At 68.3% G+C, this 115343-nt stretch carries 95 protein-coding genes, 4 tRNA genes and 7 pseudogenes (1 of these 106 only partly in view); 59 read left to right on the plus strand and 47 right to left on the minus strand.

Annotated features, from left to right (window positions below; all coding sequences use genetic code 11):
* From BN971_RS25850 to BN971_RS15325, 3 genes are all read left to right on the plus strand, one after another.
* Positions 1 to 569 (plus strand): thiamine pyrophosphate-binding protein (locus tag BN971_RS25850; RefSeq protein ID WP_249262736.1); only part of this gene is annotated, 569 nt, incomplete at its 5' end.
* Positions 566 to 1075, plus strand: a complete 510-nt coding sequence (locus BN971_RS15320) for a DUF3592 domain-containing protein (protein WP_085179295.1) — start codon at positions 566 to 568, stop codon at positions 1073 to 1075. The genes BN971_RS25850 and BN971_RS15320, both read left to right, overlap by 4 nt.
* A 79-nt stretch (positions 1076 to 1154) precedes the next feature.
* Positions 1155 to 2309, plus strand: a complete 1155-nt coding sequence (locus BN971_RS15325) for a glycosyltransferase family 4 protein (RefSeq protein WP_085179294.1) — start codon at positions 1155 to 1157, stop codon at positions 2307 to 2309.
* Positions 2310 to 2357: 48 nt separating this feature from the next.
* On the opposite strand, the gene BN971_RS15330 is transcribed toward BN971_RS15325, so the two are convergent.
* Complete coding sequence (locus BN971_RS15330) at positions 2358 to 2828, minus strand: MarR family winged helix-turn-helix transcriptional regulator (RefSeq protein WP_245836501.1); 471 nt, start codon at positions 2826 to 2828, stop codon at positions 2358 to 2360.
* Between the two features lie 78 nt (positions 2829 to 2906).
* Here BN971_RS15330 and BN971_RS15335 point away from each other — a divergent pair, with 78 nt between their 5' ends.
* The 4 genes from BN971_RS15335 to BN971_RS15350 all read left to right on the plus strand — a co-directional run bounded on the left by BN971_RS15335 (position 2907) and on the right by BN971_RS15350 (position 9368).
* The gene (locus BN971_RS15335; protein WP_085179292.1) at positions 2907 to 4055 is read left to right on the plus strand and encodes a sulfotransferase family protein; all 1149 of its coding nucleotides are present in this window, start codon (positions 2907 to 2909) and stop codon (positions 4053 to 4055) included.
* Positions 4045 to 5349, plus strand: a complete 1305-nt coding sequence (locus tag BN971_RS15340; RefSeq protein WP_085179291.1) for a DUF1214 domain-containing protein — start codon at positions 4045 to 4047, stop codon at positions 5347 to 5349. Before BN971_RS15335 ends, BN971_RS15340 begins: the two co-directional genes overlap by 11 nt.
* Positions 5350 to 5439: 90 nt before the next feature.
* Positions 5440 to 8613, plus strand: a complete 3174-nt coding sequence (locus BN971_RS15345) for an ATP-binding protein (protein WP_085179492.1) — start codon at positions 5440 to 5442, stop codon at positions 8611 to 8613.
* Between the two features lie 65 nt (positions 8614 to 8678).
* Positions 8679 to 9368, plus strand: a complete 690-nt coding sequence (locus BN971_RS15350; RefSeq protein WP_085179491.1) for a demethylmenaquinone methyltransferase — start codon at positions 8679 to 8681, stop codon at positions 9366 to 9368.
* A gap of 3 nt (positions 9369 to 9371) precedes the next feature.
* Here BN971_RS15350 and BN971_RS15355 read toward each other — a convergent pair whose 3' ends face one another.
* From BN971_RS15355 to menJ, 3 genes are all read right to left on the minus strand, one after another.
* Positions 9372 to 9707, minus strand: coding sequence for a DUF732 domain-containing protein (locus BN971_RS15355; protein WP_085179290.1), 336 nt, complete (start codon positions 9705 to 9707; stop codon positions 9372 to 9374).
* A gap of 42 nt (positions 9708 to 9749) precedes the next feature.
* Entirely contained in the window at positions 9750 to 10418 is a 669-nt protein-coding gene (locus tag BN971_RS15360; RefSeq protein ID WP_085179289.1) for a class I SAM-dependent methyltransferase, read from the minus strand.
* An 86-nt stretch (positions 10419 to 10504) separates the two neighbouring features.
* Positions 10505 to 11734 carry a menaquinone reductase MenJ gene (gene menJ / locus BN971_RS15365; protein WP_085179288.1) on the minus strand — a complete coding sequence of 410 codons (1230 nt, stop codon included), beginning with the start codon at positions 11732 to 11734 and terminating at the stop codon, positions 10505 to 10507.
* A 22-nt stretch (positions 11735 to 11756) separates the two neighbouring features.
* On the opposite strand from menJ, the gene grcC1 reads away from it, so the two are divergent.
* Both grcC1 and htpX read left to right on the plus strand, forming a co-directional pair.
* Positions 11757 to 12764: a nonaprenyl/(2E,6E)-farnesyl/geranylgeranyl diphosphat synthase gene (gene grcC1, locus BN971_RS15370; protein WP_085179490.1), complete on the plus strand. Its 1008-nt coding sequence runs from the start codon at positions 11757 to 11759 to the stop codon at positions 12762 to 12764.
* A gap of 82 nt (positions 12765 to 12846) precedes the next feature.
* A complete protein-coding gene (gene htpX / locus BN971_RS15375) occupies positions 12847 to 13713 on the plus strand; it encodes a zinc metalloprotease HtpX (RefSeq protein WP_085179287.1) in 867 nt (288 codons plus the stop codon).
* Positions 13714 to 13747: 34 nt separating this feature from the next.
* On the opposite strand, the gene BN971_RS15380 is transcribed toward htpX, so the two are convergent.
* The gene (locus tag BN971_RS15380) at positions 13748 to 15289 is read right to left on the minus strand and encodes a SulP family inorganic anion transporter (protein ID WP_085179286.1); all 1542 of its coding nucleotides are present in this window, start codon (positions 15287 to 15289) and stop codon (positions 13748 to 13750) included.
* Between the two features lie 221 nt (positions 15290 to 15510).
* The gene (locus tag BN971_RS15385) at positions 15511 to 16536 is read right to left on the minus strand and encodes an NAD(P)H-dependent glycerol-3-phosphate dehydrogenase (RefSeq protein ID WP_085179285.1); all 1026 of its coding nucleotides are present in this window, start codon (positions 16534 to 16536) and stop codon (positions 15511 to 15513) included.
* 147 nt (positions 16537 to 16683) lie between these two features.
* Between BN971_RS15385 and BN971_RS15390 the strand changes: the two genes are divergently transcribed.
* On the plus strand, positions 16684 to 18153 hold the full coding sequence (locus BN971_RS15390) for a trypsin-like peptidase domain-containing protein (protein ID WP_085179284.1): 1470 nt from the start codon (positions 16684 to 16686) through the stop codon (positions 18151 to 18153).
* Positions 18154 to 18198: 45 nt separating this feature from the next.
* Here BN971_RS15390 and BN971_RS15395 read toward each other — a convergent pair whose 3' ends face one another.
* Complete coding sequence (locus BN971_RS15395) at positions 18199 to 19686, minus strand: flavin-containing monooxygenase (RefSeq protein WP_085179283.1); 1488 nt, start codon at positions 19684 to 19686, stop codon at positions 18199 to 18201.
* 55 nt (positions 19687 to 19741) lie between these two features.
* Positions 19742 to 20233 carry a YajQ family cyclic di-GMP-binding protein gene (locus BN971_RS15400; protein WP_085179282.1) on the minus strand — a complete coding sequence of 164 codons (492 nt, stop codon included), beginning with the start codon at positions 20231 to 20233 and terminating at the stop codon, positions 19742 to 19744.
* 69 nt (positions 20234 to 20302) lie between these two features.
* Here BN971_RS15400 and BN971_RS15405 point away from each other — a divergent pair.
* Positions 20303 to 20386: transfer RNA gene (locus tag BN971_RS15405), tRNA-Tyr, on the plus strand.
* Positions 20387 to 20707: 321 nt separating this feature from the next.
* Here BN971_RS15405 and BN971_RS15410 read toward each other — a convergent pair.
* From BN971_RS15410 to BN971_RS15420, 3 genes are all read right to left on the minus strand, one after another.
* Positions 20708 to 21337, minus strand: a complete 630-nt coding sequence (locus BN971_RS15410; protein WP_139027113.1) for a hypothetical protein — start codon at positions 21335 to 21337, stop codon at positions 20708 to 20710.
* 333 nt (positions 21338 to 21670) lie between these two features.
* Complete coding sequence (locus BN971_RS24700) at positions 21671 to 21964, minus strand: hypothetical protein (protein ID WP_139027114.1); 294 nt, start codon at positions 21962 to 21964, stop codon at positions 21671 to 21673.
* Between the two features lie 1883 nt (positions 21965 to 23847).
* Positions 23848 to 24480, minus strand: coding sequence for a TetR/AcrR family transcriptional regulator (locus tag BN971_RS15420; protein WP_085179279.1), 633 nt, complete (start codon positions 24478 to 24480; stop codon positions 23848 to 23850).
* Between the two features lie 218 nt (positions 24481 to 24698).
* Here BN971_RS15420 and BN971_RS15425 point away from each other — a divergent pair, with 218 nt between their 5' ends.
* The 5 genes from BN971_RS15425 to BN971_RS15445 all read left to right on the plus strand — a co-directional run bounded on the left by BN971_RS15425 (position 24699) and on the right by BN971_RS15445 (position 31639).
* Complete coding sequence (locus BN971_RS15425) at positions 24699 to 25460, plus strand: spirocyclase AveC family protein (RefSeq protein WP_085179489.1); 762 nt, start codon at positions 24699 to 24701, stop codon at positions 25458 to 25460.
* Between the two features lie 4 nt (positions 25461 to 25464).
* Positions 25465 to 26661, plus strand: coding sequence for a cytochrome P450 (locus BN971_RS15430; RefSeq protein ID WP_085179278.1), 1197 nt, complete (start codon positions 25465 to 25467; stop codon positions 26659 to 26661).
* 32 nt (positions 26662 to 26693) lie between these two features.
* Positions 26694 to 27803 (plus strand): NAD(P)H-dependent amine dehydrogenase family protein, encoded by a 1110-nt coding sequence (locus BN971_RS15435; protein ID WP_085179277.1) that lies wholly within the window; start codon positions 26694 to 26696, stop codon positions 27801 to 27803.
* A 254-nt stretch (positions 27804 to 28057) separates the two neighbouring features.
* On the plus strand, positions 28058 to 30199 hold the full coding sequence (locus tag BN971_RS15440) for a PPE family protein (RefSeq protein ID WP_085179276.1): 2142 nt from the start codon (positions 28058 to 28060) through the stop codon (positions 30197 to 30199).
* A 147-nt stretch (positions 30200 to 30346) separates the two neighbouring features.
* Positions 30347 to 31639 (plus strand): NRAMP family divalent metal transporter, encoded by a 1293-nt coding sequence (locus BN971_RS15445; RefSeq protein WP_085179275.1) that lies wholly within the window; start codon positions 30347 to 30349, stop codon positions 31637 to 31639.
* Positions 31640 to 31651: 12 nt separating this feature from the next.
* Here the strand turns inward: BN971_RS15445 and BN971_RS15450 are convergent, their stop codons facing one another.
* Together BN971_RS15450 and BN971_RS15455 are read right to left on the minus strand one after the other, a co-directional pair.
* Positions 31652 to 32659 (minus strand): cation diffusion facilitator family transporter, encoded by a 1008-nt coding sequence (locus BN971_RS15450; RefSeq protein WP_085179274.1) that lies wholly within the window; start codon positions 32657 to 32659, stop codon positions 31652 to 31654.
* 91 nt (positions 32660 to 32750) lie between these two features.
* Positions 32751 to 34061, minus strand: coding sequence for a hypothetical protein (locus tag BN971_RS15455; RefSeq protein ID WP_090350274.1), 1311 nt, complete (start codon positions 34059 to 34061; stop codon positions 32751 to 32753).
* Between the two features lie 127 nt (positions 34062 to 34188).
* Here BN971_RS15455 and BN971_RS15460 point away from each other — a divergent pair, with 127 nt between their 5' ends.
* Positions 34189 to 35631: an amidase gene (locus tag BN971_RS15460; RefSeq protein ID WP_085179273.1), complete on the plus strand. Its 1443-nt coding sequence runs from the start codon at positions 34189 to 34191 to the stop codon at positions 35629 to 35631.
* Between the two features lie 26 nt (positions 35632 to 35657).
* Here the strand turns inward: BN971_RS15460 and BN971_RS15465 are convergent, their stop codons facing one another.
* Both BN971_RS15465 and BN971_RS15470 read right to left on the minus strand, forming a co-directional pair.
* Entirely contained in the window at positions 35658 to 36890 is a 1233-nt protein-coding gene (locus BN971_RS15465; protein WP_085179487.1) for a cytochrome P450, read from the minus strand.
* A 144-nt stretch (positions 36891 to 37034) separates the two neighbouring features.
* Positions 37035 to 37925, minus strand: a complete 891-nt coding sequence (locus tag BN971_RS15470) for an NYN domain-containing protein (RefSeq protein ID WP_085179272.1) — start codon at positions 37923 to 37925, stop codon at positions 37035 to 37037.
* 90 nt (positions 37926 to 38015) lie between these two features.
* Between BN971_RS15470 and BN971_RS15475 the strand changes: the two genes are divergently transcribed.
* Positions 38016 to 38888, plus strand: coding sequence for an alpha/beta fold hydrolase (locus BN971_RS15475; RefSeq protein WP_085179271.1), 873 nt, complete (start codon positions 38016 to 38018; stop codon positions 38886 to 38888).
* Between the two features lie 55 nt (positions 38889 to 38943).
* Here the strand turns inward: BN971_RS15475 and BN971_RS15480 are convergent, their stop codons facing one another.
* The 3 genes from BN971_RS15480 to BN971_RS15490 all read right to left on the minus strand — a co-directional run bounded on the left by BN971_RS15480 (position 38944) and on the right by BN971_RS15490 (position 43234).
* Positions 38944 to 39456, minus strand: a complete 513-nt coding sequence (locus BN971_RS15480; RefSeq protein WP_139027115.1) for a DUF5994 family protein — start codon at positions 39454 to 39456, stop codon at positions 38944 to 38946.
* A 237-nt stretch (positions 39457 to 39693) separates the two neighbouring features.
* Complete coding sequence (locus tag BN971_RS15485; RefSeq protein ID WP_085179270.1) at positions 39694 to 40953, minus strand: cytochrome P450; 1260 nt, start codon at positions 40951 to 40953, stop codon at positions 39694 to 39696.
* 85 nt (positions 40954 to 41038) lie between these two features.
* Complete coding sequence (locus tag BN971_RS15490; protein ID WP_085179486.1) at positions 41039 to 43234, minus strand: FUSC family protein; 2196 nt, start codon at positions 43232 to 43234, stop codon at positions 41039 to 41041.
* A gap of 64 nt (positions 43235 to 43298) precedes the next feature.
* Here BN971_RS15490 and galT point away from each other — a divergent pair.
* The 3 genes and pseudogenes from galT (at position 43299) to BN971_RS15505 (ending at position 46265) form a co-directional block, all read left to right on the plus strand.
* Positions 43299 to 44416, plus strand: a pseudogene (galT, locus tag BN971_RS15495) (galactose-1-phosphate uridylyltransferase).
* A pseudogene (locus BN971_RS15500) lies at positions 44413 to 45518 on the plus strand (galactokinase). Before galT ends, BN971_RS15500 begins: the two co-directional pseudogenes overlap by 4 nt.
* Positions 45519 to 45614: 96 nt before the next feature.
* Positions 45615 to 46265 carry a PAS and ANTAR domain-containing protein gene (locus tag BN971_RS15505; protein WP_085179267.1) on the plus strand — a complete coding sequence of 217 codons (651 nt, stop codon included), beginning with the start codon at positions 45615 to 45617 and terminating at the stop codon, positions 46263 to 46265.
* Here BN971_RS15505 and BN971_RS15510 read toward each other — a convergent pair.
* Positions 46262 to 46744, minus strand: coding sequence for a hypothetical protein (locus BN971_RS15510; protein ID WP_085179266.1), 483 nt, complete (start codon positions 46742 to 46744; stop codon positions 46262 to 46264). The genes BN971_RS15505 and BN971_RS15510 overlap by 4 nt on opposite strands.
* A 178-nt stretch (positions 46745 to 46922) precedes the next feature.
* Here BN971_RS15510 and BN971_RS15515 point away from each other — a divergent pair, with 178 nt between their 5' ends.
* Positions 46923 to 49559 carry a GH92 family glycosyl hydrolase gene (locus BN971_RS15515; RefSeq protein ID WP_085179265.1) on the plus strand — a complete coding sequence of 879 codons (2637 nt, stop codon included), beginning with the start codon at positions 46923 to 46925 and terminating at the stop codon, positions 49557 to 49559.
* A 6-nt stretch (positions 49560 to 49565) separates the two neighbouring features.
* Here the strand turns inward: BN971_RS15515 and BN971_RS15520 are convergent, their stop codons facing one another.
* Positions 49566 to 51938, minus strand: coding sequence for a lysylphosphatidylglycerol synthase transmembrane domain-containing protein (locus BN971_RS15520; RefSeq protein WP_085179264.1), 2373 nt, complete (start codon positions 51936 to 51938; stop codon positions 49566 to 49568).
* A gap of 177 nt (positions 51939 to 52115) precedes the next feature.
* Here BN971_RS15520 and BN971_RS15525 point away from each other — a divergent pair, with 177 nt between their 5' ends.
* The gene (locus BN971_RS15525; RefSeq protein WP_085179485.1) at positions 52116 to 53057 is read left to right on the plus strand and encodes a class I SAM-dependent methyltransferase; all 942 of its coding nucleotides are present in this window, start codon (positions 52116 to 52118) and stop codon (positions 53055 to 53057) included.
* A 165-nt stretch (positions 53058 to 53222) separates the two neighbouring features.
* On the opposite strand, the pseudogene BN971_RS15530 reads toward BN971_RS15525, so the two are convergent.
* From BN971_RS15530 to recC, 6 genes and pseudogenes are all read right to left on the minus strand, one after another.
* Positions 53223 to 53817, minus strand: a pseudogene (locus tag BN971_RS15530) (TVP38/TMEM64 family protein).
* An 80-nt stretch (positions 53818 to 53897) separates the two neighbouring features.
* The gene (locus tag BN971_RS15535) at positions 53898 to 54470 is read right to left on the minus strand and encodes a hypothetical protein (RefSeq protein WP_090350277.1); all 573 of its coding nucleotides are present in this window, start codon (positions 54468 to 54470) and stop codon (positions 53898 to 53900) included.
* Between the two features lie 20 nt (positions 54471 to 54490).
* On the minus strand, positions 54491 to 54730 hold the full coding sequence (locus BN971_RS15540; protein WP_085179262.1) for a PE family protein: 240 nt from the start codon (positions 54728 to 54730) through the stop codon (positions 54491 to 54493).
* A 153-nt stretch (positions 54731 to 54883) separates the two neighbouring features.
* Positions 54884 to 56629, minus strand: a complete 1746-nt coding sequence (recD, locus tag BN971_RS15545) for an exodeoxyribonuclease V subunit alpha (RefSeq protein ID WP_085179261.1) — start codon at positions 56627 to 56629, stop codon at positions 54884 to 54886.
* The gene (locus BN971_RS15550) at positions 56626 to 59907 is read right to left on the minus strand and encodes a UvrD-helicase domain-containing protein (RefSeq protein ID WP_090350278.1); all 3282 of its coding nucleotides are present in this window, start codon (positions 59905 to 59907) and stop codon (positions 56626 to 56628) included. The genes recD and BN971_RS15550 overlap by 4 nt, the downstream gene beginning before the upstream one ends.
* Positions 59907 to 63191, minus strand: coding sequence for an exodeoxyribonuclease V subunit gamma (gene recC / locus BN971_RS15555; protein ID WP_085179259.1), 3285 nt, complete (start codon positions 63189 to 63191; stop codon positions 59907 to 59909). Before recC ends, BN971_RS15550 begins: the two co-directional genes overlap by 1 nt.
* 41 nt (positions 63192 to 63232) lie before the next feature.
* On the opposite strand from recC, the gene BN971_RS15560 reads away from it, so the two are divergent.
* The 4 genes from BN971_RS15560 (at position 63233) to BN971_RS15575 (ending at position 66155) form a co-directional block, all read left to right on the plus strand.
* Positions 63233 to 63838, plus strand: coding sequence for an HD domain-containing protein (locus tag BN971_RS15560; RefSeq protein WP_085179258.1), 606 nt, complete (start codon positions 63233 to 63235; stop codon positions 63836 to 63838).
* Position 63839: 1 nt separating this feature from the next.
* Complete coding sequence (locus tag BN971_RS15565; protein ID WP_085179257.1) at positions 63840 to 64355, plus strand: nitroreductase family protein; 516 nt, start codon at positions 63840 to 63842, stop codon at positions 64353 to 64355.
* A gap of 334 nt (positions 64356 to 64689) precedes the next feature.
* The gene (gene cynS / locus BN971_RS15570; protein WP_085179256.1) at positions 64690 to 65145 is read left to right on the plus strand and encodes a cyanase; all 456 of its coding nucleotides are present in this window, start codon (positions 64690 to 64692) and stop codon (positions 65143 to 65145) included.
* The gene (locus BN971_RS15575) at positions 65145 to 66155 is read left to right on the plus strand and encodes a patatin-like phospholipase family protein (protein WP_085179255.1); all 1011 of its coding nucleotides are present in this window, start codon (positions 65145 to 65147) and stop codon (positions 66153 to 66155) included. Before cynS ends, BN971_RS15575 begins: the two co-directional genes overlap by 1 nt.
* A gap of 26 nt (positions 66156 to 66181) precedes the next feature.
* Here BN971_RS15575 and BN971_RS15580 read toward each other — a convergent pair whose 3' ends face one another.
* From BN971_RS15580 to BN971_RS15590, 3 genes are all read right to left on the minus strand, one after another.
* Positions 66182 to 66877, minus strand: coding sequence for a crotonase/enoyl-CoA hydratase family protein (locus BN971_RS15580; RefSeq protein ID WP_085179254.1), 696 nt, complete (start codon positions 66875 to 66877; stop codon positions 66182 to 66184).
* Positions 66878 to 66908: 31 nt separating this feature from the next.
* Complete coding sequence (locus BN971_RS15585) at positions 66909 to 67745, minus strand: hypothetical protein (RefSeq protein ID WP_085179483.1); 837 nt, start codon at positions 67743 to 67745, stop codon at positions 66909 to 66911.
* Positions 67746 to 67836: 91 nt separating this feature from the next.
* On the minus strand, positions 67837 to 68550 hold the full coding sequence (locus BN971_RS15590; protein WP_085179253.1) for an MBL fold metallo-hydrolase: 714 nt from the start codon (positions 68548 to 68550) through the stop codon (positions 67837 to 67839).
* A 107-nt stretch (positions 68551 to 68657) separates the two neighbouring features.
* On the opposite strand from BN971_RS15590, the gene BN971_RS15595 reads away from it, so the two are divergent.
* From BN971_RS15595 to rplA, 12 genes are all read left to right on the plus strand, one after another.
* Positions 68658 to 68867: a type II toxin-antitoxin system VapB family antitoxin gene (locus tag BN971_RS15595; protein WP_085179252.1), complete on the plus strand. Its 210-nt coding sequence runs from the start codon at positions 68658 to 68660 to the stop codon at positions 68865 to 68867.
* A 110-nt stretch (positions 68868 to 68977) separates the two neighbouring features.
* Positions 68978 to 69050 (plus strand) — tRNA-Thr (locus BN971_RS15600).
* 51 nt (positions 69051 to 69101) lie between these two features.
* Positions 69102 to 69175, plus strand: a tRNA-Met gene (locus BN971_RS15605).
* 35 nt (positions 69176 to 69210) lie between these two features.
* Positions 69211 to 69378 carry a 50S ribosomal protein L33 gene (gene rpmG, locus BN971_RS15610; RefSeq protein WP_085179251.1) on the plus strand — a complete coding sequence of 56 codons (168 nt, stop codon included), beginning with the start codon at positions 69211 to 69213 and terminating at the stop codon, positions 69376 to 69378.
* A 49-nt stretch (positions 69379 to 69427) separates the two neighbouring features.
* A complete protein-coding gene (gene hadA / locus BN971_RS15615; RefSeq protein ID WP_085179250.1) occupies positions 69428 to 69904 on the plus strand; it encodes a (3R)-hydroxyacyl-ACP dehydratase subunit HadA in 477 nt (158 codons plus the stop codon).
* On the plus strand, positions 69891 to 70319 hold the full coding sequence (gene hadB, locus BN971_RS15620; RefSeq protein ID WP_085179249.1) for a (3R)-hydroxyacyl-ACP dehydratase subunit HadB: 429 nt from the start codon (positions 69891 to 69893) through the stop codon (positions 70317 to 70319). The genes hadA and hadB overlap by 14 nt, the downstream gene beginning before the upstream one ends.
* Positions 70320 to 70333: 14 nt before the next feature.
* Positions 70334 to 70834, plus strand: coding sequence for a (3R)-hydroxyacyl-ACP dehydratase subunit HadC (gene hadC, locus BN971_RS15625; RefSeq protein WP_085179248.1), 501 nt, complete (start codon positions 70334 to 70336; stop codon positions 70832 to 70834).
* 155 nt (positions 70835 to 70989) lie between these two features.
* Positions 70990 to 71062, plus strand: a tRNA-Trp gene (locus BN971_RS15630).
* A gap of 106 nt (positions 71063 to 71168) precedes the next feature.
* Positions 71169 to 71660: a preprotein translocase subunit SecE gene (secE, locus tag BN971_RS15635; protein ID WP_085179247.1), complete on the plus strand. Its 492-nt coding sequence runs from the start codon at positions 71169 to 71171 to the stop codon at positions 71658 to 71660.
* 172 nt (positions 71661 to 71832) lie between these two features.
* A complete protein-coding gene (nusG, locus tag BN971_RS15640) occupies positions 71833 to 72507 on the plus strand; it encodes a transcription termination/antitermination protein NusG (protein WP_139027127.1) in 675 nt (224 codons plus the stop codon).
* Between the two features lie 79 nt (positions 72508 to 72586).
* Positions 72587 to 73015 carry a 50S ribosomal protein L11 gene (gene rplK, locus BN971_RS15645; protein WP_067211717.1) on the plus strand — a complete coding sequence of 143 codons (429 nt, stop codon included), beginning with the start codon at positions 72587 to 72589 and terminating at the stop codon, positions 73013 to 73015.
* 75 nt (positions 73016 to 73090) lie between these two features.
* Positions 73091 to 73798, plus strand: coding sequence for a 50S ribosomal protein L1 (gene rplA / locus BN971_RS15650; RefSeq protein ID WP_085179245.1), 708 nt, complete (start codon positions 73091 to 73093; stop codon positions 73796 to 73798).
* 198 nt (positions 73799 to 73996) lie between these two features.
* On the opposite strand, the pseudogene BN971_RS15655 reads toward rplA, so the two are convergent.
* Positions 73997 to 75259, minus strand: a pseudogene (locus BN971_RS15655) (MFS transporter).
* Between the two features lie 283 nt (positions 75260 to 75542).
* Here BN971_RS15655 and BN971_RS15660 point away from each other — a divergent pair.
* Positions 75543 to 76325, plus strand: a complete 783-nt coding sequence (locus tag BN971_RS15660; protein WP_085179482.1) for a COG4705 family protein — start codon at positions 75543 to 75545, stop codon at positions 76323 to 76325.
* Positions 76326 to 76347: 22 nt separating this feature from the next.
* Here BN971_RS15660 and BN971_RS15665 read toward each other — a convergent pair.
* The 9 genes and pseudogenes from BN971_RS15665 to BN971_RS15705 all read right to left on the minus strand — a co-directional run bounded on the left by BN971_RS15665 (position 76348) and on the right by BN971_RS15705 (position 85093).
* Positions 76348 to 77494 (minus strand): annotated as a pseudogene (locus BN971_RS15665) (RNA polymerase sigma factor).
* Positions 77495 to 77504: 10 nt separating this feature from the next.
* Positions 77505 to 78203 (minus strand): YciI family protein, encoded by a 699-nt coding sequence (locus BN971_RS15670; RefSeq protein WP_085179481.1) that lies wholly within the window; start codon positions 78201 to 78203, stop codon positions 77505 to 77507.
* Positions 78204 to 78289: 86 nt separating this feature from the next.
* Positions 78290 to 79186, minus strand: a complete 897-nt coding sequence (gene mmaA4, locus BN971_RS15675) for a hydroxymycolate synthase MmaA4 (protein WP_085179480.1) — start codon at positions 79184 to 79186, stop codon at positions 78290 to 78292.
* Positions 79187 to 79273: 87 nt separating this feature from the next.
* Positions 79274 to 80155, minus strand: coding sequence for a cyclopropane mycolic acid synthase family methyltransferase (locus BN971_RS15680; RefSeq protein ID WP_085179242.1), 882 nt, complete (start codon positions 80153 to 80155; stop codon positions 79274 to 79276).
* A gap of 145 nt (positions 80156 to 80300) precedes the next feature.
* Complete coding sequence (gene mmaA2, locus BN971_RS15685) at positions 80301 to 81164, minus strand: cyclopropane mycolic acid synthase MmaA2 (protein ID WP_085179241.1); 864 nt, start codon at positions 81162 to 81164, stop codon at positions 80301 to 80303.
* A 66-nt stretch (positions 81165 to 81230) separates the two neighbouring features.
* Complete coding sequence (locus BN971_RS15690; protein WP_085179240.1) at positions 81231 to 82091, minus strand: cyclopropane mycolic acid synthase family methyltransferase; 861 nt, start codon at positions 82089 to 82091, stop codon at positions 81231 to 81233.
* 91 nt (positions 82092 to 82182) lie between these two features.
* Positions 82183 to 83100, minus strand: a complete 918-nt coding sequence (locus BN971_RS15695) for an alpha/beta fold hydrolase (protein ID WP_085179239.1) — start codon at positions 83098 to 83100, stop codon at positions 82183 to 82185.
* Complete coding sequence (locus BN971_RS15700; protein WP_170322172.1) at positions 83100 to 84446, minus strand: ABC1 kinase family protein; 1347 nt, start codon at positions 84444 to 84446, stop codon at positions 83100 to 83102. The genes BN971_RS15695 and BN971_RS15700 overlap by 1 nt, the downstream gene beginning before the upstream one ends.
* Positions 84447 to 84520: 74 nt before the next feature.
* Positions 84521 to 85093, minus strand: coding sequence for a DinB family protein (locus BN971_RS15705; protein ID WP_085179478.1), 573 nt, complete (start codon positions 85091 to 85093; stop codon positions 84521 to 84523).
* Between the two features lie 59 nt (positions 85094 to 85152).
* On the opposite strand from BN971_RS15705, the pseudogene BN971_RS15710 reads away from it, so the two are divergent.
* From BN971_RS15710 to rplL, 3 genes and pseudogenes are all read left to right on the plus strand, one after another.
* Positions 85153 to 89130, plus strand: a pseudogene (locus BN971_RS15710) (glycoside hydrolase family 38 N-terminal domain-containing protein); the annotation flags it as partial.
* Between the two features lie 255 nt (positions 89131 to 89385).
* Positions 89386 to 90006 carry a 50S ribosomal protein L10 gene (gene rplJ, locus BN971_RS15715; RefSeq protein WP_085179235.1) on the plus strand — a complete coding sequence of 207 codons (621 nt, stop codon included), beginning with the start codon at positions 89386 to 89388 and terminating at the stop codon, positions 90004 to 90006.
* Positions 90007 to 90036: 30 nt separating this feature from the next.
* A complete protein-coding gene (gene rplL, locus BN971_RS15720; protein WP_085179234.1) occupies positions 90037 to 90432 on the plus strand; it encodes a 50S ribosomal protein L7/L12 in 396 nt (131 codons plus the stop codon).
* 51 nt (positions 90433 to 90483) lie between these two features.
* On the opposite strand, the gene BN971_RS15725 is transcribed toward rplL, so the two are convergent.
* Entirely contained in the window at positions 90484 to 91194 is a 711-nt protein-coding gene (locus BN971_RS15725; RefSeq protein ID WP_090350281.1) for a TetR/AcrR family transcriptional regulator, read from the minus strand.
* Positions 91195 to 91256: 62 nt separating this feature from the next.
* Here BN971_RS15725 and BN971_RS15730 point away from each other — a divergent pair, with 62 nt between their 5' ends.
* The 6 genes from BN971_RS15730 (at position 91257) to BN971_RS15750 (ending at position 102669) form a co-directional block, all read left to right on the plus strand.
* Positions 91257 to 92771: a carotenoid oxygenase family protein gene (locus BN971_RS15730; protein ID WP_085179232.1), complete on the plus strand. Its 1515-nt coding sequence runs from the start codon at positions 91257 to 91259 to the stop codon at positions 92769 to 92771.
* A 136-nt stretch (positions 92772 to 92907) separates the two neighbouring features.
* Entirely contained in the window at positions 92908 to 93918 is a 1011-nt protein-coding gene (locus BN971_RS15735) for an ABC transporter ATP-binding protein (protein WP_085179231.1), read from the plus strand.
* A 475-nt stretch (positions 93919 to 94393) separates the two neighbouring features.
* On the plus strand, positions 94394 to 97954 hold the full coding sequence (gene rpoB / locus BN971_RS15740) for a DNA-directed RNA polymerase subunit beta (RefSeq protein ID WP_372511811.1): 3561 nt from the start codon (positions 94394 to 94396) through the stop codon (positions 97952 to 97954).
* A gap of 41 nt (positions 97955 to 97995) precedes the next feature.
* Positions 97996 to 101946, plus strand: a complete 3951-nt coding sequence (locus tag BN971_RS15745; RefSeq protein ID WP_085179229.1) for a DNA-directed RNA polymerase subunit beta' — start codon at positions 97996 to 97998, stop codon at positions 101944 to 101946.
* Positions 101947 to 102129: 183 nt separating this feature from the next.
* On the plus strand, positions 102130 to 102276 hold the full coding sequence (locus BN971_RS25105) for a hypothetical protein (protein WP_169718543.1): 147 nt from the start codon (positions 102130 to 102132) through the stop codon (positions 102274 to 102276).
* Between the two features lie 3 nt (positions 102277 to 102279).
* Positions 102280 to 102669 carry a hypothetical protein gene (locus tag BN971_RS15750; RefSeq protein ID WP_085179228.1) on the plus strand — a complete coding sequence of 130 codons (390 nt, stop codon included), beginning with the start codon at positions 102280 to 102282 and terminating at the stop codon, positions 102667 to 102669.
* Here BN971_RS15750 and BN971_RS15755 read toward each other — a convergent pair.
* Positions 102666 to 103259, minus strand: coding sequence for a hypothetical protein (locus tag BN971_RS15755; protein ID WP_090350282.1), 594 nt, complete (start codon positions 103257 to 103259; stop codon positions 102666 to 102668). The two genes, BN971_RS15750 and BN971_RS15755, sit on opposite strands and share 4 nt — an antisense overlap.
* Before the next feature lie 237 nt (positions 103260 to 103496).
* Positions 103497 to 103865 (minus strand): hypothetical protein, encoded by a 369-nt coding sequence (locus BN971_RS15760; RefSeq protein WP_245836497.1) that lies wholly within the window; start codon positions 103863 to 103865, stop codon positions 103497 to 103499.
* A 492-nt stretch (positions 103866 to 104357) separates the two neighbouring features.
* Between BN971_RS15760 and BN971_RS24705 the strand changes: the two are divergent.
* Both BN971_RS24705 and BN971_RS15775 read left to right on the plus strand, forming a co-directional pair.
* Positions 104358 to 104456, plus strand: a pseudogene (locus tag BN971_RS24705) (deoxyribonuclease IV); the annotation flags it as partial.
* 176 nt (positions 104457 to 104632) lie between these two features.
* On the plus strand, positions 104633 to 105172 hold the full coding sequence (locus BN971_RS15775; RefSeq protein ID WP_085179225.1) for a hypothetical protein: 540 nt from the start codon (positions 104633 to 104635) through the stop codon (positions 105170 to 105172).
* A 7-nt stretch (positions 105173 to 105179) separates the two neighbouring features.
* Here BN971_RS15775 and BN971_RS15780 read toward each other — a convergent pair whose 3' ends face one another.
* The 3 genes from BN971_RS15780 to BN971_RS15790 are packed head-to-tail and all read right to left on the minus strand — an operon-like array spanning position 105180 to position 107385.
* Positions 105180 to 105755, minus strand: coding sequence for a hypothetical protein (locus BN971_RS15780; RefSeq protein ID WP_139027116.1), 576 nt, complete (start codon positions 105753 to 105755; stop codon positions 105180 to 105182).
* Between the two features lie 20 nt (positions 105756 to 105775).
* Positions 105776 to 107086, minus strand: a complete 1311-nt coding sequence (locus BN971_RS25855; RefSeq protein WP_245836545.1) for a hypothetical protein — start codon at positions 107084 to 107086, stop codon at positions 105776 to 105778.
* Positions 107087 to 107088: 2 nt separating this feature from the next.
* Positions 107089 to 107385 (minus strand): hypothetical protein, encoded by a 297-nt coding sequence (locus BN971_RS15790; protein WP_085179223.1) that lies wholly within the window; start codon positions 107383 to 107385, stop codon positions 107089 to 107091.
* A 69-nt stretch (positions 107386 to 107454) separates the two neighbouring features.
* On the opposite strand from BN971_RS15790, the gene BN971_RS15795 reads away from it, so the two are divergent.
* Genes BN971_RS15795 through BN971_RS15820 form a run of 6 tightly spaced genes read left to right on the plus strand, consistent with a single transcriptional unit; the run spans position 107455 to position 113194 of the window.
* Positions 107455 to 108210 carry a deoxyribonuclease IV gene (locus BN971_RS15795; protein ID WP_085179222.1) on the plus strand — a complete coding sequence of 252 codons (756 nt, stop codon included), beginning with the start codon at positions 107455 to 107457 and terminating at the stop codon, positions 108208 to 108210.
* A 5-nt stretch (positions 108211 to 108215) separates the two neighbouring features.
* Positions 108216 to 109058: an extracellular catalytic domain type 1 short-chain-length polyhydroxyalkanoate depolymerase gene (locus tag BN971_RS15800; protein ID WP_085179221.1), complete on the plus strand. Its 843-nt coding sequence runs from the start codon at positions 108216 to 108218 to the stop codon at positions 109056 to 109058.
* 46 nt (positions 109059 to 109104) lie between these two features.
* On the plus strand, positions 109105 to 110733 hold the full coding sequence (locus BN971_RS15805; protein WP_085179220.1) for an acyl-CoA dehydrogenase family protein: 1629 nt from the start codon (positions 109105 to 109107) through the stop codon (positions 110731 to 110733).
* Positions 110734 to 110738: 5 nt separating this feature from the next.
* A complete protein-coding gene (locus tag BN971_RS15810) occupies positions 110739 to 111677 on the plus strand; it encodes a crotonase/enoyl-CoA hydratase family protein (protein WP_085179219.1) in 939 nt (312 codons plus the stop codon).
* A 12-nt stretch (positions 111678 to 111689) separates the two neighbouring features.
* On the plus strand, positions 111690 to 112430 hold the full coding sequence (locus BN971_RS15815) for a PaaX family transcriptional regulator C-terminal domain-containing protein (protein WP_085179218.1): 741 nt from the start codon (positions 111690 to 111692) through the stop codon (positions 112428 to 112430).
* The gene (locus tag BN971_RS15820) at positions 112427 to 113194 is read left to right on the plus strand and encodes a crotonase/enoyl-CoA hydratase family protein (protein WP_085179217.1); all 768 of its coding nucleotides are present in this window, start codon (positions 112427 to 112429) and stop codon (positions 113192 to 113194) included. Before BN971_RS15815 ends, BN971_RS15820 begins: the two co-directional genes overlap by 4 nt.
* Before the next feature lie 40 nt (positions 113195 to 113234).
* Here the strand turns inward: BN971_RS15820 and BN971_RS15825 are convergent, their stop codons facing one another.
* Positions 113235 to 113723, minus strand: coding sequence for a DUF3060 domain-containing protein (locus tag BN971_RS15825; RefSeq protein ID WP_085179216.1), 489 nt, complete (start codon positions 113721 to 113723; stop codon positions 113235 to 113237).
* A gap of 32 nt (positions 113724 to 113755) precedes the next feature.
* Positions 113756 to 114142, minus strand: a complete 387-nt coding sequence (locus BN971_RS15830) for a DUF3060 domain-containing protein (protein WP_085179215.1) — start codon at positions 114140 to 114142, stop codon at positions 113756 to 113758.
* Positions 114143 to 114281: 139 nt separating this feature from the next.
* Between BN971_RS15830 and BN971_RS15835 the strand changes: the two genes are divergently transcribed.
* Positions 114282 to 114953, plus strand: coding sequence for a TetR/AcrR family transcriptional regulator (locus tag BN971_RS15835; protein WP_085179214.1), 672 nt, complete (start codon positions 114282 to 114284; stop codon positions 114951 to 114953).
* Positions 114954 to 115179: 226 nt separating this feature from the next.
* Positions 115180 to 115343, plus strand: the 5' end (the start) of a protein-coding gene (rpsL, locus tag BN971_RS15840) for a 30S ribosomal protein S12 (protein WP_007767794.1). 211 nt of this gene lie beyond the right edge of the window; the window shows 164 of its 375 coding nt (coding positions 1-164); it begins with the start codon at positions 115180 to 115182; the stop codon falls past the right edge of the window.

Genomic DNA, 115343 nt, shown 5'->3' on the forward strand with positions numbered 1-115343 from the left:
TCGCGGCGGCGGTCGCGGACGCGCTGCGGCCCGGTGACCAGCTGGTGCTCGGGGCGTCCAACCCGGTCCGCGACGTCGCGCTGGTCGGCCTCAACTCGCGGGACATCCGGGTGCGGTCCAACAGGGGCGTCGCCGGGATCGACGGCACGGTGTCCACCGCGATCGGGGCCGCTTTGGCGTTCGAGGGGCCGCACGCGGGACGGACCGTCGCGCTGATCGGCGACCTCACGTTCGTCCACGACAGCTCCGGACTGCTGATCGGCCCGACCGAGCCGACGCCGCAGGCCTTGACGATCGTGGTGTCCAACGACAACGGCGGCGGCATCTTCGAGCTGCTCGAGCAGGGCGACCCCCGGTTCTCCGACGTGTCGTCGCGCATCTTCGGCACCCCACACGACGTCGACGTCGGGGCGCTGTGCCGCGCCTACCACGTCGAGAGCCGGCAGATCGAGGTCGACGAGCTGGCCGCCGCCCTCGACGAACCGGCGGCCGGGATGCGGGTGCTGGAGGTGAAGGCGGACCGGTCGTCGCTGCGCCAGCTGCACGCCGCCATCAAGGCCGCGTTGTGATCTCGCCGAAAGCGGTGCTGAACATACTGCTGCACGGGCGCAGCGAGGAACCCCCGCAGACCAGGGCCCGGGTCGTGTTGCGGTGGGCGCGCAGCGCGGTGCTGATCGTGACCGGCCTGGTGACGCTGCAGTCGGTGCTGCTGGTGGCCGGCGCCTGGCGCGACGATCTGGCGATCCAGCACAACATGGGCGTGGCGCAGGCCGAGGTGCTCAGCGCCGGCCCCCGGCGTTCCACGATCGAGTTCGTGACGCCCGAGCGGGTCACCTATCGGCCCGAGCTGGGGGTGCTGTACCCGTCGGAACTCTCCACGGGCATGCGCATCTACGTCGAGTACAACAAGAACGACCCCAACCTGGTTCGCGTGCAACACCGCAACGCCGGGCTGGCAATCATCCCCGCCGGGTCGATCGCGGTGGTGGCGTGGCTGGCCGGAACCGCGGCGCTGGCGGGCCTGGCGCTGGCCGATCGGTGGCTCGACCGCCGCGCGGCCGCCGCCGTGCCTTAGAGGCGTCCGACCAGCAGATTTCGCGCGTCGTATGCCGGCAGGCAACCTCGTCGACAGGCGACGGTGGCACCATGACCGTGTGCGCGTTGCGATCGTCGCCGAATCGTTCCTCCCCAATGTCAACGGTGTGAGCAACTCGGTGCTGCGGGTCCTCGAGCACCTGCGCCGCACCGGGCACGAAGCCATCGTGATCGCGCCGGACAACCCGCCCGGCGAGCAACCCGCCCCGCGGATTCACGACGGCATCCGGGTCCATCGGGTGCCCTCGCGGATGTTCCCCAAGGTGACCACGCTGCCGCTCGGCCTGCCCATGCCCCGCATGGTGAACGTGCTGCGTGGATTCGACCCGCACGTGGTGCACCTGGCGTCGCCGGCACTGCTGGGCTACGGCGGGCTGCGCGCGGCGCGCTGGCTCGGCATCCCCACGGTCGCGGTGTACCAGACCGACGTGCCGGGTTTCGCCGCGAGTTACGGCATCCCGATGACGACGCGGGCCGCGTGGGCGTGGTTCCGGCACCTGCACGCCCGGGCCGACCGCACGCTGGCGCCCTCCACCGTGACATTGGAATCTCTTGCCGCGCACGGATTTCCGCGCGTGCACCGTTGGGCGCGCGGGGTTGACGTGTTGCGGTACGCGCCGTCGGCGCGCGACGAGGGGCTCAGGCGGCGCTGGTCGCCGCAGGGCAAGCCGATCGTCGGATTCGTGGGCAGGCTCGCGCCCGAGAAACACGTCGAGCGGTTGATCGGCCTGGCGGCCGCGGGCGACGTGCAGGTGGTCATCGTCGGCGACGGTGTGGACCAGAAAAAGCTGCAATCGGCAATGCCTTCAGCCGTTTTCACCGGTGCTCTGTACGGCGACGAGCTCGCCGCGGCCTACGCGAGCATGGACGTCTTCGTGCACACCGGCGAGCACGAGACGTTCTGCCAGGTTGTCCAAGAAGCGCTGGCGTCGGGGTTGCCGGTGATCGCCCCCGACGCCGGCGGCCCACGCGATCTGATCGCGCCGTGCCGCACCGGGTTGTTGTTGCCCGTCAACGAGTTCGAGGCGCGGCTGCCCGCCGCCGTCGCCCACCTGGTCGAGGAACGCCACCGCTACGCCACGGCCGCCCGGCGCAGCGTGCTCGGCCGCAGCTGGCCGGTCATCTGCGACGAGTTGCTCGGCCACTACGAGGCCGTGCTCTCGCCGGCCGCGCGGGCGCGCGTTTCCCGGCGGCGGTACGCGCAGGGGGAGTGAGGGTTTCGCCGGCTGGGCCGCCCGCCGACCGTGGGTGATGACGCCCCGTCACACTTGGTCGATTGGTGTCGTTGTCGTGTCGCCGAGGAACTTCGCCAAGAGCCGATCGAACTGCCGCAGCTCGGCGGCCGACCAGCCGGACAGCGCGCGCGCCAGGTGGTCCCGTCGGACCTCGTGCAGCGCTCCCGCGGCGCGTCGGCCCTTCCCCGTGGCGGTGATGACGGAAACCCTTCCGTCGCTGGGGTCGGTGCGACGCGTGACGAGTCCCGCCGCGAGCAGCGCCTGCACCCGCCGGGTGGCCATGCCGACGTCCATGTGTGCCATGCGGGCGAGGCGGCCCATCGGCAGCGGGCCCTCGTCGGCCAGCACGCGCAGCAGGGTGTACGAGGGTTGCGACAGCTCGGTATCGGCGGCCGACGCCTGCCGCGCGAACGCAGAGCGGCTCACGCTAAGGCGAACGATCCGCGCGAGATTCGCGCTGATGGACTCCACCGAATCCAGCTTGCGTGCGGCCGCCACGTGAGTACCGTAAACGGATTCGCTTGACATAGTCAAATAAATGCGGATAGCGTGACCACCTCGGGCTGAGGAGAATTGATGCAGGTGGCGCGCTTCTACTTCGACTGGCCGAATTACCGCACGATGCTCCGCCTGTTGCGCCGCGAGCCGCCCGCATCCAGGCCGTGGGTGCGCTATCTGGCGTTCCTGGTCGGCATGCCGGCCATCGCCGCGTTTCACGCGGTCTGCTTCGCGCTGGACCCGATCCTGTTCCCGTCGCTGCGCCGCACGCAGGTGGTCGCGCCGACGTTCTGCATCGGGCACGCGCGCAGTGGGACGACGTACCTGCATCGGCTGATGGCGGCCGACCCGCAGTTCAGTTACCCGTTGATGTACGAGCTGTTCTTCCCGTCGCTGCTGCAAAAGCGGCTCCTGCGGCTGCTGTTGGGTCTTGACGCCCTGACCGGCAAGCGCCTGCGGCGGCGCCTCGACGAGATCGAAGAGCGCCGGTTCGCACCAACCGACGACATGCACAAGACCGGCTTCTTCGTCCCGGAGGAAGACGACGGCTTCCTGACCTGGTCGCTGTGCTCCGGCTTCTGGATCATCATGTTCCCGTTCATGGGCGAGCTGGATTTCTACCACGTCGACCAGTGGCCCGGGCGCAAGCGTCGGCGGGCGATGGGCTTCTACAAGGAGTGCGTCCGCCGGCAGATCGCCCTCAACGGCGGGGGAACGCACCTAAGCAAGAACCCCACCTTCTGCGGTCGCGTCGAAGCGTTGATCGAGACGTTCCCGGACGCCAGATTCATTGTGCCGGTGCGCAACCCGGAGGAGACGATCCCGAGTCTGCTCAAGTTGCTGAAGAACGAGTGGGATCTGCGTGGCCGCAACGAACAGCTGATCGCGAAATCGCTGCGGGTCCTGGCCGATCAGTCGTTCGACTCCTACCGGCGCCCGCTCGAGGTCTTGGCCCGCCACCCGGAGGTTCGGTCGGCGGTCGTCGACTATCGGGACCTGGTGGGCCGGCCCGAGGCGACGATGCGTCGGATCTACGGTGAGCTGGGTCTCGAGCTGGGGCCGTTGGCGGCCAGGGCATTTCAGTCGGCAGGCGGCGGCCACGAATCGGCGCACCGCTACAGCCTGGCGGAGTTCGGGCTCGATTCGCGGGAGATCCACACTCGCCTGGCGGACCTGTTCGTGCAATACCGGTGGGACACCGAAGGAGAGGGCGCGCATGTCCACTGAATCGAGTCAAGCGGCTCTGCGGGCCGCCTGGACCGACATGATCGACGCGCTGACCCGGGCCCGCGACGCCATCGAGTCACCGGAACTGCACGCACCGCCGGTGACCGAACAAAGCCTCGTCGACGGATACCGCTACCTGCTGGGCTTCCTGTTCAGCGGCATCGAGCGCGGCTGGGGCGAGGATCCCGATTTCCCGTATTTCCGCCGGGCCATCCAACCGCTGGACAAGGCGACCATCGACAACGCCGACGCGCTGTACCTCTCGGCGTCGATCGACGGGGAAAAGAGCTATCGGGTGCGGGGCCGGCTCGTCCCGAAAGCGCCGCAATACATCATCTTTGAAGCCCACAGCATCTATGCCGGGGACACCGGAAGCCTGGCCGAACTCATCCCCGGCGGACGCGCAATCACCGGAACGCTCGACATCTCGGAGCTGGACGTCGATGCCGACGGTGGATTCGAGATCCTGCTGGCCCCGCGGCGGCCACCGGGTCACGACGGGAACTTCATCGCCACAACGACCGCAGACGGGACCGCCTCCTCGCGTTTCCTCATCGCCCGCATGCTCTTTCACGACTGGGAGCACGAAGTATCACCGGACCTGCACATCGTCCAGGACGGCAAGGAGGGCGCACACCCCCCGCGGCTCGGTCCCGGCGACGCGGCCGACAACATCCGTCGGATCGGCACCATCGTCGAGAACCAGATGACGTTCTGGAACCAGTTCTACGACCTGGTGCTGGAGGCGCACGGCGACAAGAACGGTGACGGCGTCACGCTGATGCCGCGCAACGACCTGAACGAGCCGGCGCTGGCGAACCTCGCCATGGGTGGGGGCCAGAGCACCAACGTCTACTCCGGCGGTGTCTACGACCTCTCCGACGACGAGGCGCTCCTGATCGAAGTCGCCGTCCCGGTGCGGCCGGCCTACATGGGTTTTCACCTGTCCAACCTCTGGGGCGAATCCCTCGACTACGCCAACCACGTCAGCAGCCTCAACGGATTTCAGTCCGAGCCGGATGCCGACGGCACCATCCGCTACGTCGTCGCCGGCAGCGATCCCGGGGTGCCGAACTGGCTCGATACGGTCGGCCATCCCGGCGGGTTCCTCGCCCTGCGTTGGACCTACTCCGCGCCGCCGGCCGAATTGCCGAAGGCCACCGTCACCCAAGTGCCGCTGGCGCGAGTGCGCGAACACCTCCCCGCGGGCACTCGCGTGGTCTCGGCCGACGAACGCCGCGAGCAGATCAGGATCCGCCAGGAACACGTCCAGCGCCGCTATCGCCAGTACTGACACCTGGGGACCCCGCTGATCGGCGGTGACAGGACAGGTCGGCGGTGACACGATACTGACGTGGACAACGACGTCGACGATCGAGGCGCGCTGACCTCAGCAGCCCGCTGTGGCCCGTGCGGTGCCGGGCTGGGCCCGACGGCCAGGTTCTGCAGCGAGTGCGGCGCACCGGTCCAGCGCGCGGCGGCGTCCGCTGAGTACAAGCAGGTGACCGTCCTGTTCGCCGATGTGGTCCGTTCGATGGACATCGCCGCATCCGTCGGGGCGGAACGGCTCCGCGAAATCATGGCCGACTTGGTCGACCGCAGTGCGGCGGTGGTCAAGCGGTACGGCGGCACGGTCGACAAGTTCACCGGCGACGGGATCATGGCGGTGTTCGGCGCCCCGGCGGCGTTGGAGGATCACGCAATTCGCGCCAGTCTGGCGGCCCTGGGGGTCCAAGAGGAGGCCAAGCGCCTCGGCGCCGACATCCGCCAGCGCGACGGCGTGGACTTCCATTTGCGGGTCGGGCTGAACTCCGGTCAGGTGATCGCCGGCGAAATCGGCTTTGGGTCGTTCGGTTATACCGCCATCGGTGAGCAGGTCGGCATGGCGCAGCGGATGGAGGCCATCGCCCCGCCGGGCGGGGTGATGCTGAGCGCGTCGACGGCACGGCTTCTGGACAGCGCTGCCAGGCTGGGCGGGTCCGAACTGGTCCGGATCAAGGGCGCCGACGAGCCCGTCGCGGCCTACCGGTTGCTGGGCATCGGCGAGGGACACCGCGCGGTCGGGCGCGCCGACTCGAGCCTGATCGGTCGGCGATGGGAGATGTCCGCCGTCGAGAGCCTGTTGGACCGCGCCGTCGACGGCCACGGCGCGGTGGTCGGCGTGGTCGGATCACCCGGCATCGGCAAGAGCCGCCTGGTGTACGAGGCCGCGGCGATCGCCCGTCGCCGCAACATCGACGTGTTCGCCACCTTCTGCGAGTCGCATGCCACCGACGTGTCATTCCGCGTTGTGGCCCGGCTCTTGCGCGCGGCCACCGGGGTATCGGGTCTTGAGGCCGAGGCCGCCCGGGCCCAGGTGAGCGCCCAGGTCCGCGACGCCGACCCCGAGGACCTGGCCCTGTTCCATGACCTCCTGGGCATCGCCGATCCCGACTTCGACATGCCGAAGATCGATCCCGATGCGCGGCGGCGGCGGATGACCGCGTTGGTCAACGCGGCATCGCTGGCCCGAAAGTCGGCCGCGCTCTACATCATCGAGGACGCCCACTGGATCGACGCCGTCAGCGAGTCGATGCTGGCCGCGTTCCTGGCGGTCATCCCGCAGACGCACTCGCTGGTGCTGATCAGTTATCGCCCCGAGTATCGGGGCGCGTTGACCCAAGTGCCCGGTGCGCAAACCATCGCCCTTGCGCCGCTGAGTGATTCGGAAACCGCTGCTCTGGTGACCGACCTGCTGGGCCCGGACCCGTCGGTGGCCGAGATCGGCCGGCTCATCATCGCGCGTGCGGCCGGCAACCCGTTCTTCGCCGAGGAGATCACCCGGGAGCTGGCCGAACGTGGCGTCCTCGTCGGCGTGCGCGCGAACTACACCTGCAGTACCGACGTCGCCGAGGTGCGCGTACCGGCCACGCTGCAGGCCACCCTCGCCGCCCGCATCGATCGGCTGACACCCGCGGCCAAGCGCACCCTTGCCGCCGCCGCGGTCATCGGGTCTCGCTTCACCAATGATCTACTGGTGAGCCTGGGTATCGACGCCTGCACCGAGGAGTTGGTGGCGGCCGAGCTGATCGACCAGGTGCGGTTTACGCCGGGCGCCGAGTACGCGTTTCACCACCCGCTGATCCGGACGGTGGCCTACGAAGCGCAGCTGAGGTCCGACCGCGCCGAGTCGCACCGGCGGCTGGCCGCAGCGATCGAGGCCAGAGCGCCGCAGTCGGCCGACCAGAACGCCGCGCTGATCGCCGAACACCTGCAGGCCGGCGGTGACCTGCATGCCGCCTACGCCTGGCAGATGCGAGCCGCGAAATGGGCGACCAACCGCGACATCTCCGCCGCGCGGCTGAGTTGGGAACGCGCCCAGGCGATCGCCGACGCGCTGCCGGCCAACGATCCCGACCGGGCGACCATGCGCATCGCCCCGCGAACCATGTTGTGCGCAACCGCCTGGCGAGTTCACGAACACGTCGCCGGTGCCCGTTACGAGGAGATGCGGGAGTTGTGCGGCGCCGCGGGGGACAAGGCGTCACTGGCCATCGCCACGGCCGGGCTGGGCCACGATTACCTGTATCAGGGCCGGACGCCCGAGGCCTCGCAGCTGGCCTCCGAAGCGTGGGAACTCGTTGAGTCGCTGGATATTCCGGCATTGACGGTGGGGCTCTCGCCGCTGCCGATCCGGGCCAAGGCCGCGAACTCGGAGTGGTCGGACGTGCTGCGCTGGTCGCAAAAGGTCGTCGACCTTGCCGGCGGCGACCCGTCGGCGGGCAACTTCATCATCGGCTGTCCGCTGGCGGTTGCCTACGCGACAAGGGGTCTGGCCCGCTGTTCGCTGGGCCTTCCGGGCTGGCGCGAAGACCAGCGGCACGGTCTTGCCATGGCGCGCAGCGCCGACCCCATGTCCTACACCGGGGCAATCGCCTATGTCTACTTCCCTGGGATACTCAGCGGGATGCTGAAGCCCTACGACTCCGCGATGAGCGAGATCGAGGACGCCGTGCGGATAGCCGAAAGATCCGGGGACGACGTGGCATTGGCGTTCGCGTGGTTGACGCACGGTGTCGCGCTGGTACGGCGGCCCACGGCTGCCGAGCACGACCGCGGACAGCAACTGCTGACCAAGGTCGGCGAGGTCTATAGAAGCGGGGGTCAAAACGTCGGCCTGCTGCCCGTCATCAACATGTGCCTGGCGCGCGAGCGGGATCGGCGTGGAGACCGCGACGGGGCGATATCCGACATGCGCGCCGCCGCCGACGATCTGTTCCGCGACGGACGGCTGCAGCCGTACGGCGCGGTGGCGACCGGTCTCCTGATGGAGGCACTGCTCGATCGCGGGGCCGACGGTGACCTCGCCGAGGCCGAGGCGGCCTTCGACCGGTTGGTCGCCGCGCCCGCCGAAGATGGCCTGATGACCCGCGAGATCTGGCTGCCGCGGCTCCGCGCCGCCCTGCGCCGGGCCCACGGTGACGAGGCCGGCTACCGCGACTATCGGGAGCGCTACCGCGAGTTGGCGGAGACCCTTGGCTTCGAAGGCCATATCGACTGGGCCGCGGAGGTGTCGTGACGGCCGCGCAGGTCACGCGGCGCCTTTGCAGCGCACACGCTGAGGCCCAAGGTAGCGTCGAGGACGTGAGTCGCGCGGCATTGGACAAGGACCCCCGGGACGTCGCGTCGATGTTCGACGGCGTCGCCCGCCGGTATGACCTGACCAACACCGTGCTGTCGCTGGGCCAGGACCGGTACTGGCGCCGCGCCACCCGTTCCGCGCTGAAGGTCGGCGCCGGCCAGAAGGTGCTGGACCTGGCCGCGGGCACGGCGGTGTCGACCGTCGAGTTGGGCAAATCCGGGGCGTGGTGCGTCGCGGCCGATTTTTCCGTCGGGATGCTGGCGGCCGGCGCCGCGCGCTCCGTCCCCAAGGTCGCCGGTGACGCCACCAAGTTGCCGTTCGCCGACGGCGTCTTCGACGCGGTCACCATCAGCTTCGGGTTGCGCAACGTCGTCGACACCAGCGCGGCGCTGCGCGAGATGCTGCGCGTCACGCGTCCGGGCGGGCGGTTGGTGGTGTGCGAGTTCTCCACCCCCACCAACGCGCTGTTCGCCACCGCCTACAAGGAGTATCTGATGCGCGCGCTGCCGCGGGTGGCGCGGGCGGTGTCCAGCAACCCGGAGGCCTACGTGTACCTCGCGGAGTCGATTCGCGCCTGGCCCGATCAGCCGGATCTCGCGCGACGAATCGCGCAGGCGGGATGGGAGGCGGTGCGGTGGCGCAACCTCACGGGCGGCATCGTCGCCCTACACGCGGGAGTCCGCCCGGTTTAGCGACTAGTGGCCGGCGCGCTGCAGGAAGCCGACCTGGTCGGGGCAGTAGTGGTCGATCGAGGCGCCCAGGAACTGGAACGCCTGCCCCTCGGTGGTGCCCCGCGGCAGGTTGTGCTGGATGAAATTCGCCGACTTGTACGCGTCGCCGTCCACGCCCCGGCCGATCCGGTCACAGCTGATCTTGGCCAGCCACGCCAGTTGATCCTGCGGGCCGAAAACACCGAAGGTGTTGACCGTGTTCTTGAACACGTAGTCGTAGTCGTCGGCCTGCGCCGGCCCGGCCAGCGAAATCGCCGCAGCCGCCATCCCGGCGATAGTAGCCAGCTTCGTTCCCTTCATTAGCCGGACTATACACCTCGTGGCACCGTGTGCAGGGCCCTATCAGCCAAGATGGGCCGACAGCAGCCAGGCGCCGACGGACTTCAGGCCGTTGGGTTCGTCGCGCGCGATCATCGGCATGCCCTCGGCGCCGTCCGGCAGCCGGGCGTAGATCCGCGCCGGCCTGATCTCGTCGATCACCCAGTACTTGGACACGACATCGCGCAGTTCGTCCGCGGTGACCGCGTTGATCGGGGCCTCCGCGACGGCCGCCTTGTCGAAGACGAGCACGAAGTACGACGCCCCCGGCGCCGCCGCGCGCACGATCGACCGCTGGTAGCCCTCGCGCAGCTCGACCGGCATCGAGTGGAACAGCGTGCTGTCCGCGATCGTGCCGAACCGGCCGTCGTATCCGGTGAACGAGCTGATGTCGGCGACCTCGAAGGTGGCGTTGCTCAACCCTCGCCGCTGCGCCTCGCGCCGCGCCAGCTCGATGGCGGTGGGCGAGGCGTCCAGGCCCACCGTGGTGTGGCCGCGCTCGGCCAGCGCCAGGGAGATCGCGGCCTCGCCGCATCCGGCGTCCAGGACGTCGCCGTGAAACCTGCCCTGCTCGATCAGCGCGGCCAGCTCGGGCTGTGGGGCGCCGATGCTCCAGGGCGGCCGCACCCCATCGCCCAACGGGGATTCGCCGCGGTATGCCGATTCGAATTGGAAGTCCATCGATTGAGTCATGCTCCCATGTATATCAACCAGGCTTATATATGTCAACGTGGCTGACATGGATCGGGCACCGCCTTGCATCCCGGTGCAAAGCTGGCTCAGCTGAAGGGCGTTCGGCGATCGATGAGCTGCGACAGCCGCCCGCCGCCACGCCAGGCCCGGGCGACCCAGTCGGCGTCGTCGTCGCTGACCAGGTTGGCCATCACCCGCACGGCGATGGTCATCAGCCTGGTGGAGCGCATCGCGATCGGCCCCGTCGCCGGCAGGAACCGCTGGAACGTCAGCAGCAGCGCGAGCCGTCGGGCGACCGAGAAGCCGCGGGCATAGTGCTGCTGGAGAACCGTCGGCCACACGTGTGACAGGTCCCGGCAATCCAGCAGCTCGGTGGCCAGCCGTCCGGTTTCCAGGCCGTAGTCGATACCCTCGCCGTTGAGCGGATTGACGCAGGCCGCGGCGTCCCCGATCAGCATCCAGTTGGGCCCGGCGACACCCGACACCGCGCCGCCCATCGGTAACAGCGCCGAGGTGACCGCCCGCGGCTGCCCGGCAAAGCCCCACTCGTCGCGGCGCAGGTCGGTGTAGTACGAGATCAGCGGCCGCAGCGCCAGGTCCGCCGGCCGCTTGGAGGTCGACAGCGCGCCCACGCCGATGTTCACCTCGCCATTGCCCAGCGGGAAGATCCAGCCGTAGCCGGGCAACACCGCGCCGTCGGGGGAGCGCAGCTCCAGGTGCGACGTCAGCCAGGGGTCGTCGGCGCGCGACGTGGCCAGGTACCCGCGGGCGGCGACGCCGTACACCGTCTCCTGATGCCAGCGCCGGCCGAGCTTGCGGCCCAGCGACGAGCGGGCGCCGTCGGCCACGATGAGCCGGCCGCAGCCCACCTCGGTACCGTCGGAGAGCGTCAGCGACACCACCCGTCGCGACGAATCATGATGCACCGCAATGGCCTTGGCGCCCAGCAGCATCCGCACCCCGGCGTCCTCGGCGCACTGGCGGATCCGGTCGTCCAGCTCGAGGCGGGCCACCGCGCTGCCGGTCGACGGAAACGACGGGCCGGGCCAGTCGACCTCCAGCTCGCCGCCGAATCCGGTCATCCGCAAACCCCGATGCCGGATACGGGTGTCCAGCCAGGCCCCGAGCCCGAGTCGCTCCAGTTCGGCGACCGCGCGCGGCGTGAGCCCGTCCCCGCACGCCTTGTCGCGGGGAAAGCTGGCGGAGTCGATGAGGAGCACGTCGCGGCCCGCGCGGGCGGCCCAGGCGGCGGCCGCGGAACCCGCGGGTCCGGCGCCGACGACCACCACGTCGGCTCTCGTCGCTATCGTCCCCATGGACACCAGTATGTTTGGTCGGGTGAGCACTCCGGCGACAGTGGTGGCGGGCGTGGACTTCGGAGACGTCGCGTTCGCCGAGGACGTCCGCGCCGGTGTCGCGCGGATCGAGCAGCTGATGGACACCGAGCTGCGCAGCTCGGACGAGGTGATGACCGAGTCGCTGATGCATCTGTTCATGGCCGGCGGCAAGCGGTTCCGGCCGCTGTTCACGGTGTTGTCGGCGCAGATCGGGCCCAGCCCGGACGCCACCGAGGTCACCATTGCGGGTGCGGTCATCGAACTGGTGCATCTGGCGACGCTCTACCACGACGACGTGATGGACGAGGCGGAGGTCCGCCGAGGCACACCGACCGCCAATGTCCGCTGGAGCAACAACGTCGCGATCCTGGCCGGCGACTACCTGTTCGCGACGGCGTCGCGGCTGGTTTCCCGGCTGGGCCCGGACGCGGTGCGGCTGATCGCCGAGACGTTTGCGCAGCTGGTGACCGGTCAGATGCGCGAGACGCGTGGAATGGCCGAGGGGGCGGACCCCGTCGAGCACTACCTCAAGGTGATCTACGAGAAGACCGCCTGCCTGATCGGGGCGGCCGGCCGGTTCGGCGCGATGTTCTCCGGCTGCGACACCGACCAGGTCGAGCGGCTGGCCCGGCTCGGCGGCATCGTCGGCACCGCGTTCCAGATCGCCGACGACATCATCGACATCGACAGCGACTCACGCGAGTCCGGCAAGCTTCCCGGCACCGACGTGCGCGAGGGGGTGCTGACGCTCCCGATGGTTTACGCCCTGCGCGAACCCGGGCCCGAGGCGGCGCGGCTGCGCGAGCTGCTGGGGGGGCCGATCCACGACGAGGACGCCGTCACCGAGGCCTTGACGCTGCTGCGGGCGTCGCCGGGCATGACCAAGGCCAAGCAGTTCCTGGCCGAGTATGCCGGCCAGGCGCGTCAGGAGCTGGCCGTCCTGCCCGACGCCCCCGGCCGACGGGCGCTGCAGACGCTGGTCGACTACACGGTGAGCCGCCACGGCTAGCGGCGTGTGGAACCACGGCCGCGGTTTCAGACGTTCAATGAGCGTTCGATGAGCGCTAGCAAGCTCCCGTAGGAGGACACCGATGACCTGGCATCCCCATGCCAACAGGCTGAAGACCTTCGCCCTGTTGGTCGGCATGTCCGCGTTGATCGTGTTCGTCGGCTCGCTGTTCGGCAGGACGGCCATGTTCATCGCGGTGCTGTTCGCCCTCGGCATGAACGTCTACACGTACTACAACAGCGACAAGCTCGCGCTGCGCGCGATGCACGCGCAGCCGGTCTCCGAGCTGCAGGCCCCGGTGATGTACCGGATCGTTCGCGAGCTGGCCACCGCCGCGCACCAGCCGATGCCGCGGCTGTACATCAGCGACACCAACGCGCCGAACGCGTTTGCCACCGGCCGCAATCCGCGCAACGCCGCGGTCTGCTGCACCACGGGCATCCTGCAGATCCTCGACGAGCGCGAGCTGCGGGCCGTGCTGGGGCACGAGCTTTCCCACGTCTACAACCGCGACATCCTGATCTCCTGCGTCGCCGGGGCGATGGCGTCGGTGATCACCGCCCTGGCCAACATGGCGATGTGGGCGGGGATGTTCGGCAACAGCCGCGACGAAGAGAATCCCATTGCGCTGCTGCTGGTTGCGCTGCTGGGTCCGGTTGCGGCCACGGTGGTGCGGCTGGCGGTGTCGCGCTCGCGCGAGTACCAGGCCGACGAGTCCGGCGCCGAGCTGACCGGCGACCCGCTGGCCTTGGCGTCGGCGCTGCGCAAGATCTCCGGCGGGGTGCAGCTGGCGCCGCTGCCGCCGGAGCCGCAGCTGGCCAGCCAGGCGCACTTGATGATCGCCAACCCGTTTCGCGCGGGCGAGCGGATGGGTGCGCTGTTTTCGACGCACCCACCGATCGAGGACCGCATCCGCCGGCTGGAGCAGATGGCGCGGGGCGGGCTCTGATCGCGCCCGTGCTGTCGGATCTGCTGTGCAGCTCTCAGGACGCCAGCCGAGCGGCTCCTTCGGGCTTTCCGGCTTCGGCTGAACGGCGTGGCCCGATCACGGCGCGGTGACCCGGCGATGCCTCGCCCTCGATCGCGACCGTGCCGCCCGTCGCGCAATGCCGACGCCGCCAATCGGTGATCGCCTGGTGTGCGGCGTGGTCGAGGTAGTTGACCGAAATCGTCACGGTGGCAGCCGTTCCCGCCGGCACCGACGCCAGCACGCGGGTCAGCCGCGGCAGCGCCAGGAAGGTGCATGCCGGGCCGTCGATGGCCACGTGCCATCCGCCGGCCGTGGGCCCGGCCTCGACCCGGGCCCGGATCACCCGCCAGCCCGTCAGGGCGATCGCCAACGCGAGCCCGATGAGCACGCCGTGCAGCAGGTTGAGGAAGACGACGCTGACGGCCGTCACGATGTACACGGCGAGATCCCCGTGTTTGGAAGCCGTTTCGATGTGGGCGGGCTTGAGAAGCTGGAGGCCGACGACGATCAGCAGACCGGCCAGCGCCGCGGTCGGGATCTCTTCGGCCAACTCCGCGAACGGAACCGTGAACAACAGGATCCACAGACCGTGCATGATCGACGAGGCGCGCGAGCGCGCGCCGGCGTTCACATTGGTTGAGCTGCGCACGATTACGCCGGTGACCGGCAGCCCGCCGATGGTCCCCGAGACGATGTTGGCGGCGCCCTGTCCGAGCAGCTCACGGTTGAAGTCGGTGCGCGGGCCGTTGTGCATCCGGTCCACCGACACCGCCGAAAGCAGGCTCTCCACACTGGCGATCAGCGCCACGGTCAGCACGCCCGTTGCGATCCCGCCCCAGTTGCCGTCGGGAATGTCGGGCAGCCTTAGCGCCTCCAACGGCGAACCGTCGAGGTCGACCCGCCGCACATGAAACGGCAGAACCACCGAGACGACGGTGACCCCCACGATCGCGGCCAATGGACCCGGGACGAACCGCAACCCGGCCGGAACCCAGCGCCACGCGACGAGGATGACGATCACCAGCGCGCCGAGCAGCACCCCGGGCCGATGTGCGCCGACGATCTGACCGGGCAGCTCGATAACGTTATGCCAGGCCGTGCTTTTCGACTTGCCGCCCAGCAGCACGTGCGCCTGCTGCAGCGCGATCGTGACGCCGATGCCCGCCAGCATGGCGTGCACGACGACCGGCGAGATCGCGAGGGCGGCCCGCGCCACCCGGCTGAGCCCCAACAGAACCTGCACAACACCCGCGGCGGTGGTGATCAAACACGTTACGCCCCAACCGAAGTCGGCGACCAGACCGGCGACGACGACGGTCAGGCCGGCCGCCGGGCCGCTGACCTGCAGGGGTGATCCGCCGACCGCTCCCACGACGATGCCACCGACGATCGCGGCGATCAGGCCCGCGAGCACCGGGGCATTGGATGCCAGCGCGATGCCCAGCGACAACGGGAGCGCGACCAGGAACACGACGAGCGACGAAGGAAGGTCGCGCCGGACGAGTGATCGCACCCACTCGGCCCGCAAAGCCCTGCGATCGGCGGTGTTCTGCATCGGCTGCTTCCCTCGTCGGCTGCGGGATGTTCCGATATCCGGCCCGGTATCGCGTTCGGTGACCTCGGCGTAACTGGTTGGCGCACAGCAGATTACGACTGCAGAAGCCAAGTTTTCCAAGCCCGGCTACCGTTTTGACGGTATTGTGCCGTCGGGGCACGGTCAAGCCGGCGAACAAGGCCCATATCGAATGCAAATATTCGCCGAAGGCCGACAGCCGGTCAGAAACCCGAGCCGTACACCTCGTGGCCCGGGACCTCGACCATCAGGCCGCGGTAGGCCTGTTCGACGGTCGAGCCGTGGTTGATCACGGCATCGACCTCGCGTGCGATCGGCATGTTCAGCCCGAACTCGTTGGCGAACTCCATGATGACGCTGGCGGCCTTGACACCCTCGGCGACCTGGCTCATCGACCCGATGATCTCGTCGATCGGCTTGCCGGCGCCCAGCTGCTCCCCGACGTGGCGGTTGCGGCTGCGCTGGCTGGTGCACGTCACGATCAGGTCGCCCAGGCCGGCCAGTCCGGGGAAGGTTTCGGGGTTCCCACCCATCGCCACGCCGAGCTTCGTCATCTCCCGCAGCGCGCGCGCGATCACCAGCGCGCGGGTGTTCTCTCCGATGCCCAGCGAATAACCCATCCCGACGGAGATCGCGTAGACGTTCTTCAGCGCGCCGGCCATCTCGACGCCCACGACGTCGTCGGTGGTGTACACGCGAAAGCGGCGGGTTCGGAACAACTCCGAGAGCCGGGTCGCCAGGTGTTGGTCGGGCATGGCCAGCACTGCCGCGGCGGCGTAGCCCTCGCCCACCTCGCGCGCGATGTTGGGTCCGGCCAGGATGCCCGCGGGGTGGCCCGGCAGTATCTCCTCGATGATCTGCGACATCCGCATGTTGGTGCCCTGCTCGAGGCCCTTGACCAGCGACACCACCGGAACCCACGGACGCAGTTCCCGGGCCAGCTCGGTCAGCACCCCGCGGAAGCCGTGCGAGGGCACGCCCATGACGACCACGTCGGCGCAATGCGCGGCCTCGGCGAAGTCGGTGGTGGCGCGCAGCGTGTCGCTCAGAATGACGTCGTTGCCCAGGTAGCGGCTGTTGCGGTGATGCTCGTTGATGTCCTTGGCGGTCTCCTCGGAGCGCACCCACTGCAGGGTGGGTCCCCGGCGGGCGCAGATCGAGGCCACGGTGGTTCCCCAGGAACCGCCACCGAGCACGACGACGTGGGGTTCGCGCTTCTCAGCTGCCATGGCGATCAGCGTATTGCCGCCGCTTGAGATTGAGAAGCTCCCCGGGTCCCGAGTCCAAACCAATGACCTCGCGCCAGGGGACTTCGGTCCCTACCCGCGCCGCGCGCCGTCGCGGATCGTCGAGGGTGGATCCAACAAGGAGGACTCATGCGCATACGCGCTGGTTGCGGCCGGGCGTTGGCGCTGGTGTGCGCGGCGTTGATTGCCGCACCCGTGGCGATGCTGGGCGGGTCACCGGGCGTCGCGTCGGCCAACAACGGTCGTCCGCAGGCCAACCCGGAGGAAAGGGCGGCGGCCATGATCCGGCCGGCCGTGATGTATCTGTCGGGCCAGGGCTATGGCGGGGTCCTTCTGCCCAATGGCCAGGTCCTCTCCCAGTTCGGGCAGGGCACGAACATGCCCTTCATCGCGACCTGGAGCTGCACGGCGTTCGTCGTCAATCCCGACGGGTGGGTGGCCACGGCGGGGCACTGCGTCGACCCCGAAAGCGTCAAGGTGCTGATCCTCAAGCGCGCCGCCACCGAGTACATCAGTCAGTTCCCGGACGCCCCCGAATCCCAAAGCCCCGCGGCCGCGCTGGACTGGCTCGTCAAGAACGCGCGGGTGGTGGGCGACAACGTCGATCAGGGCCCGGAGGTCGGCCTCTCGCTGCTGTACGGCAGCGGCACGACCGTGGCCGGCAAGCTGGCCGCCAGCGTCGTGGACTTCCGTCCCCTGGGCAAGGGCGACGTCGCACTGCTCAAGCTGGACAAGCACAACCTGCCGTCGTCCGAGCTGGCCACCGACGCCGACGTCAGCATCGGCACCTCGGTGCTGGCGGTGGGATACGCGCAGAGCACCAAGAACATCACCGGTCCCTCGCTGGACCCGACGAACAAGAGCGGCAAGGTCAGCAAGAAGTCGGACCTGGGCGCGGCCCCCGAGTACGAGATCGACGCCGCGGTCACCGACGGCATGAGCGGTGGACCCACCGTCGACCTCAGCGGCAAGGTGGTCGGCGTCAACAGCTTCGGGCCCGTGGGCGAGCCACAGCCGTTCAACTTCATCGCGCCCGCGGACAGCCTGGCGGCGATCATGGCGGGCAAGGGCGTCAAGCCCCGTCTCGGACCCGCCGACGTGCTCTATCGAAAAGGGCTGGGCCACTACTTCTCCGGCCACTACACCGAGGCGATCGACGAATTCGACCAGGCCTTGGCGATGTCGCCCGACTATCCCGGGCTGCTGGATCTGAAGACGAACGCGGTGAACCTGCGCCAGCAGTACGGCGACGTCACGCTGCTTCGGGGCGCCCGGCTGTTGTGGTACGTCGTCGGGGGCGTCGCGCTGGTGCTCGGCCTCGGCGCCGGGCTGACGGCCGCGATCACGCGCAGCCGCGGGTATCGGCACGGCCCGGCGACAGACGCCGGCCTGCGGCTGGTTGCGGGGCCGCCCACCGATACCGCGAAGCCGGCCCGCGCGGGCCTGAAAACCGGTGCCGCCCGGCTCATCGGCCTGGCCCCCGCGCCCGAGCCGTCGGCCGGACCGCACTTCTGCTCGGGCTGTGGGGCCCAACACCATCCGGACGAGAAGTTCTGCCCCAGCTGCGGGAAGCGGATCGTTCCCGGTGAATCGGCCTGATTGCTAACGGGTTTCGCCTCAGACTAACCCGGGACTAACCCGGGATTAACCCGCCAGCGCCGCCCGGTCGGCGGCCCTGCCGAACACCATCGACTCCTCGATGCGGTCGAACCGGTAGTCGATAGCATCGGCCAGGTAGTTCTGGCGGACGTTCCACGGCCGCTTGGTGCCGGACTTGGGCAGCGCATGCAGCGACCGCAACACGTAGCCGGCGTTGATGTCCCACGACGGCTTCTCGGTCAGCGGCTCGTCCCCGCGGTGCGGGTAGGCGTGGGTATAGCTGTGAGCGGCCATGTGCGCCAGCAGCTTAGCGGTGGCCCGCGCGGTGATGTCGGCGCGCAGGGTCCACGACGCGTTGGTGTACCCGACGCACCAGAACAGGTTGGGCACTTCTTCGAGCATGTGCGCCTTGTACACGAACCGCTCGGTGGGATCGATCTTCTCGCCGTCCAGGGCGATGGCGGCGCCACCGAGCGCCTGCAGTTGCAGGCCCGTGGCGGTGACGATGATGTCGGCGTCGAGGTGTCCGCCGGACTCGAGCGCGATGCCGGTGGCATCGACGTGGTCGATGTGGTCGGTGACCACGTCGGCGCGGCCATCGCTGATCGCCTGGTACAGGTCGGCGTCGGGGATCAGGCACATCCGCTGATCCCAGGGGTTGTAGCGCGGCTTGAAGTGGACGTCGACGGCGTATCCGGGCGGCAGGCTGCTGATCGCGATGCGCCGCAGCAGCCAGCGCACCGCGCGGGGGGCCTTGCGGGAGAAGAAGAAGAACACCGCCTCGGTCAGCGCGCTGTACATCCGGACCACCAGGTGGGCGGGCTTGCGGGGCAACAACTTACGCGCGACGGCGGCGACCTTGCCGTACTTGGACGCCGAGATCAGATAGGTCGGCGAGCGCTGCAGCATGGTCACCTTCGCGGCCCGCTCCGACAGCGACGGGAGCAGGGTGACCGCGGTCGCGCCGCTGCCGATGACGACGATCTTCTTGCCGGCGTAGTCCAGGTCCTCGGGCCAGTGTTGGGGGTGCACGACGGTGCCCGCGAACTCCTGGATGCCGGGGAAGTCGGGGGTGTAGCCCTCGTCGTAGTTGTAGTAGCCGCTGGCGAAGAACAGGAACCGGCCCCGGCAGGTGGTCGTGGCGCCGTGCCGGTCGAACGTGACCGTCCAGGTGTCGGTGGAGGAGTCCCAGTCCGCCGAGCGGACGTGGCTGTCGAATTGGATGTGGCGGTCGATGCCATACTTGGCGGCCGTGGCGCTCAGGTACTCGCGGATGTGTTCGCCGTCGGCGACACCCTCCCTTCGCGTCCACGGCTCGAACGGGAGACTAAGCGTGAAGATGCTGCTGTCCGAGCGAACCCCGGGGTAGCGGAACAGGTCCCACGTTCCGCCGATGCGCTCGCGCCGCTCGAGGATGGTGTAGCTCACTCCCGGGTTGCGCTCGGTGATCCGGTAGGCCGCGTCGATGCCGGAGATGCCGGCGCCGACGATGATGACGTCGAAGCTCTGGGTCTCCTGGGGCGTCACCGTCATTGTGAACCTCGCTTACCTGTGTGCTCTGGTCGCTGCGCGCCTCGTCGGCGGCCGCCTACCGATAGTTGACGAACTGCAGCGCCACGTCCAGATCGGCTTGCTTCAGCATCGCGATGACGGCCTGCAGATCGTCGCGCTTCTTGCTGCTGACCCGGATCTCGTCGCCCTGGATCTGCGTCTTGACGCCCTTGGGGCCCTCGTCGCGGATGAGCTTGGTGATCTTCTTGGCGTTCTCGCTGCTGATGCCCTGCTTGAGGGTGCCGCTGACCTTGTAGGTCTTGCCGGAGGCCTGCGGCTCGCCCGCGTCGAACGCCTTCATCGAGATGTCGCGGCGGATCAGCTTCTCCTTGAAGACGTCGACCGCGGCCTTGACCCGCTCCTCGGTGGAAGAGATCAGCTCGATAGCCTCCTCGCCCTTCCACGCGATCGTGGTGTCGGTGCCCCGGAAGTCGAAGCGGGTGGCCAGCTCCTTGGCGGCCTGGTTGAGCGCGTTGTCGACCTCCTGGCGGTCGACTTTGCTGACGATGTCGAACGATGAGTCCGCCACTGCATCCGTCCCTTCATCCGGTCCTAGTCGTTTGTGCTTTGTCTACCCCGTCGTTGTAACCTGTCTGGCGGCAGGTTGCCCGAGCGGCCAATGGGAGCGGACTGTAAATCCGTCGCGAAAGCTTCACAGGTTCGAATCCTGTACCTGCCACCACCAGGTCAGGGGATATTTGTCCCGACCGAACGCGCCTTACGCGGGCCTACCGTCCGCAGTGCGTCCGCAGCAGTGTCAAACGCGTCCGCGACGGCTAACAATTGGGCTGACTGGGACGGGTTGTACCGCCTCGTCTGGCGAGACTCACGCCGGATCGAGGGTACGAACATCGTCCTGTCAGCGTGCACCCCACAATAGCCCGATGGATCCACCGATAGCAGCGGTGCCCATGCCGATGAAGCGGCTTCCATCATGATCGACAAGCTCAGCGACGGCACGGTCCGCTGTTGCCCGGAAGTGGGCGGGCAGGGCGCCCGAAATCTAGCTAAGGCGCTCATTGCCGTTGGCGACGAGGTTGACGGGTGGGCGGCGCGATGACCAGTACAGAGCCGAAAACGACTGGCTGGGGACGAGCAGCGACCGGAATCCCGCCGATTGAGTGCCCCAGCTGGTGCACCGACCAGTATGCGGAGCCGTAAAGGCGACCAGCGCAACGCATATCGCCAGGGCAATCACGGCGAGGATTTGCGCTGCACCCGCAGTTAAGAAGAGCCAGGTCTTAGTCTTTGTACCGGGCTGCAGGGATTCAATCGTCACGACGTTCGCATACGCGGCAGCGTTGCGAGCGTCATCGTCGCTATCAGTCCAATGGTCATCGACCATGGCATACAGAGTTCTGGGTTCAACCAGTTTCATGGTCCAAGGGAATCCGGCGCCGACCGCGCACAGCGCCGAAGCGCACAGGAAAAGGAGCGCGACTACCAGCCATGCCTTCGCGCCGCCGTTGAGCACGAAGTCTTTGCCGCGAAGCACCGCGATCACGGCGAGCGCTAGAGTGACGAGGCCGACCGCACTGGTCAAAACGGTTGCTGCCCGTGTATTTACAGAATCTCGCCGAGCCAACTCGGCTGCCAATTGGGCCTCGATGAACGCGGCGTAAGGTTCACCCATCGTCGATGTGACTATCGAAGCGTCACGGTCATCCCCGATTTGAACTTTATCCAGTCTCGATCTGGCTTTTCGGACCCTTGCCCGGAGCCCTGGTTTCCTGATTGGGACTGAGTCATCGAGATTCCCTCCATCCATCGGACCGCAGCGCCTGTAAATATACCCGGGGGAAGCAGATCGGCCTGCGTAGCAGCCGGGGAGCTACCGTCGACTACACACAGCTTTTTCGCAAGGCGCATCGCTGTCTGCCGTCGACTGCTTTAGGGTCGCGGGTCAGGTTCAACGCCGCTCACCAAAAGTTGGACCTACTGCGGAGCTTGATCTCGGCATGGCGGGTTAACCATGCCCGTCGCCCCGGCCTTCCTCGGATTGGTCCTCCTGTCGTTCCTTGGAACGACTTTTCCGTTCCTGCGTATCCTCTTCGTATTGTTCCTTAACTTGATCCACATAAAGTTGTTCTTGTGGAGTCAGGCGAGAATAATCAATGTCGTGGGAACCCCATTCATCCACATGGGGAGCCAGGACGGACTCCATCCCGATCCAGTTTCGGTCACGTTTTTTCTTTGTTGGATCGCTAGTTGTGCCGTCGCCTTTCGGCGATTCATCGTTTTCATTTTCAGAATCAGTCATCGGCTTCCATCGATTCGATTGGACCTTCAGGACCTGCAGCTATGCTATTAAGGGTATCTGTGCGCCGACGCGCATGGCGCCCATCTGGTCGAATCTACAGGTTGGATTCGCGCTCAAGTAATTCTGGTCGCTGATTGCGGTGCGCCCGCCATCAACGCGGCGGTGACACCCCGGGCACGTATGGCGACTCACCTGCTCACTCCCAAAGAGACGGCCAGAGTCACGTCGGTGCCGCCGATACAGTCACCGCTGACGAGCAACGCAGCGGCCCGGGCAGGCACCACCTGCAACAAATGCCGGCACGTGGCGAGGGAATCCACGAACCCCGTGACCACGCTGTTGGCGGAGGATCTGATTGCACTCGCCTAAGCCGTCAGGGAATTGGAGCAGGAACTGGCAAACGTTCGCCGATGAGTGGCGGTGAAGAGACGGTGTACGGGCCGCCGCTCGACACGCATTGCTCGACGCTGGAAGGTTCAGCGGCGGTGCGGATCTCGACTAGATTAAAGCCGCTCACGGGGCAATCAAGCTAGGCATGAATTTGCGACTGACTTTCGAGACTCTCGTATGTCGTCTCTTTTAAGACAACCAGGGCGCCCTAGGCCGGGCACACCCTAGCGAATCCGATACTGATCTAATCGAACCGGTTTACCGACCCAAGGGTGAGAACGGCGAGGCCTGCTTGAGATCACCGTCATGATGGGTGTGATCTTGCTTCCGCAAGAAGTCGCCGGTGTCGAGGTGACTAGGCCGTCGTCAGGAAGGTGGGAGCGGGCTCCTAATTTAGTGGTCGTTTTGCTGCGTGCCTGACCGTTACGATGCTGGCGCCGGTGGCGGCATTCCCGGGACCGGCGGGGTAAATGTGGGCTGTCCCCCCATCTGAGGGGGAGCCGGGTAGTCCCAGCAGGTGCCTGGGCCTTTACCGTCCGTCCCCAGTGATGTGCACACGCGATAGCTACCGTCTGGATTGAAGCAGGTCGTGCGGACGCCGACGGGCACGTTGTACATGGTGTTCCACTCGGTTCTGCAGTTCTGACCGGGATCCGCTGAGGCGGTTCCGGCTATCACCATAGGGGTGGCCATGAACGCTGTCCCGATGCCGGCAGCGAGGACTTTCTTCATAGTTCGGGACTCCCTTCCGCTCGTATGCACCCAGATTCTGCTCCGGCTAACACCGAAAAGAAATAGATGGGTCCAGTTGCTCTTGCCGCCCTGCTAGCGGGGCGGCGCAACGCTCGCTTCGAATACAATCAGCGCAGACAGCCAGCGGAGTAATCGGCAGCGCGAAAAGCATCGAGCTTCTTGGGTGGACCTGCTAAACGCTCGTGTGCTAACCGGGGGATCCGATTACCGGTGAAGGCGGGCATGTCATACATCATCGCCGCGTCTGATCTGTTGACAGCGGGAGCCAGAATTCCTGTTTCAACCTACGCAACTAGTACTGTCCGCAAAAAGCGCTCGTACTTACTGGCACCAAATTGCGAAGAAATGCTGAGGGTTTTGCGCTGCTCAATGAACGAAAGCCAAGCTCAAGGCTGGGATACCGGTTCCACCGGGGGCCGGATACGGCCTCAAGTTCCGGTACTTGCGATTGAGATTGATCATTCATCCGCTGTAATTTTTGCGACTGGCACTTCGAATCTGTGTAGGCATTGCGAACCTCAGCGCCACACAAAGTGCAGGAGGCTAAAATCATGTCAGTCGAATCCATAGAACAGCTCGTCACTCGGGCCGCCGATCCCACCTATTCGGCCCGGGAAGCCGCCGCATTGCTCGGGAGGTCGTTCTCATGGCTCGACCGAAGGGTCCGCAGGGACGAGTTCGTCCTGGCGGATGGCACCGTCGTGCAGCCACCACCACATTTGAAAGTCGCGCACGGATCGTCAGTCCTGCCGATGCAGGAACCCGTGCAGAATCGCCTGGACGAGTTCCTCGACGATCGCGTCTCTCGATGGCGGCTCGGATCCGAAATACGTCGAACGCAGGGCGGCCATCCCGGCGATCATCGCCACGGTTGAGTGAGCGGGCAGGTCGGGCCGGTCGGACCGCATGCCGCGCAGGCGCATACCCTCCGCGCCGATCTGGCTGAGCAGATTGAGGGCCCGCCTGATGTCGGCAATGCCGGTTTCGGCCATTTCCTCCTCGCTCAGCGTCTGGGCCGCCATGAGCGTCAGGAGCAGCCCTTGGTGTTCGACGAACAGGTCGTAGAGCTGCCCGACGAAGCGGCGGGCCAGCTCCCCCTCGTCGGTCTCCTCGGGGATGACCGAATCCCAGGTGCGGCCGAAGTCGTCGACGAACCCGGTGAAGGGCGTGACGAGCGCCTCGCGGAACAGCCCGGCCTTCGAACCGAAATTGCGGAACAGCAGATGCTCGGTGACCCCGGCCGCTTCGGCGATTTCCCGAGTCGTCGTGCTGCGGTAGTCCCGGCGCGCGAACAGATCCCGCGCGGCGGCCAGCAGCAGCTTCCGTGGCTCGCCACGCGGCCGACGCGAACCTGGGGCCGGTGTCTGGGTCAACAGGGCTCCTTGAACCGCGTATCGGTGGTTGACTCCTCTTAAGATAGTCGTCACTATCTTAAAGACCGAGCTCGTATCGAGAGGGGTACGGACGTGGGCGCAGTCATCATGCTAGGCACGCTGTTCGGGCTGATCGCCCTGGCTTACGGCCTGGTCCTGCGCTACGACCCGGAGTCTCGGCGCGATCGAAGCCGGGAGAACCGCCCGTGACGCCGCTGATGGCGGGGGCCATGTACTTCGCCTACGTCACCGGCACCGCGTTCCTGCTGATCGGGGCGTATCTGAGCGTTCGGCGCCGGCGCGTGCACCCGCTGCTGCTGCTCAGCATTGCGGCCCTGTCGATCTCGTGGATCGAGTCGCCCTACGACTGGGCGATGTACGCCCAGTTTCCGCCCGCCCTGCCCCGGATGCCGTCGTGGTGGCCGCTGAACATGACCTGGGGAGGCTTGCCGTCGTCGGTGCCCATCGGCTACATCTCCTACTTCGTGCTGCCGGCGGTGGTCGGGGCCGCCCTCGGACGACGACTGAGCGCGAGGTTCGGCTGGCGCAGGCCGGTCACCCTCCTCACCGTCGGTCTCGCCGTGGGGTTCTGCTGGGCGTTCTTCTTCAATGCCATCACCGGGGCCCAGCTCGGAAACTTCTACTACGGCTACGTGATTCCGGGCCTGGCCATCTTCGAGGGGACCAAGCACCAATACCCGCTCTATGACTCCCTGGCGATGGGAATCCAGATGATGGTGTTCACCTATCTTCTCGGGCGGACCGATCCCGAGGGCCGCAACGTCATCGAGGCGTGGGCCGACACGAGATCGACGAGCCGGCCGCAGTCGACGGTCCTGTCCGTCGCCGCCGTCGTGGTCGTCGGGCACCTGGTCTATGGCGCGGTCTTTGCGCCCCACCTGATCACGAAGTTGGGCGGCTGGGTGACCGCCGGGCCGTCCGAGCAGTTGTACCCCGGCGCGCCGAACCAACCGCGTTGAGCAAGTGAAAGCCGAACCAGTGAAAGAGCTTTACTACGACCCGTTCGACCACGGCATCGACGACGATCCGTATCCCGTGTGGAAGCGGATGCGCGCCGAGGCCCCGCTGTACTACAACGCCAAGCACAACTTCTATGCGCTGAGCCGCTATGACGACGTCGCGGCGGCGCTGCACGACTGGCAGACGTATCGCTCGGGGCGGGGCACCACCGCCGACGTCTTGTTCAGCGGCATCGAGATACCGCCGGGCATCCTGCTGTGGGAGGACCCCCCGCTGCACGATCTGCACCGGCGCCTGCTGTCGCGCGTCTTCACCCCCCGCCGGATGCTGGCGGTGGAGGGGCTGGTGCGGGACCTGTGTGCGAGAGCGCTGGATCCGCTGCGCGGCGCGGACGGCTTCGACTTCGTGGGCGATCTGGGGGCGATCATGCCGATGCGCGCGATCGGCTACCTGCTGGGCATCCCCGAGGAGGGCCAGCAACGGATCCGCGACCGCAACGACAAGAGCATCGCGGTCGACTCCGAGGGAAGCGCGCTCAGCGCGACCGCCATCGCGGACGCGATCGCCCAGTTCGCCGAGTACATCGAGTGGCGGGCAACGCATCCGTCCGACGATTTGATGACGGAGTTGCTCAACGCGGAGATAGAAGAGCAAGACGGGACGTCGCGCCGCCTGGACCGCACCGAGGTCCTGGCCTACACCGCGATGATCGCCGGCGCGGGCAACGAAACGACCGCGCGGCTCATCGGATTTATGGGTCAGCTCCTCGGCGATCATCCGGACCAGAGAAGACAACTCGCCGCCGACCCGTCGCTGATCCCCTCCGCGGTCGAGGAGACGCTGCGCTACGAGCCACCGTCACCGGTGCAGGCGCGTTACGTCGCCCGGGACACCGAGCTGTACGGACACACCGTGACGGAAGGGTCCTACATGCTGTTACTCAATGCGTCGGCCAATCGTGACGAGACGCGCTTTCCGGACCCCGATCGGTATGACATGCACCGCAAGGCAACACATTTGAGCTTCGGGCAGGGATTGCATTTCTGCCTCGGGTCGGCGCTGGCACGGCTGGAGGCGCGGGTCGCGTTCGAGGAGGTCTTCAAGCGGTGGACCGACTGGGAGGTCGACTACCGGCACGCGAGCAGGGCGCGGACGTCCAGCGTTCGGGGCTGGGCCCGGCTGCCCGTCAAAGCCGGATAACGCTGCCGGGCAATGCAAACGAGGAGGAAGCCATGACCGCAGGGACATACCGCGTGGTGGTTTGGGCGACGGGAGGAATCGGGTCGATCGCCATTCGCACCATCTCCCACCGCCCCGATCTCGACCTCGTCGGCGTGTGGGTGCATTCCGAAGACAAGGTTGGCAAGGACGCCGGCGTGCTCGCCAACGGCGAACCGATCGGCGTGACGGCGACGAACGACGCCGACGCCCTCATCGCACTCGAGCCCGATTGCGTGGTCTACGCGGCCAGCGGACCAGAACGCGACGCCCTCGCGATTCCCGACTACGTGAAACTGCTCGAGGCGGGGATCAACGTCGTCACCACCAGCACCACCCGGCTGGTCAACCCGCACGCCTACGAGCCTTCCGAGTGGCGCGAGCAATTGGCCGCCGCGGCCAAACAAGGACAGGTGTCGCTGTACGCGTCGGGCATCGAACCCGGATTCGCCGCCGACTACCTGCCGCTCGTGCTGTCCACGCAATCGTCCTCAATCGAGACGATCCACTCCTACGAGATCGGGCTCTACGACGACTACGGCGTGCCCGAAATCATGATCAACGGACTGGGATTCGGACAGCCCCTCGACTACCAGCCCTGGGTCGCCTACCCCGGGGCCATCGCCGGCGAGTGGGGCGGCCAGATCCGGTTGATCGGCGACGCCCTGGGCGTCGAGGTGCAGGAAATACGCGAGGGCTTCGATCGCGCGATCACCGACGAGACGCTCGAGGTCGCGATGGGCACGGTCGAGGCGGGAACGTGCGGCGCGCTGCGCATGAAGGCCATCGGCGTGGTCGACGGCCGCGAGGCGATCATCGTCGAACACGTGACGCGGCTGGCCCATAGCGTCGCCCCGGACTGGCCGAGAGGAATCGGCGACCTGTCCTACCGCGTGGTGATCACCGGCGATCCCGACATCGACTGCACACTGGCGGCCACCCTGCGCGACCCCGGTCGGGCCGGGATCGGCTCCATGACCTCCGGGGCGGGCGCGATGGTGGCCACCGCGATGCGCGTCGTCAACGCCGTGCCGTACGTCGTCGATGCCGCGCCCGGGCTACTCAGCTCCGTCGACCTGCCGCTGACCATCCCCACGAATGCGTTTGTCGCGCAACAGGTTTGAGCGGACGTCAGGGGAAGTCGGCTAACCTGGCCCGCGCACCCACCAGGCGTCGTTGCCAATCCCCGTTCGCGGTGAGTCCGTCGGTTGGCCGGCGGCTGCAGCATGCGGACGTGCAAACCGTCCGAGTGAGCGCCGCAATCCCACGTGGGCAAGACCACAGTCCGATATGAGTTAGGTAAGGCTAGCCTGCGCTCGCTGAGTTAGTGTAGCCTTCGCTTACTTTATGTCGGGTCGAGGCCGAGAGGACGCGCGCGATGAGTTTTTTGGTGTTGCCGCCGGAGATCAACTCAGTGCGGATGTATACCGGTCCCGGGTCGGGTCCGATGCTGGCCGCGGCCGCGGCGTGGGATGGGCTGGCGGCCGAAATGGACTCGGCGGCTGAGTCATTCGGGTCGGTGACCTCGGGCCTGGCCGCGCAGGCATGGCAGGGGGCCGCGTCTCGGGCGATGGCCGGCGCGGCGTCAGCGTATGCGGCGTGGTTGGCCGCCGCCGCGGCTCGCGCGCAGACGGTGGCGGGTCAGGCCAAGGCGTCCGCGGCGGTGTTCGAGGCCGCGCAGGCGGCCGCAGTACATCCCTGGCTGGTCGCGGCCAACCGGTCGCAACTCGTGGCGCTGGTGAACTCGAACCTGTTGGGCCTGAGCGCACCGGCGATCGCGGCCACCGAGGCCGAGTACGAGCAGATGTGGGCCCAGGACGTGGCGGCGATGGTGAGCTACCACGGCGGGGCGTCGGCGGCGGTCGCGGCGCTGACGCCGTGGGAGGGGGTGCTGCAAAGCCTGCCGAGCCTCCAAGGCGCGAACCTGGGCCTGGGTAACATCGGCAGCTTCAACCTCGGCAGCGGAAACTACGGGTCGTACAACTTCGGCGGCGGCAACAGCGGCCCGGGTACCACCGGCGGCGGCAACCTCAACTTCGGGTCCGGCAACTACGGATCCTTCAATTTCGGTGCCGGCAACGGCAACTCGCTGTTCAGCGAGGCGACGTCGTATTACAACGTGGGCGCCGCCAACATCGGCCAATTCAACCTCGGCGTCGGCAACATCGGCGGCGGCAACATCGGCTTCGGCAACGGCAGCGCCTATTCGCACGACAATCCCGCCCCTGCCTACTACAACCTGGGCGTCGGCAATCTCGGCAACGGCAACTGGGGCATCGGGAATCTGGGCAACAACAACATCGGCCTGGGCAACCTGGGCAACAACGACATCGGCATCGGGCTCACCGGCAACAACCAGATCGGGTTCGGCGGCCTCAACGCCAACGGTGCCGGGTGGAACATCGGCATTGGCAACAACGGCAGCTTCAACTTCGGTTTCGGCAACACCGGCAACCACAACCTGGGCCTGGCCAACACCGGCAACAACGACATCGGCATCGGGCTCACGGGCGACAACCAAATCGGATTCGGCGGCTGGAACTCCGGCAGCGGCAACACCGGCCTGTTCAACTCGGGCACCGGCAACACCGGATTCCTCAACTCCGGAAGCGGCAACTGGGGCATCGCCAACACCGGCAGTCACAACTGGGGCATGGTCAACTCGGGCACCACCGACACCGGCGTCGGCAACACCGGCAGCACCGAAACCGGCTTCTGGAACGCCGGCAGCAGGAGCACGGGACTGTTCGACGCCGGATCCAACAACTTCGGCGTGCTGGACGCCGGCACCAAAAACGTCGGCTCCTTCAATGCGGGAACCGCCAACACGGGCGACTTCAACTCCGGCCTGAGCAACGTCGGCTGGGGCAACTCGGGCTTTGCCAACGTCGGGCTGTTCAACGCCGGAAGCTGCAACACCGGCGCCTTCAACTCCGGCGGCACCGTCGACGGGGCGGGCAACACCGGCTTCTTCAACTCGGGCGACAGCAACACCGGCTTCTTCAACTCCGGTGACACCAACACCGGCTTGTGGAACTCGGGCAATGGCAACACCGGCTTGTTCGGCACGGGCAGCTACGGCGGCAACTCCGGCTTCGGGAACACCGGCACCGGTAATTCGGGCTTCTTCAACACCGGCGGCGACGACAACTCCGGCTTCTTCAACTCGGCCACCGGCGGCTACAGTTCGGGGTTCGCCAACTCCGGCGGCGGCACCGAGATGGGGTTCTTCAACTCCGGTGGCCACGGCTACAACGTCGGCTTGTTCAATTCGGGCAACGGGGGCGACAACATCGGCATCGGCAACTCGGGGACCGGCGGCGGCAACATCGGCCTTTTCAACACGGACTCCAACCCCAGCGAGGGCGAAAGTGTCGGCGTCTTGATCTCCGGCGACGGCCACGACACGGGCTTCTACAACTCCGGTAGCCGCAACTCCGGTATCGGGAACACGGGCAGCGCGAGCTCGGGTGGCTTCAACGCGGGCAACTCCCAGTCCGGCTTCTTCGACGGGTCGTAGGGCCATGACGGGCTTTCCCGTGATTGCCATCGGGCCGGGTCGAGGGGTAACCCTGACCGCAGGCGGTAGAAGTTAGGCGAGGCTAGTTTATCCTCACACGGGTCGAGCGGTGCCAGCGCTGCCGTCGCCAGAAGGAGTCAGTCGAAGGTGACCGATACAACCGCACAGGTTGCCGATCCATCGGACGCGCCGTCGAAAACGGCGCTCCGCCGCGGCAGGTGGCTGCGGTGGGGGCTGCTGACGGTATGGGGCCCGGGACTCGTGGTGATGCTGGCCGACACGGATGCCGGCTCGCTGATCACCGCCTCGCAGTCCGGCGCCCAGTGGGGCTACCGGATGGTCCTACCGCAGCTGATCCTGATGCCCATCCTCTACGTCGTGCAGGAGATGACGGTCCGGCTGGGCATCGTCACCAAGCGCGGCCACGGCGCCCTCATCCGGGAGCGGTTCGGCCGCGGCTGGGCCTGGTTGTCGGCCTTCACGCTGTTCGCCTCCGCGATCGGCGCGCTGCTCACCGAGTTCGCCGGCGTCGCGGGCGTCGGCGAGCTCTTCGGCGTCTCGCGCTGGGTCAGCATCCCGGTGGCGACCGCGGCGCTGCTGGGCCTGGCGCTGACCGGCAGCTACCGGCGCGTCGAGCGCATCGGGCTCGCCATCGGCGCCGCCGAGCTGGCCTTCCTGGTCGCCATGGTGATGGCACGGCCGGACCCGGCGGCCCTGGTCGAGGGCCTGAAGTCCATGCCGCTGGGCAATTCTGCCTACCTGTTGCTGGTCGCCGCCAATGTCGGTGCGGTGATCATGCCCTGGATGGTCTTCTACCAGCAGGGCGCGGTGGTCGATAAGCACCTGTCGGTGAAGACCATTCGCGCGGCCCGGCAGGACACCGCCGCCGGCGCGGTGCTCACCCAGCTGATCATGATCGCGGTCGTGGTCACCGTGGCCTCGACGATCGGCATGCACAACGGCGATGCGGCGCTGCAAACCGTCGGCGACATCTCCCGCTCGCTCACGCCCTACCTCGGGCGCGTCGGCGGCACGGTGTTGTTCGGCCTGGGCATGCTGGGCGCGGCCCTCGTCGCGGCCATCGTCGCTTCCTTGGCCGGCGCGTGGGGCCTCTCGGAGGTGTTCGGCTGGAAGCACACCCTCAACGAGCGCCCCAACCGCGCGACCGCCAAGTTCTACATCACCTATGCGCTCGCCCACATCATCGGCGCGGCCCTCGTCCTGGCCAGCGTTGACCTGGTCAACCTGGCCGTCGACGTCGAGGTGATGAACGCGTTGCTGCTCCCGATCGTGCTGGGGCTGCTGCTGGCGCTGGAATCCAAGGCCCTGCCCGAGCAGTGGCGCATGCGCGGGCCGCGCAAGTACATCACCTGGACCCTGTGCCTCGCGGTCATCGGTTTCGGGCTCTACATGGTGCCCCAGGCCCTCGGCGGCCTCTGAACGGCGCGCCCGTCATTCGCTGCCGTGTGCGGGATAGGCGTGCACGAGGGCGCTGTCGAGTTTCGGCACGGCGTGGGTCAGTTGGTGTTCGGCGTCATGGGCGATGCCGTGGGCATCCTCCAGGCTCGTGGTGGGGTCGATGTCGAGCTCCGCGTCGGCGTGCAACCGATGTCCGATCCAGCGCATCTTGATGCTGCGAACGCCGCGCACGCCGGGCCGGGCGGCCAGGCATGCCTCCGCGGTGTCGACGAGGTCGGGGTCGACGGCGTCCATCAGCCGACGGAAGATGTCACGCGCGGCGCGGAACAACACCGCCACGATCGCCGCCGTGATGATCAGGCCGACGACCGGGTCGGCCAGCGGATAGCCGAAAGCCACCCCGACGGCCCCGAAAAGCACTGCCAATGAGGTGAATCCGTCGGTGCGGGCATGCAGTCCGTCGGCGATGAGCGCGGCCGAGCCGATGCGGCGGCCGATTCGGATCCGGTAGGCGGCCACGGCCTCGTTGCCGAGGAAGCCGGCGACTCCGGCCGCGGCGACCAGGCCGACGTGGTCGATGGCGACGGGGTGGATGAGCCGCAGGATCGCCTGGTAGCCGGCGACGGCGGCCGACAGCGCAATCATGAGGATGACGAACAGGCCGGCAATGTCTTCGGCGCGTCCGTAGCCGTAGGTATAGCGCCGGGTCGCCGGGCGGCGCCCCAGCGCGAACGCGATCCACAGGGGGAGCGCGGTCAGGGCATCGGAGAAATTGTGGATGGTGTCGGCTGCCAGGGCGACCGATCCGGAGACGACGGCGATGACGACCTGCGCCGTCGCCGTCGCGGTCAGTCCGATCAGGCTGATCTTGACCGCTCGGATACCGATGGCGCTGGACTCCAATGCGGTGTCGACGCGGTCGGCCGCGTCGTGGCTGTGCGGGTTGAGCAGCTGCGCCACCCGGCCGCTAATCCCCTGGTGATGGTGGGCGTACTCGCGGTGGTGGTCGTGCTGGTGCGAGTCCCCGCTATCGGGGGCCATCGTCGCCGGCCCGCCTACTTGCATCTATATGCAGATAGTAGATTAATAGGCCAGCGCGGGCGAGCACGGTTGGGCGGACGTCGAGACCCGGCTAGAACCAGGGCCCGGGAAAGCGGCCGTCCCGGTCCTGCACCATGACGATGTCCTTGCAGTCACCGTTCAGCGCGGCCGAGTTCTCCCCGCGGCACACCAGCGTCCACCCCGATATGCGCGCGAACGGCCGGACCGACCAGGTGGTCGCGATCGGATCGGTCGACGGCAGCGCGAGGACGGCGAAGGTGTTGTTGGTATTGGTGATGTAGAGGTGGTCGCCGAAGAACGCCAGCTTGGCGATCGACATTTTCTTCGCGTCGTCGCGGGTCTTCAGAATTTCCCATTGTTGGCTGCGCAGATTCCACACGCCGAAGCCGAATTGCGAGTTGTCGGATCCGAGACCGTCGACGAACAGCCTGCCGTCCGACAACGTCGCCGCCAGTCCACCGCCGGAAATCCGTTCCGAATCACCGACTTTGATGAGGGATTTGGCGTTGAGGTCATAGAACATGGTCGAAACCACCGGCGGGTTAGTGGAATCCGAGTGCGTGATCTTCACCAGTTTGTCTGGCCCATCGGATAATTCGGCGTCGACGGAGGATATGTCGTTGTCCTGATAGATCGCTTCCCCGCTCGGCCGGCGCAGTTCGGCGCCCGAGGTCTTGCCGGGCTCGGTGTTGCGCTGGAACGCCAGAACGTCCTGCCACACCCGGCCCGGCTGCGGGTCGTTCCACATCGTCGCCAGGTCCGCCGCGGACAACACCGCCGTTCGCGGCGGCGAGGCGGTCGAGTGCCCGTCGGTGAAGGCGTTGACCCACGCCACGCCGGATGCGGTGGAGTCGACGCCCCACTGGTTCCCGGCGGTGAGCTTCAGGTCCGGGGCCGCGGGCACCAGCTCCTTGGTGGCCACTTGCTGACCGGACTTCACGTCATAGGCGTACGCGGTGGTCTTGGCCCCGGTCGTCACCAGGTAGACCACCCTCATGTCCTCGGCGGTGCCCGTGAGCGCGCACATGGCACCGGCGACCGTCTCGTTCGCCGGAATCGCGGGAACCGCCGGCGCCACGTATTGGCCGGTTTTGGTGTCGAATATCTTGGGCCGGATCTCGTCGAGCGCGGATTTGCCGGCCGAGAATTTGTTTGGGCAACCGAAATACGCCGTTCCGCCGTAGCTCTTCCAGTCCTTTTCCAGCGGGCCGGTGATCGGTGCGGCCGCCGGGGCCGCGCTTACCGTGGTGCGCGGGTGAGACGTCGAGCTGGTGGGCGTGAGGGCGGGTGGTGCGGCGGTTTCCGAGCAGGACGAGACGATCAGGCAGGCCGCCGCGAGCGGGGCGAGCCCGCGTTTGGACACAATTCGCCCCCCGACCATTTTCACCAAAGCCCCCCGATTAACTTCGTGTAACCAATCGAGCGTAAAGCCGGGCCGAGGTGGCCGCGACTTGTGGTCCGCGGTTATGCGTCACACGAGCCGATGATCGCGTGGTAGACCAAACGCCATGAGCACTCTGGCCGACGAGACACGCTGGATGGACGCCACGGACCAGGCGGCCCTGGTGGCCCGGGGCGAGGTCACCCCCGGCGAGCTGCTCGAGGCGGCGATCGAGCGGATCGAGCGGTCGAACCCAGCGTTGAACGCGGTGGTCATCGAGTGGTTCGACCACGCCCGGTCGGTGGCCGCCGACCCGGCGCTGCCCACGGGACCGTTCCGCGGGGTGCCGTTCCTGCTCAAGGACCTCTACACGAGCTTCGCCGGCCAGACGCTGTCGAACGGCAACGCGGCGCTGAAGGAGGCGGCCAAGGTCGACACCGCCGACACCACGCTGGTCACCCGGTTCAAGGCGGCCGGCCTGGTGATCGCCGGACGGACGAACAGCCCGGAGATGGGCAGCCTGCCGACGACGCAGCCGCTGGCCTGGGGCGCGACCCGCAACCCGTGGGGCCTGGACCGCACGCCGGGCGGCTCCAGCGGGGGCGCCGCCGCGGCGGTGGCCGCGGGGATGGTGCCGTTCGCGAACGCTTCCGACGGCGGCGGCAGCATCCGGATCCCGGCCTCATGCTGCGGGCTGGTGGGGCTCAAGCCGAGCCAGGGCCGGATCACGGTCGGCCCGGCCCGCGCCGAGAGCGGGCTGGGCGTCGAGCTGTGCGTCAGCCGCACCGTGCGCGACACGGCCGGGCTGCTCGACGCCGTGCGCGGCCCGGGCATCGGCGACTCCGTCATCGCGCCGGCGCCGCGGCGGCCTTACCTGGAGGAGGTCGGGGCCGACCCGGGCCGGTTGCGCATCGGCATGCTCGACCTGCACCCGCGCGGCGACTTCCTGCACGCGGACTGCGTCGCGGCCGTGCGCTCCGCGGCGTCGATGCTCGAGGGCCTGGGCCACATCGTCGAGCCGGTGTGGCCGGCGTGCCTGGCCGATGCGTCGCTGACCCAGAAGTTCATGGCGTTGTGGGCGACGCAGCTGGCGATGGCCGCGCGCGGGTTCGGCGCGACGCTGGGGCGCGAGCTCACGGCCGACGACATCGAACCGGTGAACTGGGTGCTCATCGAACGGGCGCGGCAGGTGACGGCCGTCGACTACGCCGCCGCGCTGGACGCCGGCCACGCGTTCCGCCGCGCATTGCAGCAGTGGTGGGCCGACGGCTGGGACCTGTTGCTCTCCCCGACGGTGGCCGAACCGCCGCTGCCGCTGCGCGAATTCGAGAACAACGCTGATCGGCCGACGGCGCCCATGCGCCGCGGCGGGGAGTTCGCGGCTTTCACGCCGCCGTTCAACATGAGCGGGCAACCGGCGATCAGCCTGCCCCTGCACCGCAACGCCGAGGGCCTACCGATCGGTGTCCAGCTCGCCGCCGCCTACGGGCGCGAGGACGTCCTGATCAACGTTGCGGCACAACTGGAATCGGCGCACCCCTGGTCGGCGGAGCACCCTCCGATCCCCTGAGTGGCTTCGACCCTCGCGGGAACTGGTTACTCGGTGTCGAACTCGATGGGCAGGCTCTTCGGTCCGCTCAGGCTGACCATCGGTTTCCATGGTGCCGGCCCGGCGGTGCGCGGGTTGCACATCCGGCGGGTCAGCACGTTCAAGGCTTCGGCGATCTCACGCCTGGCCAGGTTGGCGCCCAGGCAGTAGTGCACGCCCCCGCCGAAGGTCAGGATCGCCGGCGCGCCCTCGCGGGTGATGTCCACGCGGTCCGGATCGTCGTACACCGCCGGATCCCGGTTGGCCGCCGCGGTGTTCACCAGGACCATGGTGCCCGCGGGGAACAGGTAGCCGTCGAGCTCGGTGTCCTCGACCACCTGGCGCAGCGTCCCACACGCGATCGGCGAGTGCCGCATGGTCTCTTCGACCGCACGCATCGCCAGTTCCGGCCGCCGCCGCAGCAGGTCCCACTGCTCCGGGTGCTCACACAGGACCTGCACCGAGGCGGCCACCTGGTTGCGGGTGGTGTCCGTTCCCGCCAGCAGGAGTCCGCCCGCGAGCATGCGCAGTTCGGCCTGGTTCAGGCGGTCGCCGTCGTCCTCGGCGCGGATCAAATCCGACAGCAGGTCGTCGGTCAGGCTGTCGCGGCGCCGGGCGACCATGTCGTCGACGTAGTCGTCGAGCTGCCCCCACGCCCGCATCACGTCGGCCTCCACCTCGCGCACGTCGACGCTGAACGTGAAGGCCTTGAACACGTCGTCCGCCCACAGCGCAAACTGCCGCCAGTCCTCGCGGGGGGCGCCGAGCAGGGCGCAGATGATGGGCACCGGGTAGGGGCGCGCGATGTCGGCGACGACGTCGCAGCGGCCCGCGTCGGCGACCCCGTCGACCAGCTCGTCCATCACGGCGACCATGGTGTCGTGCAGCCGGGAGATCGCCCGGGGCGTGAAGGCCTTGGACGTCAGCGCGCGCAGGCGGTGGTGCGGGGCGCCCTCCAGACACAGCAGGCTGTTGACCACCTTGTCCCACAACGGTCCGGAGGTGATGCCCTGGGCCTGAAGGTTGATGCCCGGCGGGATCTGGAAACGGGTGTCGCGCAGCACCGAACGGACCATCGCATACGACAGCACCTCGGGTCCGAACGGTCCCAGCGCGACGGGCGCCCGGCGCTGCGCCTGCTGCAACCGGGGGTAGACCTCGGCCGGGGTCTCGTCGACGTCGTAGGCCAGGGTCGGTAGATCGGCGTCGAAAACGCTTGCCGGGGCGGTGCCGACGGCCATGACGGTCTCCTCGCGGACGAGTTTCACACAATGTATGGCCACGGGGAAGGGGTGTCAACGAGATCGCTGTGACGATGTCCTATGCCGCCGGCGCCTCTGCACGACACGCCATACAGACGAAGCAATATGTATTGCCAGGCGGCGTCACTGGGGCGCGCGCAGCCGTACCAGCCGCGTCGTCGACGTCTCGTCCAGCTCGACGAGGTCGGAGCGCGAGCGCAGGAAATCGCTGAATGACTTGAAACCCAGGGACTTTTCGCTGAACGACGGATCCATCCGCTTCATCTGCGCCTTGACCGCGGAGTTGTGCAGCCACTCGACGTCGTCTTTCTCCAGGCCGATCTGCAGGGCGCGCGTCAACAGCGCCGTCGCGGCGGCCTGCGGTTCCGGCGGCTCGGGCTCCTCGGGCTCGGCCGTCCTGGAACGCCGGGTATCCCGCTTCGGGGCGGGCGCCTCGGCGTCGGCCGGGGCGGATTCCGGCGCGGCGGGAACGCCCGGCAGGGCGTCGTAGACGATGAACTCGTCACAGGCCGCCGCCAGGGCCCGGCTCGACGCGCCGGCCACGCCGATGCCCACCACGTACCGGCCGAGCCGCTTGCAGCGCTGGGCCAGCGGGATGTAATCGGAGTCGCCGGACACGATCACGACATGGGTCAGGTCGGGCAGCCGGAACATGTCCTCGACGGCGTCGACCGCGAGCCGGATGTCGGCGCCGTTCTTGCCGTAGGCCGCGGCGGGGAACAGCTGCACCAGGTCGACCGCGCGGGCCACCAACTGCCCGCGGTACCCGGCGTTGATGTCGGCCGACCAGTCCGCATAGGCGCGGGTGAGCACCAGCGTGCCGAACGAGGAGGCGAAATCGAGGATCGCGCCGACGTCCACCGTGGCCCGGGCCTGCCGTTCGGGGTGCAGTTCGAGCCCCTTGGCCTTGTCCCGCTGGAAGGAGGAGCGCCCGTTGAGCTGGTCATACCGCGAGATCACGATGTTGTCGAAGTCGAGGTAGACGGCCACACGGGCGGCGAATGGCTCGGTCATGACCTCATCCTTGCCGAGAGCGGGGCGTTTTCCGTCACGTTTTGGGGCTCAACACGGCGAGAGCGGTCACAAACCGGGTACACCCGCTCAATGAACCAGTTGAAGTTCCTGGAGCTGCACGGCGACCGGGTGGCCTATCGCGACGAGGGCGACGGCGACGTGCTGCTGATGATCCACGGCATGGCCGGCAGCTCGGAGACCTGGCGGGCCGTGATGCCGAAGCTGGCGAAGAAGTTCCGCGTGATCGCCCCGGACCTGCTCGGCCACGGCGAGTCGGCGAAACCGCGCGGTGACTACTCGCTGGGCGCCTTCGCCGTCTGGCTGCGCGATTTCCTCGACGAGCTCGGCGTGGGCCAGGCCACCCTGGTCGGCCATTCCCTCGGCGGGGGCGTCGCCATGCAATTCGTCTACCAGCATCCCGACTACGCCAAGCGGCTGATCCTGATCGGCAGCGGCGGCCTGGGCCCCGATGTCGGGTTCATCCTGCGGCTGCTGTCGGCCCCCGGGGCCGAATTCGTGCTGCCCGTCATCGCGCCCAAGCCGGTGCTGACGGTGGGCAACAAGCTCAGGGCATGGTTCACCGCCGGCGGCATCCGCTCGCCGCGCGGGGCCGAGTTGTGGAGCGCGTACTCCTCGCTGGCGGATCGCGAGACCCGGCAGTCTTTCCTGCGGACGCTGCGATCGGTGGTCGACTACCGCGGGCAGGCGGTCAGCGCGCTCAACCGGCTGCGGCTGCGCGAGGAGCTCCCGGTCATGGCGATCTGGGGCGAGCGCGACGGCATCATCCCCGTCGACCACGCGTACGCCGCGCACGAGGCCCGCGCCGACACCAGGCTCGAGGTGCTTCCCGACGTGGGCCACTTTCCCCAGGTCGAGGCGCCCGCCGAGGTGGTCGAGCTGATCGAGGACTTCATCGCGACCTGCGATCAGCACCAGGTGGAAACCCCGCAACCCAGCGTCTGATCGCCGCATTCTCGGATCGGCCGCCGCGCGTGGTTCGCGTTGCGGCGCCCTGGCGTTAGATCGACGGCTGCGGTTCCGCCGGCGTGGCGCACAGGCCCGGCTCCTGAACCGCTCGCCCGCAGCGGGCGCTTTCCGCACTGGCGGCGTTGACGATGCGATCGGCGGCCAGGAACGGCTCGACCTCGCGCTCGGCCCTCCCGATCGGCAGGTGGGCGGCCCGGCGCAAGACCATCACCGCGAGGGCGGCCGACGTCCGGCTCGGGATCACCATGAGCGCGGCCGAAGCCAGGCTGCCGGTGATCGTCATGATGCGGTAGCCGATCGGCGGAGAGTCCAGCACGCGGGGACGGTTCAGCGAGTCGAGATCGGGTGAGGCGGCCAGCGACGACCAATTGATGGAGATGTCGACGACTCGGCCCAAACGCTTGGACAGCGCCTCGGTGAGCTCGGGCAGCTCGTTGGCCAGCGACGCCGTGTGCGGCCACCATGCGCCGTCCAGATCACCGCCGAGTTCGGACGCCAAGGCCACCCTTACCGGGCTGGCCAGGCGCCGACTACGAGTGCTCATCGTGCAACTGCTCGGTGGTTGGCGATCTGCGATCCATGAAAATCCTTCACTTCGAGCCGATCACACACCGGTGCAGTGATCGGGAACGGATCGGATCTCAGGTGATCGCTGTCGGCCGTTCCAAAACATTGTGTCGGCCGGCGGATTACCGTTGGTACGACGCGGTTCGTGACAGACATTACACCGGGGGCCCCGGATGACACGGCGAACGGGGGGCATGCGGGCTGTTCCGTTCGACTATCGCGCCCGGGGACACGCCCCCTGGTAGCCCACCTGCCAGTGCTTGATGCCGTTGATGAAAGGGGAGCGCAGCCGTTCGGGTTCTCCCGCCGACACCAGCCGCGGCAGGTGGTCGGCGATCGCGTTGAACATCAGGTCAATCGTCATGCGCGCCAGGTTGGCGCCGATGCAGTAATGCGCGCCGGTGCCGCCGAACCCGACGTGCGGGTTGGGGCTGCGCAAGATGTTGAAGCTGTACGGGTCCTCGAAGACCTCCTCGTCGAAGTTGGCGGACCGGTAGAACATCACCACCCGCTGGCCCTTCTTGATCCGCACGCCGCCCAGTTCCGTATCGGCCATGGCGGTGCGCTGAAACGCCGTGATCGGGGTGGCCCACCGGATGATCTCGTCGGCCGCCGTCGCGGGCCGCCGCTCCTTGAACAACTCCCACTGGTCCGGGTGGTCGGCGAAGGCCATCATGCCCTGCGTGATCGAGTTGCGCGTCGTCTCGTTGCCGGCGATGCCCAGAGTGACCACGAACATGCCGAATTCGGCGTCGGAGAGGTGCTGGCCGTCGGCGTCGGCCCGGATCAGCGTGGTGACAATGTCTCGATCCGTTGGACCGGGCTCCGCCGCTTTGCGGCCGGCCAATTGCATTGCGTACCACATCAATTCGCCCGCCGATGTCAGCGAGTCGTGGTCGGCGAACTCGGGGTCCTCGGCGCCGATCATCTGGTTGGACCAATCGAAGAGTTTGCCGCGATCCTCCTGGGGCACACCGAGCAGGCCGGCGATGGCCTGCAGCGGCAACTCGCTGGCCACCTGCCGGACGAAGTCGCCCGACTCCGCGGCCGCCGCGTCGGCGGCGATGCGTTGCGCCCGCTCGGTCAGCTCGTCGCGCAGCCGCTCCACCGCGCGCGGCGTGAAACCCCGGGCGACGATCTTGCGCAGCCGGGCGTGTTCGGGGTCGTCCATCATGATCATCGAGGTCCGGCCGGCCTCGATCTGGGCCTCCGCCAGCCCCTGCGGGTAGCGGGGCACCACCGACTTGGCCGACGAGGAGAACACGTCGGTGCGCAGTGACACTTCCCGCACGTCGCGGTGCCTGATCACCACCCAATAGCCGCCGTCGCCGAAGCCGCCCTGATCCGGCGCCTGTTCGTTCCACCAGATCGGCGCCGTGCGGCGCAATTCCGCCAACTCCTCCGTCGGTAGCCGTTGGGCGTAGATGTCGGGATCGGTGAAGTCGAAGCCCGGCGGGAGGTCCGGAGTAGCCATGGGTTCGCTCCTCACAGAAGGGCTGGCTGTGAGGGGATGGTAGCCCCGCCGACGCGCTCCGCGCGATCTCCTGACCCCGCGAGGCTCAGCGCGCCGCCGCACTGGGCACGTGACTGCGTTCGCGCGCACCGAGGTTGGCGGCCGTGGTGATGACGGCTTGTTCGATCTGACGCAGCGCGTGCACCGCGGTGAGGAACCGCGGGGTATCGGGCCCCGCGCCACCCTGGCCGTCGTGCCGGCGGGCCAGGCTCTCCGCGCAATCGAGCTCGTCGGTCACCGAGACGATTGTCGGCGCATGCGCGCCCTCGATGGCGGCGACCAGAGCGTCGATGTTGCGCCGCGTCTGATCGGCCGCGGCCACGAACGCATCCGCGAATTCCTTTGAGCCGGGCGGTATCTGGTAGCGCTCGGCGCTGTGCGCCAGGGACCGCCCGAAGTGGTCGCAGGCGGCGAACAACCGCAGGCCGCGCCGGACGTTTCGGCGCCCGGCGATGCCGGCGAACCCCGCCAGCAGCGGCTTGGCGCTCACCCGGAACTGCTGCAGCTTGCGGTCGAGCTCGCGCGCCTGCTCGGTGGGGCGCTGCGCCTCGCCCGCGCCGAACATGGTGGCGGTGCAGACCTCGATCAGTTCGGACAGCGCCGTCAGGAACGCGCGGGTGTCGTTGCGGATGGTGGTTCGGGTGTTCGTCGGCAGCACCAGGATCGCGACGGTGGCGCCGATGACGGCGCCGATCGCGGTCTCCTCGATGCGCAGCATCAGCACCCCGAACGAGAACTCGCCGAGCAAGCCGTACATCAAGGCGAGCATCGTGGTGATCCAGAAGGTCATCAGGCTGTAGGTGACCGTCATGAAGTAGAAGGCGCAGAACAGGCAGACGAAGATCGCGACCAGCGAGGCGGTTTTATCACCGGACAGCAAGGTGGCCACCAGGATTCCGCTCGGCACGCCGAGCACGGTCCCCAGCAACCGCTGCCAGCCCTTGGTGAGCGTCTCGCCCCAGGAATTGGTGCCGGCGAAGATGACGAACGCCGCGATCACCGCCCAGTACCAGCGCGCGGGCGACACCAGCTCGCCGGCGACGATCGCCAGCGACGCGGCGACGGCGACCTGGATGGCTTGCCGCGTGGTCGGCAGCAGCCCTCGTGGCTGCTTCGCGCCGGCGGTTTCGCCGACGTCCGGGGCCTCGCCCGCGGGCGTCGGGCCGGCGGCTGCAAGCTCCGCGGTATCCCCGGCCGCGGCGCCCTCGACGATCGCGCGCACTTCGGAGGTCGCCGTCGCGGCGTTGGCGATGGCCAGCGCCAGGCGGCGGACGGCGGCCGCCCCGGTGTCGCCCGGCCCGGTGTCGCCGGGCTGCGTGTCCAGGAGGTGTTGCGCCTGGTTCGCGGCCTGGCGAAGCCCGGCGGGCTCGGGCATGCGGATCGCCCGCGAGAGCTGCGTGAGCGCCGAGACGAGCGCGGCGCGCGTGGCAGGCGGTATGGCGAAGGGGTTTTCGGAGGCAACCTCCGCGGCCCGCCGGCCGGCCGTGGCGACCCACTCGATCGCCAGTTCGGCGTCGAACAGCCAGGGGGTCAGCCGATCACCGGCGATACCCCGCACCGAGGTGGCCTTGGCCTCGTCCTCGATCTGACTTTGCACCAGCAGGACGGTCTCGTTGAGACGGACGGTGCGCGCCCGCATCCGACGTCGGCGCCGCTCGTCGAACCGGCCGGTCCGCACGGCCTCGGCGGCGGCGTCTATCAGTATCGACATCCGCGCCCGCAATGCCCGCAGCGTCGCGCGCAGCACGCTCTCGGGGCGGTCGGGCAGCACGTACGTGCTCATCACATACGTGCACACCGTGCCGACCGCGACCGCGCCGATCATCCACGGCAGTTCCGAAATGCGGGCCCGCAGGTACAGCGTGAAGAAGTAGGCCATGAACGCGACCATGCCCAGGGCACGGCCGCGGGGGCCGAACCTGCGGATGTACACCGCGGCGAACACGACGACGACGAAGGCGGCGTCGCTGGCCACCGGGTGGGGCGAAAGCAGCGCCGCGGCGGTGATGGCCAGGGCGGCGGGCACGGGGAGCAGTGCCATGGTGATCCGCTGCTGGCGCGGGTCCGGCTCGTTGACGGACCGCGACGCCACCATGGTGATGACCACCCCGAGCAACGCGACGGTCAGCGGTTGCCCCGTCGCGCGGGTCAGCAGGAACAGGATGAGCAGGGAGCAGCCGAGCGCGGCCGTCGTGCGCGTGGCCATCCGCAGCCGAAGCAGCCCCGGGTCCGAGCCGATCACCCAATTGCGGGCTCGTTCGTACACAACTGTGATCGGATGACCGCCTCTCTCGTCGCTACCCATCATGGTTCCCGAACCGCGACGCGCTGGCCAGCTGGTCTTCGACATCGTGGGTCCGACCCGGGCGGAGCTGGCCGATGGCCGTGAGCTGCTGTTCTTCGCCCTGCCGGACCACCGTCCGGCGCCGGTCCGCGACCGCCGGCCCCTCCGGCCGCGCGCGCCCGACCAGTCCGAACTGCGGTTCGACCGGTCCACCGGGCAGTGGGTGATCATCGCCGCGCAGCGCCAGGACCGCACCTACAAGCCGCCCCCGACCAATGCCCGCTATGCCCCGGTCCGACTGGACTGACCAGCGAGGTGCCCGCCCCCGACTACGACGTCGTCGTGTTCGAGAACCGCTTCCCGAGCCTATCCGGAGCCGGCGCAACGCCCCGCCCCGGAGATGGCTTCGTCTCCGCGCCCGGCCACGGGCGCTGCGAGGTCATCTGCTTCTCCAGCGAGCACACCGGCTCGTTCGCGGGGCTGGCGCCGGCGCACGCCCGGCTGGTCGTCGAGGCCTGGCGGCATCGCACCGCCGACCTGATGGCCACGCCGGGCATCGAGCAGGTGTTCTGCTTTGAGAACCGCGGCGAGGAAATCGGGGTGACGCTGACTCATCCGCACGGTCAGATCTACGGCTACCCCTACCTGACGCCGCGTGCGGCCACCATGCTGGAGCAGGCGCGCGACCATCGAAAGCGGCACGGCACCAACCTTTTTGAGGACCTGCTGGCATGGGAGGTGGCGGGCGGCGGCCGAGTCATCACGCGCACCGACGCGTTCACGGCGTTCGTCCCGTTCGCCGCGCGCTGGCCCGTGGAGGTGCACCTCTACCCGAACAGGTTCGTGCGCAACCTCGGCGACCTCGACGATGCCGAACTGGATGGCTTCACGCAGGTCTACCTCGATGTGCTGAGGCGGTTCGACCGCATGTATCCGGGACCGCTGCCCTATATCTCGGCGCTGCACCAGTACAGCGACACCGAGCCACAGGCCGAGGGCTACTTCCACGTGGAGTTGATCTCGATCCGGCGCAGCGCCACCAAACTCAAATACCTGGCGGCGTCGGAATCCGCCATGGGCGCGTTCATCGGTGACGTGACGCCCGAAAGCGTCGCCGCCCGGCTCCGGGAACTGGCGTGACGGTGCGCTATGCCGCCCCCGGGCGGATCAACCTGATCGGGGAGCACACCGACTACAACCTCGGGTTCGCCCTGCCGATCGCCCTGCCGCAACGAACCGAGGTCACGTTCACGCCGACGGGCGGCGACGCGATCAGGGTGGTCAGCGACCGGGCGGACGGCCCGGTGCGCATCGCCCTCGACAGCGTGCCGGGAGACGTGACCGGCTGGGCCGCGTACGTCGCGGGCGTGGTGTGGGCAGTGCGCGCGGCCGGCCACCGGTTTCCCGGCGGCGCCATGTCGGTCACCAGTGACGTGCCGATCGGGTCCGGTCTGTCCTCGTCGGCGGCGCTGGAATGCGCGGTCCTGGGCGCGCTGGCCACGGCCGGCGGCCTGCGCCTCGACTACCGCGAGCAGGCGGTCAGCTCGCTCAGCGCGCGGAGAACGAATTTGTCGGCGCCCCAACCGGTTTGCTGGATCAGCTGGCGTCGTTGTACGGCCAGGCCGGCCGGGCGCTGCTGATCGACTTTCGCGACATGAGCGTGCTGCCGGTGGCCTTCGATCCCGAGGCCGCCGGCGTCGCGCTGCTGCTCATCGATTCGCGGGCACGCCACGCGCACGCCGGCGGCGACTACGCCGCGCGCCGCGCGTCGTGCGAGCGCGCGGCCGCCGATCTCGGCGTGTCGTCCCTGCGGGAGGTCCAGGACCATCCGGCGACGGACGCGGCGTCGGCGCTGGCCGCGGTGCGCGACCCCCTCGACGCGCGCCGCGCCCGCCATGTGCTGACCGAAAACCGCCGCGTGCTCGAAGTCGTGGCCGCGCTCGAGGTCGCCGACTTCGCCGCCGCCGGTGGCCTGTTCACCGCCTCGCACGCGTCGATGCGCGACGACTTCGGCATCACCACCGACCACATCGACCTGATCGCCGACACCGCGGTGGCTGCGGGAGCCCTGGGGGCGCGGATGACCGGTGGCGGCTTCGGGGGCTGCGTCATCGCCCTGGTGCCGCTCGACCGCGCGGAAGCCGTCGCCACGGCGGTCCGCAGCGCGACCTCCGAGGCCGGGTTTCGCGAACCCGCCATCGGCCGGACGCGCGCGGCGGCGGGCGCGGCGCCGTGCGCGTGAGGTTGCCTGGTTACTCGCCAGTACCTGTAACCTTGCGGCCATGAGCGGTCACGAAGCGCAGGAGAGCCGGGTGAACCGAGCACAGCAGAGCGCGCAATGGCTGGGCAACTAGGCAGCCAAGCGGTCGAACAGGCGCTCGCCGGTGGGACTCCGCAGCGCGTCGGCCGGTTCCGTTTCTCGTTCGAAGACCTGCGCTGGGAGTGGTCCGAGCAGGTGCAGCGCATGCACGGTTACGAACCCGGAACGGTGACGCCCACCACCGATCTGGTCCTGTCGCACAAGCATCCCGACGATCGCCGGCGAGTCGCCGCCACCATCGATGACATGATCGAGAAGCGCGAGGCATTCAGCACAAGGCACCGCATCATCGACACCGCCGGGATGGTCCACGACGTCATCGTGGTGGGTGACCAATTCTGCAACGGCCGGGGCGAAGTCGTTGGCACGCACGGTTTTTACGTGGATCTGACGGATGACTCCGACACCGAGGACGCGATTACCGCGAGGGTGGCCGCAATCGCCGAACGACGCTCGGCGATCGATCTCAGCAAGGGCATGCTGATGGTGGTGTACGGCATCGACGAGGACGCCGCGTTCAACGTCCTGCGATCGCTGTCCCAGGAGCACAACATGAAGCTGGGGCTGCTGGCCCGCCGGATCGTCGAGGACTTCTCCTCGCGAGGCGGAATCGGCAGCGTTTCGCGCTCGCAGTTCGACCGGCTCCTGCTCAGCGCGGACTCGCCCTAAGGCGCCGGGGTGAGGCGCACCGCCGCCAGCTTCAGCCGGTCGACCGCCTCGGCGAATTCCTCCCGCGCCGGGACCCGGTCGTCGCGGAATTTCAGTCCCATCATGCGCTGCGCGCGCCGCGCTCCGTAGGCCTGCGCGCAACGCAGGAAAAGGTCGGAGACGACATCCCGGTCGCGGATGAGCTCACCGCGCATCGCGGTGGTCCTCCCGTCATACACGACCCGCGCGGGGGCGCCGCCGCGGAAGTTCTGTTTCCACGCCGCACCGGTCAGCGCATAAAGGTCGCCGTCGATCACGTGGGCGCTCAACGGAATTGAGAATTCCCGCCCGGTCTTTCTGCCGGTGAAGCTCAGCACCATCAGTTGCTTGCGGGCAGACCCGGCCAGCGGGGTGCGCAACAGGATGCCGAGGACCGGGTTGACCACACGCAACAGCGCCGACGGGGGGTGCCCGGTGTCCACCGCGTACCGTTGCGTCATGGGGTCCACGCTAGGCCCAACGGTGTGCGAAAGACAGGTCCCGAAAGGCCCGGAGCCGCAGACCGGCTCCCCGGACCTGGCCCGTGAGGGTCGTCCGGTCATCGATCACGTGCGCATCGTTATCTAATTCGTCTCGAATCAACCACGCGGATATGGGTTCATCCAGTAAGAGACAGGTATGAAGTCGCGCAAGGTGGTGATCGCGCTCGTGGCCGTCGCGGCGATCTGCCTGACCTTCATCGCGGCGGCACCCCCCATCGCCTACGATGGCGAACCCGCCCTCGTGACGAAACCGGCCGAGCACGTCGACACGCTCATCGGCACCGGGACCGGTGGCGAGACGGTGGGCGAGATCAACAACTTCCCCGGGGCTTCCGTGCCGTTCGGCATGGTGCAGTATTCGCCGGACACCGTTGGCAACTACGCCGGATACAACTACGACAACCCCCGCTCCACCGGGTTCAGCATGACCCACGCCTCGGTGGGCTGTGCGGCATTCGGCGACATCTCGATGCTGCCGACCACCGCCGCGATCGGCCCGGCCCCCTGGAACGCCTCGGAGCGCATCGCCCACGACGAGACCGAGCAGGGTGACCCCGGCTACTACACGGTGCGGTTCCCGGGCAGCGGGGTGAGGGCCGAACTGACCGCCACCACGCGCACCGGCGCGGGTCGATTCAGCTACCCGCGCAACGGCCGCGCCGCCGTGTTTCACGTGCGGTCCGGTGCGTCACTGGCCGGTAATTCCCGCGCCGCCCTGCAAATCGGCGAAGACGACACGACCATCACCGGGTGGGCGACCAGCGGCGGATTCTGCGGCAAGAAAAACACCTACACGGTGTATTTCGCGATGAAGTTCAGCCAGCCGTTCAGCTCCTACGGTGTCTGGGACGGCCTTGCCGTCTATGGCGGCGCCCGCAGGGTGAACTCGCCGTACAGCGGCGGATACGTGTCGTTTCCGGCCGGCGCAAAGCTAGAGGTGCGAACCGCGATCTCCTACGTCAGCATCGACGGGGCGCGGGCCAATCTGGCGGCCGAAAGTTCCGGCAGCTTCGACGACGTGCGCGCCGCCGCCCTCGCGCAATGGAACGCCGCGTTGTCACGCATCTCCGTGGCCGGCAGGAACGCCGGCAACGTCGAAACCTTCTACACGTCCCTCTACCGATCGCTGTTGCACCCCAACACGTTCAACGACGCCGACGGACGCTACACCGGATTCGACGGCGCGGTGCACAGCGTGGCCGGCGGGCACACCCAGTACGCCAACTTCTCCGACTGGGACACCTACCGGTGCCTGGCGCCGTTGCAGGCGCTGCTGTTTCCCGACCGCGCCGGCGACATGGCGCAGTCGCTGGTGAACGACGCCGAACAAAGCGGGGCGTTGCCGCGCTGGGCCCTCGCCAACGCCGCCACCGGGGAGATGACCGGAGACAGCGTGGTGCCGCTCATCGTCAACCTGTACACCTACGGGGCGAAAGACTTCGACGTCAACACGGCGCTGCGCTACATGCTGTACGGGGCCACCAGGGGCGGCGTAGGCCTCAACGGGTACGTGGAGCGGCCGGGGATCGCCACCTACCTGTCGCTGGGCTACGCACCGGAGACCCTGGCCTACCGCACGGACGCCCGAATCGCCGGCGCGTCAATCACTTTGGAGTGGTCGGTCGACGACTTCACCATCTCCCGATTCGCCGAATCCCTCGGTGACGCCGCGACCGCCGCGGAGTTCCAGAAGCGCTCGCAGTACTGGCAGAACCTGTTCAATCCCCGCACCCGATACGTCTCTCCCCGCAGCTTCGGCACCGGGTTCTTCCGGCCCGGGCCGGGATTCGTGGAGTCCTCAGAGGGATTCGGCCAGGACGGGTTCGACGAGGGCAACGCCGAACAGTACGTCTGGTGGGTGCCCCACAATGTCGCGGGGCTGGTGACCGCGCTCGGCGGCCGCGGGGCGGCGGCCGACCGGCTCGACCACTTCACCCAAGAGCTGAACGTGGGCCCCAACCGGCCCTATCTGTGGGCGGGCAACGAGCCCGGATTCGGGGTGCCGTGGCTGTACAACTACGTCGGTCAGCCGTGGAAGACCCAGCTCACCGTCGACCGGGTGCGCGGGCTCTACGGGCCGTTCCCGGACGGAGAACCGGGCAACGACGACCTCGGGGCGCTGGCCAGCTGGTACGTGTGGGCCGCCCTCGGCCTGTATCCGAGCACCCCGGGAACCTCGACGCTCACCGTGGGCGCCCCGCTGTTCGACCGCGCCGTCATCGCGCTTCCAGCGGGGAAGTCCATCCGCATCTCCGCGCCGGGCGCGTCGGGACCGCATCACCTGAAGTACATCAGCGGGCTTTCCATCGACGGGCAGCCCACCGACCGAACGTCGACCCCGGAGTCGTTGATCCGCTCGGGCGGTGATCTGGCGTTCACCCTGGCGGCCTACCCGGACAAGGGCTGGGGCACCGCGGAGTCGTCCGCGCCGCCGTCGTTCGGCGCCGGCAGTTCGGCTGTGACGGCCGATCTTTCGGAGCACATCGTGACCGTCGCGCCGGGGGGCACGGCCACCGTGAACCTCGACGCGCAACGGATGATCGACGGCGCCGCGGGCTACACGGTCACCGGCGCCTCCACCGATCCCGGCATCACCGTGACGCCGGTGTCCGGCCAGTTCGGGCCCGACGGTGCGGCAAGCGTGCCGGTATCGATCGCGGTGGGGCGGTCGGTGCCCGAGGAGTACTACCCGATGTTCCTGGACACCACCGTCGGCCAGAGCGTGCGCCGCTCGATCCTCATGGTGGTGGTGATGACCGGCAGCGACGACTGACCGCCGTCAGACCATGTCGTTCTTGGTGAGCCAGCGCATCACCGGCCAGCCGACGAAGACCGGAAGCCAGCAGGTGAGTATCCGGTAGAGCAGGACGGAGGGCACCGCGACCGCGGCGGGCACCCCGAAGGCGGCCAGGCCACCGATCAGCGCCGCTTCGACGGCCCCCACGCCGCCGGGCGTCGGGGCGGCCGAGGCCAGCGTCCCGCCGACCATCGTGACGACGGTGACCGTGACGAACGTGGTGTCACCCCCGAAGGCCTCGACGCTGGCCCACAGCGCCAGCGCCGCCCCGAGAGTCGTTCCCGCACAACCCAATAGGATCAGGCCCAGCCGCTGCGGTTCGCCGGCCAGCTTGACCAGGTCGCGGGTCACCTCGGCCAGTCGCGGACGGACCGCCGTCGCCAGCCACTTGCGCAGCTTGGGGGCGAACAGGAAGGTGCCGACGACGCCCAGGGCCACCCCGGCGATCAGGTAGAGCATGGTGGCGCTGGGCACGAAATGGGACAGGTCGGTCGAGGCGCCGGCGACCGCGCTGAAGAAGATCAGCAGCGCGAGGTGGACGATCACCTGCACCGACTGCTGCAGCGCCACCGCCGCGGTGGCGCGCATCGCCGACATGCCGCTTTTCTGCAAGACCCGCGTGCTCAGCGCCAGGCCGCCCACGCCGGCGGGCGTGGTGGTGGCGGCGAAAGTGTTGGCGACCTGGGCCATCGAGAGCCGCCAGAAGCTCACCGACCCGTCCGTGCAGGACCACAGCGCGGCCGCCGCCCCCACGTAGGTCAGCGCCGACACCGCCAGGCCCAGCAGCGCCCACGACCAGTGGGCATGCCGCAACTGCGAGAAGAAGGTCGGTACGGTGCTGATGAAGGGATAGGCCACGTAGACCAGCGCTCCGAACAGCACCAGCTGAATGACCTGGCCGCGGGTGAACCTTGTGATCGTCTCGGGCTTGATCTGGTCCGCTCCGGTCTGACGCTTGACCTCCGCTCGGGTCGCTGCGAGCACGCCGCCGCCGTCCGGTACCGACCGCCGGATGCTCTTGGGCACGGCGGCCTTGGTCAGCCGGCGCGAGGCGTCCAGGATGGTGTCCTTGCCGAACACGTCGATGGCGGCGGTCACCGCGGCCTCCGAGCCGTAGAGGCCCGAGGTCGTCACCAGGAGTTGGGCGATGTCGGCCTGCAACTGAGCTTCGGTGGCACCGTATTCGGCGCTGAAGAAGTCACCGAACAGCACGACGCCGTCGTCGACCGTGATCTCTCGGGCCCGCAGGTCACCGTGGGAGATCTGGTGATCGTTCAACGCCCGCAGCGACTCCCACACCCGCGCGACGGGCGTCGCCCGCGCGCAGTCCTCGATGGGCGTGCCGCGGCGGGGCCGGTGCGAGTAGAGCATCCATCCGCGGTTCAGGGTGGCGACCGCGATCGTGGAGGTGTTGGCGAGGCCGATCTCTTTGACGGCGATCGCCATGAGCGCGCGATGTTCGACGGCGCGGCGCATCGAGGCCACCAGGGGTGCGGTCTCGGTGTCGCGCAGCCTGAGCTTCCCCCAAACCTGGCGCAGCGCGCCCCCGCCGCGTTGGTGCGGGCCGTACAGCTCCATCACGGCCGAGTTGTCACGCTCGCATTCGCCGGACAGGATCAGCGGCCCCCGCCCGGCCGGGTGAACGACCTGCAGGGAGGTCACCAGGAACCCGCGCTTCGCCATCGCCCGCACGGCCGCCTCCAGCGGCACCTCCAGGGCGGGAGTGCCGACGACCAGCACCACCAGCGAGCCGACCACCCACCCGACGGCCAGGCCCAGCAGCGCCCGTGCCGGCACGATGGCGCTGACCACGAGGTGGATCGGCACGAAGGCGAGCAGCAGTCCCCACCACCAGCGCCGCCACCGGGCCGGCTGCCACGGGCCGGACACCGTCAGCACCGCCGCCAGCATCGCGATCCACCGCGGGTCGTCCAGGAACTGCGCCAGTACGGTCTGCAGGCGATCGGACAGGTCGAAGTGGTACCGGGGCGCCGAAAAGCCGTTGCCGCCCAGGGACAGCGGCAGGGCGGCCAGCATCGCGGCGGCCGCGTAGGCGCCGAGCAGCTTCCATTGCCGGGTGATGATCAAGCCGATCAGGATCATGAACGGCAGGGCCAGGATCACGATGCCGTAGGCCAGGTAGACCAGGTCGGACTGCTGGGGGGACAGGACCCCGACGATCTGCGAGATGGACTTTTCCAGGGCTTCCCACTGCGGGCGGGTGATCAGCGAGCTTGTGATCACCACCACCAGGAACGCGACGCTGGCCACGAGCCGCGCGATGTCGTTGGTCCGCCGGGTCAGCGGCTGCAGCAAGCTGCCGGAAACGCTGACCTCGCGCCCGTCCACCCGCATGTTTCCCCGCGTCCTCGTCAGATCCGCCGGATGAACGCCGCACCGTCGTCGGCGCTCGCCGACAAGTTAACCGCATGCCGGGCGTGCCGGCGGTTACCCTGGCCTCGATGGGGGGACTCGTGGCGTGCCCCGGGGGAAGTTGTTAGTCGCGGACGAACGTGCGGAAGGGATATGAACGTGGCCAGAACCGACAATGACAGCTGGGAGATCACCGAGAGCGTGGGCGCGACCGCGCTGGGGGTGGCTTCGGCCCGCGCGGCTGAAACCCGAAGCGAGAACCCGTTGATCGAGGACCCGTTCGCGCAGGTTTTCCTCGACGCCGCCGGCGACGGAGTGTGGAACTGGTACTCCGCCGGCCAGCTTCCGGCCGAAGTCATCGAGGCCGAACCGCAGTTGCCGCTGCAGATGCAGGCGATGGTCGGTTACATGGCTTCGCGCACAGCGTTTTTCGACAACTTCTTTCTCGATGCGGCCCGCTCGGGTATCCGGCAGGCGGTGATCCTGGCGGCGGGCCTGGACTCTCGGGCGTGGCGGTTGGCATGGCCGGACGGCGTCACCGTCTACGAGCTGGACCAACCCAGGGTGCTCGAATTCAAGGCGTCGACGCTGGCCGAGCATGGTGCGCAGCCCGCCTGCAATCGGGTCGAGGTCGCGGTGGACCTGCGCCACGATTGGCCGGAAGCGTTGCGGCAGAGCGGGTTCGATTCTTCGGTGCCCAGCGCGTGGTCCGCCGAGGGGCTGATGCCCTACCTGCCCGCGGCCGCCCAGGACCTGCTGTTCGAGCGTGTGGACGAGCTTGCGGCGGTTGGCAGCCGGGTTGCCGTCGAGGCGTTGGGCCCGAAGTTTCTCGACCCCGAGTTCCGCGCGCGGCGCCGCGAGCGGATGGATCGGATCCGCGCGCTGATGGCCGATGTCGACCCGCAGCGCGACGTCCCCCGGACCGACGAGCTGTGGTACTTCGAGGAGCGCGAAGACGTCGGTGACTGGTTCTCCCGCCACGGCTGGAGCGTCACGGTGACGCCGTCCGACGAGCTGATGGCCGGTTACGGCCGCCAGGCGCACCCGGACGTCGCTGACGCCGTGCCCGGGAACCTGTTCGTGGCGGCGCAGCGGGTGTAGGCGGAGCCGGGGCGCGCCGGATGTACCCGCCCCGCAGCGACAGCGCGATGGGCAGAGGGGTTTTGCGCGTTCGCAATTCCCCATTGTCGGCACATTGTCGCTATGAGGCGGGCGCTTCGGGTGCTGCCTTGGAGCCGTGACTGCCCGGACAGCTGTGACGACCCATCACGGCTGGGCCTTGCCCGAGTGACGGCGCCAGCGCCGGTAGCCTCGGTGCGCGGCGAACGCGCCCACGGTGGCGCTCACGCACCATACGGCTATCGCCGAATACGCCAGCCAGGCCGACCGATTCGCGATCGAGGCCCCCAGGGCGGTGTAGGCGAAGGCCCGCGGCAGGGAGCCGATGAGCGAACCGACGGCCATCTGCCATAGCGGAACCCCGAACGCCCCAAACGCGTACGAGGCCAGCGCATCCGAGATGCCCGGGACGAACCGCTGGCCCACGACGGCCCACAGTCCGCGGCGGTCGATCAACGCGTCGACGCGCTCCGCGCGCGCCGGGCCGAGCACCGCCCGGGCGCTGGTCCGTCCGGCGCGGCGGCCGAGGAGGCTCGGCCGCGCCGAGCGTCACGACGATGCCCAACCACGGCCCGAACAACAGCCCGCTGCCCGCTGCCAGTATCGAGCCCGGCACGAACAGCGCGCCCAGCGCGGCCGACAGCACCACGTAGGTCAGCGGCGCCGCGGACCCCGTCGAGGAGACCGCGCGCCGCACATCCTCGACGTCCACGACATGCGCGATGGCGACGAGGTAGAACATGGCCAGCAAGAAAGCGGCGAATATCGCGAGCCGCACGACGTGGCGTCGTCGAGACGCCGGTGCGGAACCGTCGTTGTCGATCAGAGCGTCGGCTGCAGGTTCACGTAGCCGCCCGGGTTCAGGAACAGCGGAACAAGGCCGAACTGGCCTCCCGCACCGTAAAGCTCCAGGCCGAAGCCGGTCAGCGTGAACCCGGTGGGCACCGGGACCCCGCCGGACACGTTGCCGAGCAGCGATGCCCCGATGGAGATAGGCCCGCTCGTGATCGTCGAGGCCACATAGGCGGGCCCATTCACCGAAACGATCCCGGTCCCGGTCTGCGTGAACAGCGGGTAGGGGCCCAGCAGCGTGTTGAGCGTCGCGCCCCCGTTGAACTGCGCCGACACGCCCAGCAGATCCCCGGTCCCCGACACCACCGGGGAATAGTTTCCGGTCAGCCCCAGGGCCCCGACCGGGCCGAACGGGGTGTTCAGCGTCCCGATAACGCTCAGAATCCCGGGGCCCGTAGTCTCGGTGACCTGGAAGGGGCCGAAGTTGAAGGTTTGACCCATGGTGTCGCTGACCACGCCCGTCACATTGGCGGCGGCCGCTTGCGCGGGCGCGCTCACCGCATTCGCCAGCGTTTGTTGGGCATTGGCGACCTCGGTGCTCAAATACTGCTCGGCCCCTCCGTTCAACAAGTTGACGAATTGGTCGTGAAAGGCCGCGCTTGGGCACTGACCGCCTGGAATTGCTGCGCATGGGATCCGAAAAGTGCGGTAATGGCCGCCGATACCTCATCCGCGGCCGGTGCCAGGACGGCGGTCGTCTGGCTTGCGGCCGACGCGGTGGCGCTGCGCAGCATCGACCCGAGGTTTTCCAGGTTTCCGCTTGCCCCCGCCACGATGTCTGGCGCGATACTCAGCAACGACATATTTCCTCCTCGTCGAACAGTCCGCGAGACACCAACGGCGAGTCAATAGGCGACCGCCAAATCGTACTGCCGGCCCTTGATTCCGCACACGTATTTCTGCGTTTTCGCGGCGACGACGCCAAATCCGAACCATTCCAATTTTGCTACTTCCCGTCATTCCGGCCCGATTTCGGACCGGAGGCGCTGGCGCAGTCCGCTCGCGCGCACCGCACGGCGCTCCACTGCGGCGCGGAAAGCGGCCTCGGAACCGACCATCCGGACCTTCGCCTTGGCGCGAGTCACCGCGGTATAGAGCAGCTCACGCGTCAGCAGCCTGGAGTCTTGCGGGGGCAGCAGAACCGTGACCTCGTCGGCCTGGCTGCCTTGGCTCTTGTGGATCGTCATCGCGAACATCGTCTCGACATCGGAGAGCCGACTGGTCGCGAAGTCCACCGGTTCGGCGGCCCCGGAGATCACCGCCCGCAATCCGTCGGGGCGGGCGACGACCACGCCGGTGTCGCCGTTGTACACGTGCAGCCCGTAGTCGTTGGCCGTCACGAGCAGCGGGCGGCCGGCGTACCACTGCGACCACACCGGCAGACCCGTCTCTTCGGTGAGCCACCGATGCACCTGCCGGTTCCACCGCTCGACGCCGGACGGTCCGTGGCGGTGCGCGCACAGCAACCGGTGCCGGTCGAGGGCCGCCAACGCGTCCGCGTCGGCACCCAGAACGGCGGCCTCGCGCAGCGCAAGCGCGTGGGGGACAAGGAGCGCCCGCAGCCGGTCGGTGGGGTCCTCGTCATCGATCCACTCGATGTGTTCGCCGCCGGCCCGCAGTACGTCGATCGCCCGGTCGGCTTCGCCGAGCCTGATCGCGTCGGCGAGGGCGCCGATCGACTTGCCGAACCGGTGCGACGAATGCAGCGCGGCGACGCGCCTGTCGTCACGGTCGGACAGGCCGTCGACCAAGTCGGCCAGCACCGCTCCGGCCTCCACCGACGCCAACTGGTCGGGATCGCCGACGAGGATGAGCCGCGCCTCGGGTCGCACGGCCTCCAGCAGCCGAGCCATCATCGTCAGCGACACCATCGACGTCTCGTCCACGACGATCACGTCATGCGGCAGCCTGTTGCCACGATGGTGGCGGAACCGCACCGACGAGTCGGGCCGGCTGCCGAGCAGTCTGTGCAGGGTCACCGCCTGCAGGCCGGCCAGGCACTCGCGGTCGCCGGGATCCAGCTTCGCAACCTCGGCCGCCACCGCCTCGGTCAGGCGGGCGGCCGCCTTGCCGGTGGGGGCCGCCATCGCGATCCGAACACCCTCCGCCCGTTCGGTCAACAGCGCGAGCAGGCGCGCGACGGTCGTCGTCTTGCCGGTCCCCGGGCCGCCGGTGAGCACCGTGACGGCCTGCGACAGCACGATTTCCGCCGCGGCCCGCTGCTCTTCGTAGCCGGCCGGGAACAGCCTCTGCAGGGTGGGCGCCCGGACCGCAGAGCCCGGCGCCGACAGCGCGAGCAGGTCGGTGCAGACCTGGGTCTCCTCGCGCCAGTACCGGTCGAGGTACAGCAGGCGATCGTCGTAGAGCCGCAGCACCGGCGGATCGCCCAGCAGCCGGCTGGCCCGCACAGCCGCCAGCCACGGCGCCGACTGCGGCCACGGCAATTCCGGCGCGCCGCACTCGGCCGCGACGGTCGACAGGTCGACGCACACCGAGCCGGCCCGCAGCGCCCGCACCGTCAGCGCGACCGCCAGCCCGACCGATTCGTCGGTCTCTCCGCCGAGCGCCGTAATCCGCTGCGCCACATGCACATCGGCGGACTCCAGCACGCCGGCGGCGTTGAAGTCCGCCAGTGGGCCGCCCGCGGCCAGGGCGAGCCGGTGGTCGAAGGGGTCCCCGGGCAGGTCGTCGGCGACGCTCATCCGGCACCCCGCCCCTCGTCGAGCAGGTCAGACAGCGCGACGGCCAGCCCGGCGGGCGGCCGCCAGCTGAACACCCCGCACGGATGCCCGTCGAGCAGCGGGGTTGCGGCCCCGCACATGCCGCGCACGAAAAGATACAGCACCCCGCCCAGGTGCCGGTCGGGGTCGTAGCCCGGCTGGCGCCATCGCAGGAACCTGTGCAGCACAACCAGATACAGCAAAGCCTGGAGCGGATAGTCCGAATGCAGCATCGCCTCGGTCAGCGCGGGGAAGCTGTAGTCGGCGGCGCTGGGCCCCAGCATGTTGGTCTTGTAGTCCACCACCAGGTAGCGCTGGCCGGGCAATCGCAGCGCGGCGTCGATCGACCCGGACAGATAGCCCCGCAGCGACTCTCGGCCGAGTCCGTCGGACGTCAGCCGGCTCGCATAACCGGCGAGGGGGTCGTCGGCCGCAAGGTAGGCGCCCAGCACCTCGCCGACATCGGCGAGCCGGAGGTCGGGCGCCGCGCCGCGGACGTCGCCGCCGGCGAGCGGGATCTCGAAGTCCAACTCGCGCAGGCGATCCCGCAGCCCGATCTGCCGCAACGTCAGGCCGGGCGCCAGGGGTCCCAGCGATGTGTCCTGCATGGGTAGCAGCGCCGACGCCAGCACGCCGGGATCGACGTCCACCGGCCACCACGCCGCGTGCGCCCTTATCCGAGTTTCCAATTCGACGGCCAGGTCCGGGGCGCCGGGATCGGCGTTCTCCAGCACCGCGTGCACCAACGCCCCGAACGTCGCGCCCGCCGGCAACTCGGCCATGGGGGAAGGCACGTCCGCCCCGACGGCCGGCGCGATCGGCCCCGCGGGCACCTCCATCTCGTCGTCGCGGGCGGCGGCCTCCGGCTCGCTGCCGACCGCCGGCTGCTCGGCGCCGCGGATCAGCCCGGAGTAGGACGTGCGCCGCCAGTCGGTGTCGATGACGCGATGAAAGTGCCGCACGGCCAGCTTCGCCGGCGGGCTCGGGCCCGGTATCGCGGGCACGCCGGAAACGACGGCCTCCTCGAGGACCGGGCCGCCCGCCGCCTCCCAGTCGCGAAAGCGGGCCGTCGCGTCCTCGTCCGAAATCGTCTTGGGCTCACACCGATCCGGGACCGCGGCCTCGCCGACGCGCCTGTCGCGCATCAGCCGCGACAGCCCGCCGTTGGGCTCGTCGTAGGAGGGCGCCCACCACGCCACCACCTGAGACTGGGCCCGGGTCAGCGCGACATAGGTCAGCCGGATGTCGTTGCGCGCGGCCTCGGAGCGGCTGAACCTCTCGGTCGCGGCCAGGTCGGGGCTGTCGGGACCGCCGACATGCAGGCAGCGGCAATCGTTTTCGTCGTGAAACAACGGGATGTCGTCGATGAAGACGTGCCGGTTGAATGCGAACGGCAGGTACACGATCGGGAACTGCAGGCCCTTGGCCCCCCACACGGTCATGATCTGAACCGCGGCGGCGTCGCTGTCGATGCGGCGGTTGCGTTCGGGCGCGCCGTCGCGGTCCCCACACTGGCGGCGCAGCCAGTCGCGCAGTGCGGGCAGCGTCAACCGCTCCCGGTGCGAAACCTCCTGCAGCAGTTGCGCTATGTGGGCCAGGTCGGTCATCAGGCGCTCGCCGCCCTGCTGGGCCAACACGCGGCGGCCCATCCCGGCCAGCTGCGCGGCCTCATACACGGCGGCCGGCCCGCGCTCGCGCAGCCGATCGGCCCAGTCGCGCAGGGTGGCGGCCATCCGGTCGGTGAGCGCGTCGCCCCCGGCCGCGAGTTCCTCGGCGGTGGTGCCGAAGAACGCCGTCGCCGCGGCGGCACGCACCACACCGCTGCGGTGCGTCTGGTCGAACGCGTTGAGCAGGCCCAGCCAGTCCTCGGCCGCCGGGGACAGGAAAACGTCGGCGTCGCCGGTGTAGACGGCCGGAATTCCGGCCTGTGCCAACGCTTTCTGGCATGCGCGGGCGTCCTCGCCGGTTTCGATGATGACCGCGACATGACCGGCGCCGACCGGAGCGCCGTCGAAGGTGGCGCCGCCGGCCAGCAGGGCGGCGACGGCGGCGGCCATGTCGGCGGCGATGTAGCGGCGCAGGTCGGTCATCGGAATGGTCTTGGACTCATCGACGCCGAACATGGTGCGCCGGACCAGCCGAAGCCGGAACGGTGCGCCCCGCGGGGCACCGGTCAGTCGGTGCCCGGGCAGGCGCGGCTCGACCGGGCCCACGACGATGCCCGGGTCACCCAGCGCGGCGCCGTGCAGCACAGCCTGCAGCCGCTCGACGAGCGCGGTGTCGCTGCGCCAGTTGACGTCCAGCGTGCGCCGCTCGCCGGCGGTGCGGGCGGCCTCGAGGTAGGTGTAGATGTCGCCGCCGCGGAAGCCGTAGATCGCCTGTTTGGGATCGCCGATCAGCACGACGGCGGAGTGGCCGCTGAACGCGCGCTCGATCACCTCCCACTGAACTGGGTCGGTGTCCTGGAACTCGTCGACCATCACGATCGGCCAACGCAACCGCATCCGGCTGCGGGCGTCGGAATCCCGCGCGCGCAACGCGGTCGCGAGCCTCCTCAGCAGATCGTCGTAGCCGAGGATGCCGAGCCGGTGCTTGCGAAGCTCGAGCTCGGCGAGGACGTCGGTGGCGAACTTCAGCCGCACCGCCGCAACGGAGTCCGGGTCCGGGTCCCGCGGCCGCAGCTGGGCGCAGGGGTCGCCGGCCACCGCGCGGGCCAGCGCCGCCGCCTCGGCGTGGCTGAGCACCGCCTCGTCGCGCGCGGAGCCGAACCGCGCCAGATAAAGGTCGTCGACGATCTGGGTCAGCAGATCGTCGAGGCTTTCGACCAGCCGCACCCCGGCCTCGGTGTCACCGGCGACGCCGAGGGATTTCAGCACCATGCTGCAGAACTCGTGGGTGGTGGCGATGGTGGCCGCGTCGAATCCGGCTAGCGCGTCCCGGAGCCGGCCGCACCGCTCGTCGCGGTCGGCGGCCGTGCCGCGCGTCAGGTGTGCCACCAGCTCGTTGGCCGGGTCAACCGTGGGATTGCACAGCGCGCCAACGGTTTCCGATATCTGCGCACGCACGCGTTCGCGCAGCTCCCGGCTGGCGGCGCGGCTGAAGGTGATCAGCAGCATCTGATCGAGGGAGGCCACCCCCTCGGCGACGTAGCGGGTCACCAGCCCGGCGAGCGCGAACGTCTTGCCGGTACCCGCGCTGGCCTCCAGCACCGTCGTGGACCCCGGCGCGGGCAGCGGGCCCAGCAGGTCGAAGCGATCCATCAGCGCACCTCCGAGCGCAGCAGCGGCAGCCACAGCCGCGCGGCCAGCGCCCCCATGCGGGTGTCCTCCCCGGCGACCTCCTCGCCCAGGTGCGGCGCGCCGAGCAGGGCGGTCAGCGGCGCCCTTCTGCCCCAGAGCTTTTCGTGCGCCGGCTCGGCGTTCTCGCCGTGAAAGTTGTTCTGCGAGTTCCAGCGCCAGCCCGCCGCCCGCACGGGATCTCGACCATTGTGCCGGGCTTCCGCCCAGGCGAACGAGGTTCTGACCGGCAGCGGCAGGGGCTCGCGGCGGCCGGCGTCATAGAGGCGCACCAGGTCCCGCACCGCCTGGAGCGGGTGCGGAGGCGGCCCGAGAAGGCGCTCCTCGATGCGGTGAGCGGTCCTTCCGCGCCCGATGCACAGCGACGCCCACTCGCGGCCCGGCACGGCGGCGCTCAACGCGAGCAACCGGATCCACGACTCCATCAGGTGCCGGCCGCCCAATTTGGAGTACGTGACCGACACCGTGCGTTCGCCGAAGACCGGTGTCACGGTGCCGGTGAGGCGCCGGCCGGCACCGAGGTCGACGTCGACGTCGTAGGTGCCCGCGTCGCCGCGGCGATGCCGCAGCGCGGCGCGGGCCAGGCCGGCCGCCTGGTCGCGGATCTCGACGGCCTTGCGCATTCCCAGGCGGCCGGGCGGCAGGGTTCCCCGCCGCCACTCGGCGTTGGCGGCGGTGTCGGGGTGCATTCCGCGCAACATGTCGCGCAGCATGCGGTCGCCGACGGTCCACTCCTGCAGGCTGTCGATCTCGACCGGCATCTCGTCGTCGAGGTCTTCGACGTCCCAGGGCAGCACGTAGTCCAGCGCGCGGAAGAAGCCCTTCACCGGATCCTTGAAGAAGGCCATCAGGTCGGGCAGCGAGACGTCGTCGGGCGGCTGTTCGGGAAGCGGGTCGGCGAAGAACGGGCGCGTGGGGCGCCGGTCGCCGGCCGCGGCCCGGGCGGCCACCAGGGCCGTCGGGTCGAAGGTGAACGGCTGGCCCGGCACCAGCTCGCCGGGGGTGACGTTGCGAATGTCGAACGGCTGCAGCGGGTGTCGCACCACCACGCGGTTGCGGACGGGCGACGAGGTGGTCTGGTCCAGCGCGTCGAGCACCTCGGACAGCGGCACCGCCGGCGGACGGTGGTGGCCCGTGTGCTCGTCGGCGCCGCTGTAGGTGATGACCAGCGTCTCGGTGGCCGCGCAGATCGCGTCGAGCAGCAGTTGGCGGTCCTCCGAACGGATGTCGCGCTCGCCGGTCATCGGCGCGCGCGCCAGCGCGTCGTCGCCGTCGGGCCGGTTGTACCGGGGAAAGACGCCGTCGTCGACGCCGACCAGGCACACCACCCGATGCGGCACCGAGCGCATCGGCACCATGGTGCAGACCGTCAGCGTGCCGGTCCGGAAGTTCGCGCGGGTGGGCCGCCCGGCCAGGCGCCCGGCCAGCAGTGCGCGCACGTCGGACAGCCGCATCACCGTCAGGGCCCGAGAACCGGCGTCCTCCAACACCTTTGCGAACTCGCGGCACAGCTGCCCGGATTGCCACGCGTCGTCGGCGCCCACCCGGGTGAGCTCGGCGACGCCGCGGGTCAGCGCCTCGACCCACTCGGCCAGCGGCCGGGACCCGTCCAGCGAGTCGACCGCGCCCCGCAGCCGGTCGACGTACTCGGCGAACCGGCCGGCCAGCTCCACCTTGTTGCTGCCGACGTCGTCGAGCGGCAACGCGGTGCCCACCCAGGCCTGTGAGTCGTCGGACATCGCGGCCCCGGTGAGCAGCCGGTCGAGTCCGAAACGCCACGTGTTGTGCAGGATGTGGTCCAGCCCGTAGGGCGCTCGGTGTTCTTTGTCGAAGCCCCAACGGATTCCGGAGTCGCGCACCCACTCGGTGATCGACTCCAGGTCGTCGTCGGTGAACGCGAAGCGGGCCCGCACCGGCGCGGCCCGGGCCAGGTTGAGCACCGCGGTGGCGGTGGCCCGGCTGCCCGCGATGCCCAGCAATTCCTCGGCCACGCCCAGCAGCGGGTTGGTCTGGGCGGGGGAGCGGTCGGCCAGGCGGACCCGAAGCCGGTGCGCCGGATGGCTTTCCGAGGCCAGCTCGCCCAGCCCGAAGCCGGTGACGATCAGCGGGGCGTAGGCCTCGACGTCGGGGCACATCACGACGATGTCGCGGGGCTCCAGCGTCGGGTCATCCTCGAGCAGGCCGAGCAGCACCTCGCGCAGCACGTCGATCTGCCGTGCGGCCCCGTGGCAGCTGTGCACCTGCACCGACCGGTCGCCGGGCGCGAGCTCGCGGCCCGCGGGCCTGACGGCGTTGGCGGCGATGTCCGATTGCAGCCACCCCAGCAGCGTGTTGGGCGTCGCCCGGTCGCGGCCCAGGTATTCGTCGGTGGCCCGCTCCACCGGCAGCGAGCGCTGCAGCTCGCGCAGGTCGCGGCCGAGGGTCTGCAGCAGCGGATGATGGGCCGCGAACCGGCTGCGGTCCTCCGACCGCGGCACCGCGCCGTGCACGCCGGCCAGCTCACGCCACAGGTCGTCGCTGGGGTGCGGCAGCCACAGGTGCAGGTCGTGATGGGCCGAGAGCGCCGACAGCAGCTCCACATCGGTGTGCGCGAGGCGGGTGTGCCCGAACAGCGACAGCCGCGCGGGCAGCTCGGTCGGACCCGCGAGCAGCCGGGCGATCGTGTCGCGGTGGCGGATGTGCGGCGGATCGGCGGCCACCCGGGCGGCCACCGCCCGCCACAGCTCCGGCTCCCAGGCCAGGTCGCCGTCCAGGCCGGACGCGTCCCCGTCCAGCCAGTCGGCCAGCAGCCGCGGGCGCTGGCGGGCGTAGGAGGCGAACAGCCCGGCCAGCCGACGCGCCACGGAATATCTTCTGCCCCTGCGCAACTCGGCTTCCGGACCGGTGTCGAAGTGACCCAGATGCGTCGCGAGCGAGCGGCACCACGGTTGGTCCAGCGAGCAGTCGATGACCTCCAGCACCGGCCACGCCAGCGCGTCCGGTGACCAGGGATCGTCCTCGACCGTCCCGGTGATCTCGGCGATGAGGGAGGCGGGGCTGCGAAACGCCACCCCCGCGCACACCCCGTCGGAGCCGCGGCTTTCACCGAGCACGTGCGAGAGCCGCTGACTGAGCCAGCGTTCGACCCCGCGCGCCGGGACCAGCACCAGCTCTTCGGCGAACGGGTCGGGCAGCGGGTCGGCCAGCAACGCGCCGAGCCCGTCGGCGAGCAGATCGGTGCGCTCGGCACGGTGCAGATGAAGCGCCATCGCGGTGCCACGATAGACCGGTGGACCGACAGGAGGCGCCCATGCCCGACCCGACGCCGCCGCCGCGCCTCACGCGCACGTTCGTCGAGGCCGTGGCGTACGCGGCGGACAAGCACGCGACGCAGACCCGCAAGGCCGGCGACATCCCCTACCTCGGGCACCTGCTGTCGGTGGCCGCCCTGGTGATCGAGGACGGCGGGACCGAGCAGCAGGCGATCGCCGCGCTGCTGCACGACGCCGCCGAAGATCAGGGCGGCGAGGCGACGCTGGCCGAGATCGCGGGGAAGTTCGGCGCCGGCGTGGCGTCGATCGTGCAGGAATGCAGCGACACGTTGCAAACTCCCAAGCCGCCGTGGCGCGGCCGCAAGGAAAGCTACATCCGCCATCTGCGCGGGGCGTCCGACGACGCGGTGTTGGTCTCGCTGGCAGATAAGCTGGACAACGCGCGTGCGATCCTGCGCGACTTCCGCGCCCTCGGCGACGAGGTGTGGCAGCGATTCAGCGTGCAGGATCCGCAACAGCACCTGTGGTACTACCGCTCGCTGCTCGGGGTATTCGGGCAGCGCACCGACAGCTGGATGGTCGGCGAGTTGCGCGACGTGATCGACGCGCTCGCGCACGAGATCGGCCGCGAGAGGCAGGACTGACATGGAAGCCTGGGACGCGATCCGCGCCCGCCGCAACGTGCGGCAGTACACGCCCGACCCGCTGGCCGAGGCCGACCTGAACCGGATCGCCGAGGCCGGGTGGCGGGCGCCCTCGGCGAAGAACCGGCAGCCGTGGGATTTCGTGATCGTCACCGACAAGTCTCAGCTGCAAGAGCTTTCGACGGTGTGGCAGGGCGCCGGCCACATCGCCGGGGCCGCCGCCGCGATCGCCATCGTGGTGCCGGTGCCGCCGGACCAGCGCAGGGTGATCACGGACAACTACGACGTCGGGCAGGCCACGATGGCGATGATGATCGCAGCCACCGACCTGGGCGTCGGCACGGGACATTCCTCGGTCGGGGACCAGGACAAGGCGCGCGCCATCCTCGGTGTCCCCGACGACCATCTGGTGGCGTTCCTGCTCGGCCTCGGATACCCGGCCGACCGTCCGCTGGCGCCGATCCGCAAGCCGAATCGCCGGCCCTTCGCCGAGGTCGTCCACCACGGGCGGTGGTGATCGCCCAACCGCGCGCCGGCGACCAACGGCCCCGCCGCCGACGAGGCCCTCGGTTACCTCCGCGAGCTGCTGTGATGCGAGCCGGCGGCCCACCCGGCGGGGTGAGGTGACTGCGCGCTGTGCGCGTGTCACACTGGCAATGAGGAGGCGATGGCAACGCGGTGGCCGGTGTTACACCGGCCACCGCGTTTCGTCGCTCTCAGTTCGTCGGCACCCGCGGCGACAGCTGCTTCGTCAGCTCGCAGTCCAGCGACGCCCGGGGAAGGAACCGTGGCATTCGCCTCGGCCCAAACCCTTTCGACGGACCGCCCACCCCGGCGTGCATGCTGGGGCGATGAACAGAAATGCGATCACCGAACAGATCGTCCTGGCGCGTCTGGACAAGGGCCTGACCTGGCAGCAATTGGCGGACGCGATCGACAGGCCGGTCGTGTGGACCACGTCGGCACTGCTCGGCCAACAACCGATTCCGGCCGAGCTCGGCAAGATTCTCGTGGGCATGTTGGGTCTCGACGAGTCGACGGTGCGTGTGCTGGCGGCGCCCCCGATGCGCGGCGGGCTGCCCACCGCGGTTCCGACAGACCCCACCGTTTACCGCCTCTACGAAGCGATTCAGGTGTACGGCGGCGCCATCAAAGAGCTCATCCACGAAAAGTTTGGTGATGGAATCATGAGCGCCATCAACTTCAGCGTCGACCTGCAGCAAAAGTCGCACCCGACGGGGGACCGTGTCGTCGTGACATTCGACGGAAAATTCCTTCCCTACCAATGGATTTCGGCGGACAGGTAATGGCGGGTCAGGGCGGCCGGCAACAGCTGGCCGATCTCGTTCTCTCGGGCGGGGGCGTGAAGTTCATCGGCTTGGTGGGCGCCGTCGCCGGGCTCATGGACGCCGGCTACTCCACCTACCGGGTGTCCGGCGCCTCGGCGGGCTCGGTTGTCGCGGCGATCTCGGCGGCGGCAGCCCAAGGTGATCGTCTGACCAGTGGGCAGCTGAAGGAACTCGCCCTGTCGGTGCCGCTGCGCAGATGGCGCGACGCGGGGCCGGTTCCCGTCTTCGGCTCCGCATGGGGGCTGATGCGCGACACAGCCATCTACCGGGGTGACTACGCCCACGAATGGATCCGTGGCGAGCTGAAGAACCTGGGCGTGAGCACATTCGGCGATCTGGCCCTCGACGACGACGAGCTGCCCAAAGAACGGCGCTACAAGGTGGCGATCACCGTCGCCGACATCACCGCGGCGCAACTGGTCCGGCTACCGTGGGACTACCAGCGCCTCTACGGGCTGGATCCCGACGACCAGCCGGTCGCCGACGCGGTCCGGGCCTCGATGGCAATCCCGTTCTTCTACCCGCCGGTCGCGTTGACCAACACCATGGGGCTCACCTCCCATCTGGTCGACGGTGGTGTGTTGTCGAACTTCCCCATCGACTCGCTGGACCGCACCGACGGCAAACCGCCGCGCTGGCCGACCTTTGGAGTAACGGTGATGCCCAAGCTCGCCGAGGGTGTCGACGAAGTATTTCCCGCGTTGCGTTCCCTGCGTTTCCTCAAACAGTCGGCGTTGCTGCAGAGCCTGTTCACGACCATGCTGGTCGGCCATGACCAGGCGCAGCTGAGCCTGCCCTGGGTGAGCGCCCGCATGATCCCGGTGCCCTCCACCGACGTGAGCGTTCTCGACTTCGGCATTTCCAGGGTGCGCCTGGAAGAGCTCTATGAGAGGGGTTATTCGGCGGCGCGAACCTTTCTGTCCGCCTGGGACTGGAACGAATACTGCGAACGTTTCCGGCGCGGGTGACAACGGGACGCCAGGTCGAGCGGGTTTTACCGCCCGAATTCGGCCTCTATGCCGTCGATCCCGGCGCGGATCGCCGCCAGGGCGTCGGCACGGGCACGCAACTTCGTTGCGGCGTGGGCCCGCTGGTGCAGACCGGCGAATTCGCGCGCGGCCTCCTCGGCACGGCTGACGACCATCTCCGGAAACACGATCTCGTCGACGAAGCCGCCGGCGAGCGCCGTCTCGCCGAAGAACGCCTTGGCCAGCCCGGTGGCCTGCTGGTAGGCCGACGGTGTGAGCCGGAGCTTCATGACCTCCAGCGCCGCGTACGGGATGACCAGGCCGATCGCGACCTCGTTGGCCTGAATGTTGTAGGCGTGGGCGGCCACCCGGTGATCGCCCGAGCACAGCAGGAACGCCCCCATCGCGATGGCGTGTCCGGTGCAGGCCATCACCACCGGCTTGGGGTAGCTCAACAGCCGGTACGACAGCTCGAACCCGCCCCTGAGCATGTCGATCGCGGGCTGCACCTCGCCGGAGGTGAGGACCTTCAGGTCGAACCCGCCGCTGAACACGCGCTCGTTGCCGGTGATGACCAGCGCCCCGACGTTGTCCTGCTCGGCCTGATCGATGGCCTCGTTGAGGGCGTGCTGCATCACCGGCCCCAGGGCGTTGACCTTGCCGTCGTCCATCCGGATGACGGCGATGGAGTCGGTGTGGCTGTAGAAGACCGGGCCGCTCATGGCTGCTCCTTCGATAGGCCCGTTGATTGAATCAGATCGGCGCCTGGCTGCTGTGCCTGCCCGGATCGTTCTCGGCGCTGCTCCAGTGCAGGCGGACATCGGTGGGGGCGTCGAGTTGGCGGGTGCGCCATCTGTCCTGGGTTTCCCGCACGGCGCCGTTGATCCGTTCGATTTCGCTGCGGAACACCTCGGGACGAGTCTCCTTGCTCGCGTAGTGGAAATAGGTCAACAGCCCGCGCAGCAGCTCGAGCTTCTGCTTCTCCCGTTTCGCCAGGTCGTGGGTGGTCATCAGCTCGATGCGCTGGACGGGCGGCAGCTCGTCCCAATCCAGCACCACCTCGGTTTCCAGCGGTGTGCGCTCGTGCCGCCAGAATCGCCGGCCGCGCGGCCGCTGGGGGCGGTCGTAGTAGATCAGCGTCCCGGTGAACCGCGATTCGATGCCGCTTCCGATCTCCGCCCGGTCGAGGGCGGAATCCCACACCATGCGCCACTCCTGGCCGGGCGCCAGGACCGGCAGCTCGCGGGGCAGCTGCAGTTCGACGACGTCGGCGTAGCCGTCGGTGGCACTTTCGTACTGCGCCACCGTCGGCCGGTTGGAGAAGGCGAACTGGATGTCGTAGGCCGCGGTGCGCCCGAAGTTGCGCACGACGAGTTCGATGATGTGCCAGTCCGAGGGATGCGGTTCCATGAGCATCGCAACGTGGGGCCGATTCTGCTCCGCGAGCAACCGGCGGTTGCGGTTGAGCTGGCGGTTCGTCAGCGCCAGCGCGATGATGCCCAGCGCAATGGCCGCCCACGCGGCCCACGCCAGCCATGTGCTCGATCCGACGTCGGTAATTTCGCGCCAGCCGTCCTGCGCCCACCCCATGGCACCCATCCCCCGCTTATATCACAGCCGCCGTCCGCGGCAGCCCCCCGACCTGCGCCGATGGCCCCGACGGCACCGGCCCCCGAATCCGTCAGCCGCCCATCAGCATTCGCCACTGGTTCAGATCTGCGGCCCGGTAGACATAGTTGGACCGCTTGACCTCAGCGAGCTGGGCGCTCGGTTCGGCCGAATACCAGTGTCCCGGAAACACCGTCGGATCGCCCGGCAGCGCGGCGAGCCGCTGCAGGCTGCGGTACATCTCGTCGGAGTCCCCGCCGGGAAAGTCGGTGCGCCCGCAGCCTTCCAGGAACAGGGTGTCGCCGGCGACGAGGCGGCCGTCGAGCAGAAAGCACTGGCTTCCGGGGGTGTGACCGGGGGTGTGCAGCAATTCGATCTCGATATCGCCCACGTTCACCTTGTCGTGGCCCTCGTGAGTGGTGAGGTCGCCCAGGCTGATTCCCGTGACCCGGGAAACCCAAAGCGCCTCATGGGTATTGACGTGCACCGGGACCGGTGCCCGGTCCAGCAGTTCGGCCAGGCCGTTCAGCGCGAAGCCCATCATCTCCCCGCCGACGTGGTCGGGATGGTGGTGGGTCACCAGCACCCCCGACAGGTGCATGCCGTCGGACTCCAGCGCGTCGAGCAAATCGCCGGCGGCGTACGCCGGGTCCACGACCATGCAGTCGCCGGTCTCGCGATCGCCGATCAGGTAGGCGAAGTTGCGCATCTGCGTCGCGAACATGTCGCCGTGGGCAAAGTCGCGGCCGGAGAGCAGTTGACGAAAATACAGCCGGTCTTCTGACACCCGACCAGACTAGGACCTGGCCGCAGCGCGACAAAGCTGGCCGGATTCCCGGGCGGACCGCCCGGCGATCCCCGAGTCCGCCCACCGCAAATGGGTATGGTTGCCGCATGAAGAAGCTGGTGGAGATCGAAATCGACGTCGACTTGCTCGATGAGGCGAGGCGGCGATTCCATCTGGCTGACGCGCGTGAGGCCATCCACCTTGCGCTGCGGACCCTGCTCGGCGAGCCCGACGCCGACGGCGGGGAGGGCGACGAGTACGACGAGTTCAGTGACCTCAGCGCCTGGGAGCCCAAGCCGCGGGGCAACAGCGGGTGAATGTCGGCGCGCCAACCGGGCCCGCTTGGCCGGTCGCCCGTGGTTTGGTGCCGTTGCTCGCCAGGTTGTACCCTCTTTTAGGCCCGCGGCACTTTCGATCCGGGCGAACGGCCCCCTTAGCTCAGTCGGTAGAGCGTTTCCATGGTAAGGAAAAGGTCAACGGTTCGATTCCGTTAGGGGGCTCGGCGGACGCCGAGCAGGCGGCGGCCCCGCCCTCCAAGAGGGTGGGCCAGAGGCGATGTAGCTCAGTCGGTTAGAGCGAACGACTCATAATCGTTAGGTCGCCGGTTCGAGTCCGGCCATCGCTACAACACGAGAACGCGACTTAAGAGGGAAAACGGACATGGCTTCCAGTACGGATGTGCGGCCCAAGGTCACCTTGGCATGCGAGGTGTGCAAGCACCGTAACTACATCACCAAGAAGAACCGCCGCAACGACCCCGACCGGCTGGAACTGAAGAAATTCTGCCCGAATTGCGGCAAGCACCAGGCGCACCGCGAGACACGCTAGCCGGGACCCTTGGGCGTCCGCTGGCAGTGTTTAGGTAGGTTCTAGAGCCGTGCCGTTGAGCGAAAACATCGTCGGGATGCACTATCGGTACCCCGACCATTACGAGGTTGAGCGCGAAAAGATTCGCGAGCACGCGGTGGCAGTGCAAAACGACGACCCCGCGTTTTTCGAGGAGAAGGCGGCCGCCGAGCTCGGTTACGACGGGCTGCTGGCACCGCTCACGTTCATCTGCGTGTTCGGTTACAAGGCCCAGTCGGCGTTTTTCAAACACGCCGGCATCGCCGTGACCGACCAGCAGATCGTCCAGGTGGACCAGGTGCTGAAGTTCGCCAAGCCGATCGTGGCGGGCGACAAGCTCTACTGTGATGTGTATGTGGATTCGGTGCGCGAGGCCCACGGCACCCAGATCATCGTGACCAAGAACGTGATCACCGACGGCGCGGGCGACATCGTGCAGGAGACGTACACAACGCTGGCCGGTCGTTCCGGCGAGGACGGAGAAGGGTTTACACATGCCACTGCGTGAGTTCGATTCGGTCAAGGTGGGCGACGCGCTTCCGGAGAGGGTCTACCCGCTGACACGGCAGGATCTGGTGAATTATGCCGGGGTTTCGGGTGACTTGAACCCGATTCACTGGGACGACGAGATGGCCAAGGTCGTCGGTTTGGACACCGCGATCGCCCACGGCATGCTGACCATGGGCATCGGGGGCGGCTACGTCACCTCGTGGGTCGGTGACCCGGGTGCGGTCACCGAGTACAACGTGCGGTTCACCGCCGTGGTGCCGGTGCCCAACGATGGCAAGGGCGCCGAGCTCGTCTTCAGCGGGCGGGTGAAATCCGTCGATCCGGAAACCAAGTCGGTGACCATCGCACTCACGGCGACCACCGGTGGCAAGAAGATCTTCGGCCGGGCGGTTGCCTCGGCGAAATTGGCCTAGGCGGGCTCAATTTCATGGCATTGAAGACCGACATTCGCGGGATGGTCTGGCGCTATCCGGACTACTTCGTGGTGGGCCGCGAACAACTGCGCCAGTTTGCGCAGTCCATCAAATGCGACCACCCGGCGCATTTCGAGGAGGAAGCGGCGGCCGAGCTCGGCCACGACAACATCGTCGCTCCGCTGACGTTCGCGTCGATCCTGGCGAAACTCGTCCAGCTGGATTTCTTCCGCCATGTCGACCTGGGTATGGAGACCTTGGTGATCGTCCAGGTCGACCAGCGGTTCGTGTTCCACAAGCCGATCTTTGCCGGCGACAAGTTGTGGGCCCGGATGGACATTCATTCGGTCGCCGAGCGCTTCGGTGCCGACATCGTCGTCACAAAGAACACCTGCACCAACGATGACGGTGAGGTGATCATGGAGGCCTACACCACGTTGATGAGCCAGTACAGCGAGGGGTCCGACAATCTGCGATGGGACAACGAATCCGGGCAGGTCGTCAGAACCGCGTAATCGGTATCGGATTTCCCGAGCCGAAGTGTCATCGAGTACACTCGTACCTCGGGGTTTTCCCAGCATCAGCGCGCTTTCCGTGGGTCGAACAATCGGGGAGCGCGCGTGTCATGTAAGCCCCGGTAGGTAAGCGCAGGTTGGCCTGCCAACCGCGAAGGGGCGTAGCTCAACTGGCAGAGCAGCGGTCTCCAAAACCGCAGGTTGCAGGTTCAAGTCCTGTCGCCCCTGCTCAAACGGCCTGCTTAACGGCACAGCCGTGCCATGGTGGACACTGGAAGGATGCCCCGCGGCAGCGGGACGGCTCGCAAGGCACTAGCAACTGAAGGAGCACGCGGTGAGCGACGAGGGCAACACTGCCAACGACGCCGCCCGCGACGGCGGCGACGGCGAGGACGGCCCCGAGAGCGGCGGTCGGACGGCCGTGGTCACGGAGCCGGTTGCGCGGCCGCAACGTCCGACCGGCAAGCGGTCCCGGCAAAAACTTGCCGACGCCGGCGAGGACGTCGAGGCCGGTTCGGCGGCCGAGGCTGACAGCTCCAAAGGGGACGCGGGCAAGGGGAAGGCCAAGAAGGACGCCAAGGCGGCCAAGGCATCCAAGGCCGCCAAGAAGCCGCGCAAGCCCGGCGAACGTCCGGCCAATCCGCTGGTGTTCGTCTACAACTACCTCAAGCAGGTGGTTGCCGAAATGCGGAAGGTCATCTGGCCCAACCGCAAGCAGATGCTCACCTACACCTCGGTGGTGCTGGCCTTCTTGGCCTTCATGGTGGCGTTGGTCGGCCTGGCGGACTTCGGCCTGACCAAGCTCGTCCTGCTGGTTTTCGGCTGAGCGAGTGACCGAGCTTTGAGAGTAATAGAGAGGACTAACCGTGACTGCCTTCGACGGTGACACGTCCGCGGGTGAAGCGGTCGACCTGAAAGAGGCCGGCGAGGCTTCAGAGGCTTCAGCGGCCCCCGAGGTCGCCGACGCGGCCCAGGCCCTAGAGGCCCCAGAGGCCCCAGTGGCCCCAGAGGCTCCTGAGGGCGGCGCTCCCGCGGAGCCGGCCGAGGAGGTCGACCCGGCCGCGGCGCTCAAGTCGGAGCTGCGCAGCAAGCCCGGCAAGTGGTACGTCATCCACTCGTATGCGGGCTACGAGAACAAGGTCAAGGCCAATCTCGAAACCCGCGTCCAGAACCTGGACGTCGGCGACTACATCTTCCAGGTGGAGGTGCCCACCGAAGAGGTCACCGAGATTAAGAACGGCCAACGCAAGCAGGTCAACCGCAAGGTGCTGCCCGGCTACATCCTGGTGCGCATGGACCTGACCGACGACTCGTGGGCCGCGGTGCGCAACACCCCGGGCGTCACCGGGTTCGTGGGCGCCACCTCGCGGCCGTCGGCCCTCACGCTCGACGACGTGGTGAAGTTCCTGCTTCCGCGCGGGGCGGCGAAGAAGACCGCCAAGGGTGCGGCCAGCACCGCCGCCGCCGCCGAGGCGGGCGGGCTGGAACGTCCGGCCATCGAGGTCGACTACGAGGTCGGCGAATCGGTGACGGTCATGGACGGACCGTTCGCCACGCTGCCGGCCACCATCAACGAGGTCAACGCCGAACAGCAGAAACTCAAGGTGCTGGTGTCGATCTTCGGCCGGGAGACGCCGGTGGAATTGACGTTCGGCCAGGTCTCCAAGATCTAGTGGTGACCGCGAGCGCGGCGAAGCCGGGCGCAGCGGATCACCCCCATCAAACCCAGTCAGGAAGGAACATCGACAACTCATGGCCCCCAAGAAGAAGGTCGCCGGGCTGATCAAGCTGCAGATCGTGGCGGGACAGGCCAACCCGGCGCCGCCCGTGGGACCCGCGCTCGGTCAGCACGGCGTCAACATCATGGAGTTCTGCAAGGCGTACAACGCCGCCACCGAAAGCCAGCGTGGCCAGGTCATCCCGGTGGAGATCACGGTCTACGAAGACCGCAGCTTCACGTTCGCGCTGAAGACCCCGCCCGCCGCCAAGCTGCTGCTCAAGGCCGCCGGCGTCGGCAAGGGCTCGGCCGAGCCGCACAAGACCAAGGTCGCCAAGGTCACCTGGGACCAGGTGCGCGAGATCGCCGAAACCAAGAAGACCGACCTCAACGCCAACGACATCGACGCGGCGGCCAAGATCATCGCGGGCACCGCCCGGTCGATGGGCATCACCGTCGAATAACGTCACACACCCCGTGGGAGGGCCAGCTCCGGCCCGTTTCGCAACCACAACCAACCACGAGATTGGATTGAGTCAATGAGCAAAACCAGCAAGGTATACCGCGCCGCCGCCGAGAAGGTGGATCGCAACAACCTCTACACCCCGCTGGAGGCGGCCAAGCTCGCCAAGGAGACGTCGTCGGCCAAGCAGGACGCGACCGTCGAGGTGGCGATCAGGCTCGGCGTCGACCCCCGCAAGGCCGACCAGATGGTTCGCGGCACGGTGAACCTGCCGCACGGCACCGGCAAGACCGCCCGCGTCGCGGTGTTCGCGGTGGGCGACAAGGCCGAGCAGGCCAAGGCCGCGGGCGCGGACATCGTCGGCAGCGACGACCTGATCGAGAAGATCCAGGGCGGGTTCCTGGACTTCGACGCCGCGATCGCCACTCCCGACCAGATGGCCAAGGTGGGGCGCATCGCCCGCGTGCTGGGTCCGCGGGGCCTGATGCCCAACCCCAAGACCGGCACCGTCACTCCCGACGTCGCCAAGGCCGTGGCCGACATCAAGGGCGGCAAAATCAACTTCCGGGTGGACAAGCAGGCCAACCTGCACTTCGTCATCGGCAAGGCCTCGTTCGACGAGAAGGCGCTGGCGGAGAACTACGGCGCCGCGCTCGACGAGGTGCTGCGGCTCAAGCCGTCGGCGTCCAAGGGCCGTTACCTGAAGAAGATCGTCGTGTCGACGACGACGGGCCCGGGCATCCCGGTCGACCCGTCCGTCACCCGCAACTTCGCCGAGGCGTAATGAGCGCGCGCCGCAGGGCGCGGGCGAATGGAGCCGACCGTCGATCCCGAGGCGTAATGAGCGCGCGCCGCAAGGCGCGGGCGAATGGAGCCGACCGTCGATCCCGAGGCGTAATGAGCGCGCGCCGCAAGGCGCGGGCGAATGGAGCCGACCGTCGATCCCGAGGCGTAATGAGCGCGCGCCTCAAGGCGCGCCCCGTCACGGCCGTGGGGCATCCTGCAGAATCCGGCTGTCCGACGGTTGTCGGCGCCTCACCGGTTGCAGGCCGGGCGGTTGCAGCAAGACCGGCACCAACGGCACCGCCGCCAACGGGAACAACCCGCACAACGCCCACGCCGCCGGATAATTCGCGGCCATGATGAGCGCACCGAAGATCGGGGGAGCGGCGGCGGCCGTCACCCGCTGAGCGGTGTTCTGCACGCCCAGCGCGCGTCCGCTCCAGAATGGCCCCGCAAACTCGGTGATCGCGGTGGCCTCCAAGCCGTTGTCGAGCACCGCGATGACCGAAACGGCGACCATCAGCACCACGTCGTATCCCGAACCACCGCCGTCGGTGAGGGCGAGCAACGCCAGCGTCGCCGCGGCGGCGATGGCGATGATCCGAACCGGCCGCATTCGTGAGCCCACGCGGTCGGACCAGCGGCCGACCGCGATCCGGCCCAGCGCGCCCAGCATTTGGGCAAGAGTGATCAAGCCCCCGGCCGCCGCCGCCGACCAGTTGTGGTGATGCATCAGCCACACGAGCATGAACGTCACGGTCACCGTCTGCGGCACCATCATCAGGCTGGCCACCGCGTGGATCCGCCAGAGCACCGACGATCCGCGGTACGGACTGGCCAGTTCCTGGGGGGTCGCCGTTTTGCGGGATTTTCGGGGCGGGTCGATGATCCCGACGCCGCTGGCCACCGCCGCGATGGTGCACATCAGCGCGAGGAACATCAGTCCGCGGTGGGGGCCTCGTTCGGAAAGCTCGGGGACGATCAGCGCGCCCTACGCGATCCCCAGGGGTTGCGCGGTCTGGCGGATGCCCATCGCCAGTCCCCGCTGGTGCGGCGGGAACCACGCGGACACCAGCCGCCCGCCGGCCGTGTTGCAACTGGCGGCCGCCATGCCGCCGAGGAACAGATCCGTACCGACCAAGAGCATCGAGTGGGCCGCCGCCGCCGCATAGGCCGCGACCGCGGTGAGCGCCGATCCCGTCATGAGTACGGCGCGCTCTCCGACGCGGTCGAGCACGTAACCCCAGGGAACCAGCGTGACCACCATGCCCCAGCTGGGCATCGACGCCAGCAGGACGGCTTCGGTCAGTGGAATGCCGCGATGGGCCTCCAGCGAGGGGATCAAGAACGCGACGCCGTTGATGAACAGGAAGGAAGTCGCCGTGACGGCCAGGGAGATGGCCATGATCGACCACCGCGCACCTGCGCCCTGCTCCACCGTGCCGTCCGGTCCCTCCCGCATAGACCCATGGTGACACGGCATCCGGCGGCACCTGCTGCGGAACTGACCGCCACCAGGAGAAACTTATTGAATACTAAGCAGATTGATACTTTTGTTGCCGTCGCGGGACCGATTGGCCGGCTGTGCTGGCGGGATGCATTGCAGCAGTGCGGGTTAAGTCCAGGCGCGATGCGCGTCCATCCAATTCGCACGTAAAATAACGACATTTCCCCCAGGCGACAGCGGATAGCTTGGGTCGATTCTGCCGATGATCACGATCGAATGCGCCGGAAGGTATGCCTTCATGACCGACCTGACGAAGCAGGGCTTGACCAAGGTGCCGGCGGTGACCCTCGGGTTTTGGGTCGTCAAGATCTTGGCGACGACGCTCGGCGAGACCGGCGGCGACACCGTCACGATGACGCTGAATTGGGGCTACCTAGCCGGGGTGACGCTCTTCGGTGTAACGCTGGCCGCGCTGGTTACCGCGCAAATTCTCGCCGAGCGTTTCCACGCGGCGCTGTACTGGGCGACGATCGTGGCCTCGACAACGTTGGGCACGGCATTGGCCGACTTTGCCGACCGCTCGCTCGGGATCGGCTACACGGGCGGATCGCTGCTGTTGCTCGGGTGCCTGATGGCCACGTTGGGACTGTGGCGTTGGTCGCAGGGCACCGTGTCGGTGAGCACCGTGTCGACGCCGAGGGTCGAAGCGTTCTACTGGGCGACCATCACGTTCTCCCAGACGCTGGGGACCGCACTCGGCGACTGGCTGGCCGACACCCGTGGGTTCGGTTACGAACGGGGCGCGTTGGTCTTCACCGCGGCCCTCCTCGTGGTGGTGGCCCTCTACTTCTGGACGAACGCGTCGCGGGTGGTGCTGTTCTGGGTCGCGTTCATCCTGACCCGCCCCCTCGGCGCCACCGTCGGGGACTTCCTCGACAAGCCCGTGGCCGACGGCGGCCTCGCCTTGAGTCGCCCGCTGGCTTCGGCGGCCATCGCGGCCGTCATCGTGGTCCTGATCATGGTTTTGCCGCAGCGTCCGGGACGTCACCCCGGCCAGGCGGCGGAAACACCCATCGCGTAACGCCCGCCGCCACCGCGAGGGGTTACGTCCGTGCCCCGCATTCGGCGATGCGCCGCCGCAGGAACGCGCGTGCCGGCTCGGAACCATTGGTGTCCAACGCCTTTCGATACCATGCGACGGCCTCGGCGGGCCGCGCCGCGCGCCGAAGCAGGTCGGCGCGCACCGTCGCGCAGACCGATCGCCAGCGCGCGGTTGGTCCGCGCGACCGGTGAGCCGGTCAGCAGCACCAGCCGGTCGTAGGCCGCGCAGATGGCGGGCCAATCGGTCTGCTCCCACGACGGCGCCGTCGCATGCAGCGCGGCGATCACCGCCTGCGGCAGGTACGGGCCCGTCGACCCCCGGGCCCGGCGCAGCTGGTCGAGCCCGCGGGCGATGCGGCCGCGGTCCCACCGGCGCCGGTCCTGCTCCTCGAGCGGCAGCAGCATCCCAGCGTCGTCGATGCGGGCCGCTCGTCGCGAGTCGTGCAGCAGCACCAGGGCGGCCACCGCGTGGCACTCCGGCTCGTCGGGCATCAGCGCACACAGCTCCGCGGCCAGCCGGACACCCTCGTCGCACAGTTCGTCGCGGACCGCCGACGGGCCGGCGGTCGACCAATAGCCCTCGGTGAACACCGAGTAGATGCAGCCCAGCACGTGCGGTGTGCGTTCCGGGAGCAGGTCGGCCGGCGGCACGCGCAGCGGGATGTTGGCGTGCCGAATCTTGTTCTTGGCGCGGGTGATTCGCTGCCCCACCGCGCTTTCGGTCTGCAGCAGCGCGCGGGCGATCTCGGTGACGGTGAGCCCGGACACCAGGCGCAGGGTCAGTGCCAGCTGGGACTGCCGGTCGAGCGCCGGATGCGCGCAGGTGAACATCATCCGCAACTCGTCGTCGGGGACCGGGTGCGGGTCGCCTGCGTCGGTGCGGGCCCGGATGTCGTCGATCACGGCCGCCAATTCCTTTCCCGGACGAACGGATTCGCGGCGCAGCCGATCCCGCGCGCGGTTGCGGGCGACGGTGACCAGCCACCCGCCCGGGCTGTCCGGAACACCGTCTCGGGGCCAGGCGCGCAGCGCCTCGGTGCAGGCCTCCTGAACGGCGTCCTCCGCGACGGTGAGGTCGCCGGACCACCGCGCGAGCGCGGCGACGGCGGGTCCCCATTCCCGGCGAAAGACGCCGTCCAGGTCGGCCATTCGCGTCCGGCTAGAGTCCGGAGACCCCAGCCAGCTGCCGCAACAGCACGGTCGAGGCGGGGATCATCGACGCGACCTTGACCGCCTCGTCCCGGTTGTCGCCGGTCACCACGTAGAACCCGTTGGCCACCTCGGCGCCCTCGGCGTAGGGCCCGTCGGTGATCAGGACCTCGTCGCCGCGCACCCGCACGGTCGTCGCCGTCGACGGCTCGTGCAGTGCGGCGCCGCCGACCACGCGATCGCCCGCGGCGGCCATGAACTCCTGGTGCGGCGCGGCCATGGCCTGCCACTCGGGTGTGCCCGGCGCGAATGCGGAGGTAGGCGGTTCCATCAGGAGGGCCAGCCAGTCGTTGCCGGTCAGCCTGCGGGGCGGGTCGAAAGAGCCGAACACGGGCCAGATCTCGACGGCGCCGAACTTCGCGGCGGGGATGTCGCGGGCCAGGGCCAGCGCGTCGTCGAGGTTGTCGGCCTCCAGCACGTAGTAGCCGCCCGCCACCTCGGCGCCTTCGGCGAAGGGGCCGTCGGTGACGACCGGCGCGTCGGGCCCGCCGGAGACGCGCACGCCGGCCGCCGCCGGCGCCAGCGCATCGCCGGCGCGGATCGCCGAGGCGGCCCTGGCGTGGAAATCTTGGTATGCGGTCATGGCGGCCGCGCGCTCGTCGGGCGTCAACTGCCGTTCTTCATGCACCAGCAGAGCGAGGTATTGCATGTTCGTCGTCACCTCCGGTAGTGAGCGAAGCCCCGTGCTCCACTCTCTACCTATGCGACGAACGGCGCACGGCTAATCCGACAGGGTCAGGCGGCCGCGCCGGGCTTGAGGTAGGTGACCAGGCTGCAGTCCAGCATCTCGTCGGCGAAGTAGTGCTCGCAGCCGCGCAGGTACTTCATGTACCGGTCGTAGACCTCTTCGGAGGTCACCTCGATCGCCTTGTCCCGGTTGGACTCGAGCGTGTCACCCCAGATGTGCAGCGTCTTGATGTAGTGCGGGCGCAGCGAAAGCGGTTCGGGCACAACGAAACCGGCCTTCTCGCCGTGCTCGATCATCATCTCGGTGGACGGCAGGCGGCCGCCCGGGAAGATCTCGGTGATGATGAACTTGATGAAGCGCACCGTCTCGAAGGTCAGCTTCTTGCCGCGGGCGGCCATGTTGTAAGGGTGATAGCTGACGCTGCTCTGGACGGTCATCCGGCCGTCGTCGGGCATGATGTCGAAACACCGCTTGAAGAAGTCGTCGTAGTTCTCGTGCCCGAAGTGCTCGAACGCCTCGATCGACACGATGCGGTCCACCGGGTCGGTGAAGTCCTCCCAGCCGTGCAGCCGGACCTCCCACGACCGGTTGGTGTCGAGCTCACCGAGCACCTGCTGGCAGCGGGCGTGCTGGTTCTTGGACAGCGTCAGGCCCACCACGTTGACGTCGTACTTTTCGACCGCGCGCTTCATCGTGGTGCCCCAGCCGCAGCCGATGTCCAGCAGGGTCATGCCCGGCCGCAGGTCGAGCTGGTCCAGGTTGAGGTCGATCTTTGCGTACTGCGCCTCTTCCAGTGTCATGTCGTCGCGCTCGAAGTAAGCGCAGCTGTAGGTGCGGGTCGGGTCCTGGAAGAGGGCGAAGAAGTCGTCGGATACGTCGTAGTGCGCCTGAATGTCCTCGAAGCGGGTCCGCGTCTTCGTCGGGCCGGTCGGTTGCTCAGCCATGCTCGTCTTGTTCTCCTGGATGAATTTCACTGCCCCTGGCACGCGGCGCGCGTCGTCGAGATTCCCGACGTGCAACGATACCGAAGGTCACTTCTCCAATGTGAACTGGTTGCAGTCGACGTAACCCATGCGGAAGACCTTGGCGCAGCCGGTCAGATACTTCATGTACATGTCGTATACCTGTTCGGACTGGATCGCGATGGCCTCGTCCCGGTGGGCCTCGAGCGCCCCGGACCAGAAGTCGAGGGTCTTGGCGAAGTCCGACTGCAGGGACTGGACACGGGACACCGTGAACCCCACCTTGGTCGCGTGCTCCTCGACGGTCTCGATCGTCGGCAGCCGGCCACCCGGGAAGATGTCGGTGACGATGAACCTCATGAATTTCGCCATGTCCATCGTCAGCGGGATGCCGCGTTCCATCACCTGCTTGACGTGCAGGCCGGTGATCGAGTGCAGCAGCATCACGCCGTCGCTCGGCAGGGCGTCGTAGGTGAATTTGAAGAAATCGTCGTAGCGGTGAAAACCAAAGTGCTCCAGCGCTTCGACGACGACGATCCGGTCCACCTGTTCGTCGAACTCCGCCCAGTCGCTCAGCAGCACCCGCCGGGAGCGGTCGCTGTCAATCCCGTCGAGCACCTGCCGGCAGTATGCGTGCTGGTTCTTGGACAGCGTCAGGCCGACGACGTTGACGTCGTAGCGCTCGACCGCGTGCTTCATGATCGAACCCCAGCCGCAGCCGATGTCGAGCAACGTCATGCCCGGCTGCAGCCCCAGCTTGTCCAGCGTCAGGTCGAGTTTGGCTAGCTGAGCCTCGTGCAGGGTCAGGTCGTCGCGCGGGAAATACGCGCAGCTGTAGGTGCGCGTCGGATCCACGAACAGCGCGAAGAACTCGTTGGACAGGTCGTAATGGGCCTGGACATTGTCGAGGTTTGACCGCTTGAGCGTTGCCCCCACCCGATTCTCGAACATGACGTCCTCCCGACTGGACCGGCGCCGTTTGCTCGATGCCGTCCCCCGGCACCCTACACGCGGCGCGGCCCATCCCCTCTCTTTGAGCTCGCGCGCCCCTGGGTTTGTTGACCACCCGACCCCCCCACGTGGGGCCGCACCACCGCTATTTTTCCAATGTGAACTGGTTCACGTCGATATACCCGACCCGGAAGGCGTTTGCGCAGCCGGTCAGGTACTTCATGTAGCGCTGGTAGACCTCTTCGGACTGGATCGCGATGGCCTCGTCCCGGTGCGCCTCGAGGGCCTGCGCCCACAGGTCGAGTGTCCTGGCGTAATGCGGCTGCAGCGATTGCCGGCGGGTCAGCGTGAACCCGGCCTTCGCGGAGCGCTCGCCCACCATCTCGATCGACGGCAGCCGACCGCCCGGGAAGATCTCGGTGACGATGAACTTGATGAAGCGGGCCATCTCGAACGTGAGCGGGATACCGCGCTCGGCGCACTGCGGCCCCGTCAGCCCGGTGATGGTGTGCAGCAGCATCACCCCGTCGTCCGGCAGCGCGTTTGCGGCCATCGCGAAGAAGTCGTCGTAGCGCTCGTGACCGAAGTGCTCGAACGCGCCGATCGACACGATGCGGTCGACGGGCTCGTCGAACTGTTCCCAGCCGGCCAGCAACACCCGCTTGCCGCGCGGGCTGTCAAGGGAGTCGAACATCGTCTGGACGTGGGCGGCCTGGTTTTTCGACAACGTCAACCCGATGACGTTGACGTCGTATTTCTCGATCGCGCGGCGCATGGTCGCGCCCCAGCCGCAGCCCACGTCCAGCAGCGTCATCCCCGGGCGCAGCCCGAGCTTGCCCAGCGCCAGGTCGATCTTGGCCAGCTGGGCCTCTTCCAGTGTCATGTCGTCGCGCTCGAAGTAGGCGCAGCTGTAGGTCTGCGTGGGGTCGAGGAACAGCCGGAAGAAATCGTCGGACAGGTCGTAGTGCGCCTGCACGTCGTCGAAGTGCGGCGTCAGGTCCTTGGCCATGGCGTCAGTGCCTTTCCGACCTTTCGGCCCGTCGGTGCTCAGGGCGATTCGCTTGTGGGGCCCACCTCACTTGGTGAGGGTGTATTGGGCGACGTTGGAGATGCCCCTGCGGAACAGATCCGCGCAGCCGGTCAGGTAGCGCATGAAGCGGTCGTAGACCTCCTCCGACTGAATGGCGATCGCGCGTTCGCGATTGCCCCGCAGACTGGCTGCCCACGTGTCCAACGTCCGCGCGTAATGCGTCTGCAGGTATTCGATCTGCTCAATCGAGAAACCGCTGGTTTTCGCGTTGTCGACGATGTCGGGTTCGCCGCACATCTGGCCGCCGGGAAAGATTTCCTTGCCCAGGAAGTGGAAGAAACGCAGATCCGACATCGTGATCTGGACGCCGCGCTGCTTCCACTCCGACTGCGGATACGTGAAGATGCTGTGCATCAGCATCCGGCTGTCGCCGGGAAGGGTCGCGTAGGCCCAATCCCAGAACGCCGGCCAGCGTTCCTTCTTGAACGCGTCGAAGGCCTCGAAGCTCATGATGCGATCGACTCGCTCGTCGAACTCTTCCCAACCCTGCAGCCGGGCCTCGGTCCGCCGTGCCGTCGGGATTGCGGCCAGCCGTGCCTTGGTGCGCGCGTAGTGGTTGCGGCTGAGCGTGATGCCGATGACGTTCACGTCGTACTTCTCCACCGCCCGCACGACCGCGCCGCCCCAACCACACCCGACATCCAGCAGCGTCATGCCCGGCTCGAGGTTCAGCTTGTCCAGCGCCAGATCGAGCTTGGCGAGCTGGGCCTCTTCCAGCGTCATGTCGTCGTTCTTGAAGTAGGCGCAGGTGTACACCATGTTGGGGTCGAGGAACAGCTCGAAGAAGTCGTCCGAAATGTCGTAGGTCGACTGCGACTCTTCGTAATACGGCTTCAGCTTTGCCATTGGTAAGACCCACCTCCTCACGCCACCGTACAACTAGGTCAGGGTGTCCCCGAAATCAACAAGGCACTCTGAAAACCCGCCCGGCCCGGCTTCAACCGGCCTCGGCGAAGTTGCTCGTCAGCACGCTGACAAGCCGATCCCAGAGTTGCTGTGGCAGATCGTGGCCCATGCCGTCGAATAAGACTAGTCGAGCGCCGTCGATGGTGCGCGCCACCGCGCGGCCCCCGAACGGTCGCATCAGCTTATCGGCCCGGCCGTGGATGACCACGGTCGGCACCGCGGTCCGCCGGTTGTATGGCACGAGGCTGCCGGTCGCCATGACCGCGCTGAAATGCCGGGCAACGCCCCACGGGTAATAGCAGCGGTCGTAACCCTCGGCGGCCTCGGCGCGCACCTGCTCTTCGGTCACCCGGTAGCGCGGGCTGCCGATGATGTGGGTGACGCGCACCGCGTTGTCGAGGATCACCTCGCGCGGGGAACTCGGCGGCGGCCCCTTCAGGATCGCCAGCAGCGCGCGAGGCGCCGGCGGCGGCAGAAACCGCCGGTTGTTGCTGGAGAAGATGACCGCCAGCGACCTCGTCCGCTCGGCGAATCGCCCCGCGAAGACCTGCGCGATCATGCCGCCCATCGACGCCCCGACGATGTGGGCGCGCCCGATGCCCAGATGGTCGAGCAGGGCGGCGGCGTCGTCGGCCATGTCCTCCAGCCCGTAGGAGGCCGAGCTGGGCAGGCCGAACCAGAACCGCAGCAGCCGCGGTATCAGCGGCTCCGCGGAGCGGGGGCGTTCGGTCTTGCTGGACAGGCCGACGTCGCGGTTGTCGTAGCGGATCACCCGCAGGCCCCGGTCGACCAGCCTCTCGCAGAACGCGGTGCGCCACAGCAGCAGTTGCGCGCCCAAACCCATGATCAGCAGCAGGGGCGGGTCGTCGACGCTGCCCATGTCCTCGTAGTAGAGCTTCAGGTCGCCCCGGGGATGGCTCACCACGGCGTGCCCGGTGCGGATGTCCATCAGGCCTCGAGGTCGGACGTGTGCTCCCGGCTGACCTCCACCATGAAGTTGGCGAAGTACCCGGTCAGCTGCGGGTCGGACATCATCTGCCACTTCGGGGCCAGCAGCTTCATGTAGCGCTCGACATAGAGGAATTGTTTGCCGATCAGCACCAGTTCCCGCGGGAGCTTGACGTCGTAGGCGTCGGCCAGCGCCGAAAGCTGCCGGCCGATGTCGGCATACGACATGTCCCCGAGCGTCTGCATGGTGAGCGGGGTGGCGAACTTTTCCAGGTCCTTGGCGGCCTCGGCCTCGGGCTTCATGGTGCCCACGGCGCCCATCAGCACGACGATCTTGCCGGCGGCGGCGTGGTCCTTCTTGACCAGCAGCGCGTACACCAGCTCGCGCAGCAGCCAGCGGGTGCGCGGGTCGATGCGGCCCATGATGCCGAAGTCGAAGAACACGATCCGGCCCGCGTCGTCGACGTAGAGGTTGCCGGCGTGCAGGTCGCCGTGGAACAGCCCGTGCCGTAGCCCGCCCTCGAACAGGCTGAACAGCAGCGCCTTCACCAGCTCGGTCCCGTCGAATCCGGCCTTGCGGATGGCGGCGGCGTCGTCGATCCGGATGCCGGACACGCGTTCCATGGTCAGCACCCGCCCGCTGGTGAAGTCCCAGTGCACCTGCGGCACCCGGATGTTCTTACCCAGCGGCGAGGCGTGCAGGTGGGCGACCCACGCCTCCATCGACTGCGCCTCCAGGCGGAAGTCGAGCTCCTCGGCCAGGTTGTCCGCGAAGTCGGCGACAACGTCCTGCGCCGACAGCCGGCGGCCCATCTTGGCCAGCTCGACGGCCTGGGCGAAGCGCTTGAGGATCTGCAGGTCGGCGGCCACCCGGCGGCGAATGCCCGGCCGCTGAATCTTCACGACCACCTCTTCGCCGGTGTGCAGCGTCGCGTAGTGCACCTGCGCGATCGAGGCCGACGCGAACGGCGTCTCCTCCCACTTGGCGAACAGCTCGGCGGGGTCGCGGCCGAGGTCCTCGACGAACAGCTTGTGGATCTCTTTGGGGTCCGCCGGCGGCACTCGGTCGAGCAGGCCGCGGAACTCGCGCGACAGGGATTCGCCGAAGGCGCCGGGGCTCGACGCGATGATCTGACCGAACTTGACGTAGGTGGGACCGAGGTCGGCGAAGGTCTGCGGTAGCTGCTTGATCATCTTCTGCTGCCACGGCCCCCTGCCCGGCAGCGTGCTCAGGACGCGGGCGGCGGTGCGGGTGACCTGCCAACCGGTGACGGCCACCCGGGCCGCTTCCAGCGGCAGTGGCACCCGGTCCAGCTTGGCCACCTCGCGATGCTTGGTAGAACTCATTCCAGCAGTCTGCCAAACCGGCAGTGTCAAGTCCCAATTCGCCGTGACCGCGGTCACCGGCGGTGCAGGGGTTGCTAGGCGGGGCTCCAGGGCTTGACCCAGCCTTCGATCTCCCAGTCCTCGAGGCCGGCGATCAACTCGTACATGGTGGCGCCGTCGACGGTTTCGCGGACGATGTCGGCGTGCCCGGCGTGCCGGGCCAGCTCGTTGATCACGTGCAGGATCACCCACCGCACCGACCACGCCTTCTGGTTCTTGGGAAACCACGGGATGTCCTGCGGGACCGGCACGACCGCGTCGAGGTCCGCGGTCTCCACCAGCCGCAGCGACTCCGCGTTCTGGGCCTCGAACGCCCGAAGCAGTCCGGCGAGCGTCTCGTCGGGCCGCATCACGTGCTGGTCGGCGAACTCGCGCGTCAGCTCCTCGAACGGCCGCGGGTCCTTCGGCGGGGCGTCGGGCGCGGCGGCGACCCGCGCCATCCAGCTGCGCTGCATCCCGGTGGCGTGCTTGATCAGGCCGCCGATCGACAGCGCGCTGACCGACGGGGCGGACCGGGCCTGTTCGTCGGACAGGCCATAGGAAACGGCGAAGTAGGCGCTCTGGTGGTAGGCGAGGAATTCACGCAGGGCGCTGCGTTCGTCGGCCACGGGCGGGGCGAGGGCGGGCATGGCGCGATCTTAGATGCCATGCGCCGTAAGGTGCGGAGATGCAGCTGATTTCGGCGAAGTCCTTCGACCTGTTCGTCGGACCGCCCGAAGCGCCGCAGCAGGTGGTGCGCGTCGGACTCTCGGGGTGCGCCGCGCCGACGCGAATCCGTGTCGACGGCGACGGCCTGAGTGGGGAGGCGCTCGCCCAGCCCGGGGACGAGCTCATCGAGGTTCCCGTCACGGTGCGCGATCCGGTTGTCGGTCAGGGCAGGGCCGCGCGCGTGTACACCGACAGCGCCGGGATGGGGTTCGAGTTCACCGTGGCCGAACCCGGCTGGACGATGTTCATGGTCAGCCACTTTCACTACGACCCGGTGTGGTGGAACACCCAGGGCGCCTACACGAGCGAGTGGACCGAGGACCCGCCGGGGCGGGCCAGGCAGACCAACGGGTTCGAACTGGTGCACGCGCACCTGGAGATGGCCCGCCGCGATCCCGACTACAAGTTCGTCCTGGCTGAGGTCGACTACCTCAAGCCGTATTGGGACACCCGGCCCGAGGACCGCGCCGACCTGCGCCGGTTCCTGGACGAAGGCCGCCTCGAGGTGATGGGCGGCACCTACAACGAGCCCAACACCAACCTCACCGGCCCGGAGACGACCATCCGGAACCTGGTGCACGGCACAGGATTTCAGCGTTACGTCCTGGGCGCGGCGCCGGCGACCGCGTGGCAGCTGGACGTGTTCGGGCACGACCCGCAATTCCCCGGCATGGCCGCCGACGCCGGCCTGACATCGAGTTCCTGGGCCCGCGGGCCGCACCACCAGTGGGGCCCTGCCCATACCGCTGCCGAAACCGGTGGCGTGGAGCGCATGCAGTTCAGCAGCGAGTTCGAGTGGATCTCGCCGTCGGGCCGCGGGCTGCTCACCCACTACATGCCCGCGCACTATTCGGCGGGTTGGTGGATGGACTCGGCGGCCTCGCTGGCCGAGGCCGCCGAGTCCACCTACGAGCTGTTCGGCCAGCTGAAGTCGGTCGCTTTGACCCGCAACGTCCTGCTGCCGGTCGGCACGGACTACACCCCGCCGAACAAGTGGGTCACCGACATCCACCGGAACTGGGCCCGGCGGTATACGTGGCCGCGTTTCCTGTGCGCGCTTCCCAAGGAGTTCTTCGCGGCGGTGCGCGCCGAGTTGGACCAGCGCGGCTGTGTTCCCTCGCCGCAGACCCGCGACATGAACCCGATCTACACCGGCAAGGACGTCTCCTACATCGACACCAAGCAGGCGAACCGCGCCGCCGAGAACGCCGTCCTGGAGGCCGAGCGCTTCGCGGTGTTCGCCGCGCTGATGACCGGCTCCGGCTACCCGCACGCCGCGCTGGCCAAGGCGTGGGTGCAGCTGGCCTACGGCGCCCATCACGACGCCATCACCGGCTCCGAGTCCGATCAGGTCTACCTGGACCTGCTGACCGGCTGGCGCGACGCGTGGGAGCTGGGCCGCGCGGCCCGCGACAACTCGCTGGCGCTGCTGTCCGGTGCGGTGGAGGCCCGTGCCGACGCCGTGGTGGTGTGGAATCCGTTGGCGCACGGGCGAACCGACGTCGTCACCGCCCGGCTCGACCCGCCGCTCGGCGCGGGCGTGCGGGTGCTCGACCCGGCCGACCCCGGCGGTGGGGCGCTACCCGCGCTCGTCGAGCACGGCGGCCGCTCGATCACGTGGCTGGCCCGCGATGTGCCGTCGCTGGGCTGGCGTTCCTACCGGCTCGTCGCGTCCGCCGAACCCGCCGGCTGGCAGCCGGTTTCCGGAACCGAGATCGCCAACGAGCACTACCGGCTACGGGTCGACCCGGCGCGCGGCGGCGGGGTCGCCGCCCTGATCCACGACGGGCGCGAACTGATCGCCGACGGCCGGGTGGGCAACGAGCTCGCCGTCTACGACGAGTACCCGGCGCACCCGACGCAGGGGGAGGGCCCCTGGCATCTGCTGCCCAAGGGGCCGGTGGTGTGCTCGTCGGAGTCGCCGGCGCGGGTGCAGGCCTCTCGCTGCCCGATCGGCGAACGGCTGGTGGTGCGCGGCCGCATCGGCACGCTGTTGCGGTACACCCAGACCCTGACGCTGTGGCGCGGAGTGGACCGCCTGGACTGCCGGACCGCCATCCACGAGTTCACCGGGGAGGACCGCCTGGTCCGGCTGCGCTGGCCGTGCCCGGTGCCGGGGGCCATGCCGGTCAGCGATGTCGGCGACGCCGTCGTGGGGCGCGGTTTTGCGTTGCTGCACAAGGGTTCTGGGGGCCGGCAATCGGTCGACACCGCGCGGCAGCCGTGGACGCTGGACAACCCGGCGCACGGGTGGTTCGGGCTGTCGTCGGCGGTGCGGGTGCGGGCCGGCCCCCCGCACAGCCACGCCGTGCGGGCGGTCTCGGTGGCCGAGGTGGTGGTCCCGGACGAGGCGGCGTCCGGCCCGCTGGCGCGCGAGCTGATCGTGGCGCTGGCCCGAGCCGGCGTCACGGCAACCTGCGGCGCCGGCGGCACGCCGCGCTACGGCCACCTCGACGTCGACTCCAACCTCCCCGACGTGCGGATCGCGCTGGGCGGCCCCGACCGCAACGAGTTCACCAAACTCGTTCTGCGCCAAGATGCTTCGATCTACGCCCACGAACTCGACCGTCAGCTGGCCGCGACGGGCCGGGCCCGGGTGTGGGTTCCCGCCGAGGCGCCGTTGGCCGCGGCGTGGGTACCCGGCGCCGACCTGCGAGCGCCGCGGGCGCTGCCCGTGCTGCTGATCGACGGCCGGGACGACGAATCCCTGCGCTCGGCGATCGCGTCGCTGACCGACGACCTCGCCGACGCCGAAATCACGGTCTCCCAGGACGTCCCGCCCGGCATGGGCCCGTTCGAGGCCCGCACCGTCGCGCTGCTCAACCGCGGCGTGCCCGGCTTCGCCGTCGACGTCGAGGGCACACTGCACTCCTCCCTGATGCGGTCGTGCACCGGCTGGCCATCGGGCACCTGGATCGACGACCCACGCCGCACCGCCCCCGACGGGTCCAACTTCCAGCTCCAGCACTGGACGCACGATTTCGACTACGCGCTGGTGTGCGCCGAGGGCGACTGGCGGCGGGGCGCGGTCCCGGCCCGCAGCGACCAGTTCTCCCACCCACTGCTGGCCGTCGCCTCGGGACCCGGTTCGGGCGCGCTGGCGGCGTCCGGGTCGCTGCTGAGGGTCGATCCGGGCGACTCGGTCCGCCTGGGAGCGCTGAAGGCGGCCGGCAACCCGCTGGCCGAGGGCAGCGTCCGGCCCGTCGACCCCGCCGAGGTGGCGCTGCGGCTGGTGGAGACCGGAGGCGCGGACGCCCGCGTCTCGATCGGCTCGGCGCTGGGCGAGGTGAGCCGACTGCGCCACGCCGACCTGTTGGAACGGCCGCTGCCGGCGTCGCGGCGCACGCGTTCGGTCGCGCTGCACGGCCAGCAGGTGGCCACCGTGCTCGCCGACCTCGAAATGCCGCGCATCGCAACGGGTCCCGTCGAGCTGGCCCCGCAGGCCGAGATCGCCCAGCCGCTGTTCGCGCGCTACTGGCTGCACAACCGCGGTCCCGCGCCGCTGGGCGGCCTGCCGGTCGCCTGCCACCTGGAACCCACGGCGGTGCTGGGTCGGGCGGGCGGCGAGGTCGTGCTGCGGCTTACGGTGGCCAGTGATTGCAGCGACGCGACGCTGGACGGAACGGTGGCGATGGTGTGTCCCGACGGCTGGTCGGCACGGCTCCCCGCGCGGCGGTTCACCCTGCCGGGCGGTCAGCACGCGGCGGCCCGCGTCAGGGTGTCGATTCCCGCCGGCACCGCGCCCGGCCTCTACCCGGTCCGCGCCCAGCTGCGCGTCACCGGCAAGGCGATCCCGCCGGCCTGGGGGCAGGTCGTCGAGGACGTGTGCGTGGTGACCGTCGGCGGGGGAGAGCCGGACCCCGGCGGCGTCGTCCACCTGGTCGGCGGTCCCGAGGAGGTCAGCGTGGCGGCCGGTCGCACCGCCGCGCTGGCGGTGGTCTAGCCCGGCGCCGTTTTGGCCGCCGGCGCCCCGTCGGGCTATTGTGGTTTGCGATCCACCGAAGACCGTCGGTCACCGAGAAATCGGTCGAAGGTCCGGGAGCTTCCCGGCGGCCCACGCAGGAGGACGAGGCGGTAGCGCCGGCTTCGCCGGCGCCTTTCGCGCCCCGGCCGTTTCCTGCGCCGGGGCGTTCGTCGTTTTCGGGGGGTCATCGACGACACGTCGCACGACTTTCACCTGGAGGAGGTAGGCATGGCCAGGGCTGACAAAGCCACCGCCGTCGCAGACATCGCCGAGCAGTTCAAGGAGGCGACCGCCACCCTCATCACCGAGTACCGGGGATTGACGGTGGCCAACCTGGCCGAGCTGCGCCGGTCGCTGAGCGGCGCGGCCACGTACTCGGTGGCCAAGAACACCCTCATCAAGCGCGCGGCATCCGAGGCCGGCGTCGAGGGCCTCGACGAGCTGTTCGCCGGCCCGACGGCCATCGCGTTCGTCACCGGCGAGCCCGTCGACGCCGCCAAGGCGATCAAGACCTTCGCCAAGGAGCACAAGGCGCTGGTCATCAAGGGCGGCTACATGGACGGCCGCGCACTGACGGTCGCCGAGGTCGAGCGCATCGCGGACCTCGAGTCCCGCGAGGTGCTGCTGGCCAAGCTGGCCGGCGCGATGAAGGGCAACCTCGCCAAGGCGGCCGGCCTGTTCGCCGCCCCCGCCTCGCAGATGGCCCGGCTCGCCGCCGCCCTGCAGGAGAAGAAGGCGGCAGAGGCTCCGGCGGCGGCACCGGCTCCCGAGGCCGCCCCCGAGCCGGCCCCCGAGCCGGCGGCGGAAGCGACCACCGAATCTTCGCAGCCACCGGCAGAAGCCGAATAACCCAACCCGGAATCAGGAAGGACCCACATCATGGCAAAGCTGTCCAGCGACGAATTGCTCGACGCGTTCAAGGAAATGACCCTCTTGGAGCTGTCGGACTTCGTCAAGAAGTTCGAGGAGACCTTCGAGGTCACCGCCGCCGCTCCCGTCGCCGTCGCCGCGGCCGGTGGCCCGGCCGCCGGTGGCGCGCCCGCGGAGGCCGCCGAGGAGCAGTCGGAGTTCGACGTGATCCTCGAGGCCGCCGGTGACAAGAAGATCGGCGTCATCAAGGTGGTCCGCGAGATCGTCTCGGGCCTGGGCCTCAAGGAAGCCAAGGACCTCGTCGACGGCGCGCCCAAGCCGCTGCTGGAGAAGGTCGCCAAGGAGGCGGCCGACGACGCCAAGGCCAAGCTCGAGGCCGCCGGCGCCACCGTCACCGTCAAGTAGCTCCACCGCACGAAACCCCCGGAACTGCGCGTTCCCGGGGGTTTCGTGCGCTCAGCCGGCGCGCGTCGCCAGCTCGAGCGAGGAAGCCACCCGCTCTGGTGAATCTCCCAGCGCGACAAGCAGTTTGGACCTCATCGAGTCGAGCACCAGCGCGACGGCCGAGCCGTCGTCACCGTAGAAGCCGCCGAGTTCGAGCATCACGAACCCGTGCAGCAACGCCCAGAACTGCGCGGCCGTCGCGATCACGGTCGCGTCGTCGGCCACCGAGCCCGCGGTGATCCGGCCCGCGCGCATGCAACGCTGAACCACGCGCACCAGGTGCGCGAAGCTGGGGATGTGCTGCTCGATCTCGGCGACCGACAGGGTCAGGACGTTGCCCGTCGGCGCGTTGATGCCGTGCGCGCTGGTGCTGCCGAACATCAGGCGATACAGGTGCGGCCGCCCGATGGCGAAGCGCCGGTACGCGAGGCCGAGGGCGAACAAGTCGGCGACCGGGTCGGCGGCCTCCGGCGCCATGAGCGCGGCGTCCAGCTGCCGGAAACCCTCGTCGGCGAGTTCGGCGACGAGCCCCCGCATACCGCCGAAGTGGGTGTACACCGCCATCGTCGACGTGCCGGCCGCGGCGGCAATCTTTCGCGTCTGCAGCGCATCCGGTCCGTGCTCGTGCAGCAGGTCGACCGCGGCCAGCAGCATGTCCTGACGAACACTGCGCTGCAGCGGCGGACTCGTGTCGGGGGCCACTTCGGAAACCATCGTTGCCATTCTCACCGTCGGGGCGTACCTTGCGTATAACGCCGTAATAACGATGTTATAGGAGCTCAGCCATGACGTCCACACAAACCGCCGAAACCGCTAACCCGTACCTCGAAGGCTTCCTGGCGCCGGTGAGCTCCGAGGTGACCGCCTATGACCTGCCGGTCACCGGGCACATCCCGGACCACCTCGACGGGCGCTACCTGCGCAACGGCCCCAACCCGGCCGCCGAGGTCGATCCGGCGACCTATCACTGGTTCAGCGGCGATGGCATGGTGCACGGCGTCGCGCTGCGCGAGGGCAAGGCACGGTGGTACCGCAACCGCTGGGTGCGCAGCGCGTCGGTGTGCAAGGCGCTGGGGGAGCAGCCGCCGGCACGGCTCGACCCGCGGGCGGGCATCCTGTCGCTGGGGGCCAACACCAGTGTCCTGAATCACGCCGGACGCACCCTCGCCCTCGTCGAGGGTGGCGTGGCCAACTACGAGCTCACCGACGAGCTGGACACCGTCGGGACCTGCGACTTCGACGGCACCCTGTACGGCGGCTACACCGCCCATCCCCACCGCGATCCGCGCACCGGCGAATTGCATGCGGTGTCATACTCTTTCGCCCGCGGGCGAAGGGTGCAGTACTCGGTGATCGGCACCGACGGACGGGCCCGCCGAACGGTCGACATCTCGGTCTCGGGATCGCCGATGATGCACGATTTCTCGCTGACCGACAAATATGTCGTGATCTACGACCTGCCGGTGACCTTCGAGGCCGCGCAGGTCCTTCCGGCCAACCTGCCGCGCTGGCTGGATCTGCCGGCGCGGCTGGTGGCGCAGTCGCTGATCGGCCGGGTCCGCGTGCCGGGTCCCATCAACGCGATGTTCAACCGCAATCCCAAGCACTCCGACCAGATGCCGTACGCGTGGAACCCCCGCTATCCGGCGCGCATCGGGGTCATGCCGCGGGAGGGCGGCAATGCCGACGTCCGGTGGTTCGAGATCGAGCCCTGCTACATCTACCACCCGCTCAATGCGTACTCCGAGATGCGCGAGGGCCCTCAAACAAGTTCAGAGGTCCTGGTGCTCGATGTGGTCAGGTATTCGCGGATGTTCGACCGCGACCGGCGCGGACCGGGTGACACTCCGCCGACGCTGGACCGCTGGACCGTCAACCTGGCGACGGGCGCGGTCGCCACCGAAACACGCGACGACCGGTCCCAGGAGTTCCCCCGGATCAACGAGTCCCGGCTCGGGGCGGAACACCGCTTCGGCTACACCGTCGGCTTCGACTATGTCGGCGACGGGGCCACCGACTTGCCGACCGGCCTGTACAAACACGACTACGCGACCGGTTCCGTTCAGGTCGCGGCGCTCGATCCCGACCTCGTGGTCGGCGAGATGTGCTTCGTGCCGAACCCGTCGGCCTCCCCGGCGACGCAGGCCGAGGACGACGGCGTCCTGATGGGCTACGGCTACCACCGCGGCCGCCAGGAGGGCCAGCTGCTGATCCTGGACGCCCAGGCGCTCGAGCCCATGGCCACCGTCCACCTGCCGCAGCGGGTGCCGATCGGCTTCCACGGCAACTGGGCCGGTTGAGGGCGCGGTCTCGACTCGGTCAAATTCGGTCCGCGCGGTTCCGCAACCCTGATGCCGTGCCTGCGACGTGCGCTACAGTGACTCATGCCACAGAAAAGGGCAGGTGGCAGGCACGCGCGTCGAGGGAAGGATCCTCATGGGAGTCGCTATTCAGGTCAACGGGCTCACGAAGTCCTTTGGATCCTCCAGGATTTGGGAAGACGTGACGCTCGAACTCCCCGCGGGTGAGGTCAGCGTTCTTCTCGGCCCGTCCGGTACCGGCAAATCGGTGTTCCTGAAATCGCTGATCGGTCTGCTGCGGCCGGAGCGCGGTTCCATCGTCATCGACGGCACCGACATCATCGAGTGCTCGGCCAAGGAGCTTTACGAGATTCGCACGCTGTTCGGCGTCATGTTCCAGGACGGCGCGCTGTTCGGCTCGATGAACCTCTTCGACAACGCGGCCTTCCCGCTGCGCGAGCACACCAAGAAGAAAGAGGGCGAGATCCGTGACATCGTCATGGAGAAGCTCGAAATGGTGGGCCTCAAGGGTGATGAGAAGAAGTTCCCCGGCGAGATCTCCGGCGGTATGCGCAAGCGCGCGAGCCTGGCCCGGGCCCTGGTGCTGGACCCGCAGATCATCCTCTGCGACGAGCCCGACTCCGGCCTGGACCCCGTGCGGACCGCCTACCTGAGCCAGCTGATCATCGACATCAACGCCCAGATCGACGCGACCGTCCTGATCGTGACGCACAACATCAACATCGCCCGCACCGTGCCGGACAACATGGGCATGCTGTTCCGCCGCAAGCTGGTCATGTTCGGCCCCCGCGAGGTGCTGCTGACCAGCGACGAGCCGGTCGTGCGCCAGTTCCTCAACGGCCGCCGCATCGGGCCCATCGGCATGTCCGAGGAGAAGGACGAGGCGACCATGGCCGAGGAGCAGGCCATGGTGGACGCCGGTCACCACTCCGGCGGTGTCGAGGAGATCGAGGGCGTGCCGCCGCAGATCATCGCGACGCCGGGTATGCCGGAGCGCAAGGCCGTGGCCCGCCGCCAGGCCCGCGTCCGCGAGATGCTGCACACCTTGCCGAAGAAGGCCCAGGCCGCGATCCTCGACGACCTCGAGGGCACGCACCAGTATCAGGCGGACCCGTTCGGCCGCTGACGCGCCACCGTTTTCCCGGCCCCGCGAGCACTCCTGCAGGGGCGGGGTTCCGACGCGCGCCGGAACGTGGCCCGTGCTGTTTCGTCCTGATAATTTCGCGATAACTTGTCCCCAGGGCGGCCCCGTCCTCTTGACGACGGGGCGTAAACGGGTCAATCTGTTGGGCAGCATGTGTCCAGGGAATGCCGAGATGCCAGCCAGCGCCGATGGTTCCTTGGACCGGCACGTGTTGGGCAGTTGAGGAATGCGCCGTCCTGCGCTATTGTTGGACGTTGCGCTGGCTACTTCCTGCCCACCTCACCCGCCACTTGACACCGTGGTCTTAGCCTGAGCCCCCTATCAGCGGCTTAGCTAGTTAGTTGTGCGCGTGAGATCTGGGTCAGATCGTCCGCCGGCCTAACCGACACAGTTCGCGGCGAACAGGCCCGGTGGCCCCGGTTCTCGTGAGTCGCACGAGGTGCTGGAAGGATGCATCTTGGCAGATTTCCGCCAGAGCAAGACGGATCGCCCACAAAGTTCTCCCAAGGGGACGGGTTCTTCTGCGGGGAAGAGTTCCTCGAACGGAAGTTCCTCAAACGGATCCGTACCCGGAGCGCCGAACCGGGTTTCCTTCGCCAAGCTCCGCGAACCCCTCGAGGTTCCCGGGCTGCTCGACGTCCAGATCGACTCGTTCGAGTGGCTGATCGGCTCGGCCGGCTGGCGTGAGCGCGCGGTCGAGCGCGGCGAGGTCGACCCCAAGGGCGGCCTGGAAGAGGTGCTCGACGAGCTCTCGCCGATCGAGGACTTCTCCGGCTCGATGTCGCTGTCGTTCTCCGACCCGCGCTTCGACGAGGTCAAGGCGCCGGTCGACGAGTGCAAAGACAAGGACATGACGTACGCGGCGCCGCTGTTCGTCACCGCCGAGTTCATCAACAACAACACCGGCGAGATCAAGAGCCAGACGGTGTTCATGGGTGACTTCCCGATGATGACCGAGAAGGGCACCTTCATCATCAACGGGACCGAGCGCGTGGTGGTCAGCCAGCTCGTCCGGTCGCCCGGTGTGTACTTCGACGAGACCATCGACAAGTCCACCGAGAAGATGCTGCACAGCGTCAAGGTGATCCCCAGCCGGGGCGCCTGGCTGGAATTCGACGTCGACAAGCGCGACACCGTCGGTGTGCGCATCGACCGCAAGCGCCGCCAGCCGGTCACCGTGCTGCTCAAGGCGCTCGGCTGGACCAACGAGCGGATCACCGAGCGGTTCGGCTTCTCCGAGATCATGATGTCGACGCTGGAGAAGGACAACACCGCCGGCACCGACGAGGCGTTGCTCGACATCTACCGCAAGCTGCGTCCGGGCGAGCCGCCGACCAAGGAGTCCGCGCAGACCCTGCTGGAGAACTTGTTCTTCAAGGAGAAGCGCTACGACCTGGCCCGGGTCGGCCGGTACAAGGTCAACAAGAAGCTCGGTCTGAACGCCAAGGACTCGACCACCCCGATCACCACGACGACGCTGACCGAAGAGGACGTCGTTGCGACCATCGAGTACCTGGTGCGTCTGCACGAGGGACAGTCCACGATGACCGTCCCCGGCGGCGTCGAGGTGCCGGTGGAGACCGACGACATCGACCACTTCGGCAATCGCCGGTTGCGTACGGTCGGTGAGCTGATCCAGAACCAGATCCGGGTTGGCATGTCGCGGATGGAGCGCGTCGTCCGCGAGCGGATGACCACGCAGGACGTCGAGGCGATCACGCCGCAGACCCTGATCAACATCCGCCCGGTGGTGGCGGCGATCAAGGAGTTCTTCGGCACCAGCCAGCTCTCGCAGTTCATGGACCAGAACAACCCGCTGTCCGGGCTGACCCACAAGCGCCGGCTCTCGGCGCTGGGCCCCGGCGGTCTGTCCCGCGAGCGCGCGGGCCTGGAGGTCCGCGACGTGCACCCGTCGCACTACGGCCGGATGTGCCCGATCGAGACCCCGGAGGGCCCGAACATCGGCCTGATCGGGTCGCTGTCGGTGTACGCGCGGGTCAACCCGTTCGGCTTCATCGAGACGCCCTATCGCAAGGTGGTCGACGGTGTGGTCACCGACGAGATCCACTACCTGACGGCCGACGAGGAGGACCGCCACGTCGTGGCGCAGGCCAACTCGCCGATCGACGACACGGGCCGCTTCGTCGAGCCGCGCGTGCTGGTGCGCCGCAAGGCGGGCGAGGTGGAGTACGTGGCGTCGTCCGAGGTGGACTACATGGACGTCTCGCCGCGCCAGATGGTCTCGGTGGCCACCGCGATGATCCCGTTCCTCGAGCACGACGACGCAAACCGTGCCCTGATGGGCGCCAACATGCAGCGCCAGGCGGTTCCGCTGGTGCGCAGCGAGGCGCCGCTGGTGGGCACCGGCATGGAGCTGCGCGCCGCGATCGACGCCGGCGACGTCGTCGTCGCGGAGAAAGCGGGGGTGATCGAGGAGGTTTCCGCCGACTACATCACCGTGATGGCCGACGACGGAACCCGGCACACCTACCGGATGCGCAAGTTCGCCCGCTCCAACCACGGCACGTGCGCCAACCAGTCGCCGATCGTGAACGCGGGCGACCGGGTCGAGGCCGGCCAGGTCATCGCCGACGGCCCATGCACCGAGAACGGCGAGATGGCGCTGGGCAAGAACCTGCTCGTGGCGATCATGCCGTGGGAGGGCCACAACTACGAGGACGCGATCATCCTGTCCAACCGCCTGGTTGAGGAGGACGTGCTCACCTCGATTCACATCGAGGAGCACGAGATCGACGCCCGCGACACCAAGCTGGGCGCCGAGGAGATCACCCGGGACATCCCGAACGTCTCCGACGAGGTGCTGGCCGACCTGGACGAGCGCGGCATCGTGCGCATCGGCGCCGAGGTGCGCGACGGCGACATCCTGGTCGGCAAGGTCACCCCGAAGGGTGAGACCGAGCTGACGCCGGAGGAGCGGCTGCTGCGGGCGATCTTCGGGGAGAAGGCCCGCGAGGTCCGCGACACCTCCCTGAAGGTGCCGCACGGCGAGTCCGGGAAGGTCATCGGCATTCGGGTGTTCTCCCGGGAGGACGACGACGAGCTGCCGGCCGGTGTCAACGAGCTGGTCCGCGTGTACGTGGCCCAGAAGCGGAAGATCTCCGACGGCGACAAGCTGGCTGGCCGGCACGGGAACAAGGGCGTGATCGGCAAGATCCTGCCGGTCGAGGACATGCCGTTCCTGCCGGACGGCACCCCGGTGGACATCATCCTGAACACCCACGGTGTGCCGCGACGGATGAACATCGGCCAGATCCTGGAAACCCACCTCGGGTGGGTCGCCAAGTCCGGGTGGAAGGTCGACACCGCCGGCGGGACGCCCGAGTGGGCGGCCAACCTGCCCGAGGACCTGCTGCACGCCGAGGCGAACTCGATCGTGTCGACGCCGGTGTTCGACGGCGCCAAGGAGGAGGAGCTGCAGGGGCTGCTCTCGGCCACGTTGCCCAACCGCGATGGCGAGGTATTGGTGAACGGCGACGGCAAGGCGGTGCTCTTCGACGGGCGCAGCGGCGAGCCGTTCCCGTACCCGGTGACCGTCGGCTACATGTACATCATGAAGCTGCACCACCTGGTGGACGACAAGATCCACGCCCGCTCCACCGGCCCGTACTCGATGATCACCCAGCAGCCGCTGGGCGGTAAGGCGCAGTTCGGTGGCCAGCGGTTCGGTGAGATGGAGTGCTGGGCCATGCAGGCCTACGGCGCCGCGTACACGCTGCAGGAGCTGTTGACCATCAAGTCCGACGACACCGTCGGCCGGGTCAAGGTCTACGAGGCGATCGTCAAGGGCGAGAACATCCCCGAGCCGGGCATCCCGGAGTCGTTCAAGGTGCTGCTCAAGGAGCTGCAGTCGCTGTGCCTCAACGTGGAGGTGCTGTCGTCCGACGGTGCGGCGATCGAGCTGCGCGAGGGCGAGGACGAGGACCTGGAGCGTGCCGCTGCCAACCTGGGAATCAACCTGTCCCGCAACGAATCAGCCTCCGTAGAGGACCTGGCTTAAATCTTTTCAGTCACTAAACCCGCAAGGGGAAAGGGAGTTACGTGCTCGACGTCAACTTCTTCGATGAACTCCGTATCGGCCTGGCCACCGCGGAAGACATCAGGCAATGGTCTTACGGCGAGGTCAAGAAGCCGGAGACGATCAACTACCGAACGCTGAAGCCCGAGAAGGACGGCCTGTTCTGCGAGAAGATCTTCGGACCCACTCGCGACTGGGAGTGCTACTGCGGCAAGTACAAGCGCGTCCGCTTCAAGGGCATCATCTGCGAGCGCTGCGGCGTCGAGGTGACCCGCGCCAAGGTGCGCCGCGAGCGGATGGGACACATCGAGCTGGCCGCGCCGGTGACCCACATCTGGTACTTCAAGGGTGTGCCGTCGCGGTTGGGCTACCTGCTCGACCTGGCGCCGAAGGACCTCGAGAAGATCATCTACTTCGCGGCCTACGTCATCACCGCGGTCGACGACGAGATGCGGCACAACGAGCTCTCGACGCTCGAGGCCGAAATGGTGGTGGAGCGCAAGGGCGTTGAGGACCAGCGCGACGCCGAGCTGGAGGCCCGGGCGCAGAAGCTGGAGGCCGACCTGGCCGAGCTGGAGGCCGAGGGCGCCAAGGCCGATGCGCGCCGCAAGGTCCGCGACAGCGGCGAGCGGGAGATGCGCCAGATCCGCGACCGCGCCCAGCGCGAGCTGGACCGGCTGGAGGACATCTGGAACACCTTCACCAAGCTGGCCCCCAAGCAGCTCATCGTCGACGAGAACCTCTACCGCGAGCTCGTCGACCGCTACGGCGAGTACTTCACCGGTGCCATGGGCGCGGAGTCGATCCAGAAGCTGATCGAGAACTTCGACATCGACGCCGAGGCCGAGATACTGCGTGACGTCATCCGAAACGGCAAGGGGCAGAAGAAGCTTCGCGCCCTCAAGCGGCTCAAGGTGGTCGCCGCCTTCCAGCAGTCGGGCAACTCGCCGATGGGCATGGTGCTCGACGCCGTCCCGGTGATCCCACCGGAGCTGCGCCCGATGGTGCAGCTCGACGGTGGCCGGTTCGCCACCAGCGACCTCAACGATCTGTACCGCCGGGTGATCAACCGCAACAACCGTCTCAAGAGGCTGATCGACCTCGGGGCTCCCGAGATCATCGTCAACAACGAGAAGCGGATGCTGCAGGAATCCGTGGATGCGCTGTTCGACAACGGCCGTCGCGGCCGCCCGGTCACCGGGCCGGGCAACCGTCCGCTGAAGTCGTTGAGCGATTTGCTCAAGGGCAAGCAGGGCCGGTTCCGGCAGAACCTGCTCGGCAAGCGCGTCGACTACTCGGGCCGCAGCGTCATCGTGGTCGGCCCGCAGCTCAAGCTGCACCAGTGTGGTCTGCCCAAGCTGATGGCGCTGGAACTGTTCAAGCCGTTCGTGATGAAGCGGCTCGTGGACCTCAACCACGCGCAGAACATCAAGAGCGCCAAGCGAATGGTGGAGCGCCAGCGTCCGCAGGTGTGGGACGTGCTCGAAGAGGTCATCGCCGAGCACCCGGTGCTGCTGAACCGTGCACCCACCCTGCACCGCCTCGGCATCCAGGCCTTCGAGCCGATGCTGGTGGAGGGCAAGGCGATTCAGCTGCACCCGTTGGTGTGTGAGGCGTTCAACGCCGACTTCGACGGTGACCAGATGGCCGTGCACCTGCCGCTGAGCGCCGAGGCGCAGGCCGAGGCCCGCATCCTGATGCTGTCCTCGAACAACATCCTCTCGCCCGCGTCGGGCCGGCCGCTGGCCATGCCGCGACTGGACATGGTCACCGGGCTGTACTACCTGACCACCGAGGTCCCCGGCGACACCGGCGAATACGCGCCGCCCGCCAAGGACCGCCCGGAGGTCGGCGTGTACTCCTCGCCGGCCGAGGCGATCATGGCGTCCGACCGCGGCGTGCTCTCGGTGCGCGCCAAGATCAAGGTTCGGCTGTCGCAGCTGCGTCCGCCGGCCGAGATCGAGGCCGAGCTGTTCGGCGTCAACGGCTGGCGGCCGGGGGACGCGTGGATGGCCGAGACGACGCTGGGCCGGGTGCTGTTCAACGAGCTGCTGCCGCTGGCCTACCCGTTCGTGAACAAGCAGATGCACAAGAAGGTGCAGGCCTCGATCATCAACGACCTGGCCGAGCGCTACCCGATGATCGTGGTCGCGCAGACCGTCGACAAGCTCAAGGACGCCGGTTTCTACTGGGCGACCCGAAGCGGCGTGACGGTGTCGATGGCCGACGTGCTGGTTCCGCCGCGGAAAAAGGAGATCCTCGACCACTACGAGGACCGGGCCGACAAGGTCGAAAAGCAGTTCCAGCGTGGCGCTTTGAACCACGACGAGCGCAACGAGGCCCTGGTTGAGATCTGGAAGGAAGCCACCGACGAGGTCGGTCAGGCGCTGCGCGAGCACTACCCCGCCGACAACCCGATCATCACAATCGTCGACTCGGGTGCCACGGGTAACTTCACCCAGACCCGAACGCTGGCCGGCATGAAGGGCCTGGTGACCAACCCCAAGGGTGAGTTCATCCCGCGTCCGGTCAAGTCGTCGTTCCGCGAGGGCCTGACCGTGCTGGAGTACTTCATCAACACCCACGGCGCCCGAAAGGGCCTGGCGGACACCGCATTGCGTACCGCCGACTCGGGTTACCTGACCCGTCGTCTGGTGGACGTCAGCCAGGACGTGATCGTCCGCGAGCACGACTGCCAGACCGAGCGCGGCATCGTCGTCGAGCTGGCCGAGCGTCAGCCCGACGGCACCCTGATCCGCGACCCGTACATCGAAACCTCGGCGTACGCGCGGACTTTGGGCACCGATGCGGTGGACGAGGCCGGCAACGTCGTCGTCGCGCGCGGGGAGGACCTGGGCGACCCGGAGATCGACGCGCTGCTGGCGGCGGGCATCACGCAGGTGAAGGTGCGGTCGGTGCTGACCTGCACCACCGGCACCGGCGTGTGCGCGACGTGCTACGGGCGGTCGATGGCGACCGGCAAGCTGGTCGACATCGGCGAGGCCGTCGGCATCGTCGCCGCGCAGTCCATCGGTGAGCCGGGCACGCAGCTGACGATGCGTACCTTCCACCAGGGTGGTGTCGGTGAGGACATCACCGGCGGTCTGCCCCGTGTGCAGGAGCTGTTCGAGGCCCGCGTCCCGCGCGGCAAGGCCCCGATCGCCGACGTCACCGGGCGGGTCCGCCTGGAGGACGACGACCGCTTCTACAAGATCACCATCGTCCCCGACGACGGTGGCGAGGAGGTCGTCTACGACAAGCTCTCGAAGCGTCAGCGCCTGCGGGTGTTCAAACACGAGGACGGTTCCGAGCGCGTGCTCTCCGACGGCGACCACGTCGAGGTGGGCCAGCAGCTGATGGAGGGCTCCGCCGACCCGCACGAGGTGCTGCGCGTGCAGGGCCCGCGCGAGGTGCAGATCCACCTGGTCCGCGAGGTCCAGGAGGTCTACCGCGCACAGGGTGTGTCGATCCACGACAAGCACATCGAGGTGATCGTCCGGCAGATGCTGCGCCGCGTCACGATCATCGACTCGGGCGCAACGGAATTCCTGCCCGGCTCGCTGATCGACCGCGCGGAGTTCGAGGCGGAGAACCGCCGGGTGGTGGCCGAGGGCGGCGAGCCCGCCGCCGGCCGGCCGGTGCTGATGGGCATCACGAAGGCGAGCCTCGCCACGGACTCGTGGCTGAGTGCGGCGTCGTTCCAGGAGACCACGCGAGTGCTGACCGATGCGGCGATCAACTGCCGCAGCGACAAGCTCAACGGTCTGAAGGAGAACGTGATCATCGGAAAGCTGATCCCGGCCGGTACCGGTATCAACCGGTACCGCAACATCCAGGTGCAGCCGACCGAGGAGGCCCGGGCCGCCGCGTACACGATCCCGTCTTACGAGGATCAGTACTACAGCCCGGACTTCGGCCAGGCCACCGGTGCCGCGGTTCCGCTGGACGACTACGGCTACAGCGACTACCGGTAGTTCGACACGACGAAAAAGCCCCGGGGTTTTACGCCCCGGGGCTTTTCGTTGGCCGCCGAGTGTGCTGCCAGCTTCACACTCGGCGCCGAGTGTGCGGCCAGTTTCACACTCGCGCGTGGGTAAGGGTGGCTTGCACATTGGCCTAATTCCGCGTGTGCTTAGGGGCCAAGGAGGTGGGAAGCGATGCGAGAACCGGCTGCGGGCCCCGACGCCATACCGGTCGAGGAGTGGTTGAGGTTCCAGGGCGAGGTCTTCATCAACTTTCGCAACCACACCTATCAGTGGGTGAAAATCAAGCTGTTCGCGTTGCCGGCCGACGTCGACGACTAGACTGTGTTGAGGCTGCTGGTTGGTCACATCCGCTACCGCGACAGCTACGGCGGCACGGGCGATAAGGACATGGAAACCATCCATGGGCCGTATTGGCTGTACGCGGTTACACCGGAACTCTTTTCCCCTGTCTCTGCCACCGATGCCGAAACCCTGATTCGCACGTGGGCCGAGTACGCGGCACCGCTTCCCGATGGCCGCCGCGATGAGATGGAGCGGGAGTTGTATCCGCGGATCCGAAACGCGACAAGCCGATACCAGTTGCCGGACCTACGCGATACCGCCGAACACGACTGGGGCAGCTCCGTCGGCTCCGTCACGGGTTTCTTCGAGTTCGTACTGATCGACCGAAGCGCGGGCGACGTGGCACTGGTAGTTGCCAGCGACGACTAGCTCCCGCCGTCACCGTCGATGAGCGCGGCAACGAACCCGCGGTATACCGCATCGCTGAGCCGGTTGATGTCCTGTGACAGTCGAGCCCGACACTCCGTCGCGACGAACAGGCTGTGCACAATCAGGCGGCTAGCGTGTGGCTGGTCCGAACCGGCCACGTAGCTACTCTGCTGTACCCATGTGCCGTGGCTCCGCGGGCCATGTACGGGTCGGCTACCGATGAGGGCGATGCCCGTACTCCGCACCGCGGCCGTCCACCGCCGCGGTGAGACGGGCAGCACTTTGGTAACGATGTGGGCAGTGCCAAGAGCACGCAACGTGCCTGCGGACTTTTCGAGTACATCGGAGAACGAGGGCCACCCGGTGCAGCCGAATACGCATATGGTTTCGGCGGCCTCCGATCCACCCTCATCGCGCTTTCCGTAAACCGCGACCCTTGCCATCGGCATCTCGACGTTGGCTGGGAGTGCGACAGCATGCCAACTGTGAGGAATTCCCAACCGCTGCAGCCATTCCGGGAGGCGGTCGCCGGTGAGCGCAACCACGTCCTCGATCTCCATCCACTCGTCTTCGGTGAGCACATCCTTCATCGAGGACGCCGCGCGCGACTGCCATTCGGGTAGTGGAAACGAAGTGCTCATGGCGTCGCCGACGCACCGCCCTGCCCGCCCCCGAAGAGGATGGTCCACACCGAGTCTCCGCCATTGTCCACACGAAGCGGCTGCATGGGCGAAAGTCTATTCAGCATTCGACAATGCGAAAGTCACCCGACCGACCACAGACGAACCATCAGTCGTTGCTCCGATGAGCGCGCGCGACCGTCGCATTCATGTAGATGATTCGTCGCCGCTTCTCGGCGGTGGGTTTCCGTATAGGCGAGGCTCGTTGATCACGGGCGGAGTTCGATCGCGCTCGTGCTTGGTCGGTTCGATGCCCGTCTGGGGGGTATGCCGGTACGCCGCTGGAATGTCGGACGGGTGCTCAGGCAACCCGTCGCGGGGGAAGCCGAACCACCAGATGGTGTCTCGCTCGCCCGGCCGACGAAATGACGCGGACGGTTGGTTCTCCTCGAAATCCAGCAGGTAGTAATACAGCACTGCTTCGTCCAAGTCCGGCCAGGGACCGGGGTCGATGATCGACTCCCTGGTGTCGCGGGCCAGCCCCCACGTTCTGTCCGACGGGGGTGCTGTGTACACCAGGTACATCATCGGTCCATCGGTCTAGGCGTGCGAGACCAGAAACGGCTCGTGTCCGTTGTCGTTCTCGAACTCGATGCGGTCCAACAAGTTTCGCAACACGTCCGCCGCGAACCCATGTTGGGCTGCGGTGGATTCAGTTGATGGGCACATTTTTGTTCACCCACGGCGGGCATAGCGTCCAGCCCGGTCCCACTTCGACCACTCCGCTGCCTCCCTCGAGGGGATACATTGAAATAATTCCTTTCTGACCCCCGTCAGGGACGCCGGCGCGCCCCTCGTTGATGTTCGCCACGATCCTCATCGTGAGACTTTCGCCAGTGTCTTCGCAGTCCGCGAACCCCAGCGGTCCTGATGTGCAGTGCACACGATTGATCGGGACCTCGCCTGCACGGCGGCGGTATCCACACGCAGCGGCTGCATGAGCGGAAGTCTATTCAGAATGCGGCGCCGCGAAAGTCACCCGGACCGCCCACTCACTACACTGGCCACGTGCTCATCGGCTCGCACGTCCGCAACGACGACCCGCTCGCCGCCGCCCAGGCCGACGGCGCCGACGTAGTGCAGTTCTTCCCGGCGACCCCGTCCGCCCCGCTGATCATCATGCTGCACGGCGGATTCGGCACCGCCGAACAGGGCCCGCCGCTTGGCGGCGTCCTCGCCCTCGAGCGTGAAGCCAGCTCTAGGCGCTGAAAGCAGTTGATGGCGGGTGACTTGCTTCGTCACAACTTTTCGCGTGTGCTTCTGGTTAAGGAGGCAGGGAAGCGATGGGCGAACCGAACAGCAGTGGGGCCAGCGCGGTGCCCGCGGAGCAGCGGTTGGTGTACCAAGGCGAGGTTTTCATCAACTTTCGGACCAGTCGGCAATGGGTGGTCATGAAGCTGTTCGCGCTGCCACCCGACGCCAACGACGACGAGGTTTTGAAGCTGTTGATTCGCCACGTCCGTTATCGCGACAGCTATGCGTCGCGAGACTTCAAGGATGCTAAAACGATTCACGGACCTTACTGGTTGCACGCCATTACGCCTGAGGTCTTTTCACGTGCCTCGGCGCAGGACGCCGAGGCATTGCTTCGCACATGGGCTGAATATCAGGCGCCGTTACCCGCGGCCCGTCGCGACCAGATGGAAAGCGAGCTCTATCCGCGCATTCGCAGCGCGACCGCCCTATACCAGCTCGCCGATCTGCGGGATACGGCTGAACATGATTGGGGCTCATCCGTGGGTTCGGACAGCGGTTTTCACGAGTTTGTGCTCATCGATCGCCGCGCCGGCAGTGTGGCACTGGTTGTCGCCAGCGACGATTAGCAGTCGGCTACGTGTCGGCGAGTCCGGCAACGAAGCCTTCATAGACTGCGTCGCTGGCCTCCCTGATGTCATCAGACAGTCGGGCCTGACTCGCCGTCTCGACGAACAGGGAGTGCACGATCAGTCGACCGGCGTGCGGTTGGTCTGAACCGGCGACGTAGTTGCTCTGCTGAACCCATACGCTCCGATCGCGCACGTGGGCAATTCCACTGCTGCGCACGGCAGCGGTCCACTGGACCGGCGGGATGGGCAATACCTTGACGGCGATGTCGGAGGCGTTCATACCGCGCAGCATTCGGTCCGCGTTATGGAAGACGTCGGAGAAGAGGGGTCGGCCGGTGTAGCCGAAAACGCTGATGGTTTCGGCGGCGTCCCACTCGCCGCTGCCACGTGGCCCGGTCACGGCGACCAGCGCCCACGGCGCACTGGTACCGTCGGCTGGCGGACTCAACTCCCAACCCCGGGGGACACCTAACCGCTTCAGCCACTCAGGTATCTCAACAGCGGGAAGAGCGGCCACGTCGTCGATGTACTCGTCCTCGATCAACACGTCGACAAGTGACGGCGGCAGTGGTTCGTGCATCGGCCCGGTCGGTGACGCACTCACGGCGCGGCCGCCTCTCCGCTTTGCCCACCGCCGGTAAGGATCGTCCACACCAGGACCCCGCCGACCATCACCCATCCGAACACTGCCTTACCTCCCTCACTGAGGTCATGGCCGACCTGCGGTAACCAGGACGGCCCGCCGGGCGCTGGTGGGGCCGGGTGCGGCACAGGTAATCCCGGCGCATCCGGTTGGTCCCAGCCGAACACGGGCGGTTGTTGTACCGGGCTCACGGTGAATCCGGGCGGGGATGGGTTCTGCAACCAGGGCGGGAGGTCGGCCGGATGCGGCATTTGCGTCGGTGGCAGCGTCGGCGGTGGTGGATGTGCCGACGGCAACGGTGGCGGCTCGGGAATCGGATACTGACCAACACCCGGCAGTACCGGCGGATTGTCGACAAACGGCAACAACGGCAAGTGAATCTTGGGCCCCTTGGTCTTGCCCGGTGGGACTGCTTCAATGGTCGGCCCCCCGGACGTGCTGTCCGGGCGCAACTTGATCTCCGTGCCATCCGGGAGTTTCATCCGCGGGAATCCACCCGAATTGGGCAAGTCGCCGACGGCGCCTTTACTCAACCAATCGAAGAATTTCCGAATCTCTTCCGGGGTGTCCAACTCTCGATTTGGATCGTTCTTGCCTGGTCGAAGTTGGAGCAGAATCTTTCGGATGTCGTCCCAATTCTTGGGTGGGGGAAGATCTTTCCAGGGCGGGTCCGCCCCCGGATTGGTCGGCGGCGCCGGCTCCTGCTTGAACGTGTGGTTGTCGACGCCGTGAACCTGCGGCGCCTGCGGGAAGGTGTCGCGGATCCCGGCGACCGCCGCGGTGACCCGCCCGGCGACCTGCTGGTCCAGGGCGACCAGCTGCACGGCGCGCTGGCGGATGTCGGCGGCGAGGGCCTGCGCCTGGGCTTCGCGGGCGGCGCGCTGCGCCGCCGATCCGCCCGCGGAGCGGTCGATGACCGACATCTCCTCGTCGACGTCGAACCCGGCGGTGTTGGCGTCTCGCACCGCGTACCGCAACCGCGAGCGGGCCGCATCCAGGTCCGAGGCACCGCCGCGGGCCGTCTTGGCGGCCGCTTGCAGCTGGTCGGCCGCCCCACTGGTCGCTCGCATGTCCGAATGCGTCGCCGAGCGCAGCGCCGCGGCCCCCTCGCCCTGCCAATCGACCGACAGCGCATCACGCCAAACCTGGTGGGCGGCCCCGTAACTACGCGCGCCGACGGCCTCCCAGTGATCGGCGGCCTCGCTGAGATGTTCGGTGGGCCAGGACAACAGCTGCGAGAGGTCGGGAAACGCCGCGACCGTGGCCATGACTACACGCCCGTCGCGCGCGGCGCCACCGCCGCCATCTGGTCGGCCGCGTCGGCCTCGTTGGCGAGGTAGCCGGCGTCGGCCACGCCGACACGGGCCGAGTGCGCACCCACCCGGGCGGCCAGCGACGCGGTGAAGGCGGTGACCTCCGCGTGGGCGGCCCTGACGGCGGCGGCGCTGGCCTGGCACGACAATCCCGCCCCCGCCGGTGCCACTGTCGCGCTCAGCTCGCCGACCGACGCGCCCCACCGGCCGGCCATCGCCTGCACGGCGGCGGTATCCACACGCAGCGGCTGCATGACCGGAAGTCTATTCAGAATGCGGCGCCGCGAAAGTCACCCGGACCGCCCACTCACTACACTGGCCACGTGCTCATCGGCTCGCACGTCCGCAACGACGACCCGCTCGCCGCCGCCCAGGCCGACGGCGCCGACGTGGTCCAGTTCTTCCTGTCCAACCCGCAGAGCTGGAAGAAACCGAAACCGCGCGAGGACGCCGGCGCGCTGAAGGCGTCCACCATCCCGCTGTACGTGCACGCGCCGTATCTGATCAACGTGGCGTCGGCGAACAACCGCGTCCGCATCCCGTCGCGCAAGATCCTGCAGGACACCTGCGACGCCGCCGCGGAAATCAACGCGACGGCGGTCATCGTGCACGGCGGCCACGCCGACGACAACGACATGGAGGCCGGCTTCGAGCGCTGGGTCAAGGCCCTGGACTACCTCGAGACGGATGTGCCGGTGTACCTGGAGAACACCGCGGGCGGCGACCATGCGATGGCCCGCTACTTCGACACCATCGGCCGGCTGTGGGATCACATCGGGGACAAGGGGATCGGCTTCTGCCTGGACACCTGCCACGCCTGGGCCGCAGGTGAGGAGCTGATCGATGCGGTCGAGCGGATCAAGGCCCTGACGGGACGCATCGACCTGGTGCACTGCAACGATTCGCGGGATGCGGCGGGCTCCGGCGCCGACCGGCACGCCAACTTCGGCACCGGCCAGATCGATCCCGCACTGCTGGCCGCGGTGGTCAAGGCCGCCGACGCGCCGGTGATCTGCGAGACCGCCGACGAGGGCCGCAAGGACGACATCGCGTTCCTGCGAGAACACATCAACGGCTGACCGCCGTGGCCCGTCGACTCGCCGCGATCGTCGGCCTGGTGCTGGTGGTCGCGGGTTGCACGGCGTGGGAGAACCTGACGCTGCCGTCGGGATTCGCCACCGGAACCAGCCTGCACCACCTCAGCGTGGGCGGACGCGATCGCAGCTATCGGCTCTACAAGCCCGCGGGGCTGCCCGCCTCGGCCCCGTTGGTGGTCGTGCTGCACGGTTATTCCGGCAGCGCCAGGCAGGTCGAAAGGGATTACGGCTGGGACGGTTTGGCTGATTCGGGCAAGTTCGCCGTCGCCTACCCCGATGGTCTGGACCGGGCATGGAACGTCGACGGCGAGACCTGCTGCGGCCGGTCCGGACGGGAAGGGGTCGACGACGTCGGGTTCATCCGCGCGGCCGTCGCCGACGTGGCCAAAAACGTCGGCATCGACCCCGCGAGGATCTACGCCAGCGGAATGAGCAACGGCGGCATCATGTCCTACACCTTGGCGTGCACCACCGACATCTTCGCTGCGATCGGACCGGTCGCCGGGACGCAGCTGAACGCGTGCGCGTCGCCGCGTCCGACGTCGGTGATGGCGGTGCACGGCACGACGGACCGGCTCGTCCCCTACGGCGGCGGGCAGGGCTTCAGCGTCATCAACGGACCGTCGATCCCGGACGTGAATGCGTTCTGGCGCAACGTGGATCGCTGCGGCGCTCCCACCGACGCCACCAGCGGCCAGGTGACCACGTCCACGGCCGCCTGCCCCGACAACCGCGGCGTCGTTCTCGTCACGGTCGACGGCGGCGGCCACGACTGGCCGCCCTTCGCCACGCGGCAGCTGTGGCAGTTCTTCGCGGTCCACCGGCGCTGACCATTACATCTATTGTGCGGCTGTCGAAAAAATGTAACATGGGTGCATGCCAGACACCCATGTCGTCACCAACCAGGTCCCGCCGCTGGAGAACTACAACCCCGCGGCATTCCCGGCCCTCGTCGAAGCGCTGATCCGCGAGGGCGGCCAGTGGGGCCTCGACGAAGTCAACGAGGTCGGTGCGCTGTCCGGATCGACGCGGGCCCAGCGCTGGGGGGAGCTGGCCGACCGCAACCGGCCGATCCTGCACACGCACGACAAGTACGGCTATCGCATCGACGAGGTGGAATACGACCCCGCCTACCACGAGCTGATGCGCGCCGCGATCTCCCACGGCCTGCACGCCGCCCCCTGGGCCGACGACCGTCCCGGCGCGCACGTGGTGCGTGCCGCCAAGATGTCGGCGTGGAACTGCGAGCCCGGGCACGTGTGCCCCATCTCCATGACGTATGCCGTCGTGCCGGCGCTGCGCCACAACCCGGAGCTGGCGGCCGTCTACGAGCCCCTGCTCACCAGCCGGGAATACGACCCCGAACTCAAGCGGGCGACCGCCAAGCCCGGCATCACCGCCGGCATGTCGATGACCGAGAAGCAGGGCGGCTCCGACGTGCGTGCCGGCACCACCCAGGCGGCCCCGAACGCCGACGGCAGCTATCGCCTCACGGGGCACAAGTGGTTCACCTCGGCGCCGATGTGCGACATCTTCCTGGTGCTGGCGCAGGCCCCGGGCGGGCTGTCGTGCTTCCTGCTGCCGCGCGTGCTGCCCGACGGCAGCCGCAACCGGATGTTCATCCAGCGGCTCAAGGACAAGCTGGGCAACCATGCCAACGCCTCCAGCGAGATCGAGTACGACGGCGCCGTCGCCTGGCGGGTCGGCGAGGAGGGCCGCGGCGTCCCGACCATCATCGAGATGGTCAACCTGACCCGGCTGGACTGCACCCTGGGCAGCGCGACCAGCATGCGCACCGGCCTGACCCGCGCCATCCACCACGCCCAGCACCGAAAGGCGTTCGGCGCCTACTTGATTGACCAGCCGCTGATGCGCAACGTGCTGGCGGACCTGGCCGTGGAGGCGGAGGCCGCCACGATCGTGGCGATGCGGATGGCCGGGGCCACCGACAAGGCGACGCGCGGCGACCAACGTGAGGCGCTGCTGCGCCGCATCGGCCTGGCCGCCAGCAAGTACTGGGTGTGCAAGCGCTCCACCCCGCACGCGGCGGAGGCACTGGAATGCCTGGGCGGCAACGGTTATGCCGAGGAGTCCGGCATGCCGCGGCTCTACCGGGAGGCGCCGCTGATGGGCATCTGGGAGGGCTCCGGTAACGTCAGCGCGCTGGATACGTTGCGCGCCATGGCAACTCGGCCCGAATGCGTCGACGTGCTGTTCGACGAACTGGGGGAGGGCGCCGGCCAGGACCCGCGGCTCGCCGGCCACGTCGAGCGGCTGCGCCGCGAGCTCGGCGACGTGGAGACCATCGCCTACCGCGCCCGCAAGGTCGCCGAGGACATCTGCCTCGCGCTGCAGGGATCGCTGCTGGTGCGCCACGGGCATCCGGCCGTCGCCGAGGCGTTCCTGACCACCCGGCTCGACCGGCACTGGGGCGGCGCGTTCGGCACCATGCCCACGGGCCTGGACCTCGCGCCGATCCTGGAGCGGGCCCTGGTAAAGGGCTGAGCGCGGTGACCCACGCGATCAGGCCGGTCGACTTCGACAACCTGAAGACGATGACCTATGAGGTCACCGACCGGGTTGCGCGAATCACGTTCAACCGTCCGGAAAAAGGCAACGCGATCATCGCCGACACCCCGCTGGAGCTCTCGGCGTTGGTGGAGCGCGCCGACCTCGATCCGGCGGTGCACGTGATCCTGGTGTCGGGCCGCGGCGAAGGGTTCTGCGCCGGCTTCGACCTGAGCGCCTACGCCGAGCGCACCGGCTCGGCCGGTGGGACCGGCGGCTACCAGGGCACCGTGCTCGACGGCAAGACGCAGGGGGTCAACCACCTGTCTAATCAGCCCTGGGACCCCATGATCGACTACCAGATGATGAGCCGCTTCGTGCGCGGGTTCGCCAGCCTGATGCACGCCGACAAGCCCACGGTCGTCAAGATTCACGGCTACTGCGTGGCGGGCGGCACCGACATCGCCCTGCACGCCGACCAGGTGATCGCCGCCGCCGACGCCAAGATCGGCTACCCGCCGACCCGGGTCTGGGGCGTCCCGGCGGCGGGCCTGTGGGCGCATCGGCTCGGCGACCAGCGCGCCAAGCGCCTGTTGTTCACCGGCGACTGCATCACCGGAGCGCAGGCCGCCGAATGGGGTCTGGCGGTGGAGGCCCCGGCACCCGAAGACCTCGACGAGCGCACCGAGCGGCTGGTGCAGCGCATCGCGGCGGTGCCTGTCAACCAGCTGATCATGGTCAAGCTCGCGCTCAATTCGGCTCTGCTGCAACAGGGTGTCGCCACCAGCCGGATGGTCAGCACCGTGTTCGACGGGGTCGCCCGCCACACGCCCGAGGGGCACGCCTTCGTCGCCGAGGCCGTCGAACACGGCTTCCGCGAGGCCGTGCGGCATCGCGACGAGCCGTTCGGCGACCACGGCCGGCAAGCCTCCCAGGTCTGAGAGGAATCAGCCATGGCGAGCATGACGGCTCGGTCGGTGGTGCTCAGCGTGCTGCTCGGCGCGCACCCGGCGTGGGCGAGCGCGAGCGAATTGATCGGGCTGACCGCCGATTTCGGCATCAAGGAGACGACGTTGCGGGTCGCGCTGACCCGCATGGTCGGCGCCGGCGACCTGGTCCGCTCCGCTGACGGCTACCGGCTCTCCGATCGCCTGCTGGCCCGCCAGCGCCGCCAGGACGACGCGATGCGGCCCCGCACCCGCCCGTGGCGCGGGGAGTGGCTGATGGCCGTCGTCACAAGCGTGGGCACGGACGCCCGAACCCGGGCGGCGCTGCGAAACACCATGCACGAGAAGCGCTTCGGCGAGCTGCGCGAAGGGGTGTGGATGCGCCCCGACAACCTGGACCCGGACCTGGGCCCCGAGGCCGCAGGCCGGATTCGGCTGCTGCGGGCGCGCGACGACGCGCCCGAACAGCTCGCCGGTGAGCTGTGGGACCTCGGCGGGTGGGCGAAGACCGGCCACCGGCTGCTGGCCGACATGGCCGGTGCGGGCGACGTTCCCGGCCGCTTCCTGGTGGCCGCGGCAATCGTTCGCCACCTGCTCACCGATCCGATGCTGCCGGCCGAGCTGGTGCCCGCCGACTGGCCGGGGTCGCGGCTGCGCGATGCTTACCACGACTTCGCGACTGAACTGGCGCAGCGACGTGGTCGGGCGGAACCAAACAACGGAACCCAACTGGTGGAGGTGCGATGAGCGATCCGGTGCGCGTCGAGCGCAGTGGCCCGGTGACGACGGTGATCATCGACAGGCCGGCGGCGCGCAACGCCGTCAACGGCCCCACCGCCGCCGCGCTGTACGCGGCCTTCGACGAATTCGACCGCGACGACTCGGCGTCGGTGGCCGTGTTGTGGGGCGAGGGCGGAACATTCTGTGCCGGAGCGGACTTGAAAGCGTTCGGCACGCCGGAGGCCAACGCCGTGCACCGCACCGGTCCCGGTCCGATGGGCCCGTCGCGAATGGTGCTGTCCAAACCGGTGATCGCGGCGGTGAGCGGCCACGCGGTCGCCGGGGGACTCGAGCTGGCCCTCTGGTGTGACCTGCGGGTGGCCGAGGAGGACGCCGTGTTCGGGGTGTTCTGCCGGCGCTGGGGCGTGCCGCTCATCGACGGCGGCACCGTGCGGCTGCCCCGGCTGATCGGCCAGAGCCGGGCGATGGACATGATCCTCACCGGGCGCGGTGTGCGGGCCGACGAAGCCCTGGCGATGGGCCTGGCCAATCGCGTGGTGCCCAAGGGACAGGCGCGGCAGGCGGCCGAGCAGCTGGCCGCCGAGTTGGCCGCGCTGCCGCAGCAGTGCCTGCGGTCGGATCGGCTGTCCGCGTTACACCAGTGGGGGACAACGGAATCCGAGGCGATGGACTTCGAGTTCGCCAGCATCTCCCGGGTCGCGGCCGAGGCGAGTGAAGGGGCCGGCCGGTTCGCGGCCGGCGCCGGCCGGCACGGGGCTTCAGCCCTTTAGCGGCCCTTTAGCGGCCTTTTCGCGGCCTTTTAGCGGCCGGTCAGCTGCCCTTGTTGATGGTGTTGCCCGAGCCGAGGTTGTCGACCTTGGGTGCACCGTCCTTGTAGGTGATGGTGTTGTCCATGCCCACCACGCTGATCCGCGTGTTGACCTTGTCGAGGGTGACCTTGTTGTTCGCGCCGCCGATGGTCAACGATTCGCAGGTCCCGGTGACGGTCAGCGTGTTGTTGGAGCCGCCCACGTTCAGTGACTTGCCGTCGCCGCAGTCGAGGGTGGCCGTCGTCCCCATCGAGCCGTAGTTGAGCGTGTTGCCGATCTCGATCGACGCGGTGGTGCTCGCTCCGCTCGAACTGGTCGTCGCGGCGGCGCCGCTCGTCGTCGTCGAGGTCGAACTCGACTTCGTCGTGGTCGACGACCCCGCGGGCGGGTTGGCGGTCGAACTGCACCCCGCCAGCACCGCGGCCGCGGCGACCGGCGCCAGGGCGAGTGCGGCCAGGCCGGACTTGTGGTCACCGAAGTGCGCGCGCATTGATCCTCATTCCCCTTGTCGATCCCGGTGGCTCAGCCGGGTACCTGCTGCAGCCGGTTGGTCATGCCCAGTTCGCGGCCGCGGTCCCAGAGGATCGGCTGGCCGCCGTGGTAGAACACCGTCTCGTTCCAACCGTAGACGGTGATGTCGTGCGAAACCGAGTCCGCCACAACGGTGTTGCCCGAGCCCATCACCGTGACCGCGTAGCAGTTCCCCAGCGCGGTGACGGAGTTGTCGGTGCCGTTGACCAGCAGGGTGGCGTCGTTGCAGTCCACCGTCTGTTCGACGCCCTGACCGGTGATGTGCGTGTCGCCGTTCTTGGCGTGCGCGGCCGGCGCAGCGGCCACGACAGCGGCCACGAGAGCGGCGACACAGGCGACACACGCGGCGAGCGACGCGGCGACGGCTGTCCTGTTCACGAGGCCCCCTTAGCGCGGTGGAATGAGCCTGCAAAGAGATTACGTGCCCTCCCCCCGCCAATGGCAGACCCCTCGGGCATTTGCCCGTCAACTAGAGTCATTAGTCAACTCGATCAGCCGCAACCGAAGGGCTATTGCGATGGCAGCTCCGCCGGACCCGCCGACGGCGGCCGTGCGCCAGCGCGGCGGCCGCTCGGGCGCGCGCCCGGCCAAGCTGAGCCGCGAGGGCATCGTCGAGGGCGCGCTGACCTTTCTGGACCGTGAGGGCTGGGACTCGCTGACCATCAACGCCCTGGCCACCCAGCTGGGAACCAAGGGGCCCTCGCTGTACAACCACGTGGACAGCCTGGAGGACCTGCGCCGCGCCGTGCGGATCCGGGTCATCGACGACATCATCACCATGCTGAACCGGGTGGGCGAGGGCCGCGCCCGCGACGACGCCGTCCTCGTGATGGCCGGCGCCTACCGTAGCTACGCCCATCACCATCCCGGCCGCTATTCGGCCTTCACCCGGATGCCGCTGGGCGGTGACGACCCCGAATACGCCGCCGCCACGCGGGGGGCCGCCGCGCCGGTCATCTCCGTGCTGTCCTCCTACGGTCTGGACGGCGAGGAGGCGTTCTACGCGGCGCTGGAATTCTGGTCCGCGCTGCACGGCTTCGTCTTACTCGAAATGACCGGGGTCATGGACGACATCGACACCGACGCCGTGTTCTCCGACATGGTCCTTCGCCTGGCGGCGGGCCTGGAGAAACGCACCGAGAAACCCGCCGGGCGAAGCGCCGCAGCCGAGGGTGTCACGCCGCTTTGACCTGCGCGACCGGCGGCGGGTATTGTGGAGCCTCGTGCCTGGCGGCTTACGGCGCCTGACCGTAAGGAAGTGAATGCCGGGCGAATTCGCATGTCCAGGACGCATCGGATCCCCTCCGGTGCGCGGCGCGTGCGACACACCCGGCCGCGGGGTAGTGCGGCCGGACAAAACTGCAGTACATGAGACTTGAAGAATGCAAGTAAGACGCGAGACAGAAAGCCGGTAGATGCCAACCATTCAGCAGCTGGTCCGCAAGGGTCGCCGCGACAAGGTAGCCAAGGTCAAGACCGCGGCCCTCAAGGGCAGCCCACAGCGCCGTGGCGTGTGCACCCGCGTGTACACCACCACCCCGAAGAAGCCGAACTCGGCGCTTCGCAAGGTTGCCCGCGT

Source organism: Mycobacterium bohemicum DSM 44277 (assembly GCF_001053185.1).
Taxonomy (GTDB): Bacteria; Actinomycetota; Actinomycetes; order Mycobacteriales; family Mycobacteriaceae; genus Mycobacterium; species Mycobacterium bohemicum.

Coding starts and splice junctions, on each gene's coding strand:
- BN971_RS15335 (WP_085179292.1), top strand. CDS start 2,907: ATGCAGGTGGCGCGCTTCTACTTCGACTGGCCGAATTACCGCACGATG.
- BN971_RS15340 (WP_085179291.1), top strand. CDS start 4,045: ATGTCCACTGAATCGAGTCAAGCGGCTCTGCGGGCCGCCTGGACCGAC.
- BN971_RS15355 (WP_085179290.1), bottom strand. CDS start 9,707: ATGAAGGGAACGAAGCTGGCTACTATCGCCGGGATGGCGGCTGCGGCG.
- BN971_RS15360 (WP_085179289.1), bottom strand. CDS start 10,418: ATGACTCAATCGATGGACTTCCAATTCGAATCGGCATACCGCGGCGAA.
- menJ (WP_085179288.1), bottom strand. CDS start 11,734: ATGGGGACGATAGCGACGAGAGCCGACGTGGTGGTCGTCGGCGCCGGA.
- htpX (WP_085179287.1), top strand. CDS start 12,847: ATGACCTGGCATCCCCATGCCAACAGGCTGAAGACCTTCGCCCTGTTG.
- BN971_RS15380 (WP_085179286.1), bottom strand. CDS start 15,289: ATGCAGAACACCGCCGATCGCAGGGCTTTGCGGGCCGAGTGGGTGCGA.
- BN971_RS15385 (WP_085179285.1), bottom strand. CDS start 16,536: ATGGCAGCTGAGAAGCGCGAACCCCACGTCGTCGTGCTCGGTGGCGGT.
- BN971_RS15390 (WP_085179284.1), top strand. CDS start 16,684: ATGCGCATACGCGCTGGTTGCGGCCGGGCGTTGGCGCTGGTGTGCGCG.
- BN971_RS15395 (WP_085179283.1), bottom strand. CDS start 19,686: ATGACGGTGACGCCCCAGGAGACCCAGAGCTTCGACGTCATCATCGTC.
- BN971_RS15410 (WP_139027113.1), bottom strand. CDS start 21,337: ATGGGTGAACCTTACGCCGCGTTCATCGAGGCCCAATTGGCAGCCGAG.
- BN971_RS24700 (WP_139027114.1), bottom strand. CDS start 21,964: ATGACTGATTCTGAAAATGAAAACGATGAATCGCCGAAAGGCGACGGC.
- BN971_RS15425 (WP_085179489.1), top strand. CDS start 24,699: ATGGCGGGGGCCATGTACTTCGCCTACGTCACCGGCACCGCGTTCCTG.
- BN971_RS15435 (WP_085179277.1), top strand. CDS start 26,694: ATGACCGCAGGGACATACCGCGTGGTGGTTTGGGCGACGGGAGGAATC.
- BN971_RS15440 (WP_085179276.1), top strand. CDS start 28,058: ATGAGTTTTTTGGTGTTGCCGCCGGAGATCAACTCAGTGCGGATGTAT.
- BN971_RS15450 (WP_085179274.1), bottom strand. CDS start 32,659: ATGGCCCCCGATAGCGGGGACTCGCACCAGCACGACCACCACCGCGAG.
- BN971_RS15455 (WP_090350274.1), bottom strand. CDS start 34,061: ATGGTCGGGGGGCGAATTGTGTCCAAACGCGGGCTCGCCCCGCTCGCG.
- BN971_RS15460 (WP_085179273.1), top strand. CDS start 34,189: ATGAGCACTCTGGCCGACGAGACACGCTGGATGGACGCCACGGACCAG.
- BN971_RS15465 (WP_085179487.1), bottom strand. CDS start 36,890: ATGGCCGTCGGCACCGCCCCGGCAAGCGTTTTCGACGCCGATCTACCG.
- BN971_RS15470 (WP_085179272.1), bottom strand. CDS start 37,925: ATGACCGAGCCATTCGCCGCCCGTGTGGCCGTCTACCTCGACTTCGAC.
- BN971_RS15475 (WP_085179271.1), top strand. CDS start 38,016: ATGAACCAGTTGAAGTTCCTGGAGCTGCACGGCGACCGGGTGGCCTAT.
- BN971_RS15480 (WP_139027115.1), bottom strand. CDS start 39,456: ATGAGCACTCGTAGTCGGCGCCTGGCCAGCCCGGTAAGGGTGGCCTTG.
- BN971_RS15485 (WP_085179270.1), bottom strand. CDS start 40,953: ATGGCTACTCCGGACCTCCCGCCGGGCTTCGACTTCACCGATCCCGAC.
- BN971_RS15505 (WP_085179267.1), top strand. CDS start 45,615: ATGGCTGGGCAACTAGGCAGCCAAGCGGTCGAACAGGCGCTCGCCGGT.
- BN971_RS15510 (WP_085179266.1), bottom strand. CDS start 46,744: ATGACGCAACGGTACGCGGTGGACACCGGGCACCCCCCGTCGGCGCTG.
- BN971_RS15515 (WP_085179265.1), top strand. CDS start 46,923: ATGAAGTCGCGCAAGGTGGTGATCGCGCTCGTGGCCGTCGCGGCGATC.
- BN971_RS15520 (WP_085179264.1), bottom strand. CDS start 51,938: ATGCGGGTGGACGGGCGCGAGGTCAGCGTTTCCGGCAGCTTGCTGCAG.
- BN971_RS15540 (WP_085179262.1), bottom strand. CDS start 54,730: ATGTCGTTGCTGAGTATCGCGCCAGACATCGTGGCGGGGGCAAGCGGA.
- recD (WP_085179261.1), bottom strand. CDS start 56,629: ATGAGCGTCGCCGACGACCTGCCCGGGGACCCCTTCGACCACCGGCTC.
- BN971_RS15550 (WP_090350278.1), bottom strand. CDS start 59,907: ATGGATCGCTTCGACCTGCTGGGCCCGCTGCCCGCGCCGGGGTCCACG.
- recC (WP_085179259.1), bottom strand. CDS start 63,191: ATGGCGCTTCATCTGCACCGTGCCGAGCGCACCGATCTGCTCGCCGAC.
- BN971_RS15560 (WP_085179258.1), top strand. CDS start 63,233: ATGCCCGACCCGACGCCGCCGCCGCGCCTCACGCGCACGTTCGTCGAG.
- BN971_RS15565 (WP_085179257.1), top strand. CDS start 63,840: ATGGAAGCCTGGGACGCGATCCGCGCCCGCCGCAACGTGCGGCAGTAC.
- cynS (WP_085179256.1), top strand. CDS start 64,690: ATGAACAGAAATGCGATCACCGAACAGATCGTCCTGGCGCGTCTGGAC.
- BN971_RS15575 (WP_085179255.1), top strand. CDS start 65,145: ATGGCGGGTCAGGGCGGCCGGCAACAGCTGGCCGATCTCGTTCTCTCG.
- BN971_RS15580 (WP_085179254.1), bottom strand. CDS start 66,877: ATGAGCGGCCCGGTCTTCTACAGCCACACCGACTCCATCGCCGTCATC.
- BN971_RS15585 (WP_085179483.1), bottom strand. CDS start 67,745: ATGGGGTGGGCGCAGGACGGCTGGCGCGAAATTACCGACGTCGGATCG.
- BN971_RS15595 (WP_085179252.1), top strand. CDS start 68,658: ATGAAGAAGCTGGTGGAGATCGAAATCGACGTCGACTTGCTCGATGAG.
- rpmG (WP_085179251.1), top strand. CDS start 69,211: ATGGCTTCCAGTACGGATGTGCGGCCCAAGGTCACCTTGGCATGCGAG.
- hadB (WP_085179249.1), top strand. CDS start 69,891: ATGCCACTGCGTGAGTTCGATTCGGTCAAGGTGGGCGACGCGCTTCCG.
- hadC (WP_085179248.1), top strand. CDS start 70,334: ATGGCATTGAAGACCGACATTCGCGGGATGGTCTGGCGCTATCCGGAC.
- rplK (WP_067211717.1), top strand. CDS start 72,587: ATGGCCCCCAAGAAGAAGGTCGCCGGGCTGATCAAGCTGCAGATCGTG.
- rplA (WP_085179245.1), top strand. CDS start 73,091: ATGAGCAAAACCAGCAAGGTATACCGCGCCGCCGCCGAGAAGGTGGAT.
- BN971_RS15660 (WP_085179482.1), top strand. CDS start 75,543: ATGACCGACCTGACGAAGCAGGGCTTGACCAAGGTGCCGGCGGTGACC.
- BN971_RS15670 (WP_085179481.1), bottom strand. CDS start 78,203: ATGCAATACCTCGCTCTGCTGGTGCATGAAGAACGGCAGTTGACGCCC.
- mmaA4 (WP_085179480.1), bottom strand. CDS start 79,186: ATGGCTGAGCAACCGACCGGCCCGACGAAGACGCGGACCCGCTTCGAG.
- BN971_RS15680 (WP_085179242.1), bottom strand. CDS start 80,155: ATGTTCGAGAATCGGGTGGGGGCAACGCTCAAGCGGTCAAACCTCGAC.
- mmaA2 (WP_085179241.1), bottom strand. CDS start 81,164: ATGGCCAAGGACCTGACGCCGCACTTCGACGACGTGCAGGCGCACTAC.
- BN971_RS15690 (WP_085179240.1), bottom strand. CDS start 82,091: ATGGCAAAGCTGAAGCCGTATTACGAAGAGTCGCAGTCGACCTACGAC.
- BN971_RS15695 (WP_085179239.1), bottom strand. CDS start 83,100: ATGGACATCCGCACCGGGCACGCCGTGGTGAGCCATCCCCGGGGCGAC.
- BN971_RS15700 (WP_170322172.1), bottom strand. CDS start 84,446: ATGAGTTCTACCAAGCATCGCGAGGTGGCCAAGCTGGACCGGGTGCCA.
- rplJ (WP_085179235.1), top strand. CDS start 89,386: ATGGCCAGGGCTGACAAAGCCACCGCCGTCGCAGACATCGCCGAGCAG.
- rplL (WP_085179234.1), top strand. CDS start 90,037: ATGGCAAAGCTGTCCAGCGACGAATTGCTCGACGCGTTCAAGGAAATG.
- BN971_RS15725 (WP_090350281.1), bottom strand. CDS start 91,194: ATGGCAACGATGGTTTCCGAAGTGGCCCCCGACACGAGTCCGCCGCTG.
- BN971_RS15730 (WP_085179232.1), top strand. CDS start 91,257: ATGACGTCCACACAAACCGCCGAAACCGCTAACCCGTACCTCGAAGGC.
- BN971_RS15735 (WP_085179231.1), top strand. CDS start 92,908: ATGGGAGTCGCTATTCAGGTCAACGGGCTCACGAAGTCCTTTGGATCC.
- BN971_RS25105 (WP_169718543.1), top strand. CDS start 102,130: ATGCGAGAACCGGCTGCGGGCCCCGACGCCATACCGGTCGAGGAGTGG.
- BN971_RS15755 (WP_090350282.1), bottom strand. CDS start 103,259: ATGAAGGATGTGCTCACCGAAGACGAGTGGATGGAGATCGAGGACGTG.
- BN971_RS15775 (WP_085179225.1), top strand. CDS start 104,633: ATGGGCGAACCGAACAGCAGTGGGGCCAGCGCGGTGCCCGCGGAGCAG.
- BN971_RS15780 (WP_139027116.1), bottom strand. CDS start 105,755: ATGCACGAACCACTGCCGCCGTCACTTGTCGACGTGTTGATCGAGGAC.
- BN971_RS25855 (WP_245836545.1), bottom strand. CDS start 107,086: ATGGCCACGGTCGCGGCGTTTCCCGACCTCTCGCAGCTGTTGTCCTGG.
- BN971_RS15790 (WP_085179223.1), bottom strand. CDS start 107,385: ATGCAGCCGCTGCGTGTGGATACCGCCGCCGTGCAGGCGATGGCCGGC.
- BN971_RS15805 (WP_085179220.1), top strand. CDS start 109,105: ATGCCAGACACCCATGTCGTCACCAACCAGGTCCCGCCGCTGGAGAAC.
- BN971_RS15815 (WP_085179218.1), top strand. CDS start 111,690: ATGGCGAGCATGACGGCTCGGTCGGTGGTGCTCAGCGTGCTGCTCGGC.
- BN971_RS15820 (WP_085179217.1), top strand. CDS start 112,427: ATGAGCGATCCGGTGCGCGTCGAGCGCAGTGGCCCGGTGACGACGGTG.
- BN971_RS15825 (WP_085179216.1), bottom strand. CDS start 113,723: ATGCGCGCGCACTTCGGTGACCACAAGTCCGGCCTGGCCGCACTCGCC.
- BN971_RS15835 (WP_085179214.1), top strand. CDS start 114,282: ATGGCAGCTCCGCCGGACCCGCCGACGGCGGCCGTGCGCCAGCGCGGC.